We start from the raw sequence: 113383 nt of genomic DNA, 5'->3' as shown, positions 1-113383 counted from the left end.
CAGGCTGCGACAGGTGGCAGGCGGCAGCGGCCCGGGTAAAGCTGCTCAGCTCCGCCAGCGCCAGAAAAGCCCGCAGCTGGCGCGTCGACAGGTTGGGGCTGCGTGGAGGCAGGCGGGCCGCATTTTTCGGGGTGGTGGTGGGTGCGGCCATTAATCTGATTTTCAAGTCAATCGATAGGAATTTTGCATTTTACAAATAAAAGGTGGGGGCTTAAATTCATGGCATCCACCGCTTGGCCATGATGACCTCTACCACCGCTGCTGCAGCCGCCCGTACCGCCACGCCGCCCGCCAACCTGCTGATCGGTTGCGCGGCCGGCTTTTCGGGTGACCGTGTGGACGCGGCCGGTCCGGTGGTGGACACCCTGATCGCGCGGGGCGGGCCGGCTTTTTTGATTTTCGAGACGCTGGCCGAACGCACGCTGGCGCTGGCGCAATTGCGCCGCCGCGCCGACCCCGGCGCCGGCTTTGAGCCGCTGCTGGACGACATGCTGCGTCCCGTGCTGGCGCGCTGCCTGCAGCACAACATCCGCATCGTCAGCAACTTCGGCGCGGCCAACCCGATGGGCGCGGCGCGGCATATTCAGGCCATGGCCCGGGAGCTGGGTTTGCCTGCGCCGCGTATTGCGGTGGTCGAAGGTGATGACCTCTCGGAAGAGCGGCATCGCGAGCTGCTGCGCACCCAGCTGGGCAGCGCACTGGACGGTATCCGCATGGTCAGCGCCAATGCCTACATTGGCGCTGAAGCGATTGCCGCTGCGCTGGACGCCGGCGCGCAAATCGTGGTGGCTGGCCGCGTGGCCGATCCGTCACTGGCCGTCGGGCCTGCCATGTCGCACTTTGGCTGGCATGCCGACGACTGGGACCGGCTGGCACGCGCCACCATGGCCGGCCATCTGCTGGAGTGCGGGGCGCAGGTTTGCGGCGGCTATTTCGCAGACCCCGGCTACAAGGACGTTCCCGATTTGCACGCCGTCGGCTATCCGATTGCCGAAATCAGCGCCGACGGCAACTGCATCATCGGCAAGGCCGCCAACACCGGCGGGCTGGTGAACCTTGCCAGCGTCAAGGAGCAGTTGTTGTATGAAGTGCATGACCCGGCCGCCTACCTCACGCCCGACGTGGTGGCGGACATCACCACGGCGCAGATTGAACAAGCCGGCCCCAACCGCGTGGCGCTGAGCGGTGTGCGCGGCCATGCCCGGCCTCCCAGCCTCAAGGTCAACCTCTGCCATGAGGGCGGCTGGCTGGCCGAAGGTGAAATCTCTTACGCCGGCCCGCGCGCCGAGGCCCGCGCCCGTCTGGCCGCCGATGTGCTGCGCCAGCGCCTGCCGGCCCTGGCATTGCGGGTAGACCTGGTCGGCGCGCTCAGCGTCATGGGCGACGACGCCGGCGGCCTGCTGGCCGCAACGCCGCCCGGCGACGCGCGCGATGTACGCTTGCGCGTGGCCGCCACACACACTGACCGCCTTGAGGCCGAGCGGCTGACGCGGGAAGTCACAGCCCTGTATTGCTGCGGCCCGGCTGGCGGCGGCGGCGTGCGCACGGCCTTGACGCCAAGGCTCAACACGCTGCCCTGCCTGGTGCCCCGCGAAGCCGTGAAGGTGTCGTTCAGGATGCTCGATACCGCAGCGCTGGCTACCGCAGGGGAGGCCGCATGAGCCAGGCCATGATCACGGTCCCGCTGTACCGCGCCGCGCACGGGCGAACCGGCGACAAGGGCAACCGTTCCAACATCAGCGTGATTGCCTGGCACGCTGAGCTTTATCCCGTTCTTTTGCAGCAGCTGAGCGAAGCCGCCGTGGCGCGCCACTTTGCCCACCGCAAGCCCAGCCGTGTGCAGCGGTTTGAGCTGCCTTTGCTGGGTGCCCTGAACTTTGTGCTCGACGACGTGCTCGACGGCGGCGTGAATGACGCGCTCAACCTCGACACGCACGGCAAGTCGCTTTCATTCTGGCTGCTGGATTTACCCATCGAGGTTCCTGCGGCGCTGGCGGGCCTGCTGGCCGGAGGAGACCACGCTTTTTAACGGAACCGATTCACCAGGACACCAAGACGAGATCAACAACGTCAGATAGCCCCATCACAACATCAGGAGACAACGTGAAAACCGCCACTCAAAAATCCATCCACAGCCGCATCCGCCCCGCCATGCTCGGCATCGCCGCGCTATGGGCCATCGCGCCTCTCGCCGTGCCCATGGCGGCACAGGCGCAGGGCTTTCCTGAAAAGCCGATCACCTTTGTTGTGCCGTTTGCGGCCGGCAGCGCGACCGACCAGCTGGCGCGCGCCATCGGCCAGGCCGTGACCAATGACAGCAAAGTCAGCGTGGTGGTGGACAACAAGCCCGGCGCCAACAGCTTCATCGGCGCCCAGGCAGCTGCCAAGGCGAAGCCCGACGGCTACACCGTGTTCATCACCACCAATACCACGCAGTCCGCCAACGAGCACCTGTTCAAGAAACTGCCTTACGACCCGGTAAAGGACTTCGCACCGCTGACCGCGCTAGGCCGCGGCGGCCAGATCATGGTGGTCAACCCGGCACTGCCGGTCAACAGCGTGGCGGAGTTCATTGCGCTGGCCAAATCGAAACCCGGCAAGCTGTCTTTCGGCAGCGGCAGCTCGTCCAGCCGCGTGGCGGGTGAGCAGTTCAAGCAGATGACGGGCACCTACATCCTGAACATTCCGTACAAGAGCAACCCGCCCGCGGTGACGGACCTGCTGGGCGGCCAGATCGACATGATGATCACCGACATGGCGACCGGCCTGCCGCAGGTCAAGGGCGGCAAGCTCAAGGCGCTGGGTGTTTCCACCCGCCAGCGCTCGCCGCTGGCGCCCGAGGTGCCGACCATCGCCGAAGCTGGCGTCAAGGGGTATGAAATGACCTACTGGTTTGCTGCCTATGCGCCGGCCGGCACGCCCGCCGATGTGGTGGCCAAGCTCAGCGACATGCTGGTGAAGGCGGCCCGCAGCCCTTCGGCCGCGCCGTTTTACCAGTCCAGCGGCACCGAAATCTTCACCAGCAACCCGGAAGAGCTGCGCAAGTTTCAGGCGGCAGAAACGCTGAAATGGGGAAAGATCATCAAGGCCGCGGGAATCGAGCCTGAATAAGGGCTTGGGGCTGGATTTGAGCTAAATGGGTCTCCAGCCCTTTGTGAACGGGCGCGAGCAGCTATCAAATTAGTAGCTAATCAGGCTGGCCGGGCAGGCGGCGGGCGAGGCCAGGCCGATCATGTGACGAATGAAGCTGCGATGGTGGTGGATCTTCTGGCGTCATCCAGTGAATTTAAACAACGTTTAATTTTTAGAACAAGCGTTAATTTTCACCGGAAATCGCACCCTGGATAGACGGCTTTCACGCCTATATTCTGGCGATGCAAACCCGAATAGATCGCCAGCAGGTCCAAAACGATTTACGCCGAACCCTGATGCTGGACGCCGCCCGATCCGTCTTCGAACGCCTGGGCATTGACGGCGCCAGCATCCGCGAGATCGCCAAGGAGGCGGGCTACACCGCCGGGGCCATCTATTCCTATTTTGAAAACAAGGAAGCCATTTACGGCGCCTTGCTGGCCGAGTGCCTGGAGCGCCTCCATGGCGTGGTGGCATCTGCGGGTGAGGCGCGGGGCGGTCCGGCTGAGGTGCTGGAAGCCAAGGCCAGCGCCTGGTTTGGTTTTTTTGCGGCCAACCCGCGCGATCTGGATCTGGGTTTTTACCTCATGCAGGGCATGCGCCTGCGCGGGCTGGGTACCGAGCTGAACCAGCGGCTCAATGACCGCCTTCATGACGCCTTGCGGCCCTGCGAAGCCGCCTTGCGGGCCATGGGTTTGAACGCCGAAGACGCATTGCGCGAAAATACGGCTTTGTTCGCGCATGGCATGGGCTTGCTGCTTCTCCAACATACCGGTCGCATCCGCATGTTCGGGCAGGACGCCACGCTGCTGTTCGACGCTTATGTGATCGGCCTGGTGGAGCGCCTGCAGCGCAGCCCGGCCTGATCTTCTTTCCAGAACGCCTCCAGAATTCCCCAGGACCCCCGATGCTGCTTGACGCCGACGATTCCCAACTTGTACTGGTCGACTACCAGACCCTTTTGATGCCCGCCATTTTTGAAGGCAACCTCGTCATGGCCAATGCCGTCAGGCTGGCCCGCATGGCCAAATTGCTGGATTTACCGGTGTGGGGTACGGAAGAAAACCCCGAAAGCCTGGGCGCCACCGTGCCCGAATTACAGGCCGCCATTGAAGCCGCCGGCGGCAAGACCATGGACAAGATGTTCTTCAGCGCCGTGGCCGACGGCCTGGGCGACCTGCTGCGCCCACCGGTGCGCAAGGCACCCACAGGTGGAAATGCCCGCAGCCTGCCCAAACACCTGCAAAAGCCGGCGCCCGAGCCGGAAGAGGGCAGAAGCACCATCGTCATCGCCGGCTGCGAAGCCCACGTCTGCCTGATGCAGACCGCGCTGGATTTGCTGGAGGAAGAGTTCGAGGTCTGGGTGGTCACCGACGCTTGCAGCTCACGCACCGAACGCAACCGCGATGCCGCCTTTGACCGCCTGGCCGGCAACGGCGCCGAACTGGTGACGACCGAGATGGTGGCGTTTGAGTGGCTGCGCACGGCGGAGCATGAGGTGTTCAGGGATGTGCTGGGGTTGGTTAAATAGAAGACGCAATAGAAGACGCTTGTGGCCGCAGCTTGCGGTCTCTCAAAACTAAAAAAATGGGAGGGGCATGTGAAGAAGCTTTATCTATTGGGCGCGGTTGCCCTATTCGCTGCCGCATGTCTTGGCGCTCCAGATGGCGCACGAGCGCATGAGAACGACAAGGTCGTCACCGTGCAGGGAAGTCCCACGGTCTACCTGGCACTGGCCGACGGACCAATCTATCCTTTCGTGAATCCGGAAACATTCCTCGGCTGCGGCTTCAAGTGGACCGATGTGGTGACGGTGCCACAGGAGTGGCTCGACTATGCGTTCAGGATCCGCATGTACCCCCTTTCGGATGTGCCGACCTGCGAGATGGTGCGCGGGCTGCGTCCCATACAGAAGGCGCCGGCCGATCGCGCGCCGGTAATGGTTGATGGCAGACCGGAGGTGTACTACGTGCTTCCGGACGGGACGAAGCACCTGATTGCCAACGCCGATGCTTTCCTCGGGTGTGGGTTCCTCTGGAGCGACGTGCAGAAGATATCGTCCAAGGAGTTGGAGGCGATGAATAACGGTATCGCGCTGCCGGACGCGACTGCGTGCCGAACGGCGCGTCGCTTGAGCTTCGCGGTAGCGACACGCGAAGGCGAAGGGGCTCCACAGGGTGTGGGAGAGTTGCTCGACAATATAGTCTCAATCCCTGGCCAGGAGGAGATTGTGTACTTCGTGACGGGCTGGGGTATCCGGTACAAGTTCTCGAATCCAGAGGCCTTTCTCGGCTGCGGTTTCCTGTCTGGCAACGTAAAGAAAGTCAGCCCGTTGCCGCTCTTCTATCTGGTCGCGGGCCCTTCACTCACCAGCGCCGCCGACTGCAAGCTGCTGCGAAACTGAGCCGATCCGAATCAAGTGAGAAAGATGGGAACCACCACCCATCAAATGAATTGCAAGCTGCATCCCGGATGATCATGATCTCTTTGTCAAAGCAGACCTGGCCGGTAGCTAGGCTTAACGATTCATTTATGCCGAAGTCGCTTCATGGTGCGCCTGCGTTCAGGCTTTAGACCTCCAATGAGAAATTACGTACTGCCGGTAGCCGCTCGGCTCCTGGCGTTTATCGTGCCGTTATTCCTTGTGTACCTGTATGCACGAAGTGCGTTCGAGTACGCGCGCACACAAGAACACCACGGAGATACTGGCCTGGGAATCGCCATTCTTCTGGGCTTCATGACCTTCGTGATGCTCGGCGCGTTCCTGATTGATCTCATCATCCAGATCCGAAAGAGACGGCCTTCCGCCTATTTGACGGACGGTTTAATCTTGCTGATGCTACTCATGCCGTTTGGCTGGTTTGCGTGCAATTGGTTCGGGCTTCATAACAGTCTTGCTTGCAGGATTCCCATGGTATTTTTCAGCCAGGTTCTAAGCTGGCTTTATCAGTGAGGCTTTTTGACCGCCTGGCTGGCGTTCGAATTTTGTCCAGTTGCAATCCATACCGGTACCCCATGAAATACCTGTTTCGCGTTTTCTGTATCTGCTTCCTTTTCCCTCTGTCGATGGCGCTGACAGCTTGTGTCACCGGCCCGGATGAAATTGTGCGGCCTGCCAGCCAGGCCGATTCGCCAAGGCTTGCGTATCCAGCACGTGCCAGGCGTCTTATGGAGGAGGGCGTTGTCAGGTTGCGAGTGGAAGTTTTGGCGAACGGCAACGCCGGCGAGGTGCGGCTCCGTCAGAGCTCGGGTTTTGCCATGCTGGATGCGGCCGCAATCGAAGGCGTGAAAAAGTTCAAGTTCAACCCTGCCAGAACAAAGTCGGGCCGTGCCGTGGACTCCTGGGTGGAACTTCCGATCAAGTACGCTCTTGAGTAGCTGGCCAAACTTAAAAGGAACCTCACTTGCCATGAACACCATTCTCGTTTCATTGTTCGAGTACAAGGCCTGGGCGAACACCGAGCTCCACGCTGTCCTCGAAAAGTTTGCTGCGCAGCAGCATCCCGGTGAGTTTCGCGCCATGCTTCACACGCTTGATCACGCCAACGTTGTGGACCGTATTTTTCAGGGCCATCTGACCGGCGCCGCCACGCAGCGCTTCAAGGCAACGCACTCTGAACCCACGCCGGGCTTGCCGGAGTTGCGGGAGATCGTGAGGTCCACAGACGACTGGTACCTGCAGTTCGTACGCGGCGTCAGCGCCGAGCGTTTGAAACATCGGGTGCATTTCACTTTCACTGATGGTGACAAAGGCGAGATGTCTTGTGAAGAGATGCTGCTCCACGTCATTACACACAGCGGCTATCACCGCGGGAGCATTGGTCAGATGCTTGAAGACTTGGGCACCGACTCTCCGCCAGACTCCCTGACAAAGTTTTTGCACAGGCATGAACCGGAGCGTCGACTCGAACCCAAGGGGTAACGAGGCGGGCGCACGGCAACGCATGCAGTGACTCCTAACCCCTCGTTCAACCCGCCTTCCGCATCGACCCGTTTTTATTTCACAGCTCATGGCAACTTTGGATACCGGCCCTTTTTTTCACGGCACCAAAGCCGAATTGCAGACAGGCGATCTGCTGACGCCAGGCTTTAAATCGAATTACGACGATAGCGTTGTGATGAACCACATCTATTTCACAGCCCTTCCCAAAGGCGCCGGGCTTGCCGCAGAAATAGCCAAGGGCAGCGGCAGGCCGCGGGTCTATATCGTTGAACCGACGGGGGAATATGAGAACGATCCCAACGTCACAGACAAGAAGTTTCCAGGCAACCCGACGCGGTCCTATCGAAGCAAGCTGCCTGTAAAAGTGATTGGCGAACTTGAAAGCTGGGAACTGTATGACTCGCAGTTCATTCAACAACTGAGAGACCGCATAGAGAATGGCATGGGCAAAATCATCAATTGATATAAATCTCCCTCTATGAAGCGAACATCCAATTGCGCCGATAGGGCGCCTAACCCCTCGCTCAAGCGCCGACCCGCTACGGCCGGCTTAGCTCAAGCGTTAACCTGCTGAAGTCATGCACACTGAAAAGCCGGAAATCCTTCCCGAGATACGCCTTTCTCGGTTCTCTGCGGTGGGGGACGGCATGCACGTCGAAGTTTCAGCACCGGTGGAGGCTGTTGACACCGCTGGTCCAATCCTGACTTTCCGGGAGGATGAGCGGTTGGGAAAGCAGGTGGTGCTGCACTTCCCTGATCGAGACATTGTGTTTCCACTCTCCGAGCTTCAGCGAGCCATCACCTATGCCGAAGCAGAGGTGCACAAAGAGTCGTTCTATGACTAGCGTTTTTTTGGACGCCTGCATAGCGTCCAGCGGCCTGGTAGTTTGGTTAACACGGATGCCCACGGGAACTCGCTCCCTGGGGTCGCACCTTTCCGCGGTCGTCAATTAGGCCTGTCCCTGGCGCCGTAGCAATCCGAGAGACGCAGGACTAACCCCATGACCAAGATGAAGAAACCTGAAGATGCGCCCGGTGCATTTCAAGACGCCTGGAATAGCCACGACATGACGGCTCTCGGTGAGCTATTCGATCAGGACGCAACGTTCGTGAATCGCTTCGGACACTATGTTCGGGGCGTTGAAGAGATCGTGGCACTGCACGTTCCCATTCACGAAACAATCTATCGCGACTCCACGCTGCAGAACGAGCTCATCGATGTCGCCCATATTGCAGACGGGGCGGCGGTCATCCATTTCTGGAGCCGCCTGGCTGCCGGCGCCGCCCACCCGGCCGGGCCCCACGTGGTGGATACGCTGATCCTCGCCGTGCTGACGAGACAGAACGATATCTGGCGCATTCGGGCACTAGAGAATGTGACCCTTGTGAATCCGCGGACCGGTGAGGCGATCTTGCGCGGCTAGCGCAGTCTTGAACTTACATGGCATCCTCTTTCAGTCGAACAACGTCAAGGCATCACAATGGATCGAGCTAACCCACGGCCGAAGGTTTCCCCCATGTCAAACGCCAAGCCTCGGATCATGCAGTCATCCAACGCCGTTCTGCTGTGTCCCTTCTGTCAAGGGCGGGTGCAGCGGGTGGAAGAAAACCCGCAGCGCGAGTTCAATGTAGGTGCCTTTCTTTTGGCAGATTTCCTCTTTTGGTCAACCTTTGGTGTTGCACTCGTTTTGGGCTTATGGAACTGGATTGCCGGCTTCGCCGTCCTGGTTTTGGTAGTTGTTCCTGGTTGGACGCGCTGGGATCGCAGGAGCAGTGCTTATCGCTGCGAAAGTTGCCAATCGGTTCTTTCATATGCCGAAATTTCCCATCCCCATGGATTCGATGCATAACATGTCGTGGTGGCTCTGGTTCACCGCGACCTGCTTGGCGGTTCTAAACTTTGGGGTCTGCGTTGCCGTTTCACGGAGCGGTAACTACACTCGAGCGCAGGTACTCCTTCAATCTGCGCTTGTATGGCTGGTGCCGGTTCTCGGAGCAATATTTGTCGCGCTTGTTCTTCATGCGGATGCAACGCCGCGCTCGAGGGCTGGGCCGTTCATCCCGCCCACTGATGACCCTGGCGGCGCCAGCGGGGACCTTGGTGGCGGTGGTGGCCATGCCCCATAAAATATCAATCGACGCGGACCCACAACAGCAGGGAGAGGCTGTGCCGCAAGTGTTGGTGGTCCGGTCATCTTTACTTTAGGCCTCCAATTCCATGGGAGCAATCTTTGCATTCAAATGTTCGTGCTGCGGTGAGCTGCATGAGGGCTCGCCGAGCTTCGCATTTCAGGCGCCAGATCCATACACCTGGCTAACAGAAGAGCAGAAGCAAAGCATCGGGCAGGTGTCCGACGACCTCTGCGTTATCCGTCATGCCGAAAGAACCGACTACTTTGTCAGAGCTGTTTTGGAAATTCCAATACACGGCGTTAGTGAGCCCTTTGTTTGGGGTGTGTGGGTTTCTGCAGGTCAACAGAGCTTTGAGCGCTATGTTCAAACCTTTGACACCCCAGTAGAAGGTGACGGCTTCTTTGGCTGGCTTTGCAACCAAATCGACCTGTATCCAACCGAGCAATCGAGGTCCGCAGATGTGTACATACAGCCTGGAGATCTTCGGCCCAAAGTTGTCTTGCATTCCGCAGCCAATGGGGCTGATCAACTGGCAGTTGACCAGCTTTCGGGCATTACAGTTGAACGAGCCCGGTACCTGGCTGAGAAGGCTATGCACCGATGAGAAAGCGGCCTGACTGGTCGTTCAACGTGGACGTCCCGCGCTTGGCGCGTGCCGCCCATTAACTTAGACGTTAAAGGACCACATGACACCACAGCAACTGATCGGCGTCGGAGTTCGTTTGTTCGCGGTGTGGCTCGTAATGAGCAGTATTGCTTACTTTGTTGCCATTCCGGGCCAGCTCTCGAACAGCCCGGGGCTCCCGGGTGGTGCCACCGCAGTTTCTTATGCAATCGCTGTGGCTTACCTGCTGGGCGCGCTCTTGCTTTGGTTCTTTCCGATGGTAGTCGCGCATCGCCTTGTGCCGAGGACGCATCACGACAACCGGTTGTCTTTCCAGGCGCAAGAGCTGGCCCGCGTCGGTTGCGGCCTCATGGGACTTTGGATTTTTGCTAAAACTCTCCCCACGCTGACCTGGTTCTTCTTTCGCGCCTTCCTGGTGGCCGGATCGACATCTTCCTTTTCGGCGCTGGATCCGCAAGCGAAGTTGGACATTGCCGTAGCTGCTTTCGAGCTTGCTTTCGCCGTGGTACTGATAGTGAAGGCTGGCACATTCGCCAGGATCGTCGTTCCCGAGCCTCCTTCGTTGCCACCTCGCAATGATCTTTAACAAGTCGATCGACGGCCGCTTAGCGTTACATTGATTGTCACTTCATCACTGCTCATTAGAAGTTAGCAACCAGGAATCCCGCATGCCGTTTCGAATCTTTTCTGCGCTCTTGTTATGCCTCACCCTTGTCGCGTGCGCAAACAAGCATTTAAAACCTGACGGCGTTTCCGCATCGAGTTTGACGTCGACCAATGGCATCCTGGTCGGCAGTTTTGCAAGGAGCCCGGATGGCCCGGTGTACTACAGTCAAACCTTCTACTTCAAAAGCGTGAAGACGGGTGAAGTCCACCAGATTAAGGCCCAGCCGAGGTTCAACCTCTACACCTGGAAAACTCCCGATGACTTCAGCACGGAAAGCAGTGAGGGTGCGGTTTTTGTATTCAGCCTTCCTGCGGGGCCATACACCTTTCACAACTTCCGGTTGTATCAAGCCAATGGAGCTTTCCAGCAAAACTGGTCGTCAAAGACGGATTACTCGATTCCCTTCGAAATCCAGCCAAATACGGTTAACTACGTCGGCGAGATCAAGCTGGACGCCTTGAAGGGGCGAAACTTTTTCGGAATGACAGTCCCGGCCGGAGGAGTCTGGCTTGTCTCCGATCAGTTTGACCGGGATATGGAGATTCTTAAAAGAACCCGTACTGATATTCCGGTTTCCAGTATGGTGTCCGTCATACCGACAAAGAAGGAGGTATTCACGCCCTTGGTAGTGCTACCAAGCGAGATGAATGAATATCTGAGCCCTACGAAAAAGTCACAGTAGTAGGACGCGCCATCATCGGCCCATGCCTGTCAGAGACAGCTTCCACCTCAACCTTGTAAATTCCATGCGTATTGAATACGAAAACAAGTTTTCTGACATTCTGCTTTTTAATGCAGTGCACCAGTTTCTCTCGCCCCCTCTTCAAGGGCTGTATCTCATTTTTTGCGCCTTCCTTTTCTGGAGTGAATCGTTGGTTAGCAGCGCCCTCCAGGCCGGTGTGATGGCCTTCTTCTGGTTCGTGGTCCTCTGGGTGCTCCAGTTCGTTTTCAACGCCATTTATCTGTTTTCCAGAAAAAATGGCAGTGTTTTGACGACGCACTTCGTTGAAATACAGAGCGATGCCTTGCTGGAAGAAACCAGGTTCAATAAATCCTTTTTCTATTGGCCCGGCATTGTCAAGGCAGTTTCCCGTCCTGGTTTTGTCGCTGTTTACGTCACACCGCACATGGCCCACGTTGTTCCCAATCGAGCCTTTGCTTCCAGGGAGCAGAGGGCTACTTTTCTGGCGCTGGTCCAGCAGAAAATCCGCGCTGCCGCCGCACAGGCTTAACTGTGGTCAGACTACGCCCATGGAACAACAGCGCGCCGGTATGATGACGATCCCATAATTGCCGGAAAACCGTATGGCCATCCTGCTGCTTCCCCTCGTCCTCTTCGCCCTCATCACCCTGATGCCCGTGAAGTGGGCTGCCGGGTTTGTCGATGCCGGCAACACCAGTTATGGCGCTGCTGCCATCGCGGCCATCACCGCGCCCGCCGTGAGCCTGGTGGTCTTCAAGCTGTCCGGCGGGTTCATGGGCTTCGTGTTTGCCTTTATGGCCGGGATCGCGGTGTACGCTGCGATTTTCCGCGTGCCGGGCCGGGCCCTCATCGGCTTCTCCATCATGGTCGTTGCCTTGCAGGCTGCCGTGCTGTTTGCCTTTGTCTCATTTGGATTCAAGACAGGGCAGGGGCTGGTTCTGACCCTCTGATGCGTCTGGCGCACGAATGGGTTCTTGTGGGCCTGATTTACGGGTACACAGATTGAGCCGAGGAGTCCTCATGCTGCACCACCTCGGCAGGCGAGGGGAGCTGATCAATTGTTTGTTCGCTATAAAAAGAATAGCTGCTTGGGCAGGCAGTTATTGGGCTGTCGGCCGATTTCATTCCTAAAAATCGCAAAAACAGCGATTCATCCTTCTCCGGGAGCCAAAAAAACGGGTCCGGGGGAGTCAGAATTTCCCAATTTAAAAGCAAAAATAGGCTCTAGCCCAATAAGATCATGCCGGTTGTGCTATCAAAATAGTAGCTAAATTCGACATTCCCAGCGTACCGTCAGCCTCCTGAAAGCCCATTATCCATAATTAAGAATTCAGTTTTTCTGATTTTCCCAGCGCTTCTGGCCGCTTGAGACAACAACCCATCTGGAGACAACGCCGTGTTCAAGTCCCTTCTGCTCACCAAGTCCGACGCCGGCTTTTCAGCGGCCATCACCGACGCCGACGAGGCCCAGCTTCCGGCGGGCGACGTGCTGGCGCAGGTCGAGTATTCGACCCTCAATTACAAGGACGGCCTGGCCATTACCAACAAGGGGCCGGTGGTGCGCAGCTGGCCCATGGTGGCGGGCATCGACGGTGCGGGCACCGTGCTCGAGTCCACCCACCCCGGCTGGAAGGCCGGTGACCGCTTTGTGCACAACGGCTGGGGCTTGGGTGAAACGCGCTGGGGCCTGATGGCCGAGCGGGCGCGCCTGCAGGGCGACTGGCTGGTGAAGTTGCCGGCAGCCTTCACCACCCGCCAGGCCATGGCGATTGGCACCGCGGGCTACACCGCCATGCTGAGCGTGCTGGCGCTGGAGCAGCACGGCGTGAAACCCGGCGACGGCGAGGTGCTGGTGACGGGCGCGACCGGTGGTGTGGGCAGCGTGGCTGTCGCGCTGTTGGCCAAGCTGGGCTACACCGTGGTGGCCGCCACCGGTAAGGCCAGCGAGGAAGCCTATTTGAAGCAGCTCGGCGCCAGCAGCGTGATCGACCGGGCCGAGCTGTCTGCCCCAGGCAAGCCGCTGCAAAAAGAACGCTGGGCGGGCGTGGTGGACGCCGTTGGCTCGCACACACTGGCCAATGCCTGCGCGCAGACGCGTTACGGCGGCGTGGTCACGGCCTGCGGGCTGGCGCAGGGCGCGGATTTCCCGGCGACGGTGATGCCGTTTATCCTGCGCAGCGTGACCCTGGTGGGCATCGACAGCGTGATGGCGCCCCTGGCCAAACGCCAGCAGGCCTGGGAACGGTTGGCAAAAGACCTGGACACTGCCAAGCTCGAGGCCATGGTGGAAGAGATTCCGATGGCGAAAGCCGCAGAAAAAGCGGCCGACTTGATGTCGGGCAAGGTGCGCGGCCGCATCGTTGTCAAAATCTGAGCATGGCCCAAAAAAGCAAAAACGGAGACGAGACATGACGAGCTACGCAGACTTCTACCGCCAGTCCATAGACCAGCCCGACGCCTTCTGGACCGAGCAGGCCCAACTGATCGACTGGCACAAGCCCTTCACCCGCGTCTGCAACGACGACAATCCGCCGTTTGCCCAGTGGTTTGAGGGCGGGCAAACCAACCTGTGCCACAACGCGGTAGACCGGCACCTGAAAGACCGGCCAGACCAGCCCGCGCTGATCTACGTCTCCAGCGAAACCGGCGTTGAAAGAACCTACACCTTCACCGAGCTGCACGCCGAAGTGCAGCGCATGGCCGCCAGCCTGCTGGCCATGGGCGTGGTCAAGGGCGACCGCGTGTTGATCTACATGCCCATGATTGCCGAGGCCGCCTTTGCCATGCTGGCCTGCGCGCGCATAGGCGCCATCCACTGCGTGGTGTTTGGTGGTTTTGCCAGCGGCTCGCTCGCCTCACGCATTGACGACGCCACGCCGCGCGTCATCATCAGCGCTGACGCCGGCTCGCGCGGCGGCAAGGTGGTGGCGTACAAGCCCTTGCTCGATGAAGCCATCCGCCTGTCGAAACACCAGCCTGAAGCCGTGCTGCTGGTTGACCGGGGCCTGGCGCCCATGCCCATGGTGGCCGGGCGCGATTTGCATTGGGAAAACCTGCGTGCCAAGTACATGCACGCGCTGGTGCACTGCGTGTGGCTGGACTCCGCCGCCATCAGCTACACCATCTACACCAGCGGAACCACCGGCAAGCCCAAGGGCGTGCAGCGCGACACCGGCGGCTATGCCGTGGCGCTGGCCGCCAGCATGAAGCACATCTTTGACGGCCGCGCCGGTGAAACCTACTTTTCGACCAGCGACATCGGCTGGGTCGTGGGCCACAGCTACATCGTCTACGGCCCGCTGATTGCAGGCATGGCCACCATCATGTATGAAGGCCTGCCCACGCAGGGCATGGACAAGCAGCCCAACGGCGCGATCTGGTGGAGCCTGGTTGAGAAGTACAAAGTGACCGGCATGTTCAGCGCACCTACCGCCGTGCGCGTACTTAAAAAGCAGGACCCGGCCCTGCTTAAAAAACACGACCTCTCCAGCCTGCGTGCGTTCTTCCTGGCGGGTGAGCCGCTTGATGAGCCGACAGCCCGCTGGATCAGCGAAGGCCTCAACGTGCCCATCATCGACAACTACTGGCAGACCGAATCCGGCTGGCCCATCATCACCATCGCCAACGGCGTTGAAAAGAAGGCCAGCAAGTTCGGCAGCCCCGGCGTGCCCATGTACGGCTACAAGGTCAAGATCCTGCACGAGTCCACCGGCGAAGAGTTGACCCAGCCGAATGAGAAGGGTGTGGTCGTCATCGAAGGCCCGACGCCGCCCGGTTTCATGCAAACCATCTGGAAGGATGACGCCCGCTTCGTCAACACCTACTGGAAGAGCGTGCCCGGAAAGATGGTGTATTCAACCTTCGACTGGGGCATACGCGACGAAGACGGCTACTACTTCATCCTGGGCCGCACCGATGACGTGATCAACGTGGCCGGCCACCGCCTGGGCACGCGCGAGATTGAGGAAAGCATTTCAGGCCACGCTGGCGTTGCGGAGGTGGCGGTGATCGGTGTGGCCGATCAGCTCAAGGGCCAGGTGGCGATGGCTTTTGCTGTGCCCAAAGATTCGAGTGTGCTGGCCGACAAGGCCGCGGCCATGAAGCTCGAAGGCGAAGTCATGAAACGCGTGGACGGTGATCTGGGTGCGGTGGCCCGCCCATCGCGCGTGCACTTTGTCTCAGCCTTGCCAAAAACCCGCAGCGGCAAGATGCTGCGCCGCGTGATTCAGGCGGTGTGCGAGGGCAGGGACCCGGGGGATTTGACGACGATGGATGACCCGGCGACGTTGCAGCAGATTCGGGATCGGGTTGCTGGGTAGGGTGCCCCCGCGCAGGACAGTGCGCCACAAAATCATCGGATACGCCCATGCAGGCGCTTCACAATTTCGTATCCCGCAGGCTGAATATCGCTTCGAAGTGAAGGTCTTTGCAGCGCCCGGCCAGTTGCGATAGCACAGCTTCGCCCAGAGCCGAGCGCGCCCTGGGATGCGTGATAAGTATGCGAATCCCCAGGTCAGTTCTTGCGTGAGGAAAAGCTTTGCTGAGCTTTGCGCCGTGCACCCATTCCGAATAGGCATTGAGTTTGCTGATGGCGCGTGGCTTGGTCAGGCCGTCTTCCAGTGGCCGGTCAATGACCAGAACCAGCGTAATGGCGCCTGATTTGTCATCTACCTGAATGCCGTCCAGCTGGCGTATGTCGTTGACTCCCAAGCCAGCCGCAGGCGCGAATTTTGCGCAAAGAAGCAGCAGGCTGATGAAAGAAATACGCCAAAACAGAGATCGCATAAGGGGTTGGTAATTCGCAGTTTTAACTTTGGCAGAGACGTGAAGGGCGTTGCTAGTCCGGTAAGGCAAGCGCCATGCCTTCCATCATGCCTTTCGCTTCTGGCTCCAGGGATTCTGTCCACACGCGATTCCCGTTGGTAGCGGTGGGGCGGTTAAGGGTCTCCTGAACAAGAGCGCCGAGCAAACCAAAAAACTGGCCAAAGTCTCCCGCCGGCCGTGAAAAAGTCGCGAGCAGATAGAAAAACCGCCGTTCGTCTGCCTGCACGCTGACCTCGGTAATGCGCTCCTGACCTGCGGGGGTGGCGGCTGTGAGCCGCCGGGCGCCGGGCGCGACGCCGATGGCTGTATAGCTATTCGGTGGCATGGTGGCTACTTTGACGCCATCCACCAGCACGGTCACTGTCTCCATATCTCCGGAAATTCTCACCAGATACAGCAGCGCTTGCCCCGGCATGGGGTCTTGCAACTGTATTTCTTTTGGCTGCGGTGTGGCCGTAGCTGCGGGGGGATTGGCCCAGGCGCAGACACTCGCAAGCAAAAGTATCCCTGACAGTGCACGTCGGATCATCTTGGCCTTCAAGTTCAGGTGAATCGAGCTGTAGCGGCTAGCGTAGCGTTGCTGATTCTAGAGGGTCGGGCGGACAAAAATGCCTCGGAGGGCTGAGTGTTGACGCTTGTGCCAGGATCTCGGCTTAAGGAAACTTTTCGACTCTTGTTTGATTTCAAGTTAATCCGCAGCCAACAATGGACGATCCGGCTGCGTTGCAGCAGATTCGGGATCGGGTGGCGGGGTAAAACTTAAAGGGATCGCACCTTTTTGCCGGTCACCGTGCTGAGGTTGGCCGCAGCGATGGCGGCATCTACCTGATCTCTGGTGTTTCCTATCATGACCGATGTGTGCGTATCGAGGTTCAGGCGTACCGTCCATGACTCTCGCCTGTTTCTGCTTTCCTCGATGTGCTTGATATCTATCGACTCAATGGCCTGTATGTGCGCCAGCAATCGGAAGCCAGACATCACTGTGCCATGGCTGTTGTTCACTACGATTTCACGGCGATTGCCTCTCAAAATGAGCTGAATCCGGCTTTGCTCAACGATCTCGATGGTGTTGGAAAAGCCGATCGCTCGGCCTGCTTCCAGCAGGAGGTCCTGGATGAAATCCCGAAGAAGGAAGAGTTTGTTACTCACTGAGTGGGTTGCCGCTGGAGATGGATGCTTCTGTCGCAGGCCTGCCAAACGGTGTACCGTTGAAGGTATAGGTGCAACACCGGCAAAGTGGAGCCATCCTTTCAGGCCCGAGATTGGGATTGACTACCACCAGAAGCCCTTGTTCGTTCACGTACAAGCCGCTGAAGTAGCTGGCTTCACCCACGCGAACAAGGTCCTTCTTCTCGTGTTCATGAAGGGCTACGAGCCAGAAAATCGGCTCGGGTTTGTCTAACCGGTTGACCGCTTCGCCATACACGGAGTTCCAGTCGGTACTGACTTTTGACAGAAGAAACATGAAAAGCGGTGTGTAGTCAAGGCCGCGTTGCCGCTTGCCATTCATGGAGGTGCGCGTCGCCTCAGATTGCACTTCTTTTTTGGTATTTCTCTTGTGGCGAAACTCACCCCCACCCCCCGAGTGACGCATGCCACGGGCCGTCCTGTTCTCTTTGCGAAATAACGGTTCTTTTTGCATTCTTTTGAAGTGGGTGTGAGGTCTGTTGCCGCAGATGGAAACGAAAGTGCGCGCATCGGAATCCGCCATTTTATGAGCCGCCCCCGGCAATGTCTCATCTTGAGAAAAAGTGTTGAGACTTTGTTTCAGCCAAGGGTTTCTACCCGGATACCCCTCAAGGCGCAGTCGTAGCATGAGTCCCGCAAGGCCTTCGGGTAGTAGCTGACTTTTGGGGGCCTGCCCGATCCTGTGATGACAGCGATTCAACAAAAGGGGACCCCACATGACAACAAAACTCAACGTGAACGGCAAGGCCGTTTCCGTCAATGCAGAACCCGACACACCCCTCTTGTGGGTGATACGCGATGAGCTGGGTATGACCGGCACCAAGTTTGGCTGCGGCGCTGCGCTATGCGGCGCATGCACCGTGCACCTCAACGGCAAGCCGGTGCGGTCGTGTCAGACACCGCTGTCTGCTGCCGCGGGCCAGAAGGTGGCCACGATTGAAAGCCTTTCCCGCAACAACACACACCCGCTGCAGGTGGCGTGGATCAAGCATGACGTGCCGCAGTGCGGCTACTGTCAGTCGGGCCAGCTGATGAGCGCAGCGGCCTTGCTCACGAGCAACAAGAACCCGAGCGACGCGGACATTGACGCGGCGATGAGCGGCAACATCTGCCGCTGCGGCACTTATCCGCGCATCAAGGCGGCGATCAAGGATGCTGCTTCCACCCTGCGTAAAGCCTGAGGAGAACGATCATGACTGCCAATACACTGGTCTCCCTCGATCGCCCTGATCGCCGTACCTTTCTCAAAGCCTCATCAGCCGTCACGGGCGGGTTGATGATGGGCGTCACGCTGGGCCTGCCGCTGGCAACCCAGGCGGCGGGCACGCTCTACACGCCCAATGCATGGGTGCACATTGCCGACGACAACACCATCACCTTGTTGTCGGCCCGCTCCGAGATGGGGCAGGGCGTGTACACCTCCATGCCCATGCTGATTGCTGAAGAACTCAATGTCGATTTGCGCAAGATCAAGGTCGCAATTGCGCCTCCGGGCAAGGTCTACACCAATGCGCTGCTGGGCGCGCAGATCACCGGCGGCTCGACTTCGGTGCGCGACGGCTGGGAGAAGCTGCGCATCGCCGGCGCGCAGGTGCGCACCATGCTGGTGTCGGCGGCAGCTGCCAAATGGAATGTCGATGCCTCGACGCTCAAGGCCGAGAACGGCATGGTGATTGGCCCCAATGGCAAGAAGGCGACTTATGGTTCGCTGGCCGAGGCGGCATCGAAGCTGCCGGTGCCGGAGAATGTGGCGCTGAAAGACCCGAAAGACTTCACCGTCATCGGCAAGCCCACCAAGCGGCTGGATACGCCGATGAAGGTCAACGGCACGGCCGAATTCGGCATCGACGTGAAGCTGCCCGGCATGGTCTACGCCAGCCTGCAGCAATGCCCGGTGATTGGCGGCAAGGTCACCAGCTTCGACGCCACCAAGGCCAAAGCCATGCCCGGTGTGATCGACGTGGTGCAGATTCCCGACGGCGTGGCCGTGGTAGCTGACAGCTACTGGCATGCTTACAAGGCGCGCCAGGCGCTCACGGTGCAATGGGATGAAGGCCCGGTCGCGGCTATCAGCAACGCGAGCATGCTGGACGGCATACGCAAGGCGGCGGACAGCGGCAAGGTGATCCCCATCATCGCGCCCAAGGGCGATGCCGCCGGCGCGATGAAGGGCGCGGCCAAGACGGTGAAGGCCGAGTACGTGTCGCCGCTGCTGGCGCATGCCACGCTGGAGCCGATGAACTTCACAGCGGATTACAAGAACGGCAAGATTCTGCTGATCGGCCCCACGCAGTTCCAGCAGGGCGCGGAGGGCAGTGTGGCCGCGGCGCTGGGCATCAAGCCTGAAGACATCACGCTGAAGACCACCTTTCTGGGCGGCGGCTTTGGCCGGCGGCTGGAGCTGGACTTCATCGTGCAGGCGGCGCAAATCTCCAAGGCCGTGGGCAAGCCCGTCAAGCTGCTGTGGAGCCGCGAGGACGACACCACGCACGACTTCTACCGGCCCATGGCGGTGAACCAGCTCTCGGCCGGGCTGGGGGCCGACGGAAAGCCCGTGGCGTTCAACTTCAAGGTGACCTCGCAGTCCATCACGCAGCGCGCCTTTGGCCTGCCCAAGGACACGCTGGACCCTTTCATGGCCGAAGCCGGCGTGGTGCCTTACGACATCCCGAACACGCAGTACGACCTGGTGATCCACGACAGCGGGCTGCGTGTGGGCTACTGGCGCTCGGTGAGCCATGCGCTCAATGCCTTTGCCAATGAAAGCTTTGTGGACGAAATGGCGCTGGCGGCGGGCAAGGACCCGTATGCCTACCGGATGTCTCTGCTGGAAAAGCAGCCGCGCTTTGCCAATGTGCTGAAGATGGCGGCCGACAAGTCTGGCTGGGGCACGCCGCCGCCGGCAGGGCGCAGCCGCGGCATCGCGCTGATGGAGGGTTACGACACCTACATGGCGCAGGTGGCCGAGGTGTCGGTGAAGGACAACCAGATCACGGTGCACAAGGTGACGGTGGTGGCCGACCTGGGCCGCATGGTCAACCCCGACACGGTGCAGGCACAGATCCAGTCGAGCATTGTGTTTGGCCTGTCAGCGGCGCTGAACAACCAGATCACGCTGGACAAGGGCCGGGTGCAGCAAACCAACTTTGGCGACTACCCGGTGCTGCGCATGCATGAATCGCCGGTGATGGACATCACCCTGGTGCCCAGCACCGAAAAGCCCGGCGGTATTGGCGAGCCGGCCACGGCGCTGGTGGCGCCTGCGGTGGCCAACGCGGTGTTTGCCGCCACCGGCAAGCGGGTGCGCACGCTGCCGCTGAATGACAACCTGGCGAAGGCTTGAAGCCGCAGGGCTTTGAGGCCGGGCCGAGGCAGGAATGATTGCGGGCTGCTAGCATTTGATGCATGGATAACATCGACCTCGAAGTTCTGAAGACCTCGTCGCAGTGGCTGGCTGCGGGCCTGCGCTGCGAGCTGGTGACTGTGCTCAAAACCTGGGGTTCCAGCCCGCGGCCTGAAGGCTCCATGCTGGCCATCTGTGAAGACGGCCGGGTCGTGGGTTCGGTGTCGGGCGGCTGCATTGAAGACGACATGATTGACAGGGCCCGCCGCGAGGGCCTGAGCCAGACGCAACCGGCCATCGTGACCTACGGCGTTTCAGCCGACGAGGCGCGCCGCTTTGGCCTGCCTTGCGGCGGCACCATTGAGCTGGCCATAGAACCTTTGTCAAAGGCCAGCCGCATTGACGAGCTGCTGCAGCGCCTGCAGGCTGGCGAGCTGGTGGCGCGCCGCCTTGATCTGCACGCGGGCGCCGTCACGCTCAGCACGGCCCAGCCCAGCCAGGGCATGCAGGTGTCTGAAGCCGCGCTGGTGACCTTGCACGGCCCGCGCTGGCGACTGCTGATCATTGGCGCCGGGCAACTCTCCCGCTTTGTGGCGCAGATCGCGCAGGGCATGGACTACGCCGTGACGGTGTGCGACCCACGCGAGGAATACCGTGACAGCTGGCAGGTAGAAGGCGTGGAGCTGGCCACCGGCATGCCCGACGACGTGGTGCAGGAAATGAAGCTGGACGCGCGCTGCGCGGTGATTGCGTTGACGCACGACCCCAAGCTGGACGACCTGGCGCTGATGGAGGCTTTGCGCTCTGAAGCGTTTTATGTGGGCGCCATCGGCTCGCGTCTGAACAACCAGCGCCGCCGCGAGCGGCTGGCTGAGCATTTCGACATGACACCTGAAGAGCTGAGCAAGTTGCATGGCCCGATTGGTATCTACATCGGCAGCAAGACGCCGCCCGAGATCGCGATTTCCATCCTGGCCGAACTCACGGCGGTGAAGAACGGCGTGGTGTCTGGCCAGGCGGCCAATGTCGCGGCCGCCAAGAGCCAGCTTGGTTTGCCGCCTACAGGTGAAGTCTGTGCCGTCACGCCGTGACTCTTGCACCGTGAGTTCGGCGCGTTAAAGCAGAATTTTCAGGCATTAAATCGGGCTCTAGCCCAATAAGGACGGGCGCAAGCAGCTATTTTATTGATAGCAGCGATCAAGCCTTGGCGGAGGAAGCAGGGTTCACATCGAAAGCTGCTGGCGGCAAACCAGTGTGTGAGCGCTCCACCATTTGGGTCCATGCCGCCTCCCGATCCCTTACGCGCGCAGTCATGTCGAACAAGGGTGCCGTTTGTCGTGCGGCATGCAGCTTGCCTTGAAGCTGCTGCAAGGCCTTGGGGTTACGGCCCAGGCGGACGGCCTCCGCAACATAAGCCTGCGGGCTTTCCAGAATGCATTCAGGCAGGCCGGCAGTGTGCAGAATGCTTGCGCCCATGCGTGCGGCCATGCTGCTGCCGGGGCAGGTGAGTGCGGGAACGCCCTGGCGCAGGGCTTCTTCCAGTCCGGGCGCGGCATTGAGGCGCAACGTGTCCAGGAAAAGGTCGGCACAGCCCAGGTGGGCGGGTATCTCGGGCCAGGCGGCAGGGGCTGAAAAGATCAGCCGCTGTGCGCCCACGCCCGCAGCCTGTGCTTCGCGCACGAGGTTGGCGGCGGCCCGGCTGCAAAAAGGCAGCCACAGCGCCGCGTCGGGCAGCGACCGCAGGATTTTCATCCAGCTGGCGAAGGTGGCTGCATCCAGCAGGGGCGGCAACAGGCATGAACACAGCACCAGGGCGTCCGCGGGCAACCCGGCTTTTTCGCGGGAAGGGGTTGTGGGCTCGGCATCCATGCCAAAGCTTCCCGGCCAGCAAGTCTGCGGAAGGCGGATGATGGGGCCGGCTTGGTCCTCCACCTGCGGATGGATGAAGTGGTCGGACACGGTGTAGTCCCATGCGCCGGGTACATGATGCCTGTAAAGGCCGGGCTCGCGCAGCTGCACGGGCGCGACGCGCATCAAGGCGATTTCCTGCCGCGTCCAGGCCGGGTTCAAGGCCTGTTCAATGTAAATATCAAGCCTGTCCAGCCGGATGCGCCCCACCGCTTCGAGGTCAGTCATGTGCCCCAGTTCATTCACACTGGCCGCATGGCGGCGCAAAACCTCCAGGTGCTCCGGCTGCGGACGTCCTGTGAAGGCGTAGACATGCATGGCAAAGCGGCTGCTGTCGTGCAGTGCGAGTTGCTGCTCGAGCGCCCGCATTTGCCGGGCGTCGGCCAGGCTTTGCACGGCGAGGCCGACGTGGATGCGGCTGTCGCTCTGCAGGCGGCGTGTGCGCGAATCGGGCTTGAACGGCGGGCAGGGTTTGAGCCGGCTTTTTACGGCATCCAGGGTTTGCCGGCACATCTGCTGCAGTGCGTCTTCATCCATGGCGAGTGCCAAACCGTGGAAAGGCGCGTCGCCCCAGTCGCGGGGCTTTTGGGCGGCAAGGGATTCGGCCAGGGCTTTCTGCAGGATATCCGCGAGGCCGTGGTGATGCCGCCAATCGCCGATGGCGATATTGCGGAAGGCTTGCCGGGTGTGGATTTGCAGCGCGTCGTCCGCCACGTGGTCGGCGGCCTTGCCCTGGATGGTGCCCTCCAGCGCGCCGCCTTCTGCCGTTTCCAGTTTCAGCAGGAACTCACCCAGCAGCTTGCGGGTGTTGCCATCGAGGTCTTTCAGGGCGGCGTCGGTCTTTTCAAGCTCACCGGTGAAAGCCAGGAGCGCGATGTGCCGAAGCTTCAGCTCGGCATGTTCAGGAAACTGCACCAGGGCAAGCCTGGTGGCTTCCACGGCCTCGGCGTAGCGCCGCGCGCCTGAGAGGTATTCTGCGAGGTTGGCGTGGTAAGGCGGGTGGCCGGGCTGAAGATCAAGGCACTTGCGGGCCAGGTGAATGGCCAGGTCCCACTGCGATGAGCCGGCCGCCAGGATGGCGACGTTGTTCAGGGAACGCAGGTGGTCGGGGTTGAGTTCCAGGGCCCGTGCATAGGCCGCCTGGGCCTTTTCAAGATCGCCGCAACCCTCTGCTGCTATTGCGAGGTTGGCGGCGCCGTCGGCGTCCTGCAGCAGCGAGGCCTCAACGCCCAGCAGCGTGCGGTAGGCCGCCTGCGGGCGATCCAGCACGCTGAGCAGGGTGGCGCAGGCGGATGCCGAATTGACATCCGTCGGCGAGAGGGCGTGCGCCTTTTCAAAAGCCGCAAGCGCCAGTTCGGGCAGGCCGGTGCTGTCCAGCTGGCTGCCTTGCGACATCCAGGCCTCGTGATCCGCCTCACCGATACCGGGGCGGGGGGTTTTATCCATCGCAACTGTGTCGCCGTCGTGCATGCAGGAATTATGTGGCACGGTGGGTTCGGGGATTCAGGCGGGCGCGGAGATAATCGCGGCTAATGACCCAAGGCCTGACTTCCACCGACCCCGGCGTCCTGCACCTGCTAGGCCGGTTCGGCGAGTTGTACACGGGCGCGGAGCGGGAGCTGCTGGACCTTTCGCGGCTTCTGGCCGGCAGGCGCCCGGTCAAGCTTTGGTCCGATGTGCCGGTGCATCGAGGGTACGCCGCGGAAGGCATTACCGCCGTGCAGCCATTTGCGCACCAGTTTCCCAGGGAGGGCACGCTGCTGATAGGCGGCGTGCACCTGCAACCGGGCGTCTGGCTGAAATACACGCGATTCCAGCGCATCGTGCTTCTGCACAACATTTCCCACCAGGGGCAGCTGTTTGCCATTGTCGAAGGCGTGCGGGAATACACCGGCCTTGACCCGGAAATCGTTTCTGTGTCCGACTGGTTGCGCCGCACCGCGGCATTGACCGCGCGGGTCATTCCCAGCCTGCTCGACCTCACGCCTTTTGCAGAGGTTGCTGTTGAACGCTTTGCCCGATGGCCGCATGGTGGAGCCCAACCGCGGCCTTTCACGGTCGGGCGTGCCAGCCGTGATCTGCTGGAAAAGCACAACCCGCAGGACCTTTCGCTTTACCGCATGCTGGCCAGCCGCGGCATACGGGTCCGCATCATGGGAGGAACCTGCCTGGCACCGGGTCTGGCCGGAACCGAAGGTGTTGAATTGTTGCCTGCAGGGGCAGAGTCCGTGCCGGATTTTTACCGCTCGCTCGATGCGATGTTCTACCGCACCGGTAACTTTTTCGAGGCATACGGACGGGTGGTGCTGGAGGCCATGGGGGCCGGTTTGCCGGTAGTGGCCCACGTGAACGGTGGCTATGCCGAAGTCATCGAGCAGGGCGTCTCGGGGTTTTTGATCCGCTCGCAGGAGCAGGCTTTCGACGCCCTGATGTCGCTCAATGATTCGGTGGATTTAAGGCTTCAGCTGGGCATGGCAGCGCAAGAGCGGGCCAGCCAGATGCACGGCCCCGAGGCAACGGAGCGCGACCTGGCGTTCTATCTCAAGTGAACGGTGACCGGCCGCCCCCATCAGGGCGCGGCAAATGCTGCTGCGCCTGAATAGCGAATGTTTCCGTTGGTGCCGGTGTAAACCATGCCGGCACGGCTTGCATTCACCCCGGTGAAGAAACCGTCCACGGTGAAAACCGGTCCACCGTTGGAGTAGCTGAACTGCCCGCCTGCAACACTGATGTTGGATGCCGCAAAACCGCCAAGTGTCGTGACCACGCCCATGCTCAGCTTGGCCGTGCCGAAGTTGACGCTGAACGTTGCGGATGTCAGGGTTCCGGAGGCTACGGCCGCCTGTAGGGATGTGTCGTAGCCCGTGACTGGCGTCTGGCCGATCAGGTTGTAGCTGAGGGTGCCCGCTGTGGGCATGACGAGGGTAGGCTGGCCGACGATGTAGTGGAGATCGTTGATGTTCGTGGTGCTTGGGTTGCGTGTGCCCGTGGTCCACGAACCCCAACCGATAAAGTCGCCCGCGTCGGTAGAGCCCGCCGAGCCTGCAAAGGCGTTGATGGTGGGGGTGAAATCCTTGCCATTGGCGCTGAGCGCGGTCAGTTTGCCGGTGTCAATGGTTGCGGAAGTGCCCGTGGCAACAGGCGAAATGGTGGAAGGTCCGAAATTGCCCTGCGAGTGGTAGGTTGCGGTTGACTTGAAATTTGTGAACGTGCCTGTGTTGACTGGCTTGACATCGGTCACAACCGCTTTATTGATGAGGATGGGCTCTATTGGAGGTTCGGGTGTGGGTATGGGCGGGCGTACATTCGTTCGTTTCGGCGTGTCTGCGTTGTTGACCACCCGGACAGACTCACCTGCCGTCAGCCCGACACATCCCCCCGCATTGCAGACCTCAATCGCATCCAGCTCGGTTGTCACGCTCAGCGAGCCGTCCGGGTTGTACCCTGCATTAAAGCCAGAGCCGCGGATACCAATGGTGGCCGTCGTGGTGGTGACACGGTAGTTTTCACGGTTGCGTTTGCCGATCAATCCGGTGATGGCCCGCATGCTGCCGCGCAGCAGGTCTACCAGGAAGCGGTCTTCCTTCGGGTCGGCCTTGTCCACATAGTTGGCGACCTTGAACTCTGTTCCCGGCTGCAGCGAAACGACACCGCCATCGGAGAACTTCACCTGGGCGCGGCCATCGAGGCCGGTGATGATGGCCTGGCCACTTTCGATGTCCTTGCCTTTGACCAGCGCGTCGGTCTTGCCGTCCGTGCGCCGCAAACTGACTTCGCCGGTGGTGAACTGGGCCACGCCCGCGGAAGGCGCTGCCAGGGCCTGCAGTGGGTAAATGGCGGCCAGCGCAATAACCAGGGCGGTGTGTTGGAGCTTGATGTGCGGGGTCATGGTGGTTCTCCGAGTATTCAATTAATGCGGACTGGGCGGCGCGCGGCGTTAAAAGGGGTGGCCTTGGTCACTGGGGTGGTCTCAGGACCAGGGTGGTCTGCTGGAAAACGGCCGCACCGGAAACCTGGCCCGCGTTGGGGCCCGCGCCGGTAACCGACGAGGCGCTATAAACCAATGCGGCGCGGCTGGCCTCGTTGCCGGTGAAGAAGCCAGTGACATTCGCTCCTGAGGAGTTCGTGATCTTGGCGTTGTTGATGTCGATGCTGCTGCTGACGCCATAGTCATTTCCGCCAAAGCGCGTGGTGAGGTCCACACTGCCATAGCCTTGTCCGACGCCAAAATTGGCGACCAGCGAACCGCTGACAAGCTGACCCGCGCCCAGCAGGCTGGAGAACGCAGTGCCACCGGCGAACTGGTAAGTGCCCTGCATATTGTCGGCCGGCATCTGGGCCGTCGGCGTCGGCCGGCCCATTACAAAGTGAACGGATTCAATCGCGCTGGGCGAGCCCCCCACGAACTTTTGCCCCGTCACCCAGCTGCCCCAGCCGACGAAGTCGGGATCGGACGGCGCACCCAGCGCGCCTTTTTCCATCGTGGCGAGGCCGGGCGTGCTGCGGAACTGGGTCCGGACGTTGCGGCTGTCAACACTGTCGAAGTCGATGGGTTTGCCGCTGAGGAAGCTGGTCAGCACAGCGGTGCCGGCCTCGGGGTAGTAGCTTTCGACCACCGGGTTGGCCGCGCTGTCGGTGAACGCAATCGCGGCGGCCAGGTCGGTGAACACCTGTTTGACGGGTGTGGTGGGGACAATGGCGGGCTTGCCATCGGACGTGGTCTGGTTGCCCGCAACGACCACTTCCTGGACGGGCGGCGGTGTCGGCACGTTGGCCCGCGTATTGGTGCGAACTGGCGCCTCGGAGCTATTAATGACCCGCACCGACTCGCCGGCCGTCAGGCCGACGCAGCCACCGGCGTTGCAGACCTCGATGGCGTCCAGTTCCGTCGTGATGCCCAGTGATCCGTCCGGGTTGTAGCCCACGCTGAAGCCGGAACCGCGTATGCCTATGGTGGCCGTGGTGGTCGTGACTTTGTAGTTCTCGCGGTTGCGCTTGCCGATCAGGCCGGTGATGGCCCGCATGCTGCCGCGCAACAGGTCGACCAGGAAACGGTCCTGCTTGGGGTCAGCCTCGTTGACATAGTTGGCGATTTTGAACTCGGTATTGGGCTGCAGTGACACCAGGCCGCCATCCGAAAACCGGACCTGGGCGCGGCCCGCGGCACTCGTCAGTATGGATTCGCCGCTTTCAAGCGGTTTACCCTTGGCCAGTGCCTCGGTTTTGCCATTCGCGCGCAGCACGTTGACGTCGCCGGCGACGAACTGGGCCACGCCGGCCGAGTCGGCGGCGAACGATTGCACGGGGAAGGCCGCCGCAATCACGACCGACAGGGCGGCGTGTTTGAGAGAGCGTTCCCGGATGGTTTTCATGGGGTGTCTGGCGGGGCGTGTTCAGTCGGCACGGCAGGTTTAGAAGTCGCGGCGCACGGTCACGGAGAAAAGGCTGCGGTTGTAGTCGGAAATGGCAATGTTCGACTTGACGGAGGTCAGTGACAACTGTGGCGTCACGCGCCAGAGCTTGGCGGGCACCCAGTTGAGGCCAAGGTTCAGGTTGAGCTGCCTGTCGCTGCGGGTGACCAGGAACAGCGGATCGGTGCCGCCGTATTTGCGGTCTTCATAACTGATATTGCCAAAAAAGGCGAGGTCGTCCCTGATGGATTTCTGTGTACCCAACCGGATGCCGAACAGGTGGTGGCCCATGTGCGGAACGCCGCTGGCTTTTTCCTTCTCGGCACCCACATAAATGCCCCCGAAGACCAGCAAACCGTCGCGGAATGCATGGGCGTAGGACGTACCCAGCACGGTTCGGTCCGCATCACGAAGCGATTGACCCGGATAGCTCAACTCGCCCCATTGCAGGTAAGTGCTCCACTGGCGGAAGCCGTCGATGCGGTAGGTCCATTCGCCGACCAGGCCTTGCTGGTCGCGCGCGCGGGATCCGGCGACGGTATAGCTGCCGGCCTGCACGACACCGGTGAATTCGTGCTTTTCGTAGCGGTAGCTGGCACCGGCGTTGACATCAACCTGACCGGTGTTGAAGTCGTTGTACTTGGCATTGATGCGCGAATTCCCGCTGGCGTTCGCGATCAACGACCAGCGCGGGTCGACGACGTAACGGGCTGACAGCCCGCCGCCCAGGGTCATGAAGGCATCTTTGGTCTCAACACCCGAAGCATTGAGGGTGAAAATTGCGCCGCCAAAAAGCGGAACCGCGACATTGGGATTGCCGGGGCCGCTGTTGACGTTGGTGTCGTAGCCGACGCTGGCTTCCAGGTACGGTTTGACGGACGAGCGGGCGGCTTCTTCCGTGCGATCAATAGCTTGCAGGAATTGGTCGATGGTGGCGGCGGCCTCCGCCGGGATGTTGTCTTGTTTGGCTTCCAGTAACACCTTGCGCGAGCCGGCGTTGTCCCCGACGGCAAACAGTGCCCGTCCAAGCTCTGCACGCGCACGGGAGTTGGCCGGTTGCACCGCCAGCACGCGTTCGAGCGCAAATATGGCGCGGGTGAATTGCCCTGTGTCGTTGGCGGCGATACCCAGCACCGTGTCGAAGTCGGGGTCGCCTGCGCGTGCGGTTTCCTGGGGCTCAAGCAGGTCGAAGGCTTTTTGTGCCTGGCTCTGGTCGAGCAGCGTACGCGCCTGACTGACCAGTGCATCGACTTCCGCATGCGCCGCGGTGGCCATCATGACGGCGAGAAGGATGCCGGTACTTTTGAAGATGAAGGTTTTTTTTGAAGACATAAGTATTGGGTTTTACGTGTCACGGGTAACAACTCGTAAGTAACAAAAGTTTTATATCACGATGAGGGGTCTTTCAACGCTTTATTACACCTTTGCCGGACTGCTCAAGTGCATGGAGGCAACACCTTTTTAGCGTTTGGCGGGTTGGTTGGTGATATTTACCTGTTCGCCTTGCTGGCCTAGGGTATTTACGGGTTTTTTGGGACGGCTTCACGCTTAATATCATCAATCACTTATATTAAGCATAAATCGCTATGAACGAGATGATCCAGACCAGTGCGCAAGTCGAGAGGGGCCGTGTGTTTGAACTGGCGGCCGAGTTGTTCGCTGTGCTCGCGACGCCGATGCGCCTGCGCGTCTTGAGCGCCCTGTGCGAGCGTGAAAAGTCCGTGAACGAGTTGCTGGCGGAGATTGACACCACCCAGCCCAATCTTTCCCAACATCTGGCCGTGCTGTACCGCACCGGTGTGCTGGCCAAGCGCAAGGAAGGCACCCAGGTGATTTACCGCGTTCAGAGCGAAAAAGCCGTGGCGCTGTGCCGCAGTGTCTGCACCCAGATCGCCATTGAGCTGGATGAGCCGGGCGGATTGTCGGCGGCCGAAAGCCTGTCTCCGCGGTCCGCATCCCACGACGCCTGAACTGAAAGAACGCCTTTTATGCTGAGCCGTTTTCTACAGCGCGCGCCGGAGAATTTCCTCTCAGGGGCGCAAATAGCGGATGTGCGCGCCGGGCGCCGCGGTTTTCTGGCCGGCGCGTTTGCGGCTGCGTCAGCCGGCCTGGTGGCGGTGGGCCAGGCACGGGCAGCGACTCCGGAAGGCGATGCCAATATCCTGAACCTTCCCGCCCACAGCAAGGGCCTGGGCCAGCCCGTGGCGGCCCGTGGTTACGGACTGCCCAGCGAATGGGAAAAAAACCTGCAGCGCCGCGAGAGCCCGGGCCTCACGCGCATCGGCCAGGCCAGCGTGAGCTTTTGCCCCTTGCAGGGCCTCTTTGGCATCATCACCCCCAGCGGCCTGCACTTTGAGCGCCACCACCAGGGCTGGTGGGACATCGACCCTTCGAAACACCGGCTGATGGTCAATGGCTCCGATGACGCCATGCTCAAGCGCCCCATGGTTTTCAGCATGGATGAGCTGATGCGCCTGCCGAACGTCAGCCGCATGCACTTCATCGAATGCGGCGCCAACACCGGCATGGAGTGGGGCAACTCGGCGGTGCCAACAGTGCAGTACACCCACGGCATGCTGAGCTGCAGCGAATTCACCGGCGTGCCGCTGCGGACCCTGCTGGAGCTGTGCGGCGCCGACCTCAAGCGCGCGAAGTTCATCCTGGCCGAGGGGGCCGACGGCTCGGGCATGACCCGCACCATCCCCATGAGCCTGGTGATGAGCGGCGAAGTGCTGGTGGCCTATGGCCAGAATGGCGAAATGCTGCGCCCTGAAAACGGCTACCCGTTGCGGCTCATCGTGCCGGGCGTGCAGGGCGTGAGCTGGATCAAATACCTGCGGCGTATCGAGGTGGGCGACATGCCTTATGGCGCCAAGGATGAGACGATCCATTACGTCGACCTGCAGCCCAGCGGCCTGCACCGGCAATACACCAGCATCCAGGAAGTCAAAAGTGTGGTGACCTCGCCCAGCGGCGGGCAGGTGCTGCTGCAAAAGGGCTTTCACAACGTCACGGGCCTGGCCTGGAGCGGCCGGGGCAAGATCAAACGCGTGGATGTCTCCGTGGATGGTGGGCGCAACTGGGCGCCGGCGCGCCTGGAAGGGCCGGTGCTGGCCAAATGCCTGACGCGCTTTAATGCCGATTTCGTGTGGAACGGCAAACCAGCCATTTTCCAGAGCCGTGCCGTTGATGAAACCGGCCAGATCCAGCCGACGTACAACGAACTGCGCAAAGTGCGCGCGTCCCGCAGCATTTATCACAACAACGCCATCCAGTCGTGGTCGCTGGAAGAAAACGGCGAGGTGAAAAATGTTCAGATCTAGGGCTTTGTCCGTTTCTCATGGCGTCCGCGTTGCGATGGGCTCGCTGCTGCTGGCGGGTGTTACCCAATGGGCTGCGGCTGCTGACAAACCGGCGGCGCTCTCCGGCATCGGCCGCACGGCGACGCCGGCGGAGGTCAAGGCCTGGGACATCGATGTGCGGCCCGACTTCAAGGGCCTGCCCAAAGGGCAGGGCTCGGTGCGGCAGGGCGAGGTGATCTGGGAGGCGCAATGTGCGTCCTGCCACGGCAGTTTTGCCGAGTCATCCGAAGTGTTCACGCCGATTGCCGGCGGCGTCACGGCCGACGACATCAAGAATGGCCGAGTGGACGGCCTGATGCCTGGCTCCAATCAGCCGAACCGCACCACGCTGATGAAAGTCTCCACGCTATCGACGCTCTGGGACTACATCAACCGCGCCATGCCCTGGAACGCCCCGAAAACATTGACGGCTGACGAGGTTTACGCCGTCACAGCCTACATCCTGAACCTGGGCAATATCCTGCCCGACAACTTCACCTTGTCGGACGCGAACATCCGCGAGGTACAGGCCCGTCTGCCCAACCGCAACGGCATGACGACGTCGCACGCGATGTGGCCGGGCAAGGAGCTGGGCGGCACGGCGCGCCCCGATGTCCAGGGCTCGGCATGCATGAAAAATTGCGCTGGTGAAGTGGTGGTCAAAAGCTTTCTGCCAGACTACGCGCGCAACGCTCATGGCAACCTGGCCGAGCAGTCGCGGCTGGTGGGTGCCAGCCGGGGTGTGGACACCACCCGGCCGCCGATGGCCGGAATATTTGAATCAAATACGGCTCCAGACCAGGCAGGACGAGCGCAAGCAGCTCCTGAAAAGATAGCAAACTCCACGCCGGTTGTTGCCGTGCAGCAGCCAGCTGCCGGTAAAACCGCCGCGCCCGGCGTTGCGTCCGTCATGCCGCTGCTGCAAAAAAATACCTGCACCGCCTGCCATGGCATGGACAGCAAGCTGGTCGGGCCATCCTTCAAGGATATAGCCAACAAATATAAAGACCGCGCCGACGCGACGGTTTACCTCTCGGGCAAAATCAAGGCCGGAGGGCAGGGTGTCTGGGGCGCAATCCCCATGCCGCCGCAGGCGCTGAGTGCGGCGGAGTCGGCGCAGATTTCCCACTGGCTGGCTCAGGGCGCGTCAAAATGAGGCGCATGGAAATTGACGATGTCGAGACAGCCGGCCTTAACTTTTTCACAGCGTGGTCGGGATAAGTACCGTTCCACGGCTTGACGTTTTTGTGTCCAATAGTTGTTAGTTTTTCAGACATTCAAGTTATATAAAAAAGGAGTTCACCATGGAACGTCGTGATTTTCTGGCCAGCAGTTCTGGCGCCACTGCGCTGGTGCTGGTAGCGGCCACCGGGCTGAACCCGGCCCACGCGCAAAACGCGCCAGGCTGGAACAAGGCCGCTTTTGACAGCAAGTCCCTGGCTGATGCCGCCAAAGCCATGGGCGCGACCAGCGCTCCGGTTGAAAGCAAGGACCTGCTGCTGCAGGCGCCCGAAATTGCCGAGAACGGCAATGTGGTGCGTGTCGGCGCGCAAAGCAACATTGCCAACACCACGCAAATTGCGCTTGTTGTCGAAAAGAACCCCAGCGCGCTCGCCGCCATGTTCGAGATTCCCGCCGGCACCGATGCCAACGTCTCGACCAACATCAAGATGGGCCAGTCATCCAATGTTTACGCGCTGGCGAAGGCCGGTGACAAGTACTTTTATGCGGTCAAGGAAGTGAAGGTCACGCTCGGAGGCTGCGGCGGTTAAGCCGCTCGCACCCGATCACCACCTCAACCCTTGAAATCAGGAGAAAAAAATGTCAGAACCGATGCGAATCCGGGCACAGGCCCAAGGCGATAAAACCACCGTGCGCGTGCTGGTGAGTCACGAAATGGAAAGCGGTCAGCGCAAGGACGCGGCCGGCAAGACCGTCCCGGCCTGGTTTATCCAGAACATCAGCGCCACCTGGAACGGCAAGACCGTGATGAGCGCGCAGTGGGGCACGGCCGTGTCCAAGAACCCTTTTGTGCAGTTCAGCTTCAAGGGCGGCAAGGCCGGCGACAAGATCGCGGTCAGCTGGGTCGACAACCACGGCGACAAGCGCACCGACGAAGCCGTTGTTGCCTGAATCCCGGCCGTTTTCCCGATGCGGCACATTGGCTGCCCCACAACGATATTTGAGGAGTCCACGATGAAGTTGAGCCTGTTTGGGCTGGCGGCCCTGGCCGCCATGGCCACCTTGTCATTGCCTGCAGCGGCGCAGAAGAGCACTGCTGAAGGTATTGCCGAATACCGCGCCATGCTGGCTGACGGCAACCCGGCCGAGCTGTACGAAGCCCGTGGCGAGGCACTCTGGAAACAGGCGCGCGGCCCCAAAAATGCCTCGCTTGAAAAATGCGACCTGGGCAAGGGCCCGGGCGTGGTGAAGGGGGCGTTTGTCGAGCTGCCGCGCTTCTTTGCCGATACCCAGCGGGTGCAGGACATGGAGTCGCGCCTGCTGACCTGTATGGAGCAGCTGCAGGGTTTTAATGCTGCCGAGATCGCCAAAACTCCTTTCGGCGCGGGCGAGCAGAAGTCCATCGAGTCGTTGGTGGCCTATATCTCGGGTGAATCGCGCGATATGACCTTTAACGTGCCGCAGTCGCACGCCAAGGAAAAGCTGATGTACGAAGTCGGCAAGAAGGTGTTTTACCTGCGCGGCGGGCCTTACGACTTTTCCTGTGCATCGTGCCATGGTGAAGACAACAAACGTGTGCGGCTGCAGGATTTGCCCAACCTGACCAAACAGCCCGGCGCCGGCAACGGTTTTGGCGCCTGGCCGGCCTACCGCGTCTCCAGCGGCGACTTGTGGAGCATGCAGCGCCGCCTGAACGACTGCTATCGCCAGCAACGTTTCCCCTTCCCGGGTTACGCCTCCGACGCCACCATCGCCTTGGGCGTGTACATGGGCGTCAACAGCAAGGGCGGCGCCTCCATTGCGCCGGCCCTCAAACGCTAATCAGGCAGGAGAGAACTGATGAACACGATATACACCAAAGCCGCCCTGTCTTCCGCCTGCCTGGCATTGACGGCCTTTTTCCTGTCCAGTTGCGCCATTGCGCCCACGGCGCAGGAGGTAGACGAAGCCACCCAGCAGGTGCTGAAAAGCTCTTTCCGCGAGCAGGGCATCGCGAAGATGGACCGCCTGACGCTGGACGCATCCAACCAGGCTTGCTCGGAAGCAGCCGGCAAGCCGCTGGAGGAAAAAGCAGCCAAAGCCGTTGAAGAAGCCAACCTCAAAACCGTGAAACTGCCTTCCGATGGCAAGTACCTCGGCAGCTGGAGCGAAGGCGAAAAAATTGCGCAGAACGGCCGCGGCCTGACCTGGAGCGACAAGCCCGGCGAAGCCAATGGCGGCAGCTGCTACAACTGCCACCAGATCAGCAAGGCCGAGCTGTCTTTCGGCTCCATCGGCCCCAGTCTTTACAACTACGGCAAGCTGCGTGGCGTGAGCAACCCGGCTTCGCCCGAGAGCAAGCCCATCGTGGAGTACACCTGGGGCAAGCTGTGGAACGCCAAGGCTTACAACGCGTGCTCCGACATGCCGCGGTTTGGCCATGCCGCCATCCTGAACGAGCAGCAGATCCGCGACGTGATGGCGCTGCTGCTGGACCCGAACTCGCCCATCAACAAATAATTTGAGTATTTTCGGCCTCCAGGCCAATAACGACGGGCGCAAGCAGCTCCTGAATTAATAGCAACCTGAGAGAGTGCCTGGCACACCGGGCAGGATGACCAACGCCATGAACCTGTCCCGTCGAGAGTTTGCAAGTGTCATGGCCGCTGCGCTGGCTGCCGGTTTCCCTTTGCGCGAGGCCGGCGCCGCCCAGGCTGCAAGCCTGTACGAGCTGCCGCGCACCGGCAATGTGCATCTGCTGCACATGACCGATTGCCATGCCCAGCTGCTGCCGATCTATTTCCGCGAACCCTCCGTCAACCTGGGTGTGGGGGCGATGCGCGGGCAGGCGCCGCACCTGGTGGGCGAACATCTGCTCAAGGCCGCCAGCCTGAAGTCGGGTACGCCCGAGGCGCATGCGCTGACCTTCCTGAACTTTGAGCGGGCCGCGCGCCAGTATGGCAAGGTGGGCGGTTTCGCGCATCTGGCGACGCTGGTGAAGCAGCTGAAGGCCGGCCGCCCTGGCGCCTTGCTGCTGGATGGCGGCGACACCTGGCAGGGCAGCGCCACGGCGCTCTGGACGCAAGGCCAGGACATGGTGGATGCGGCCAAACTGCTGGGCGTGGATGTGATGACCGGCCACTGGGACTTCACCTATGGCGAAGAGCGCATCAAGAAGATCGTCGAGCAGGACTTTGCCGGCAAGGTTGACTTTATTGCGCAAAACGTCAAAACCAGCGACTTTGGCGACCCGGTGTTCAAGCCCTACGTCATCAAGGAAATGAATGGCGTGCCTGTTGCCATCGTCGGCCAGGCTTTTCCCTACACACCGATTGCCAATCCTGGCTGGCTCACACCGAACTGGACTTTCGGCATCCGCGAAAGCGAAATGCAGGAAACGGTGAATGAGGCGCGTGCCAAAGGAGCGCAAGCCGTGGTGCTGCTCAGCCACAACGGCATGGATGTGGACCTGAAGATGGCCTCGCGCGTCACGGGAATCGACGCCATTCTGGGCGGCCACACCCACGACGGCGTGCCGGTGCCTGTTATCGTCAAAAACCCCGGCGGCCAGACCATCGTGACCAACGCGGGCAGCAACGGCAAGTTTTTGGGCGTGCTGGACCTCGACGTCAAGGACGGCAAGGTGGCCGGTTTCAACTACCGGCTGCTGCCGGTGTTTGCCAATCTGTTGCCGGCCGATGCGGCCATGAATGCGCTGATCGACAAGGTGAGGGCGCCTTACACCGCCAAATTGGGTGAAAAACTGGCGGTGACGGAAGGCACGCTGTACCGCCGCGGCAACTTCAACGGCAGCTTTGACCAGCTGATCCTGGACGCGCTGATGAATGTGCGCGGCGCCGAGATCGCGTTTTCACCCGGATTCCGCTGGGGAACCTCTCTGCTGCCCGGCCAGGCCATCACGCGCGAGCACGTGATGGACCAGACTGCGATCACGTATCCCTGGACCACGCTGACGGACATGCGCGGCGACATGATCAAGACCATCCTGGAGGACGTGGGCGACAACCTGTTCAACCCCGATCCGTATTACCAGCAGGGCGGCGACATGGTGCGTGTGGGCGGTTTGACCTACACCTGCGAGCCCGGCGTCAAAATGGGTGAACGCATCCAGGACATGCGTCTGGGCGGCAAGCCCATCGAAGCCGGCAAGACTTACAAGGTGGCCGGCTGGGCACCGGTGGCCGAGGCCAGCAAAAATGCCGGCCCCCCGGTCTGGGAGGTGGTGGAAAGCTATCTGAAGGCCAAAAAGGTCATTCAACCTGTCAAACCCAACACCCCGCGGCTTGTGGGCGTGGCCGGCAACCCGGGTCTTGCCGCCTGACTTTCCGCCCCCAAATGCAGCAGTAGCTTCGAAGCATGTGAGAGCATGTAAGAGGTATGTGGGAGCGTTGGGCGTGCGTAGAAGCGATGGCCTTTTCGGGTATGGTCATGAGCACCGTCTTTCCGCTGTCACAGTTCGGTGGCACAATCTGGGTTGTTTCTGAAGGCCCTTCCTGCCACAGTCGCATCCGCTAATCGGTCCAGCCGTGTTGCGGAAGGTTAATTAACAAGCTTTAACCAGCTAATGTTTCCCAAAGGGAAACGGAGGTCAGCGGATATGAGTTCCAACCCGGCAGCATCGTCTGTCTATTCTGCCTATCAAGGCAACACCTATCTCTTCGGCGGCAACGCGCCCTATGTCGAAGAGATGTACGAAAACTACCTTGCCAACCCTGGCAGCGTGCCCGACAACTGGCGCGAGTATTTCGACGCACTCCAGCACGTTCCCGCCGTCGACGGCAGCAATGCCAAAGACGTTCCGCATCTGCCGGTCGTCAACGCCTTTGCCGAGCGCGCCAAGCAGGGCCAGACCAAAGTTGTGGTCGCCAGCGGCGCCGACTCCGAAATGGGCCGCAAGCGCACGGCCGTCCAGCAACTGATCGCCGCCTACCGCAACGTCGGCGCACGCTGGGCCGACCTGGACCCGCTCAAGCGTGCCGAACGCGACAAAATTCCCGAACTGGAGCCGTCTTTCTACGGTTTCAGCGACGCCGACCAGGAAACCGTGTTCAACACCAGCAACACGTTCTTCGGCAAAGACACCATGAGCCTGCGCGAGCTCATGAACGCGCTGCGCGAAACCTACTGCGGCACGATTGGCGCCGAGTACATGTACGCGACCGACCAGAACCACAAGCGCTGGTGGCAGCAAAAGCTCGAATCGATTCGCAGCAAACCCAATTTCACCAAGGAAAAGAAGCTCCACATCCTGGACCGGCTGACTGCAGCCGAAGGCCTGGAGCGTTTCCTGCACACCAAGTACGTCGGCCAGAAGCGCTTCTCGCTCGAAGGCGGCGAGAGCTTCATCGCCTGCATGGACGAGCTGATCCAGCAGGGCGGTATCAAGGGCGTGCAGGAAATAGTGATCGGCATGGCCCACCGCGGCCGCCTGAATGTGCTGGTCAATTCCCTGGGCAAAGTCCCCGCCGACCTGTTCGCCGAATTCGACCACACCGCACCTGAAGACCTGCCCAGCGGCGACGTCAAGTACCACCAGGGCTTCAGCTCCGACGTGACCACCCCTGGCGGCCCGGTCCACCTGACTTTGGCTTTCAATCCCTCTCACCTGGAAATCGTCAACCCCGTGGTTGAAGGCTCGGTGCGCGCCCGCATGGATCGCCGTGCCGACCCCAAAGGCCTGCAGGTGCTGCCGGTGCTGGTGCACGGTGATGCCGCTTTTGCAGGGCAGGGCGTTGTGATGGAAACGCTGGCGCTGGCCGAAACCCGCGGTTATTTCACCGGCGGCACGGTGCACATCGTGATCAACAACCAGATCGGTTTCACCACCAGCGACCCGCGCGACAGCCGCTCGACGCTGTACTGCTCCGACGTCGTCAAGATGATTGAAGCGCCGGTGCTGCACGTCAATGGCGATGACCCGGAAGCCGTGGTGCTGGCTACCCAGCTGGCCCTCGAGTTCCGCATGGAGTTCCAGAAGGATGTCGTGGTCGACATCATCTGCTTCCGCAAGCTGGGCCACAACGAGCAGGACACGCCTGCGCTGACCCAGCCGCTGATGTACAAGAAAATTGCACAGCACCCCGGCACCCGCCGCCTGTACGCCGACAAACTGACGGCGCAGGGCATGGGCGACACCCTGGGCGACGACATGGTCAAGGCCACGCGCGCCGCGCTGGATGCCGGCAAGAGCACGTTTGATCCGGTTCTCACCAACTTCAAGAGCAAGTATGCGGTTGACTGGGTGCCTTACCTGGGCAAGAAGTGGACCGATGCCGGTGACACCGCGATCCCGATGGCCGAGTGGAAGCGCCTTGCCGACAAGATCACGGCCATCCCCGCGACCGTGACGCCGCATCAGCTGGTCAAGAAGGTGTATGACGACCGCGCAGCCATGGGCCGCGGCGACGTCCCTGTGGACTGGGGCATGGGCGAGCACATGGCGTTTGCCTCACTGGTGGCAAGTGGCTACCCGGTGCGCCTGTCGGGCGAGGATTGCGGACGCGGCACGTTCACGCACCGCCATGCCGTCATTCACGACCAGAATCGCGAAAAGTTCGACACCGGTACCTATGTGCCGCTGCAGAACGTGGCCGACAACCAGGCTCCGTTCGTTGTCATCGACTCCATCCTGTCGGAAGAGGCCGTGCTGGCGTTTGAATACGGCTATGCCTCGAATGATCCGAACACGCTGGTGATCTGGGAAGCCCAGTTCGGCGACTTCGCCAACGGCGCGCAGGTCGTGATCGACCAGTTCATCGCCTCGGGCGAAGTCAAGTGGGGCCGCGTCAATGGCATCACCCTGATGCTGCCGCACGGTTATGAAGGCCAGGGCCCGGAGCATAGCTCGGCACGCCTGGAGCGTTTCATGCAGCTGTCGGCGGACACCAACATGCAGGTGGTGCAACCGACGACCGCCAGCCAGATCTTCCACGTGCTGCGCCGCCAGATGGTGCGCAACCTGCGCAAGCCGCTGGTCATCATGACGCCCAAGTCGCTGCTGCGTAACAAGGACGCCACCTCGCCGCTGTCCGAATTCACCAAGGGTGGGTTCCAGACCATCATCCCCGAGACCAAGGATGACATCAACAAGAAGGCAGACAAGGTCAAGCGCATCATCGCGTGCTCGGGCAAGGTGTATTACGACCTGGCCAAGAAGCGTGAAGAAAAGGGCATTGACGATACGGCCATTATTCGTGTTGAGCAGCTTTATCCGTTCCCGCACAAGGCTTTTGCGGCCGAGCTGAAAAAGTACCCGAACGCCACCGACATCGTGTGGTGCCAGGACGAGCCACAAAATCAGGGTGCCTGGTTCTTTGTGCAGCACTACATCCACGAGAACATGTTCGAAGGTCAAAAACTGGGCTATTCCGGCCGTGCTGCTTCGGCATCACCGGCTGTGGGCTATTCGCACCTGCACCAGGAGCAGCAAAAGGCGCTGGTGGACGGCGCGTTTGCCAAGCTCAAGGGCTTTGTGCTGACCAAGTAAGGTCGCCCCTTCCCGAACCAAGAACACGAATACAAGAACGAACCCGAAAGAATCAACATGGCTATCGTAGAAGTCAAAGTCCCCCAGTTGTCCGAGTCCGTGGCCGAGGCCACCATGCTGCAGTGGAAGAAAAAAGTCGGTGATGCAATCGCCGTGGATGAAATCCTGATTGAGATCGAAACCGACAAGGTGGTGCTGGAAGTGCCGGCGCCTTCCGCCGGCGTGCTGACCGAGCTGGTCGTCGCGGACGGCGGCACGGTGGTGTCAGATCAGGTGATTGCCCGGATCGACACCGAAGGCAAAGCGGGTGCCGCTGCTCCTGCAGCGGCCGCTGCAGCACCTGCCGCTGCTGTTGTCTCCGCGCCTGCACCCGCAGCCGGTGGCTCCATGGCTGGCGTTCCCATGCCGGCTGCAGCCAAGCTGATGGCCGACAACAACCTTGCCGCTGGTTCGGTGCCTGGAACCGGCAAGGATGGCCGCGTTACCAAGGGCGACGTCCTCGGTGCGGCTGCTGGCGGTGCCAAGCCGGCCGCTGCTGTTGCCATTCCCACAGGCGTGCCTACTGCGGCCTTGCCGCAGGTTGCTGCTTCCGCCAAACCTTCCGATCTTGGTGACCGCCCTGAGCAGCGCGTGCCCATGAGCCGCCTGCGCGCGCGTATCGCCGAGCGCCTGCTGCAATCGCAGGCCACCAACGCCATCCTGACCACGTTCAATGAAGTGAACATGGCGCCGGTGATGGAAATGCGCAAGCGCTTCCAGGAGAAGTTTGAAAAAGAACACGGTGTGAAGATCGGCTTCATGAGCTTCTTCGTCAAGGCCGCTGTGCATGCGTTGAAGAAGTACCCCGTGCTCAACGCATCGGTTGACGGCAATGACATCGTTTACCACGGCTACTTCGACATCGGCATCGCCGTCGGTTCCCCGCGCGGCCTGGTGGTGCCCATTCTGCGCAATGCAGACCAGATGAGCTTTGCCGACATCGAGAAGAAGATTGCCGAATACGGTGCCAAGGCACGCGACGGCAAGCTGGGCATTGAAGAAATGTCCGGCGGTACTTTCTCGATCTCCAATGGCGGTGTTTTCGGCTCCATGTTGTCCACGCCTATCATCAACCCGCCGCAGTCGGCGATCCTGGGCGTGCATGCGACCAAGGACCGCGCCGTGGTCGAAAACGGCCAGATCGTGGTGCGCCCGATGAACTACCTGGCCATGAGCTATGACCACCGCATCGTCGACGGTCGTGAAGCCGTGCTGGGCCTGGTGGCGATGAAAGAAGCGCTGGAAGATCCTGCACGTCTGCTGTTCGACATCTAAGGCTGTCGATGCGCCGCCTCGTCGCCTGCCTGGCCTGCACGTTGAGCGTGGGCCTTGCCGTGGCTGCGGCGCCGGTTGGCGACAACTGGAGCGGCCACTACGGGTTGCAGTGGGTCAGTGTTTCGCAGGCGGGGTCCCGGCTGGTACTGGCGAAGGTGCCGGATGCTGACCCGGGGAAGCTGGTTGAAAAATACCAGTCGGACCTGGTCCGCTGGACCATTGCCGATGTGCGGACCCCTGCGGAGACCGTATTCCTGCGCCGCTTTCTCGCGGAGGAGTATGAGGGCTTCGGCTGGGCCGCGCTGCATGCCGCCGGCGGAATTGAATGCCTCGATGCCAGGCATCTGTTTGTCTGCAAGACCACGCCCGGAACGACCGTGAAAATTGGCCGCGATGGTCCCCAGCAGGAAAGCCTGCTGGCGCGCACCGGTGTATTTGGAATCGTCCTCCACGCGGGGGCGTTTGAACTCAAGAAGGAATAAAGAAACATGTCTAAACAATTCGACGTCATCGTCATCGGTGGCGGCCCCGGCGGTTACATTGCCGCGATTCGCGCCGCCCAACTGGGTTTCAACGTTGCCTGTATCGACGAATGGAAGAACGCCAAAGGCGGCCCGGCCCTGGGTGGCACCTGCACCAACGTCGGCTGCATTCCATCCAAGGCGTTGCTGCAATCGTCCGAACATTTCGACCATGCCAGCCACCACTTTGCCGATCATGGCATTGAGGTCAAGGGCCTGGGCCTGGATGTCACGAAGATGCTTGCCCGCAAGGACACTGTCGTCAAGCAGAACAACGACGGCATCGTCTACCTGTTCAAGAAGAACAAGGTCACCTTTTTTCACGGCCGTGGCTCCTTTGTCGCCGCCAAAGAGGGTCTCTATGACGTCAAGGTCGCTGGTGCCGCTGAGGAAACCATCTCCGGCAAGCACATCATCGTGGCCACGGGTTCCAACGCCCGCGCGCTCCCGGGCGCGCCATTTGACGAGGAAAACATCCTGTCGAATGACGGAGCACTGCGCATCGGCGCCGTTCCCAAGAAGCTGGGCCTGATCGGCTCCGGGGTGATCGGCCTGGAAATGGGCTCGGTCTGGCGCCGCCTGGGTGCAGACGTGACGGTACTGGAAGGCCTGCCGACGTTCCTGGGCGCGGTTGATCAGCAGATCGCCAAGGAAGCCAAGAAGGCATTCGACAAGCAGGGCCTGAAAATCGCGCTCGGCGTGAAGGTCGGCGAGATCAAGAGCGGCAAGAAAGGTGTGAGTGTTGCCTACACCGATGCCAAGGGCGAAGCCCAGACCCTGGAAGTGGACAAGCTCATCATCTCCATTGGCCGGGTAGCCAACACCCAGGGCCTGAACCCTGAAGCCGTTGGCCTGAAGCTCGACGAGCGCGGCGCCGTGGTGGTGGATGACGAATGCAAGACCAGCCTGCCCAATGTCTGGGCTATCGGTGACGTGGTACGCGGGCCCATGCTGGCGCACAAGGCCGAGGAAGAGGGCGTTGCGGTTGCCGAGCGCATTGCCGGGCAGCATGGGCATGTCAACTTCAATACGATCCCCTGGGTGATCTACACCAATCCTGAAATCGCCTGGGTGGGGCAGACCGAAGAGCAACTCAAAGCTGCCGGTCGGGCGTACAAGGCAGGGACTTTCCCGTTCATGGCCAATGGCCGCGCACGCGCGCTGGGTGACACGACTGGCATGGTGAAGATGCTGGCCGATGCCGCGACGGATGAAATTCTCGGCGTGCACATCGTCGGCCCGATGGCCAGCGAACTGATCGCCGAATGCGTGGTGGCCATGGAATTCCGCGCCAGCAGCGAAGACATTGCGCGTATTTGCCATGCCCATCCGTCATTGAGCGAGGCGACCAAGGAAGCTGCGCTGGCGGTCGACAAGCGCACCTTGAATTTCTGAGCACGCAGGCAAGAAGTCGGTGAATCAACCGGTGCGCTCGGCGTATGACGCCGAACTTGCGGCGCGGGGCTATCAAAGCGATCCTGCCCAGTTGCGGGCAGTCGAAGCGCTTGAGCGTTGTGCCTCTGAGTGGGCGGCGTTCAAGGAGCAGCGCTCCAATGCCATCAAGAAGCTGATAAACCGGCCTGATGTCCCTCGTGGCGTGTACATGTACGGAGGCGTCGGCAGGGGGAAAAGCTTCTTGATGGACTGCTTTTTCGGGGCTGTCCCACTCAGGCGCAAGGTACGGCTGCACTTTCACGAGTTCATGCGCGAGGTGCACCGGGAGTTGCAGGACCTTCAGGGTACGGCAAATCCGCTGGACGAACTCGGTCGGCGCATTGCGAAGCGATACCGGCTCATCTGCTTTGACGAGTTTCATGTGGCGGACATCACCGACGCGATGATTCTTCACCGTCTGTTGTCGGCGCTGTTTGACAATGGGGTTGGCTTTGTCACAACTTCCAACTTTCAGCCGGACGAGCTGTATCCGAATGGCATGCATCGCGACCGTGTTCTGCCTGCCATTGAATTGCTGAAGGCGAGGCTGGAGGTCATCAGTGTTGACAATGGGACGGACTACCGCGGGCGCACGTTAGCCCAGGCGAAGCTCTATCACACCCCGCTAGGCCTTCAGGCCGATGCTGAAATGACTGAAACTTTTAATGCGCTGGCAGAGTCTCAGGATGAGAACCCGGTATTGCAGATTGAGTCCAGGCAAATCCAGGCCAGGCGCAAGGCGGGGGGAGTCGTCTGGTTTGACTTCAAGACGCTGTGCGGTGGTCCGCGTTCGCAAAACGATTACCTGGAAATAGCCACGCAGTTTCATACCGTGCTGCTAAGCGATGTACCGCATATGCCGGTGCGTATGGCGTCGGAGGCACGGCGGTTTACCTGGCTGGTGGATGTGCTGTATGACCGCCGGGTCAAGTTGATCATGTCGGCAGAAGTCGCTCCTGAGGCGTTGTACACCGAGGGGCCGCTGGTACACGAATTCCCCCGTACGGTTTCCCGGCTCAACGAAATGCAGTCAAAGGAATTCCTGGCGCTTGAACGCAGAAACGTGGATACAACACTCACATGAAGCATCTGGTTACCGCCTGTTTTCTCATCGCTTTAAGCGTGCTCGCGAATGCGCAGTCCACGGTCGAGACGGCTGCACCCGCTGACCAGATGCGAAGCATTGATGCCGAGCGGACGAGAATCAGCGCCGAACGCAACAGGCTGGAAGCAGGATTTTTGGCTGAGGATGCAGCCTGCTACGACCGGTTTGCCGTCAACAGCTGCCTGGGAAAAGTCAATGACCGGCGGCGCGAAGCCATGGCAGACCTTCGCCGGCAGGAGTTGTCGCTCAATGACGAGGAGCGCCGCATCAAAGGGGCAGAGCAGATCCGCAAAACGGAAGAGAAATCGTCAGCTGAAAAGCAGCAGGAGGCCGCAGACCGCCGGGCGAAGGCCCTAGCAGACTCCCAATCCCGTCTTGAACGGGAGAAAAAGAAAGCCGAGGACCGTGGCGCAGCCAAGGCCGCAGAGCAAGGCAGCAGCGACGCCAACGCTGCCAAGATAAAGGGTAGCCAGGAACGGGTCCAGGACCGGCTCGACAAGCAGGCCACGGCTGCGGAAGAAGCCAAAAAATTCAGTGACCGTCAGAAGGAGGCTCAGGAGCGCAAGGCGCAGCATGAGCGTGACCGCCTGAAACAAACCAAACCCCCGGCGAAGCCGCTGCCTTTGCCGGAGTAAGCCTGGTTTTGAACTACCGTGCGGAACTCAACCCAGAGGTTCGAGTTTGACGATTACCAGCGAGAGGTTGTCACCGCCGCCTCTTGCGCGGGATCTTGCTTTCTGGATCAGGAACTCAGTTGCCTCGCGAGGTGACAGCATTGACAGGGCCGAGCCCATTTCACTGGTGCTGAAATAGTGCCAAACTCCGTCACTGCAAGCCAGCAGGACGTCTTCAGGCCGGAGTTGCGGGATGAAATGGTGGGTAATAGGTGGCGCATCTTCAGTGCCCAGGCAGCCCATCAGGATGTTCGACTGCGGATGGACATTGGCTTCTTCCTCGGTAATCTCGCCTTTGTCCACCAGGGTCTGCACATACGAATGGTCAACCGTCCTGTGCACAAGCTTGCTGCCCTGGTAATGGTAAATCCTTGAGTCGCCGGTATGTACCCAGTGACAGTCCCCGCCCGGGTTGATCAGAAATGCTGCCAGCGTGCTGTGCGGTTCCTGCTCGGCCGAGATCGCAGTCAGTTTGATGACGATATGGGCTTCTTCAATGACCTGCTTGAGCATCGCAGGCGCATCATCCGTTTCCGGGGCATAGCGCTCAAAAAGCTGCTTGGCCGTCAACATGACCTGATCGGAGGCCTTGCGCCCTCCGCTACGGCCTCCCATACCGTCAGCCACGATACCCAGCATGCAGCCGGGAATGCGTGAGTGACTGAACAGATTGACCTGATCCTGCTGGTAGTCCCGATCGCCTTTATGGATACCGGTGGACGCTGTGATTCGATAACCTTTGGACATTGTGTGGTCGTTCAAGCGCGAGGCTCGATTTATGGTCGCAATCGACGTATTATCAAGCGAAGCAGCGTGTACGGACAAAAAACCTTGGACTTAAATTTACATTCTCCGGAACGCCAGCTGATCGAACTCAAAATGGAGCACGCCGATCTCAATGCGCTGGTGGACCTGACCGCGCACGCCTTTCCCATTGATGAGTTGTTGCTCAGGCGCCTCAAAAAGCGGCGCCTGCAGCTTCGTGACCAGATTGCACAGCTTGAGCTGTCGCTGGATCCCCCAGAGCCTGCTTGATGACCCTTGCGATAGAAGTAGAAGAGGCCTTTGCGCCGGGCGGTGTCCTGTCGCGCGCCGCGGAGCATTTCGTGCCCCGCAGCGGCCAGACTGAAATGGCTCTGGCCGTGGCGCGTGCAATCGAGGGAGCATACCCCTTGGTGGTCGAGGCCAGTACCGGCGTAGGTAAAACTTTTTCATACCTGGTCCCCGCTTTGCTAAGCGGCGAGCGCGTGTTGTTGTCGACAGCGACCAAGGCCTTGCAGGACCAGCTTTTCGGTCGTGATTTGCCGCGACTGGTGGAGACGCTGGGTCTTCCCGTCAGTATGGCGCTTCTCAAGGGCCGGGGCAGCTACCTGTGCCTGCACCGCATGGAAATGGCGCGCCAGGAGGCTTATTTGCCCGACGGCGTTTCCGTGCGCGCCCTGGCCAAAATTGAGGAATGGTCCAAGATTACGCGCACCGGCGACCTGGCCGAACTCCCTGGCCTGGACGAACGTTCGCCGATGATTCCGCTGGTGACCTCCACCCGTGAGAACTGCCTGGGCGCCACCTGTCCGCGTTTTCGGGCCTGTCATGTGAATCTGGCCCGCAGGGAAGCCATGGCCGCCGACGTGGTGGTGATCAACCATCACCTGTTCTTTGCCGACTTGGCGGTGCGCGAATCCGGCGTCGCTGAATTGCTGCCTTCCGTGCGCATTGCCATCTTCGATGAAGCGCATCAGCTCAACGAGACCGGCGTGCAATTTCTGGGAACAAACCTCACCACGGGCCAGCTTCTTGATTTTGCACGGGACATGCTGGCAACCGGCCTGCAGCTGGCCCGCGGGCTGGTGGACTGGCAGGAGGTGGTGTCGGCCGTCGAGCACGCTGCGCGGGAGTTGCGTCTATGTGCCGGGAAACAGTACCCAGGAACCAAACTGCGATGGGTGGGTGAGTCTCCGGAGGGGTTGAATGCGGCTGAGTGGAACAGTGCGTTGCAAGTCATTCACACGTCTTGCGAGCGGGCTTGTGCCGCCCTGGATACGGTCAGTGAAATCGCGCCTGATTTCGTTCGCCTCCATGAGCGTGCCGAGGAGCTGGCGGAACGCGCCCAGCGCTTCGTTCACACATGCGAGGCGGGCTGCGTGCGCTGGGCTGACGTGGGAACCCAGCTCCGGCTGGTCGAGTCGCCGCTGGATATTTCGAAGGCGGTGAAAAGCAAAGTGCTGGGTGCGTCCGCCGGTTCCGCAAAGTCATGGATATTCACTTCTGCCACACTGGGAGATGACGACAAGCTCAGCTGGTTTACCAAGCCTTGCGGGCTGGAAGATGCCGAGGTCTTGCGGGTAGGAAGTCCTTTTGATTACGAGAGGCAGGCGGCGTTATATGTGCCTGAGGTGTTCCCCAAACCGGGAGATCCTGCTCACACCATGAAAGTCGCCGAAGCTGCCGCCAGATGGTCGAGGCATCTCGGGGGGCGCACCATGGTTTTGACGACCACGCTGCGGGCTTTGCGCACCATTGGTGATGCACTCAGAGACGTTTTTCTGGATTCGCCGGACATGGAGGTGCTGGTTCAGGGTGCCATGCCCAAGCGTGTGCTGATTGAACGTTTCCGTGAAGGCAATGCCAATGGCGGCAAAGGCTGCGTGCTGGTGGCTTCGGCGTCATTTTGGGAGGGCATTGACGTGCCAGGCGACGCGCTGCAATTGGTTGTCATTGACAAGCTGCCTTTTCCGCCTCCGAACGACCCGCTGGCAGAGGCGCGCTCAAAGCTTCTCGAATCACAAGGACGCAGTGCTTTTAACGACTATTTTCTGCCTGAGGCGGCGGTAGCCCTCAAGCAGGGTGCCGGGCGCCTGATACGCCGAGAAAGTGACCATGGGGTGTTGGTGGTCTGCGACAGCCGCCTGGCAACCATGGGTTATGGGCGGCGTTTGCTGAGAGCTCTTCCGCCGATGCGGCGGTTGGCATCCGAGGAGGAGCTGTTCGACCGGCTGGAAGCTCTTACCAAAACTTGTACCAAGGATTGTCTCCCGACTTGAATCCCTTGCTCAAGTATTCGCTCTGCGGGTAGCTCTTTTCGAGGATACGGCGGGTATCGTCACGCAATTCGACCATACCCAGCGCTTCGTAGGACTTATAGAGAATGAAGATAGCCTCTTCCAATGCGGGTACATCGCGGTAGTCGGCGATTGCACTCTGCGCACGGTTGATTGCCGCCACGTAGGCACCCCTTGAGTAATAGTACCGCGCGACATGCACTTCGGATTGGGCCAGCGAGTTCACGATATAGCTCATCCGCAGGCGGGCATCCGGCGAGTATTTTGACTCTGGGAAGCGGGTCACAAGGTCCCTGAATGACTCAAAGGATTCCTTGGCTGCTTTTTGGTCCCTTTCGGACAAATCCTGACGGGAAATAAACCCGAAAATACCGAGATTGTCATTGAAGTTCACCAGGCCTTTGAGATACAACGCATAGTCCAGGGCCGGACTGGCCGGGTGCAGTCTCATAAACCGGTCCAATGTCGCGATAGCCTGAGCTTGTTCTCCTCCCTTATATTGGGCATAGGCTTTCTCAAGCTGCGCTTGCTGGGCGAGGGGGGTACCTGCAGCACGGCCTTCCAGTTTTTCGTACAGCGGGATTGCCTTGTCATAGGCCCCGCCGCTGGCTTCATCTTTTGCTTCGGCGTAAATCTTGTTCGGGCTCCATGTAGCAGTCTTGTCGGGCGCAGGGGTGCTCGAGCATCCGGCAATCACAAAAGACAAAGCGCAAACGGCTGCAAAAAGCGGCATTGCATTGGGAACAACCGATAATTTGGTGGAAAACATTGCAATCGACCTTCTTGATGACTGATTCAGAACAAAGCAAATTGATTATATCGGGCGCTATTGCGCCTGAGGAGGTGCCGGATGAGGCTCTGGAGGAGGGCGATACGGCTGTCGAGGTGGAGTTGCGGCAGGTAGCTGTCCCGGTCGAAAGCCATGGCAGCCGTCTCGACCGCGCTTTGGCCGCCATTGTGCCCGAGTTCTCACGCACATATCTTCAACAGTTGATCGACTCCGGCATGGTGAGACTCGGCGGCTCTATAGTCACCAAAACATCCACGAAGGTCCGAGCTGGTGATGAACTCGCCATTGAGTTGCGTCCAACGCCGCAAAGCCAGGCATTCAGGCCTGAAGCGATGGAACTGGACATCGTGTTCGAGGACGCTTGCCTGATGGTGATCAACAAACCTGCGGGGCTGGTTGTGCATCCGGCGCCCGGCAACTGGAGCGGGACCTTGTTGAACGGCTTGCTGGCGCATGATCCGCAGGCCGTCTTCCTGCCACGCGCCGGCATTGTTCACCGCCTTGACAAGGACACCAGCGGTTTGATGGTGGTCGCCCGGCAGCGGACGGTGATGGACCAGTTGGTCGGCCTGATCGCCGCCCGCGACGTGAGCCGGGAATATGTCGCACTGGCCCATGGTGCCTGGCTGGGCGGGAAAACCCGGCAGGTAGAAGCTGCCATTGGGCGGGATCCACGCAACCGTTTGCGAATGGCCGTGGTGAACCTGGAAAAGAACGCCGGGAAGCCGGCATCCACTATGGTGTCGCTGCTTCAAAGTGCCGGTAAGCACTGCCTGGTCAAATGCAAGCTGCACACCGGTCGCACGCACCAAATCCGGGTCCATATGGCCTTCATTGGCCATCCCCTGGTATCCGACGAGTTGTACGGGGGAGCTCCTGCTGCTGGGCTTGGCCGTCAAGCGCTGCATGCGTGTCGACTGGCATTCGAGCATCCGGTGACTGGCAAAGTGATGGAGTTCCGGTCAGACCCTCCAGCCGACCTTCAGGCTGCCATCGCCGGTTTGGGCCTGATATACAATCAAATCCAGTAGTTTTCAGCTACCTGCACCATGGCATCCTGATCAGGAGATTGCGTATTGGGTGCCCTGCGCGCCAAGCGCCGAACCCACGTTTTCCCGGCCCTTTTTTCCGCTTTTTTTCGGAACGACCACAATCATGAATACGACGGATGCAAAACGCGTCCTCGAAACAGCACTTATTTGCGCGCAGCAACCATTGCCCCTGCGCGAAATGGGGGTTCTGTTTAACGGGGTATTGACTGCGGACAGCCTCAAGCTGGTGCTTGAGGAGTTGCAAAGCGATTGGTCTGGTCGTGGCGTGGAACTTGTTCACGTGGCGACGGGATGGCGTTTTCAAAGCAGGCCGCAGATGCGTGAATATCTGGACCGGCTGCACCCCGAAAAGCCCCCGCGCTATAGCCGTGCCACACTGGAAACCTTGGCCATCATTGCTTATCGTCAGCCGGTGACGCGCGGTGACATGGAGGACATCCGGGGGGTCACGATCAACAGCATGATCCTCAAGCAGCTCGAAGATCGCGGGTGGGTGGAAGTGATCGGCCATCGGGAAACTGTCGGCCGCCCGGCACTTTATGCCACCACCCGGCAGTTTCTTGACGACCTTGGGGTCGAGTCGCTGGACCAGCTTCCCGTGATGGACAGCAGCCCGAATCAGCTTCCGATGCTCGAGCAGATAGAGTTTGGCATCTCTGAACTTGCGGGCAAGCCGGAGGTGGGTATGGATGGTATAGCTGTTGAGCGGCTGGAACCTGCTGTGCCGGAGCCCGTGTCAGGCACGGCTGAAGAGCCTGAGATTGGTGAGATCGCCGAAGCGCCAACTTTGTACACGCAACCACAGGTCGCTGACGACAGTGATACCGGGCCTCTTGAGAACAATGAGACCGGTGGCGATGAGCCCACCCGAATGTAAATCATGACCCAACAAGACCCTCCTGCTTCCGAATCTGCGGACACACCTCGTGAGCCGCAGGAAAAGGTGCTCATAGAGGAGCAAGCCGTGCAAGATTTGCCGGAAGCAATCGCACCCCCCGAGTCCGGCCCCGCGCAAGCCATCCGTACTCCAGCGCCGCGGCCTCTCGCCGGCCGCAATGTCCCAGCCCCTGGCGCCATCCGGTTTGAGGATGTCGTGACTGGGCAATTCGATGCTGATGAGGAAGACGTTGCGTTGGCGCTGCCCAAGCGAGTGCTGGCGCCCCAGCCCGAGACCCCCAAGCTGCACAAAGTGCTTGCCCAGGCGGGACTGGGTTCCCGGTTGGAGATGGAGCAACTGATTCTGGAGGGGCGAATCTCGGTCAATGCTGAGCCTGCCCATATAGGGCAACGCATCCAGTTTGGCGATACGGTCAAAGTCAATGGCAAGCCAATCCGGGTGCGTATCGACCCGCCGCCGCCAAGGGTGATCGCCTATCACAAGCCCACCGGAGAGGTCGTCACACATGATGATCCGCAAAACCGTCCAACCGTCTTTCGCCGCTTACCCAAGCTGTTCCAGGGCAAATGGCAATCGGTCGGTCGCCTTGACTTGAACACGGAGGGCCTTCTGCTACTCACCAGTTCGGGTGAATTGGCCAACAAGTTGATGCATCCGCGTTTCGGCCTGGAGCGTGAGTACGCTGTTCGTGTGCTCGGTGCGCTAAATAACGAAGAGAAAAAACGCTTGCTCGAAGGTGTGAACCTGGATGACGGCATGGCCCAGTTCAGCTCCATTGAAGCCGGAGGGGGGGAAGGCGCCAACTGCTGGTACAAGGTCACCATCTCCGAAGGGCGTAACCGTGAGGTCAGACGGATGTTTGAGGCAGTGGGGCACGCTGTCAGCCGCCTTATTCGCATCCGCTATGGGGCCATGGTTCTCCCGCGCGGCCTCAAGCGCGGCGCGTTTGTCGAACTCGATGAGCGCGATATCTGGGCCCTGACAAGCGCTTTGACGCGTTCCGAATCCCGCGCAGTGCCGGGCGGGCCGCAGGCATCCGGCGCTCATGGAGAGGGGGTTGAGCCACCGAGGCGAGGACCGCGCAGAAACGAACGCCAGCGCGGCGACCGCGGGCGGTCGTCATCGCCAAACAGCGAACTATCTCAAGCGCCGGTACAAGGCGGATCGGGGGACGATCAGGAGACTCATGATCCACATGAGTTGCAACCGCCGCTGAATCTCAACGATTCTGCACCCCGTGGAAACCGACGTCGCGGCGGCAAGGGGCGTAACCAGGGTGGCAATCCTGGTGGTGGTTTCCGGACCGGCCAGCCGCAAGGCAACGGCAATGGAGTGCCGGGACAAAAAAGGCGGGATGACCGGGGTGACAAAACTGCCGGCGGAGCGCAGCCCGATCCGATGAAAACCTCATTTGGGTATATCGGTGCGGACACTTTTACCCGGCAGCGACAGGGGCAAGGCCAGGGTCAGCAGCGTCGCGGGGGCGGTGGTACGGGCGGAAACGGTACCGGTGGACCGCGCCGCGGCGGTGCGGGTGGTGGAAACCGGGGAGGCGGTAATCGCGGTGGTGGGAGCCGCGGCGGAAATCGATGACCCCGCAGAGGCACCTCAAACCGCAAGGTTGATTTGTGCCAATATGCCTACAGGTTAAAATCATGGGCTTTATTCAAATTTTTGAATAATTTACGACTCCAAAAAATTTAAGTTAAGGAAATCTCATGGCAATCGAGCGCACTCTCTCCATCATCAAACCCGACGCCGTGGCAAAAAACGTCATTGGGCAAATCTATGCGCGTTTTGAAGCTGCTGGCTTGAAGATTGTGGCAGCCAGGATGGCTCACTTGTCACAAGGCGAGGCTGAGGCTTTTTATGCGGTGCACAAAGAGCGCCCGTTCTTCAAAGACCTGGTTTCCTTCATGATTTCCGGTCCCGTCATGATCCAGGCGCTGGAAGGCGAGGGTGCCATTCTGAAAAACCGTGATTTGATGGGGGCTACCGATCCGAAGAAGGCTGCCGCCGGCACCATTCGTGCTGATTTCGCCGACAGCATTGATGCCAATGCCGTCCATGGTTCGGATGCCGCTGAAACGGCCAAGGCGGAAATTGCTTTCTTCTTTCCCGGCATGAGCGTTTACTCGCGTTAACCATGTCTCGCCCCATGCTTTGCTACACCCAGCCAGGGCCGTCGCTTGCTTGGGGCAGCTCAGTCGGTTCTCTACTGCGATGACTGCCAACCTTCTTGACTACGATCTGGATGGTTTGGCAGCCTTTTGTGGGCAGCTTGGTGAAAAGCGCTTTCGGGCCACGCAGCTTTTCCGCTGGATTCACCAAAAAGGGGTTGCAGATTTCGGGCAAATGACGGATTTGGCAAAATCCCTGCGCGATAAGCTGACAGGATCAGCCCAGGTTGTGAGCCCCACAGTGGTTTCCCGCCACGATTCCGCCGATGGGACCATCAAATGGTTATTTGATGTCGGTGCAGGCGATATCATTGAAACTGTTTTTATTCCGGAAACCGATCGAGGAACATTGTGCATTTCCTCGCAGGCCGGCTGTGCTGTTGGTTGCCGGTTCTGCTCTACGGGTCACCAGGGTTTCAGCCGTAACCTGACCACGGGAGAGATCGTTTCCCAGCTATGGTTTGCCGAGCATTTCCTGCGGCAGCATCTAGGTCGGGATGAACGGGTGATTTCCAACGTCGTCATGATGGGCATGGGCGAGCCCCTGCAGAACTACTCGCAGCTCCTGCCAGCCCTGAAGGTCATGCTTGACGACCATGGTTATGGCCTATCACGCCGACGGGTGACGGTATCGACATCGGGCGTTGTGCCCATGATTGACCGGTTGGCCGGGGACTGCCCGGTAGCCTTGGCTGTATCGCTGCATGCGCCGGAAGATGGGCTGCGCGACAACCTTGTGCCCTTGAATAAAAAATACCCCATATCCGAACTGCTTGCGGCCTGCACCCGCTATCAATCATCGGCGCCCCGGGACTTCATCACGTTTGAGTATTGCATGCTCGATGGTGTGAACGACCAGCCAGAGCATGCGCGTCAGCTCGTATCGCTGGTTCGAACCCAGGCAGAGAAGGGGCTCTCCTGCAAATTCAACCTGATTCCCTTTAATCCATTTCCGGCTTCGGGTTTGAAGCGTTCTGACATGCCGCAGGTGATGGCATTTGCGAAAATCCTGATGGATGCGGGTATTGTGACAACCGTCAGGAAAACCCGGGGGGACGATATTGATGCGGCTTGCGGGCAACTGGCTGGCGATGTGCAGGACCGCACAGGTGTAGATCAGCGCATGGCGGCGCAGCGGCAAGGTATGCTCGGGGGAATCAAGGTCGTAGTGGCCAAAGGGATGGGTACATGAGATTTCGCGCCAATATGATCTGGGTGCCGGCCTGCTGGCTGGTAGTGTTGCTCACAGGGTGTGCCAATCAGGCCGGAACTCCGGGGACCTCGGGTAACCGGACTGACATTGTCACGGAATCAGACGAGCCTGATCAGCGGCGGCGAGCGAGATTGCGGCTTGAACTGGCTACCGGATATTTCGAGCAGGGGCAGATTACCGTAGCGTTGGATGAAATCAAGCAATCGCTGGTAATCGATCCTACATTTGCAGATGCGTACAACTTGCGCGGCCTTGCTTATATGAGGCTTAACGATATTCCATTGGCTGAGGACAGTTTTCGTCGTGCGCTTGCGCTGAACCCTCGCGACGCTGGTGTGGCTCATAACTACGGCTGGCTTTTGTGCCAGCAGGGTCGCTATACCGATTCACTTCGGTGGTTTACCCAGGCGATCGCCAATCCAACTTATGCCGGCAGGGCAAAAACCCTGATGACTCAGGGAATTTGCCAGCTTCGCGGGGGGCAGCGAGTGGAAGCCGAGCAAAGCTTGATGCAAGCCTATGAGCTGGATGCGGGTAATCCCATTATTGGTTATAACCTTGCGAACCTACTGTATGAGCGCGGCGATGTGACGCGCGCCCAGTTTTACATTCGCCGCTTGAACAACAGCGATCTGGCCAACGCAGAGACACTTTGGCTTGGCATCAAGGTTGAGCGAAAATTAAACAATCGAGACTCGGTACGGCAGCTCGGTGATCAGCTTAAAAAGCGTTTTGCGCAGTCCCGGGAGGCTGCTGCTTATGACAAAGGGGCGTTCAATGAGTGACGCTGACGTTGTTGCGCCGGCTGGGGAGGCCATATCTGGAATGGCTGCGTCTGGCGTTGACCGGGGTACTGACTTCGAGCCCACGGCAGGCACACTGCTTCGTGAGGCAAGAGAGGCTGCAGGCATACATATCGCGGCCCTCGCAGTATCCTTGAAGGTTCCGGTAAAAAAACTCGAGGCGCTGGAGCTGGATCGCTTTGACTTGCTGCCGGATGCTGTTTTTGTTCGGGCCCTGGCTTCCAGTGTGTGCCGTAGCCTGAAACTGGATGCGGCCCCTGTGCTGGAACGCTTGCCTCAAACCAGCGCCCCCAAGCTGATATACCAAGGTGCTGGCATCAATGCACCGTTTCGCTCGCCAGGGGAAGGTCCCCGGCCCGCTGTGTGGACCCAGGTTTCGAAGCCTGCAGTGCTGGCCGGCCTGGCGTTGTTGCTTGGTGCTCTGGTATTGATTTTCCTGCCAGTCATCAAGCCGGATGCCACGAAGGGTCAGAGTGATAGCGAGATGCAAGCTGGCGGCGCCGAGGCCGCCAAACCGCTGCCCGCAGCTGTGGCGATGACGGGCGGAGGATTGGTAAACGACGCCAAGCCTGTTTTTCCCACAGAGCAGAGTCATGATACTTTTTCAGGCGCCGGGGCTGCCACGGTTGCCGGCTCTCCCGCCGGCCCTGCTGTGACGACAACTACCTCTCTACCTGGTCCGGCCGTTCAGCCTGCTCCGGTGCCAGTGCCAAGTGGTGTTGCCGCACCTGTATCGCCAGCGGCACCGGCGGGTATCGTGACTTTTCGCGCCAGGGGCGAATCCTGGGTGGAGGTGACGGATGCCAAGGGAACGGTTGTGCTGCGCCGTACCCTGACCGCCGGAGAGGTCGCTGGTGCGTCCGGGGCGTTGCCACTGGCCGCCGTGGTGGGTAAGGCAGATGTGACGCAAGTGCAGGTGCGCGGCCAGGCTTTTGATCTGAGCAGCGTGGCCAGGGACAATGTTGCCCGATTTGAGGTGAAATAATGTCGAAGGGTTGCCTTCCGATCGAGTCCGCTTTTCCCAAAGCGCGGCGCTCCCTCCAGTCACAGGTGTCATGGGGTGCCCGTGTTTTGACTGTCGGCGGCGATGCGCCGGTGCGCGTCCAGTCCATGACCAATACCGACACGGTGGATGCCATTGGCACCGCGATTCAAGTCAAGGAACTGGCGTTGGCGGGTTCCGAGATGGTTCGCATCACCGTCAACACGCCGGAAGCGGCGCAGGCTGTTCCGCATGTGCGTGAGCAACTCGACCGGATGGGGATCGACGTTCCACTGATAGGGGACTTTCATTACAACGGCCATCGGTTGTTGACGGATTACCCCGCTTGCGCGGAGGCGTTGTCCAAATACCGCATCAATCCCGGAAATGTTGGCAAGGGCGACAAACGTGACCGGCAGTTTGGCCAGATGATAGAGGTGGCCATGCACTGGAAAAAACCAGTGCGTATCGGCGTGAACTGGGGCAGCCTTGATCAGGAGCTGCTGGCAAGCCTGATGGATGAAAACAGTGCGCGTGCAGTCCCCTGGGATGCCAGGCAGGTCATGTATGAAGCATTGATTACGTCCGCGATCGACTCCGCCCGGCGCGCTGAAGAAATGGGAATGCCTCGTCACCAGATCATCCTTTCCTGCAAGGTAAGCGGTGTTCAGGACCTGATTTCGGTCTATCGAGAATTGGCCCGGCGCACAGATCACGTGCTTCACCTGGGGCTGACGGAGGCTGGTATGGCCACCAAGGGCACAGTGGCTTCTGCCACGGCGTTATCGATCCTGCTGCAAGAAGGCATTGGCGATACCATTCGCGTCTCCTTAACGCCCCAACCGGGTGAGGCCCGCACCCAGGAAGTGGTTATTGCGTCGGAGATTCTCCAGGCGCTCGGTTTGCGGACCTTTGTGCCCAGTGTGACGGCATGCCCAGGTTGCGGACGTACCACCAGTACGACCTTCCAGGAGCTGGCCAAGCAAATTGACGACTTTCTGCGTGCTCAGATGCCTGTCTGGCGCAAACAATATCCCGGCGTCGAAGGGCTCAAGGTCGCGGTCATGGGCTGTATCGTCAATGGACCGGGTGAAAGCAAACATGCCGATATCGGCATCAGCCTGCCCGGCTCCGGCGAGGCGCCTGCCGCGCCGGTGTTTATTGATGGTGAAAAAAGACTGACCCTGCGTGGCGACAACATTGCGCAGGAGTTCCAGGTCATTGTTGAAAATTACATTGAAAAACGCTTTGGCACGCACACCGTCGCTGAAGCTGCGTAACACCCATGGTTGAAAAAGCAGCTGCCGGCCTGGTAGAAAAATCCGCCGTGGCCAAAATGGAAAAACTGACGGGCGTCAAGGGGATGAACGACATCCTGCCGCCGGAGTCGGCTCGTTGGGAGTGGTTCGAAGCCAAGGTGCGCGCGTTGATGGCCCGCTATGCCTACGCCAATGTACGCACGCCGATCGTCGAGCCGACCGCGCTGTTTGTGCGTGGTCTTGGCGAGGTGACCGACATCGTCGAAAAGGAGATGTATTCTTTTGTCGACTCGATGAACGGCGACCGGCTCACATTGCGCCCTGAGGCCACCGCCGGTATTGTGCGCGCGATGATCGAGCACAACGCGCTGTACAACGGCCCAATACGGGTCTGGTCGGCAGTGCCGCTGTTTCGCCATGAGCGACCACAGAAGGGGCGCTATCGCCAGTTCCATCAAATCGATGTCGAAGCCTTGGGTTTTTCCGGACCCGACGTGGACGCGGAGCAAATTTTGATGTGCCGTGCGTTGCTGCACGACCTGGGTATCCCGATGGAGCATGTGCGGCTTGAGCTGAACAGCCTCGGTCAGCCCGGCGAGCGGATGGCACACCGTGCCGCACTGATCTCGTACTTTGAGGCGCATGCCGGCATGCTGGACGAAGATGCAAAGCGCCGGCTGCACACTAACCCATTGCGCATTCTCGATACCAAAAATCCTGCCATGCAGGCCGTCGTGGAAGCCGCGCCGCAGCTCATGGACTTCCTTGGCGATGCCTCGCTAGCGCACCTGAATGCGGTGCGCCGGATACTCGATGCAGTGGGGCTGGCCTATCGCATCAATCCGCGCCTGGTGCGTGGCATGGATTACTACAACCTCACGGTGTTCGAATGGGTCACCGACAAGCTTGGCTCGCAGGGTACGGTTTGCGGTGGCGGCCGTTACGACGGCCTGTTCGAGCAGCTTGGCGGCAAGCCAACGCCTGCGGTAGGCTGGGGCATGGGTGTGGAACGAATGCTGCTTCTGCTTGAGGCGGTGGGCGTGTTGCCGCCAGTGAGTGGTCCCGACGTCTACGTGATCGTTCCGTCTGCCGAGATGATGCCAACCGTGATGGCAACCTGCGAAGCCTTGCGTGCTGCTGGCATCAACGTGCAGATGCACGCCGGTGCAGGCGATGGCATGGCCAGCATGAAGTCCCAGTTCAAGAAAGCTGATGGCAGTGGTGCGCGCTACGCTTTGATTTTTGGCGAGACCGAACTTGCCCAGGGCTGTGTTGCCGTCAAACACCTGCGGGGCGAAAAAGACCAGGCCCTGCAGGCCCAGGCACTCCAGCCCTTGAGGGATGTCACCGCCTGGGCCCACACCTTGCGCGGCTGAGCCGCCAAGACCGGCCATTTGGAGCGCCGGCTGGCGCCTCTACAATCACCCCAACTCAATCCGCACCATTTCCGGGGCAGAACAAAGACTTTTATGGCAAAACATCTCGATTTGGAAGAACAGGAACAGCTTGACGAGCTCAAGCACTTCTGGAAGCAGTACGGTGACATGATCACCTGGGCCCTGATTGTGGTGCTCGGGGCCCTTGCCGCGTGGAATGGATACCAGTACTGGCAGCGTAACCAGGCAGCCCAGGCTTCGGTCATGTATGACGAAGTCGAGCGCGCTGTGCAGTCCGGTGACATGGCAAAAATCGACCGCTCATTAGCCGACATGAAAGATCGTTTTGGCCGGACAACCTATGCCCAGCAGGCGGGACTGCTGGCCGCAAAGGCTTATTACGACAAGGGCAATGTTGACGCATCGCGCGCGGCCCTGAATTGGGTCGCTGAAAAAGCCTCTGATGAGGGCTATCAGGCCATTGCCCGGTTGCGCCTGGCGGGGCTGCTGATTGAGAAGAAGTCTTATGACGAGGCCCTGCAGCAGGTTTCAGGTCCTTTTCCGAAGGACTTCACGGCATTGGTCGCCGACCGGCGTGGCGATATTCTGGCAGCGCAGGGTAAGAAACCAGAAGCGAAAAGTGAATACGAAAAGGCTTACAAGGGGCTTGACGAGCGCTCCGAGTATCGGCGTCTGGTTGAGGTCAAGCTCAACGCGCTGGGGGTTGATCCCAACGCAGGGACAACCAAGGCCGATGCGCCATTGAATACAGAGGTGAAGAAATGATTTATCAATCTTTTAGGCCTCTGGCCCAAGCGGTGCGTGCGCCGGCAGCTATTGTTTTGATAGCGATCCTGAGTGGCTGTTCCTTTTTCGGTGGCGGTCCTGCAAAACCGCAGCCCGCAGAACTTCAGCCGGTGACAGGTCTGGTGTCTGCGCGCCAGATCTGGACCACCCGCGTGGGGCAGGTGAATTTCCCTCTTGAGATGGGGGTTTCGGGTAATACCGTGGCGGTGGCCAGCGGCGACGGCACCGTGGCTTTGCTGGACGCCCAAACAGGCCGCGATTTCTGGCGATTGGCGCTGAATACACCCTTGGCTGCCGGTGCTGGAAACGACGGCAAGGTCGTTGCAGTGGTAACCAAGGCCAATGAAGTCATCGCGTTGCAGGATGGCAAGGAACTCTGGCGCCAAAAGCTGGGCGCCCAGGCATTTTCCGCTCCCTTCGTGGCTGGCTTGAGGGTATTTGTTCTGGCCGCAGACCGTTCGGTCACGGCCTTTGACGGGCTGACGGGTCGCAAGCTTTGGGCGCAGCAGCGGCCCAATGAGCCCCTGGTGCTTCGTCAGTCCGGCGTCATGCTGGCGGTGGGCGATACGTTGGTCGTAGGTTTGGCCGGCCGTCTCGTGGGCCTCAACCCGTCTAACGGCAGCGTCCGTTGGGAGGCACCGATTGCCACGCCTCGCGGTATCAATGACGTGGAACGGCTCGTCGACCTGGTGGGACGCGTCAGCCGGCAGGGCGATATCGTTTGCACGCGGGCGTTCCAGGCAAGCGTTGGATGCGTCAATGCTGTGCGCGGCAACCTGCTGTGGGCCAAGCCGGCCAATGGTGTACAGGGCATTGATGGAGACGATCGCCTGCTGTTCGGCACGGAAGCTGATGGCACTGTGAACGCCTGGCGCCGCACCGATGGTGAGCGTGCGTGGTCCACCGACCGCCTGCGCTACCGTAGCCTCACGGCGCCGGTGGTCGTCGGGCGCTCTATCGCCGTGGGCGATTTTTCCGGCTACGTCCACCTGCTTTCCCGCGAAGACGGCTCATTGCTCAATCGCCTGCCTACCGATGGTTCAGCCATTGCGGCAACGCCCGTGCTTGCTGGCAATACGCTGATCGCCGTGACGCAAAACGGTGGTATTTACGGCTTCCAGCCTCAATAAGGGCCTACGGTCCTGCCAGAAACTGATTGATGAAACCTGTCATAGCGCTAGTCGGCCGTCCGAATGTGGGCAAGTCGACGCTTTTCAACCGGCTGACCAAGACGCGGGATGCGATCGTGGCCGACTTTGCCGGCCTGACGCGGGATCGTCATTACGGTAACGGGAAGCTTGGACCCCACGAATACATCGTGATCGACACCGGCGGATTTGAACCCGATGCGGCGTCCGGTATTTACAAGGAAATGGCCAAGCAGACCCGGCAGGCGGTCGCGGAAGCCGATGTGGTCGTCTTTGTGGTCGACGCCCGCGCCGGCATCAGTGCGCAGGACCACGATATTGCCAAATACCTTCGAAAGCTGGGCAAACCCACCATCCTGACCGCCAACAAAGCCGAGGGCATGACTGAAGGCGTGCAGCTGTCCGAGTTCTTTGAATTGGGCCTGGGCGAGATGCTGGCGGTTTCCGCCTCACACGGCCAAGGCATGCGCACGCTGGTTGACATGGCCTTGGCGCCGCTCAATTTGCCGGATCCGGACGAAGAGGCCGAGCCTCAAGATCCTTCTGTGATTCGTCTGGCCGTGGCAGGACGCCCCAACGTGGGGAAGTCCACGTTGATCAACACCTGGCTGGGCGAAGAACGCCTGGTGGCCTTTGATTTGCCCGGGACAACCCGCGACGCCATTTCTGTGCCTTTTGAACGTGCCGGGCAGAAGTTTGAGCTGATCGACACGGCAGGACTGCGCCGCAAAGGCAAGGTTTTTGAGGCCATCGAGAAGTTTTCCGTGGTCAAGACCCTGCAGGCCATCGAAAACGCCAACGTAGTGCTGCTACTGCTCGACGCCACCCAAGGTGTGACCGATCAGGATGCCCACATTGCCGGCTATATCCTCGAAAGCGGGCGTTCGGTAGTGCTGGCCATCAACAAGTCGGACGCTGTGGACTCCTACCAGCGTGAGCTGCTCGAGCGCTCCATCGAGACCCGGTTGGGTTTCCTCAAATTTGCCGCCATCCATCCAATCTCTGCCATCAAACGGCAGGGCCTGGGCCCGGTCTGGAAGTCGATTGTTCAGGCCCATGCATCGGCCAACCGCAAGATGTCCACACCGGTGCTCACCCGGCTGCTGCTGGAAGCCGTGCAGTTCCAGCAACCCCAGCGATCGGGTGTTTTCCGCCCCAAGTTGCGCTATGCCCACCAGGGCGGCATGAACCCACCCATCATCATCATCCACGGCAATTCGCTCGAGCATGTCACCGAGTCGTACAAACGCTATCTGGAAGGGCGTTTCCGCAAGGAATTTGACCTGGTCGGCACGCCGCTGCGCATCCAGATGAAGAGCTCCCACAACCCCTTTAAAGACAAGGAATCGGCCTAGGACTACATGACCCGGGCCACGCCCTGTGGTAAGGTCAAGTTCTATTAACTTTTGAACACGGAAAATATCGTGAGCAATAACAAAGGTCAGCTCTTGCAGGACCCATTTCTCAACACCTTGCGTCGCGAGCATGTTCCTGTTTCCATTTATCTCGTCAACGGGATCAAATTGCAGGGCCAGATCGAATCCTTCGATCAATATGTGGTTCTGCTTCGCAACACTGTGACCCAAATGGTCTACAAACATGCGATTTCCACCATCGTTCCAGGTCGCGCCGTAAATTTCGCGACCAACGAGTCTGAAGAAAGCCCCGCCAGCTGAGTTCGTACGATGCTCCGGTGAGCCCGAAACCCCTGGTCCTCCTTGTAGGGGTCGATCTGGGGTTGCCAAACTTTGATGCCGATCTGCAGGAACTGGGTTTGCTCGCGCAAACAGCAGGCCTGCAGCCGGTGGCGCGCGTCACTTGCAGGCGCAAGGCGCCCGACGCCGCGCTCTTCATCGGCAGCGGAAAAGCCGACGAAATCAAGCTGATGGCGCTGGACACCGGCGCCACGGAAATTCTGTTCGACCAGTCTCTCAGCCCGGCGCAGCAGCGCAACCTGGAGAGGCACCTGGACATGCCGGTCAACGACCGGACCCTGCTGATTCTTGAAATCTTTGCCCAGCGGGCGCGTAGCCACGAAGGCAAGCTGCAGGTTGAGCTGGCCCGGCTGCAATACATGTCTACACGCCTGGTGCGGCGCTGGTCCCACCTGGAGCGGCAAACCGGCGGCGCCGGTGTACGCGGCGGCCCGGGTGAGAAGCAGATCGAGCTCGACAAACGCATGATCGGTGACGCGATCAAGCGCACCAAGGAACGCTTGCTCAAGGTCAAGAAGCAGCGGCAAACGCAGCGAAAGCAGCGCGAGCGCCGCAATTCCTTCACGATTTCCCTGGTGGGTTACACCAACGCGGGAAAATCCACGCTCTTCAATGCGCTGGTCAAAGCGCGTGCCTATGCGGCCGATCAGCTGTTCGCCACGCTCGACACCACCACGAGGCAGCTTTATTTGGGTGACGCCGCGCGTTCTGTGTCGTTGTCGGACACCGTGGGTTTCATCCGTGACCTGCCGCACGGCTTGATTGATGCCTTTGCCGCAACCCTGCAGGAAGCGGCGGATGCCGACTTGCTGCTGCACGTGGTGGACGGCGCCAATCCCGACTACCTCGAGCAGATCGAGCAGGTCCAGCGCGTGCTTTCGGAGATTGGCGCGGCCGATGTGCCGCAAATATTGGTGTTCAACAAGCTGGACGCTATTGAAAAGGACAGCTTGCCCCTGCACCTGCAAGACATGTTCGAACTCAGGGACGCGTTTGAGGGCTCAAGCCGCAGCGTTGAACGGGTGTTCGTGAGTGCGCAGACAGGTGAAGGCCTGCCGCTTTTGCGGGCGCTGCTGGCTGGCTATGCGGTCAACCCGCCAGCCGACGAAATCCCCCAAACTGCCGAAGACCTTGCCTGATATGGCGGTTTCATTAGGCACAATGTCGGTGTAATGAAAAAAAGTGAGTTTGATCCCATGAATCTGAACCCCGTGCTGCAGACCTTGACGAGCTTGCCAGGCCGGCTCAAGCAACGCGCCCAAGGCATGTTCAACCTCAATGATCCGCGCTGGGGCCGGGATGACGACAAACCGTCTTCTGACGATGCCAAGCCCGAAGCTCCGCGGGAGGACAAGCAACCGACCCGGCCCGCCAACCGTCCGCAGGGGCAGGGGCCCAACCAGGGCCCACCCGACCTGGATGAACTCTGGCGCGACTTCAACCGCAAGCTTGGCGGCCTTTTTGGCGGTGGCAAGAACAACCCCAACCGTGGTGGATTTGGCCGCGGCAATGGCGGTGGAAACAACGGCGGCAGCGGCGGCGGCTTTCAGCCCGACATGAAAAGTGCCGGCATTGGTGTCGGACTGATTGCCAGCGTCGCGGTGCTGATCTGGCTTGGCACCGGGTTTTTCATCGTCCAGGAAGGCCAGCAGGCCGTCATCACCCAGTTCGGAAAATACCACTCCACCGTGGGCGCGGGCTTCAACTGGCGGCTTCCGTATCCTGTGCAGCGCCACGAAATCGTTGTGGTCACGCAGATCCGTTCAGTGGATGTCGGCCGTGACGTCATCATCAAGGCGACAGGCCTGCGCGACTCGGCCATGCTGACTGAAGACGAAAACATCGTTGAAATCAAGTTTGCCGTGCAGTACCGCCTGAACGATGCGCGCGCCTATCTGTTTGAAAGCAAGGACCCTGCAGCGGCGGTGGTTCAAGCTGCCGAAACAGCCGTCCGTGAAGTGGTCGGGAAAATGAAGATGGACCTGGCCCTGGCGGAAGAGCGTGACCAGATCGGGCCACGCGTGCGCGCCCTGATGCAGACCATCCTCGATCGTTACAAGGTCGGCGTTGAAGTTGTCGGCATCAACCTTCAGCAGAGCGGTGTGCGCCCCCCCGAGCAGGTGCAGGCAGCGTTTGACGATGTGCTCAAGGCCGGCCAGGAGCGCGAACGCGCCAAGAACGAAGCCCAGGCATACGCCAACAATGTGATCCCGCGTGCCGTGGGTTCCGCGTCCCGCCTCAAGGAAGAGTCTGAAGCCTACAAAGCCAAAATCGTGGCCCAGGCACAGGGTGATGCCCAGCGCTTTCGTTCGGTGCTGACCGAATACCAGAAGGCGCCCCAGGTGACCCGTGACCGTATGTACACCGACGCCATGCAGCAGGTTTATTCCAGTGTGACCAAGGTGATGGTCGAGTCCCGTCAGGGCTCCAACCTGCTGTACCTGCCGCTGGACAAAATCATGCAGATGACGGCGCAGGGTGATGCTGGCAGTACCGCAGAGCCCGCGCTGGTTCCCGGCGCAGCGTCTTCGCCAACGGTGCCTGCCGCGCCGGTTTCCAGCTTGCCCCTCGATGCCCGCTCCCGCGATGCTTCCCGCACGCGCGATCGTGAAACACGCTAAGGAAGACGATCGTGAATAGAGTTGGATTTATCATTTCTTCGTTGCTGGTGATCCTGGCATTGCTCAGCTCCACGCTTTTTGTGGTGGACCAGCGGCAGTTCGGCGTGGTTTATGCGTTGGGGCAGATCAAGGATGTGGTCACTGAGCCGGGCCTGCATTTCAAGATGCCGCCGCCGTTCCAGAACGTCTCCTACATCGACAAGCGCCTGCTGGTGCTCGACAGCGTCGACGCTGAGCCTATGCTGACGGCAGAAAAGCAGCGTGTCGTGATCGACTGGTACGTGCGCTGGCGCATCATCCAGCCCACCGACTACATCCGCAACGTCGGCCTGGACGAAAAAACCGGCGCCAACCAGCTCAACCGCGTGGTGCGCAATGCCTTCCAGGAAGAGATCAACAAACGCACCGTCAAGGACCTGCTTTCGCTCAAGCGCGAAGCCCTGATGGCCGACGTCAAGCGCGAAGTGCTTCAAGCCGTGCAGGGTGCGCAGCCCTGGGGCGTTGACGTGGTCGACGTGCGTATCACGCGCGTGGACTATGTGGAAGCCATCACCGATTCCGTCTACAAGCGCATGGTTGCGGAGCGCCAACGTGTGGCCAATGAACTGCGTTCTACCGGTTTGGCAGAAGGCGAAAAAATCCGCGCCGACGCCGACCGCCAGCGAGAAGTCACCATCGCCAACGCCTACCGCGATGCGCAAAAGGTCAAAGGCGAGGGCGATGCCGAAGCCGCTCGCACCTACGCAGAATCGTTCGGCCGCGACCCGCAGTTCGCTCAGTTCTACCGCAGCCTCGATGCCTACAAAGCCAGCTTCAACAAGAAGAGCGACGTGATGGTTCTGGACCCTTCATCCGACTTTTTCAAGGCGATGCGCGGCCCAGGCTCCGGCAACGCCGCACCCGCCAAAAAATAAGCCGGCGTGGACGGCAACACCTTCTGGATGGCGCTGGCCCTGATGCTGGTCATCGAGGGCCTGTTGCCTTTCATCTCTCCCGGCGGCTGGCGCCGCATGTTCGAGCAGATTCTCACTCTGGGCAACGGTCAGATCCGCTTCTTCGGCTTGTGCAGCATTGCGGCGGGCCTGATCCTGCTGGCTGTGCTGGCCTGATTTCGCCTCCCTCGGCAAGCCGGCCACTGGCAGGTATTTCCGCCAGAGTGCGTCATTGGGTCCTCAGTGGGCCGAAAACCCGCTTCAAGCCCGGTAAAATGCTGTTTTTAACAGCCCACGAAAATCACAATGCCCGCCTGGTCGTCATCATGGCAATTGCCCGATCAAATTGCCGATGTCCTGCCCTCCGAGGCGCGCCACATCGAAGAGCTGCGCCGTCTGTTCCTCGACACCGCCCGCAGCTATGGCTATGAACTTGTCATGCCGCCGCTGCTCGAGCACCTCGAGTCGCTCCTGACCGGTACCGGCGAGGCCCTAGATCTGCAGACTTTCAAGCTGGTGGACCAACTCTCCGGCCGCACCTTGGGCCTGCGTGCCGACACCACGCCCCAGGTAGCCCGCATTGATGCGCATTTGCTCAACCGCAGCGGTGTTGCCCGCTTGTGCTATTGCGGCCCGGTGCTGCACACCCGTGCCGACCGCCCTCATGCCACCCGTGAACCGCTGCAGTTTGGCGCCGAAATCTATGGCCATGCCGGACTGGAAGCAGACCTGGAAGCCCAGCAGCTGGCGCTGGAAGGCCTCAAGGCGGCCGGTGTCACTGAACTGAGCGTGGACATGGCGGACGTCCGCATCGTCAACAGCCTGCTGGCTGGCGCCAGCGTCAACGGCAAAACACTGGCGCTCATCCATGCCGCGCTGGCGGCCAAGGACGCGAGCGAACTCGGCAGCCTGATCGCCAGCCTCAAGGACGGCATTTCGGCTGTGGCGCGAGACGGTCTCAAGGCGTTGCTGCAGCTTTATGGTGACGAGAAAGTGCTGGCCGAAGCGGAAAAAATCCTGCCGCCCTCAACAGGCCTTAAGGCGGCGCTGCAAAACCTGAAATGGCTGGCCGCACACACCAGGGGTGAAAAAGGCGATGTCAAGGTCAGTTTTGACCTGGCCGACCTGCGCGGCTACGCCTATTACAGCGGCACCCGCTTTGCCATTTACGGCCAGGGCGCCGAACTGGTGCGCGGCGGCCGCTATGACGAAGTCGGTGCCGTGTTCGGCCGCAACCGGCCTGCAGCAGGCTTCAGCCTTGACCTCAAAGAGCTGGTCAGTGTGCTGCCACCCCGGGCCCTCAAGGCCGCCATCCGTGCGCCATGGGGGGAAGATACCGGCTTGCGTGCCGCCATCGCCCGCCTGCGTGSGGGCGGCGAAACCGTGGCCTGCGTGCTGCCCGGCCACGAACATGAAGTCAATGAGTTTGATTGCGACCGCGAACTGGCAAACGCTGCCGGTCAATGGGTGGTCCAGCCCCTTAAAAAAGCCGCTTGAGGGCCTGCGCCCGGCTTTATCCCGAAACCTTAACGAGAATTGAAGATGACAAACAAACAAACCGCAGCCGCGGGCCGTAATGTCGTGGTCGTGGGCACCCAGTGGGGCGACGAAGGCAAGGGCAAGCTGGTCGACTGGCTGACCGAGATGTCGCAAGGCGTGGTGCGCTTTCAGGGCGGCCACAATGCCGGCCACACGCTGGTCATCAATGGCGTGAAAACGGCGCTGCACCTGATTCCCAGCGGCATCATGCGCCCCGGCGTGAAGTGCTATATCGGCAACGGCGTGGTGCTGTCGGCCGCCAAATTGTTCGAAGAAATTGAGGGGCTGGAAAAAGCCGGCGTTGAGGTGCGTTCGCGCCTGCGCGTCAGCGAAGCCTGCCCGTTGATCCTGCCTTTTCACGTCGCGCTGGATGTCGCGCGCGAGGCTTACCGCGAGAAGGGCGGCACGACCAAGATCGGCACCACCGGCCGCGGCATCGGCCCCGCGTATGAAGACAAAATTGCCCGCCGCGCGCTGCGCGTGCAGGATCTCAAGTACCCCGACCGTTTTGCCGCCAAGCTGCGTGAACTGCTGGACCTGCACAATTTCGTGCTGACCGGCTACCTGCATGCGCCGGCAGTCGACTTTGACACCGTCTACGCCGAAGCCATGCGCCACGCCGAGTTGCTCAAGCCCATGATGGCCGACGTTTCGCGCGAACTCAACGATGCCAACGAGGCCGGTGCCAACCTGCTGTTTGAAGGCGCGCAAGGCACCTTGCTCGACGTCGATCACGGCACCTATCCCTATGTCACTTCCAGCAACTGTGTGGCCGGCAATGCCGCCGCGGGCGCGGGCGTGGGCCCGGGCATGCTGCATTACATCCTCGGTATCACCAAGGCTTACTGCACCCGCGTGGGCGGCGGGCCTTTTCCGACCGAACTCGACTGGGAAAAGCCCGGCACGGTGGGCTACCACCTCAGTACCGTGGGCGCCGAAAAAGGCGTGACCACGGGGCGCAGCCGCCGCTGCGGCTGGTTTGACGCCGCGCTGCTCAAGCGTTCGGCCCAGGTCAACGGCCTCTCGGGTCTGTGTATCACCAAACTCGACGTGCTCGACGGTATCGATGAGCTCAAGCTGTGCACCGGCTACGAGCTTGACGGCCACATCACCGACATCCTGCCGATGGGTGCTGAAGAGATCGAGCGCTGCAAACCCATTTACGAGACCTTGCCGGGCTGGAGCCAGAGCACCGTGGGCGTCACGCAATACGACAAGCTGCCGGCTGCCGCGCAGAAATACCTGCACCGCATCGAGGAAGTGACTGGCGTGCCGATCCACATGATTTCGACCAGCCCGGACCGTGACCACACTATCCTGTTGCGCAATCCGTACGCCGCCTAGCCATAAAACTTCAGCAAAAAATGCACCCAGTCCAATAGGGACGGGCGCAAGCAGCTATCAAATCAGGAGCATTTCATGTTGACAGAAGACGGCAAGCATCTCTATGTGAGCTATGACGAGTACCACAACCTGATTGAAAAACTGGCCATCAAGATCCATCAGTCCGGCTGGCAATTTGACACCATCCTGTGCCTGGCCCGCGGCGGCATGCGTCCCGGCGACATTCTTTCGCGCATTTTCGACAAGCCGCTGGCCATCATGTCTACCAGCTCCTACCGCGCCGACGCCGGCATGACGCAGGGCAACCTCGACATTGCCCGCTTCATCACCACGCCCAAGGGCGAGATCGCCGGCAAGGTGCTGCTGGTCGACGACCTAGCCGATTCCGGCCACACGCTCAACGCGGTGATCCACCAGCTCAAGAACAACTACAAACCGATCACAGAACTCCGCAGCGCCGTGATCTGGACCAAGGGCGTCTCGACCTTCCAGCCTGATTATTCGGTCGAACTGCTGCCCACCAATCCGTGGATCCACCAGCCGTTTGAAGGATACGACTCTCTTTCCCCTGCCCAGTTGATGGCCAAATGGAAAATTTGAGCCGACAAATGCTCGGGGCCGGTGCACGATAACCGCCTCAATGCCGCTGATGCTGAAGTCCCGCCTAGGCTATGCTGCGTTGTTCGTAGCGGTTGCGGGCACCCTGTTGCTGGCATTGGCAAATCGAGAGAAACCCCTTCAGAAAAATTCACTTCCCGAATCTGCCTCGGTGCAACTGCGATGGAGCCACGCGGGCAGTTCGTCGTGGAAAGAGATTCGCTATGAAACGAACAGGACATTTACATCGTCTGATGGGCGAGCCGTGGATTCCAGGGTCGAGTCCCGCTTGGAGAACCTGGGCAATGGACTTGTTCGCAGATCTGACAACTGGTATCCCAAGCTTGCTGGTAACGCGCTTGTCTTTGAAGAGCGCTATCTCATGTATGCAAATCTCTTCGGGCTTACTGCCCGATACAGGGAGCCCGCACCGGTTTTTCACGCCATTTTTGAAAATACCGGCTGGTTGGAAAACAGGCTTGTCGAGCTCGAATTCCATCCCCCCGACTTGAATACCTTTCATTCGCAGTGGCTGCTCCAGGCCAGGTTTACGCAGCTCCAGGATCGTTTTCCCACAACCATGGACGGCAAGACAACCGAACGGTTTACAAAGGACATCCGGTGTGTGCCAGTTTTGCCTGATGCTCGCGCAAGCGGCAAGCGGACTACCGTGTCTTGCCAGATAAAGAGCCAGGATGGCACAACGCGAAATTCCATCTACGCCTTCATGCATGAAGTCGGAATTTTTATTTTGAGCGAGTACCAGCAAGTCAAAGACGGTGAATCTGAGTCGGTTCGCAGCGTTATACGCAAAGTCCGGGTTGATGGCGTCGAACTGCAGCTCTAAATGGCGCTCAAGGTGGTTCAATTAACCGTTCGGAGCTGAAATGCGCGGCAAGTTGCTACCATTTCCAGATGACTGATAAATCCACCACCCTGATCCACCACCCCTACAAGCCACCTGCCGGGTTCGACGCCATCCCGCCCGGGGTCTACAAAGCCTCTACCATTGCATTCCCGACCGTCGCCGCGCTGCGCACCCGCGACTGGAAGCACAAGACCGGCTACACCTACGGCCTGCACGGAACCCCCACCACCTTCACGCTGGAAGAGCGCATCGCCACCCTGGAAGGAGGCGAGTACTGCACCCTGGTGCCCAGCGGCCTGGCGGCAGTGGTGCTGGTGGGCATGGCGCTGCTCAAGGCCGGCGACGAGCTGCTGATTCCCGACAACGCCTACGGGCCCAACAAGAGCTTCGCGCAGGGCGAACTGGCCGCCTGGGGCATCACCCACCGCTTCTACGACGCGATGAACCCCGCAGACCTCGCCGCCAAGCTGGGCCCCAAAACCCGGCTGGTATGGATCGAAGCGCCGGGCTCCATCACGCTGGAGTTTCCCGACATGCCGGCGCTGGTCGCCGCGGTCAAGGCGCACCAGAATGCGCATCCCGCCGGCATCGTGACCGCACTCGACAACACCTGGGGCGCCGGCCTGGCTTTCAATGCGTTTGACCTGGGGCTCGATATTTCGGTCCAGGCCCTGACCAAATACCCCAGCGGTGGTGCCGATGTACTGATGGGCTCCGTCGTCACGCGTGACGAGGCGCTGCACCACCTGGTCCATTTTTGCCACATGCGCGTGGGTTATGGCGTGGGCGGCAACGATGCCGAACTGGTGCTGCGCGGCCTGAACAGCATGGCCCTGCGTTATGCCGCCCAGGATGCCGCGACGCGGGAGCTGGCCGGCTGGCTGCAAACCCGGCCGCAAATCGCGGCCATGCTTCACCCGGCCTTGCCCGGCTCGCCTGGCCATGAAACCTGGAAACGCGACAGCACGGGCGCTGCCTGCCTGATGAGTGCCGTCTTCAAGCCGGAGTTCACGCAGGACCGGGTGGACCGCTTTTGTGACAGCCTCAAGCTCTTCAAACTGGGCTACAGCTGGGCAGGCCCCATGAGCCTGTGCGCACCGTACGACATACCGGCCCTTCGCACCACGCCATGGCCGTACAAGGGGGGGCTGGTGCGCTTTTCGGTGGGCCTGGAGGCCGTAGCGGACCTGCAGGCGGACATTGCCCAGGCGCTGGAAAAAGCCTGACCAAAGGCTTGGCATACCGTGACGGCAATGCAGTACAGTAAGGGTTACCTATTCACGAAAGCACGCAGTGGCAACTCCCAATTACTCTTACGAAAAGCGCCAGAAAGAGCTTGCGAAAAAACGCAAAAAAGAAGAAAAGCTCAAGCGCAAGGCAGAGGGCAAGCCGGACGATGCCGCTGACGACGGGACCGATGCGCCCGATGTCGACGGTGAGGCGCCCGGTGGCCTTCCACCTGTAGACTCGGCCCCCTGAGCCTCCCCGATTCTTGATGAAAAAAGGCTGCAGCCCTTGATGGACAAGCGCAAGAAGCTATTGATTTGATAGCAACAAAACGCAAAAAAGCCAAAAAAACGGCAGGCAATCAAAAACCCGGCAACACCTGTGAAGGTCAGCCGGGTTTGTCGTTTCAGGGGGCGGAATTTTCAGCCTGTAGGGCTTGCGCCAGCGCGGTCATGGCTGCGGTGCTGTGATCCTGCGGCGAAAGCACACGGGCCGTGGCATGCCCGGAAAAATTGCGCTGCATCGACTGCAGGTAACCCGGGTCGTAGTGTTGGACCAGCAGCTCACGCACCACAGAAGCCACGTCGCCGCTGCGGGCGCGCGCCTGCCAGTCCTGCACCGTGGCCTTGCCGCGTGCTTCCGTCAGCGCACCCAGGCGTTCGCAGAAGAACGCGATGTCCTTTACAAAAAAGTCATAGTCTTCCAGCAGCAGCAATACGCGTTCATCCTCCGGCAGGTCCAGCTGCAGGCAAGGGCTGGCCCGCATGGCGGTGATCAGGCCTTCCGGCACGGCCACATTGCCGACTTTTTTACTTTCACTTTCAATGTAGACCGGCTGGGCTGGGTCAAAGCGTTTCAGCGTGGCCCAGATGCTGCTGTCAAACGCCTTCTGGCTGGGCTGCTGCACGCCGGGAATGGCGCCCAGCACCGAGCTGCGGTGGTTGGCCAGCGCTTCCAGGTCCAGCACCTGCGCGCCTTCGGCCGCCAGGGCCTGCAGCAGCCGGGTCTTGCCTGAACCCGTGGGGCCGCACACCACCCGGTAGCGAAAGCGGCCGGCCAGCTGCGGCAAATCCGCCACCAGCGCGGCGCGAAATGCCTTGTAACCGCCGTCTACCAGCGTCACCTTGAAGCCGATCTGGTCCAGCACCAGCGCCAGCGAGCCGCTGCGCTTGCCGCCGCGCCAGCAGTACAGCAGCGGTTGCCATTCGCGGGGTTTGTCCAGCACATCACGCTGGATGTGTTCAGCGATGTTTTTGGCCACCAGCGCCGCGCCCAGTTTTTTGGCTTCGAACTGGCTGATCTGCTTGTATTTGGTGCCGACGATCTTGCGTTCCTCGTCGCGCAGGCTGGGCCAGTTCACCGCGCCCGGGAGGTGGTCTTCGGCGTATTCGCCTTCGCTGCGGGCGTCAATCACCCCGGAATAACGCCCGAGCGTTTGGAGCGCCTCTTCGGCAGAAATGCGGTCCAGGCTCACTTGACCAGTTTCTTCAGTTCGGGCCACACATTGGCAAGCATCTTCGCCTGCGACTGCTCGTTCGGGTGGATCCGGTCAGCCTGGAAGTTGGCCACCGGGTCGGCCGCGTCGGCAATGCCCTTGAGAAAGAAGGGCACCAGGGCCACTTTTTCCGCCTTGGCGATCTTGCCGAACAGCCCCGAAAACGTGGCCGCGTAGGCGCTGCCATAGTTGGGCGGTACCTGCATGCCCACCAGCAGCACGCGTGCCCCCGCTTTTTTGGAGGCCTGGGTCATCAGGATGAGATTCTTTTCGGTCATGTCCAGCGGCAACCCCCGCAGGGCATCGTTGCCGCCCAGCTCAATCACCACCACGGCGGGTTTGTGCTGTGCCAGCAGCGCCGGCAGGCGTGAACTGCCGCCCGAAGTGGTGTCACCGCTGATACTGGCGTTGACGACTTTGGCAGTCTTCTTTTCGCCGGCAAGCTGTTTTTCCAGCAGCGGCACCCAGCCCGTTCCGCGTTTCAGGCCATATTCGGCGCTGAGTGAGTCACCGACCACCAGAATGGTTTCCCCTTTGGGCACCGGCGTTTGCGCCATTGCCGCCGGGGCACCGCCACCCACCACGGCGGCCACAAGCAGCGCCCCGAAAGGTTTTAGCAAACGCTTTGCCGCCGCAAGGGCAAGCTTGGTAAAGTCTGAATTCATATTTCCTGACAAGGCCGACATGTTTGAACCCGTGGTGAGTGGCGTGAATGATGGTTCCAGGGCTGCGGCTTCCGCTGTGCCCGCACCGTCCCCGACCTCTTCAATTATTTCCGTTGAGCATGTTTTCAAGTCGGTCACCGACTCCACCGGCACATTGGCCATTTTGCGCGATATTGACTTCGCCCTGGCCCCCAGGGAAACCGCCGCCATTGTCGGTGCATCGGGTTCCGGCAAAAGCACCTTGCTGTCCATCATCGCAGGGCTGGACACGCCCACGCAGGGCACGGTCAGGCTGGCGGGGCAGGACATCTTTGCAATCAGCGAAGACGACCGGGCCGCCCTGCGTGCGCAAAAGGTCGGGTTTGTCTTCCAGAGCTTTCAGCTCATGGGCAATTTGACGGCGCTTGAGAACGTCATGCTGCCGCTGGAGCTGTCGGGCGCCAAAAACGCACGCTCGCTGGCCACCGACATGCTCAAGCGTGTCGGTCTGGGGGAGCGGCTGGGCCACTACCCGAAAGTGTTGTCGGGCGGCGAACAGCAGCGTGTGGCGCTGGCCCGTGCCTTTGTGGTGCAGCCGGCGGTGCTGCTGGCCGATGAGCCTACGGGCAGCCTGGACTTTGCCACCGGCGAGACGGTGATGTCGTTGATGTTTGAACTCAACCGCGAACTCGGCACGACCCTGGTACTGGTGACGCATGACCAGGCCATCGCGTCGCGCTGCGAGCGGCGCATCACCATTGATGCGGGACGCGTCAGCCCGGTGTGATTTTGAAAAGATCCTGGGCCAAAACCTTAAGGGGAAATGGCCTGAAGGCCTTTGTCATCGGGCGCAAGCAGCTATCAAAAGCATAGCGTATTGCGGGGCGTAAAAGCTGCCCTCAGCGCCCGCCGTGCATTTTCTGCGCGATGGCCAGAAATTTCGCGCGATCATCAGGCCGGTCAATCTGCTGCGCCAAAGCGTGGATCAGTGCCAGAAAGGTAAGCTGCCGGGCTGCTTCCTTGCGCACCAGGGTTTTGGCGAGCGGGCCGATATGCTGGCTGAGCGCGCGTTCCAGCTGCGCCTGCAGCTCCGCATTGAAATTCTGCACATTGATGGACGTGGAAGATGCCGAGGTCGTTCCGGATGTCGTTGCCGATGTGGACAGGGGCCGGCTCATGTCGGAGCGCAAGGGGCGGGAAAACGTCGAGGAAATGGGTCGGCTATAGCTGCTGCTGCCGCCGGTAGAGCGCGATGGGCCACTGGCGCCATGCAGCCCCGAATTCACCGTCGCGCTGGCGTGGCGCGGCTTCAGGAAGGCTTCGCGGGCCGTCGCATCGGGAATGGAAATGGCCAGCAGGTCGCGCAGCCCCTGGGCGCTGACCGTGCGCGGGATGGCTTTCTTGACCAGCACCTTGGCCAGCGGCCCGATGGCCTTGGCCAGCTCGTTTTCAATTTCCAGCGCGATTTCCGGGGTGAGCGACGCCAGCGCAGCAAAAGAGGCGGTGTGTTCGAACTCCATGTTGCGGGACATCGGCGCGGCCGGTGCGGCGTTCGGGTCCAGCACCGCGTAGATCTCGTGCGAGCGCAGATGCTTGTCCATGTGCGGGCCGAGGTAGTCGAAGAGGCTGGCGGCGCTGTCGGTGATGCGTGAAATCACGTCGTAATAGGCACGCGAGACCACGATCTGGTTGGGCCTGGAGAAGTCCATGATGCGTTGGGCTACATTGATGCCGTCGCCCACCACATTGACGCGGTTGTTGATGTCAAACACCATGCGGATCGGCCCCAGGTGCAGGCCCACCCTCAGGGACAGCTTGCGGCCGTATTTTTGCACCAGCAGGTCGCGCAGCAGCAGGGCCGACTGCAGGGCCTCTTCGGGGTCGCCCAGAAAGCAGATCGCCGCGCCGTCGCCGGTGTCGATCATGATGCGTGACGACTCCTTCACGCCGCCGATGGCCTTGGTGATGAGTTCGTTGAACAGGGTCTTCAGTGCCACCTGTTGGTCGACCGAATAGGTGGAGTAGGACACCAGGTCCAGGAACATGATCGTGCCCAGTACGTTCTTGCGCAGGTTTTCGGCACTGTTGAGCGGAATGGACTGGGAATTGGCCGCGTAGGCGAGCACGGCGCTTTCGGACAGCAGCTTGCTTGTCTTTGTGGTTGACGTATCGGTCTGCGGCGCTACCGTCGCTGCCGGGGCAATGGCGGCTGTGTTGGACGACGGGTTGGCGGCGCGGATGGTCTGCGTCTTGAGAAAGTCCGAGCTGATCAGGGCCTGGCGCAGGGCTCCGACGTCCTGCGGGCGCTGTGTTTCGTTGGGCATCATGGCCCAGTCGATGGCGCGCAGCAGGGGCGCACCGAAGACCACCGCGCTGGCCGTGTCGGCCGCCTTGGGCATGGTGTCCTCGCGCACCCGCGAGGCCGACTCCATGGGCTTGTGGCCCGTCGTCATCCAGTACATCACCGCACCCAGCGAATAGACGTCCGTCCAAGGCCCCTGGTGGCCCTTGCTGTGGTACTGCTCAAACGGTGCGAAGCCCGGGCTCACGATGTTGGTCATGTCGTGGTTGCCGGTCACGCGCCGGGCGGCACCGAAGTCGAGCAGCACCGGCGTGCCGTCGGCGCGGATGTAGATGTTGTCCGGCTTGATGTCGCGGTGCAGGAAATTCACCTTGTGCACCGCTTCCAGCCCGTCCATCAACGGGTAGATGATCTTCAGCAGGCCCTGCTGGTCCAGCGCCGGCTGCCTGGCCAGCCAGCGCTTGAGCGGGTCGCCGGACTCGTACTCCATGACGATGTAGGCGGTCCCGTTTTGCTTGAAGTAACGCAGCACCCGCACGATGTTTGGGTGGCGAAAGGACGCCAGCGCCCGCGCTTCGTCGAGGAAACGCTCCAACCCCCAATTGAACTGGCCGTTGTTCGCGCTTGAGCGCACGTGCACTGACAGGTCTTCCGAACGCACGGCCAGGTCGCCGGGAAAGTACTCCTTGATGGCTACCGGCAGCTGCAGGTTGATGTCCTGCGCCAGATAGGTGATGCCGAAGCCGCCGCCGCCCAGCATCTTGTCGATGCGATATTCAAAAACGGTTTGCCCCGGCAGAAGCGCAGCCGCGTCCTTGCCTTCGCCGCCTGTGGGACGCGCGGGCAGGGCTTGCGTTGTTTCTTCCGGTTCTTCCATTCGTGGGATCGATTCGTGGGGGCTGAGGGTGCCTGTGAATTATTGAGCCCGGCCGGACATCAGGCGCCGTGGTCGATCATCTGCATGGCTTTTTCGAGGCTGCGCCGCATGCGGTTGAACGCGCCGCCGAGCACGGACACTTCGTCTTTTCCGCCGTCAGCGAATTCTGGTACATCAAAGTCACCGGTGCTCACCTTGTCGGCGGCCTGGGACATGCGGCGGATAGGCCGCACGATGAGCCAGCTCAGCATCAGGTTAAGTACGACAAAAACCACGGCGAAGACAGTTGCCAGCGAGGCCATGAAGGTCTTGAAGGTGCGGTCTGCGTTGCGGATGGGAATGTCCATGGGAACGGTGACAACCTGCGCGCCGATGATTTCGTTGTGTTTCCAGCCGAAGCCGTTGGCCTCGCCGTAGATCTTGATCATGCTGGCGGGCGCATTGGCCGGCACGCTGTGGCACTGCAGGCACGCCGCGTTGGTGATCTGAATGGGCTTGGCTATATAAAGCAGGCGGCCGGTGGCGGCGGCACGCTCGGAAATCAGTTCTTTCGATTCGGCGTTCTGGCGGAATTGCTGGACGATGTCCGCTTCCCAGTCGGTGGCGCGGTCGCGCGGGTTGGTCGGGTTCAGCGTGGCTTCCTTGTAGCCGTAGTCACGGTACTTTTTCTGGATGTGGCCCAGCGTTTCGGTGGCGGCGTAGGCCGGAACGGTCTGGGGCAGGAACACTTCCTCGAGTTGTTTATCCAGGTGCGGCTTGATCTGCTCGACGGTGTAGGCCCGCACGGAAAGCGCGGTGTCCATCATGAGGCGGGCGTTGCGCAGCACCTCTTCGCGCGCATTGTCCTGCAGCAGCTGGCGCGAGATGTAGCCGGCCGCAGCAAAGCCGGCCAAAAAAACCACGACCAGCACCAAATTGAATTTCAGTCTCAAGCCCATAGCGCCTCCAGGTGCCCTGCAGCCAGCAGAGCGGGATTATTCAGCAGGTTCAACAAATTGTTACTATTTTAGTCCTGCCCGGGGGCCATTGTGCCCCGCTCGTCGCACCCGATACACCGGTAGTAATGCCAATTACGGCCAACAGTGATAATCGCTGCCATGTCTTCTTCTCCCAAAGTGCTTTTTGGCTTCCATGCCGTCGGCGTTCGTATCAAAACAGCGCCCCAATCCGTCCTGGAAGTGTTTTTCGATGTGTCCCGCCGCGATGCGCGCATGCGCCAGTTCACGGACCGGGCCCGGGAGGCGGGTGTGCGGCTGATCGAATCCGACGGTTTGCGCCTGGCAAAGATGTGCGGCAGCCACGGCCACCAGGGCGTTGTGGCCCGGGTCGATGCACTGGCGCAGGTCAAATCGCTCGACGAATTGCTGGAGCAGCTCGAAGAAGCCGGTGTGGCCCAGCCGTTGCTGCTGGTGCTCGACGGCGTGACCGACCCGCACAACCTCGGCGCCTGCCTGCGTGTGGCTGACGGCGCCGGCGCCCATGCGGTGATCGCGCCCAAGGACCACGCGGCCGGTATCAATGCGACCGTCGCAAAGGTCGCCAGTGGCGCCGCCGAAACCATGCCTTACTTCATGGTGACCAACCTGGCCCGCACCCTCGGCGAGCTCAAGGAACGCAATATCTGGTGCATAGGCACCAGTGACGATGCCGAAAAAACGATTTACGACGTCGACCTGAAAGGCCCCGTGGCGCTGGTGCTTGGCGCTGAAGGTGAGGGCATGCGCCAGCTCACGCGCAAGACCTGCGATGAGCTGGTCAGCATCCCGATGCATGGCGCGGTGGAAAGCCTGAATGTGTCCGTAGCCAGCGGTGTGTGCCTGTACGAAGCCCTGCGCCAGCGCAGGGCATGACGACGCCGCAGCACTTCGACCTGGTCGTCATAGGCGCCAGTTTTGCCGGGCTGGCCTGCGCGCGCGCCGCGGCCAGGGCGGGCCTGCAGGTCGCCATTGTCGAAAAGAAGACTTCTTCCGGCGACAAGCTGCACACCACCGGCATCATCGTGAAAGATGCCATAGACACCATCCCGTGGTTGCAGCAAGTGCCCGCGGCGATGGTGCGGCAGGTGGACGGCGTGAGGCTTTATTCGCCCAACCTTCGCCACGTCGATCTGCACGCGCCCGGGTATTATTTCTGGGCAACCGATACGCCGGCCCTGCTGGACTGGATGTGTGCGTCCGTCGTGGCGGATGGTGTCACCTTGCTGGCCGGCACGCTGTTCGAGCAGGCTGCGCGAGACAGCGGCGGCTGGGCCGTGTCGGTCAAGTCGGTTGCATCGCAGGAGCCGATGGTGCTGCAGGCTCGCTACCTGGTCGGCGCCGACGGCCCCCATTCGCGTGTGGCCAAGGCTTTGGGCCTCTCGCTCAATACCCAGTTTCTCTTCGGTATCGAGCATGAATACGGCCAGGCCCGGCTGGATGCCAACCTGCTGCACTGCTTCATAGACCGCCAGCTCGCGCCCGGCTACATCGGCTGGGCCGTTGCGGGCGTCGGTATTCACCAGATTGGTCTGGCCAGGCGGATGTCGGCCTCAGGCGCATCCGTGCCCGCCAAACAGGCGTGGATGGCGGCTTTCATGTCAAAGATTGCGCCCCATGTGGATGTCGGCAACGCAAGTCCGCTGGCGACGCGCGCCGGCATGATTCCCTGCGGCGGGGTGCTGAAGCGGGTGTCCGACGCACGCGTCATGCTGGTTGGTGATGCCGCCGGCATGGTGTCGCCCGTGACGGCTGGTGGCATTCACACGGCCCTGGAGCATGGCGATGCGGTGGGCAGCGCGGTAGCCGCCTTTTTGCAAGGTGGTTCGGCCGATGGCGGCGACCCGGCTGATCCAGCGCAAGGGCTGGTGCGGCACTACCCGAAGTTCCGCGCCAAGCGCACGCTGCGCTGGCTGTTTGACCGCTTTCAGGCAGACTGGATCTTCAATATGGCCCTGGACACCGAACCCATGCGGCAGGCTGCGCGCATGGTGTACTTTCACCGGCGCGGCAAACCTGAGTAGCCGCCCCGAAACGGGCTGCTAGACCAGCCCGTACCAGCCCAGCAATGCGCCGGCGCCCAGCAGCCACAGCAGATGGATTTTGCTGCGCCAGACAATCACGGCTGTGGTGGCCGCCAGCAGCCACACCGGCCAGTCTTTCAGCGAACTGCCGTTGGCGGTGGCCAATATCCAGCTTGTCGCGATCAGCAAGGCCACCACGATGGGCCCCATGCCCTGCTTGAAGGCCCGCACCGCGCGCAGTTCGCGGTTGCGGTGCCCCCACTGCGCGGCCAGGTAGGTGAGGGTGGTGCTGGGAATCAGGATGCCCAGCATCGCCAGGAAAACGCCCAGCAGCCCGGTCAGCATGCCGCCCGCGTTCAGCCCCACATTCCACCCCAGCAAGGCGATGAACAGCACATTCGGCCCGGGGGCTGATTGCGCAATGGCAATGGACGCGTTGAACTGCGCGTCGGTCAGCCAGTGCTGCTTGTCGACCAGGAAACGGTGCATGTCGGGCGCGGTGGTGATGGCCCCGCCTATCGACAGCAGCGACAGCGAGAGGTAATGCAGGAAGAGGTCAAACCATTCCCGAGCGCCGAAGACGAGGTGCAGCGATTCGGTCATGGTGCCAGCCTGCGGTAAGCGAGCAGGCAGGCCACGCCGCCCAGCCCCAGCAGCACGTAGGCCAGCGGAAAGCGCAGCAGGGCGATGGCCACAAAACAGGCCACACCGAACGCGGCGCATAGCTGCAGGCCCAGCACGTTTTTCTTGAGCGCGCCGAACAGCTTCAGGCCGGTCGCGCCGATCAGCCCTGCTGCCACGGCGCCCATGCCGCGCAGCGCGCCAGCCACGCCGGGATGCCCGGCAAACTGGGCATAGACCACCGCCAGCAGCAGCACCAGCACCAGCGGCACGGTCAGCATGCCGGCCAGCGCTGCCAGGGCGCCCTTGAGGCCGAAGTAGCGGCCACCTATCATCAGTGAGATGTTGACTACATTGGGCCCGGGCATGATTTGCGCGACGGCCCAGTCTTCAATGAATTCTTCGCGCGTCATCCAGCGCTTTTTTTCGACCAGCTCGCGTTGCACGACAGCCAGTACACCGCCAAAGCCCTGAAGCGCCAGCAAGGTGAATGAGATGAAAAGATCGGAGAGAGATTGGGGTTTCGGGCGGTCTTCGGCGGGAGGGGTGCTCATGCACCAATTATCGCCGCTTCATCGATGCACCACAGCCTGCGCACAGGAGACCAAGGGCCGCCGTTTGCTATTAATAAGATAGCTGCTTGCGCTCGTTGGATATGGGCTGGAGGCAAAAATGGCGTAAATTTTTGAGGCAGCGCCCGACATGCCCTGCATGGCGGCTACAGTCGCAGTTCCCAAGTTTCGCCCACCAGGTTTTCTTTCCCAAAGCCATGGTAGGGCTCGCTCCTGGTCAGCTTGAAACCACGCCTGGCGTAAATGGCGCGCGCTGCGTCCAGGCAGCTGTTGGTCCAGAGCACCATTTTTTTGTAGCCCTTGCTGCGCGCAAATGTGATGCACTCGTCGGCCAGGCGCCCGCCCAGGCCCAGTCCGCGCGCCTGCGGCGTGAGGATCAACATGCGCAGCTGGGCCACGGCGGCTGATTTACGCGCCACAAACACCGCGCCCGCCCGCTCACCGTCGACTTCGGCTATCCAGCACTTCTCCCACTCCGGCTGGTGGTTCTTGAGGTACTTGCCGGCAATATCGGCCACCAAGGCCTCGAATTCGCTGTTCCAGCCGTATTCACGCGCATAAATTTCACCGTGTTGCTGCACCACCCAGCCGATGTCGCCCGGCCCGGGGTCGCGCAACAACACTGTACGTGTCGCGGCAGGCGCAGTGCCGTTGGCCAGCAGCCGTTGCATGGTGGTCATGGCCGTCACCACCTTTTGCTGGTGGTCCGGCGCCAGCGCGGCCAGCAGGGCGGCGGCTTCGTCGCGGGAGCGCTGCTGCAGCGGCGCAAATGCAGCGTGGCCGGCCTCGGTCAGCTTCAGCAGGCTTTGCCGCGCGTCCGCTGGCGAAGGCACGCGCGCCAGCCAGCCCTGGCTTTCGAAGCGGCGCAGGATGCGGCTCAGGTAACCCGCGTCCAGCGCCAAGTCGCGCCCCAGCTCCGTGGCCGTAGGCTGGTCGCGATGGGCCAGTTCATACAACACCCGCACCTCCGTCAGCGAAAACTCGCTGTCCAGATAAGGGTCCAGCACGCCGATGCGCTGGGTGTAGAAGCGGTTAAAGCTTCGCACGGCCTTGACGTGGGCTGTAGAAGCGGAGGGCGCTCCAGTCTGGGGCTGGGCAGGCGTGCTTGAGGCGGTGGTATTGATTGACGAGGCCATGGCTGATATCGTCAATCAATTAGTTGACAAAGTCAAGCATATGGAATTTGCCCGGTCTCAACCGGCCTCAGATCACCCGGCGCGGCGCCGCTGTGGCCGCATCGCCGCTGTTGGGCGCGCCGGTCGGCTCAATCAGCAGCAGGTGCGCCTCTTGCGGTGCCCGCGGACGATGACGCACCCCGCGAGGCACCACGTACAGCTGGCCGGGCTTGAGCGTAACGGTGGGCTGGCCGTCGATGTCGATGTGCAGCTCGCCCTTGAGCACCAGGAAGAGATCGTCGCTCTCCGGGTGCGAATGCCAGCTGAACTCTCCCTGGACCTTGACGACCATCACGTCGTGCCCGTTGAATTCGCTCACGGTGCGCGGTTGCCAGTGGCCTTCAAAGGTCGCGAGCTTGCTCTGCAGGTCTACGGCTTCTTTCATGTGAACTCCTCTTTCATAGCGGTTGAATGCGGTTGAAGGGGAGTCTCCTTGTCCAGGGCTACCGCGTCTTGTACGATTGTTTCCTTTACGATTGTTTCATGCACGACGCCCAGGCCCCCACGCCCAAAGACTGGGCCCGCTTTCGTCCCGGCGCACTGGCCGGCGTGACTCAGATGAACGCCCACTTCACTGAGCACACCTTCGAGCGCCACAGCCACGAAACCTATTCCATAGGGGTCACCGCCTCCGGTGTGCAGACCTTCCACTGCGGCGGCACGCTGCACGCCAGCCTGCGCGGCGATGTGATTCTTTTTAATCCCGACGAACCGCACGACGGCCAGCGCGGCACGCAGGAAGGCTTTGGCTACAGCATGCTGTATGTGTCGCCGCAAGTGGTGAACGAATGCCGCGACAAGGAAGCCGGCCTCGAGATGGCGGCCTACTTCCGTCAACCTGTGGTGCGCGACGCCGCCATGGGCCGCGCGCTGGCGCGTGCCATAGGCGCGGGCGGACAGGCGCAAGAGTCGCTGCGTGCCGAAGAGCTCACGCGCAATGTGCTGGTTCGCTTGCTGCAGCGCTACGGAGAGCGGCGCTCAGGCGATGAAGTGAGGCCTGCCGGTGTTGCGCGCATGGCCCGCATTCGCGACTACCTGCGCAGCCACTTCGACCAGGACGTCACCGTCGATGCCCTCGCAGGCGAGGCCGGCTTGTCGCGTGTTCACCTGACCCGCGCCTTCGCCCGGCAGTTTGGCGTACCACCGCATATCTACCTCAACGCCGTTCGCATCGAACGCGCCCAGTCAGCCATGCTGGCCGGGCAGGGCCTGGCCGAGGTGGCCGCCGCCTGCGGTTTTGCCGACCAGAGCCATTTCAGCCGGCGCTTCAAGGGGAGTGTGGGTTTGTCGCCGGGGGCGTGGCTGCGGCAGATGAAGCCTTCCGCGGCCACAATCGGGTGAATCTATTGCAGGTCGGCAAATAAGGATTCCCCGCGGTCAAGCGGGTCCACAACCACGTTATAGATCTCGTTGATGCGCCAGATCGGGGTTTCATAGGCGGCCTGGCCCTGTACCTTCACCAGAAATGCGCTTTTCCTTTCGTGAGCGGCAAGGGTCAGCTCACAGGAGAAGTCGATTTGCCCTGTGTCCGTCGAAATGGCGCTCACGAGTTCATGCGCGGCAAGCGAGAGGCGCTCGGTGCTTTCGTGAGGCAAGAGCTGATCAACCTCATAGGTCCGCAGCACGATCGCAGTGATGCGATCGATGAGGTCGTCAACTACCGAGTTCGGATTTGTGACCATCTGTGGGTGCATTTTGTGGATTCTCCTGCATCTCCCAAAGAACTAAAAAGCTATATCTATATTGCAGATTGTCATGAGCGGCATGTTGAATCGTGGAAGCCGTGAATAGGCAACAGGATTGGCTATTTGCCCGCACCAGCCTATTTTTGAAGAATACAGCTCGCAAGTTGCACGCATAGAATCGCCAGCAAGCATGGGCGCGTCTTGTTTGCTTCAAGGTCGGCCCCCCGAGAGCACGGAACGGCCGTCACCATGTTGAGTCATCAATCATTCCAGAGGATCCCTTGAAAAAAGTATTGCTACTTCTCGCCATTGCTCTTCTTTCAGCTTGCGCGACTACATCTTTTCGCTCGAACGCGCCTGAATTCGCGGGAGAGAATCGTGTAAGTTCGGTTTACGTCTACTCATTTCTTGACTTGCGTGAAGGAGCTCTGGGAAGGAAATTCCTGGCAGAAGTAAAGCGTCAGCTAAATGATTCATTGAGCAAGGAAAATATCTCGTCCAAGCAACTTTGGTTTAACGATTCCCCATTTGCCACCCAGTTCTCCCTGGAAGAAACAGGCCCAAACCCTTCCAACACCAGTACACGTGTTCCAGTTGAAGAGGTAATCAAGGCCACACAGGACGAAGAAAGACTTTTTGGCGCTTCGCATCGTTTGATTGTGTTTCCTGCCTCGGTCATGCAATCTAATACCGGAGCAAGTTTTAGTATCCGATGGTCTTTAGTCGATCTAAAGACCAATCAAACTGTCTGGGCCACTACTTCAGTGAGCAACCACGCGAAATGGTTTCTTGGTGATGAGAACCCGGAAGCACGAGCTACCACTTTTGTTGAAGAGTTGATGAGCGAGCTTAGAAAATCAAAAGCTATCCGTGAGCGCAGGGCCTGATTGTTCGGTCAAGCATGGTTCCCGACAGCAGGAAGTCATTTTCGCGATACCACCCGATACCACCCTAGACCGACATCCCACCAGAAACCTCAATCACTGCCCCATTGATATAACTCGCCTCATCGCTCGCGAGGAAGGCATAGACATTGGCAATCTCCTCGGGCCGTCCGAGGCGCCTGAGCGGCACATGGGCCTCCATCTCCTTCAGTACCTTGTCGGGGATAGTGCTGAGGATGGGCGTTGAAATAAAACCGGGGGCCACGGCATTCACGCGCACGCCCTTGGGGCCCAGCTCGCGGCTCCAGGTTTTGGTGAAGCCGATCACGCCGAACTTGCTGGCGGCGTAATTCGTCTGGCCGAAGTTGCCGTAAATGCCGACGACTGAACTGGCATTCAGTATCACGCCGCTGCCTTGCGTTGTCATGGTGTCGGCCACGGCTTGCGCGCAGTGGAAGACGCCGCGCAGGTTCACGTCGATCACCTTGTCGAACTGTTCGAGCGTCATTTTCTGCAGGCGTGCGTCCTGGGTGATGCCGGCGTTGTTGACCAGCACGTCGACGCGGCCGAACTGGTCTTTGACCTTGCCGACCACCGCATCCACCATGGCGCGCTGGGTCACGTCCATCACATAACTGACGGCCTGCGCGCCCAGGGCCTGGCACTGCTTGACGGCATCATCCACCCCGGCTTGTTTCACGTCGCAGACGATGACGGTGGCGCCTTCCTGGGCAAACTTGAGTGCGGTGGCCAGACCAATGCCCTGGGCTGCGCCGGTGATGATGCTGATCTTGTTTTGGAGTCTTGGCATGAAGTGGATATTTGGATATGGATCGATGAGATGAATGGGAGGATGGGGGAGTTAAACGAAGCAGCTCAGTAAACCGGCTGATGCTGGCGGATCGCATCTTTGACCGCACCCGTGAGCGTAAAGCCGGGCCCGAATTTTTTGGCCAGTTCGCCGCAGCGCGAGACAAAGGCGTCAATCCCCATGCCGTAGATAAACTGCATCGCGCCGCCGGTCCAGGCCGGAAAGCCTATGCCGAAGATGGAGCCGATGTTGGCGTCGTGCACGGTGGTCAGCACGCCTTCGCTGAGGCAGCGGGCGGTTTCCACCGCCTGGCGGTAGAGCAGCCGGTCTTTGAGTTCGTGGATGTCCCAGGCGGCGCCGGGTTTTTCAAACAGGGGCTTGAGTTCGGGCCACAGGTGCTTCTTCGCTCCGGGCCCGGTGGGGTAGTCGTAAAAGCCGCCACCGGCCGCGCGGCCGGGGCGCTTCAACTCTTTCACCATGCGTTCGACCAGCAGCTCGCCGGGCGTGGCGGTGTAGGGCTTGCCTTCTGCGGTGAAGTCGGTACGTGTCTGGTCCAGCACGTGCACGCTCAATGACAACGCGGTTTCGTCCAGCACGGCCAGCGGGCCGACGGGCATGCCGGCCTGGATGCCGGCATTTTCAATCGCGGCGGCGGGAATGCCTTCGCCCAGCATGGCCGCGCCTTCCATCACAAAGGTGCCGAAGGTGCGGCTGGTGTAAAAACCGCGCGCATCGTTCACCACGATGGGGACCTTGCCCAGGGCCTGTACATAGTCGAAGGCGCTGGCCACGGTTTCGTCGTCGGTCTGCTTGCCGCGAATGATCTCGACCAGCTTCATCTTGTCGACAGGGCTGAAGAAATGGATGCCGATAAATTTTTCGGGCCTGTCGCTTGCCGTGGCCAGGCTGCTGATGGGCAGGGTGGAGGTGTTGGATGCGAAGAAACCGCCGGGCGCCAGCAAAGGCTCGGCCTCCTGCGTCACTTTGGCCTTGAGGTCGCGCCGCTCGAAGACGGCCTCGATGATGAGGTCGCAGCCGGCCAGTTCCGCAACCTGGTCGGTCGCGGTGATGCGAGAGAGCAGGGCGCTTTGCTCGGCGGCCGTCATGCGGCCCTTCTCCACACGCGGCGCGGTGATCTTGCTGCTGTAAGCCTTGCCGGCTTCGGCCTTGTCCTGGCTCACGTCCTTGAGCACGGTGGCAATGCCTTTGCTGGCTTGTGCGTAAGCGATGCCCGCACCCATCATGCCGGCGCCCAGCAGGCCGACCTTGGCAGGCCTGAAACGCCCTACGCCTTTGGGCCGCGACTGCCCGCTCTTGATGGCGTTCATGTCGAAGAAAAAGGTGTTGATCATGGCCTTGGCATTGGTGCCTGTCATGAGTTTGGCGAGGTAGCGGCTTTCGATGCGAAAGGCGGTCTCCAGGTCCACCTGTGTGCCTTCCACCATGCAGGCCAGGATGGCTTCAGGCGCGGGGTAGAGGCCGCGTGTCTGCTTTTTGAGCATGGCAGGCGCGACGCTGAGCGCCGCGGAGATCTTGGGATTGGCTGGTGTGCCGCCCGGGATTTTGTAGTCCTTTGCTTCCCAAGGATGCTGGGCGGCAGGGTTGGTGGCGATCCATGCTAGTGCCTTGCCGCGCAACCCGGCTGCATCAGCCACCAGCTCGTGCACCAGGCCCAGCTCAAGTGCCTCGCGCGGGTTAAAGGTTTTACCCTCGACCAGATAGGGTTGCGCGCCCATCAAGCCAAGATGGCGCGTCATCTTGGTCACGCCACTGGCACCGGGCAGCAGGCCCAGCGTGACCTCGGGCAGGCCAAACTGTGTTTTGCGGTCGTCCACCGCCACGCGGTAATGGCCGACCAATGCGACTTCCCAGCCGCCGCCCAGCGCGGTGCCGTTAAGGCAGCTGGCGACGGGTATGCCCAGCGTTTCGAGGGTGCGGAAGTTTTTCTTGACGCGCTCGATCTCTGCATAGGCCTTGGGCGCGTCGGCCGATGTGAGTCGCATCACGGCCTTCAAATCAGCGCCAGCAAAAAAAGTGCTTTTGGCGGAGGCGAGGATGATGCCTTTGATGGCGTCTTTGTCGTTCACCACCTGCGCGGTGACTTCACTGAGGTCGTCTTGCCACTGCAGACACATGGTGTTGACGGGGGAGTCTGGTTCGTCAAACGTGATGATGGCAATGCCGCCCTCAATTTGGTACTGGATGGTCTTCATGGAATTCAGACCCTTTCAACAATCGTCGCGATGCCCATGCCACCGCCCACGCACAGCGTGGCCAGGCCGTAGCGCAGCTTGCGCCTGTGCAGCTCGTCGACCAATGTGCCGAGGATCATCGCGCCGGTGGCGCCCAGCGGGTGGCCCATGGCAATGGCGCCGCCGTTCACATTGACCTTTTCGTGCGGTACCTTCATTTCTTTCATGAAGCGCATCACCACGGCGGCAAAGGCCTCGTTGACTTCGAACAGGTCGATCTGCTCCACCGTCATGCCAGCCTTGGCCAGCGCCTTGCGCGTGGCGGGCATGGGGCCGGTCAGCATGATGGTGGGGTCGGCGCCGCTCAGGGCGGCGGCCACGATGCGGGCACGCGGCTTGAGGCCGTGGGTTTTGCCGGCGGCTTCCGAGCCCACCAGCACAGCGGCCGCACCGTCCACAATGCCCGACGAATTGCCGGCATGGTGCACGTGGTGGATGCGCTCGACCTGGGGATAACGCTGCAGCGCCACGGCATCAAAGCCCATGCCGCCCAGCTGCTCGAAGGCCGGTTTGAGTGAAGCCAGGCCTTCCAGCGTGGTGTGGGGTTTGATGAATTCGTCTTCGGCCAGAATCGTCTGGCCCAGAAAATCCCTGACTGGTACGACGGAGCCGGCGAAGTGGCCAGCGGCGCGGGCTTGGGCAGCGCGCTGCTGGCTTTCGAGCGCAAAGGCGTCCACGTCGGCGCGGCTGAAACCCTCCATCGTGGCGATCAGGTCGGCGCCTATACCTTGCGGCACAAACAGGGTGGCGCTGTTGGTCTCCGGGTCTTGCGCCCAGGCGCCGCCGTCGGCGCCAATCGGCACGCGGCTCATGCTCTCGACGCCGCCGGCCACCACCAGGTCTTCCCAGCCCGAGCGAACTTTCTGCGCGGCCATGTTCACAGCCTCCAGGCCCGAGGCGCAAAAGCGGTTGACCTGTACGCCCGAGGCGCGGAAATCCCAGCCTGCCTTGAGCGCGGCCACCTTGGCAATCACCGCACCCTGTTCACCCACCGGTGAAACCACGCCCATCACTACGTCGTCGATGGCCGCAGTGTCGAAGCCGCTGCGCCGTTGCAGGTCGGTCAGCACGCCGGCCAGCAGGTTGACGGGCTTGACCTCATGCAGGCTGCCGTCTTTTTTGCCTTTGCCGCGCGGCGTGCGGATGGCGTCGTAGATAAAGGCTTCGATGCTCATGATGGCTTTCCTCGGGAAGGCGGGAACGCGGGAACGCAGGGCTGGCGGGGAGGGGCCGTTGAAGTATATGCATTTCGCCAAGCAGTCGCTTTGCATAAATAGACGAACGGAAAGCCGCGTTGCGTTGTAGTGGGCTGAGGCCGGACCTGACCTTCCTCAATTCCTGACCGACATCGTTCAGGGGAGGTGGATGCCCGCGATGAATCAGAGGTGCCGTGTCTCGGCAGGGGTGTTCCACCAGGCGTTGTTGCGCCCGTCCGCGTAGTTGACCGGCGCGCTGATAAGTTCAGCCGGTTCGGCGTTGTCCAGCGCGGCGATGTTGATGGATACATAGTCGCCGCCTATCTGCTCCACGTAACCCCGACCGAAAGGCCGCACGCCGCAGTGCCTGCAAAACAAGTGGTGGCCGCTTTTGGTGCCGAACTGGTAGTCGCTCAGTTCGTTCTCGCCGGCCAGCAGCCGAAATGCGTCGGGTTTGATGATGGCGCCCCAGTTGCGGGTTTTGGTGCAGATGGAGCAATTGCAGCGGCCCGTGCCTTTGCTGAGGTCGATGTCGGCTTCAAAGCGGACGGCGCCGCAGTGGCAGCTTCCGGTATAGGTCTTTTGCATGGGGGCGAACTCCTTGATGGTTGCAGGTTGTTGGGAATATCCGAATATGACAGAATGTTGTCATGTCTGAAAGTATAGTTAAACGACAGCATGCTGTCAAATTGGGGATCGCCAACGAGGAGGTCGAGCGCACGCCGGCCGCCAATTCCCTGAGTTGGCTGGTGGTGCAGGTGATGCAACTCAACGGCTTGTTGACGGCGGCCGGCGATGCGCTGGCGGCGCCGGCCGGGCAGACTTCGGCGCGCTGGCAGGTGCTGGCCACGGTGGAGGATGCGCCGCTGTCGGTGGCACAGATCGCACGCGCCATGAACCTGACGCGGCAAAGCGTGCAGCGGGTGGCGGATTTACTGGTGGAAGAGGGGCTCAGCGTCTATGAAAGCAATCCGGCTCATGCACGCGCCAAGCTGGTACGGCTCACTGCCAAAGGTCGCAAGGCCTTGCAAACCATACAGGCAGAGCAAAAAGTATGGGCCAATGCGTTGGCTGATGGGATGAATGAGGCCCAGCTACGCGCCGCGAGCACCGTGCTGGCGCAGTTGCAGCAGGCTTTGATGGCGCAGGAAGCGCCGCGGGAATAGTTGGAGATTGGTGTGAGATTGCCGGCGCGTGCCGCTTAAGACGGGTCTTTGCTGCGCGTGCGGCTCACGGCGCTGAAGATTCCTATCCCCAGGAAGATCAGCGCACCTATGCCGATGTACAGATGCGGCACACCGGCTACCACGGCGCCCCAGATGACACCGGCCAGGAAAATCACGAAACCGATCATGTAAAGCGCAAAAGACATTTTCTTCTCCACGAAATGTTGTGGCTCCACTATGCGTGCCGTGGTGCCGGCGCTTTATCGGGTAGATGCGCTGATGGGTGTCAGCGAGGGCCTACGAATGGTTTCAGGAGGCTGCGGCCAATTCCGTCACTCGGGGCTTGAAGCCCTCCGGGAGGCCATTGCTCACGAGGCGGCCGCGCGGATGCATGGGACGCAGATATTGGTGAAGCACCAGGGCGGCAGCACCTACCGCCGAAGCCAGCAGACCGTAACGCGCCACGCGCACCATGGGAGCCGTTACGCCGGCATGGGTGGCGTAGTTTTGCAGCGTCTGCCTGGCAACCTCCACCAATTCCGGAAAATGCTGACAGGATGCGCCGCCCACCACCAGCACGCTGGGATCGAAGGTGGTCCACAGGTTCTGCAGCAGCACACCCAGGTAGTGTCCTGACCGGCGAGTGTCCGCCAGCTGGCCCAGAGCACCCGAACCGATGAAGGCCTCCGCGCACCCGCGCCGTCCGCAGGAGCACGCGGGTCCGTCGAGCTCCAGAATGCTGTGGCCGATCTCGCCGGCCATGCCCCGCATGCCGGTGAACAGCCGGTCGTTGAGCACGATGCCCGCGCCCACGCCGACATCGCAGGTCACAAAAATCAGCGAGTCCTTGCCGTCGTTCTCCGAGAATTCGTATTCGCTCAGCGCGGCCGTGTCGGCTTCGTTTTGCACGTGCACCGGTACCGGGGGCAGGCCTGCATGAATCAGTGCCTGGGTGATCTGCGGCAAGAAGTCCACGTTGCGCCAGCCAAGGTTGGGGGCAAAGCGGACCACACCGGTGGTTTCGTCAAACGCGCCGGGCAGGCCGATGCCCACACCTGAAAGTTGCGCGCCGCGCAATACCAGCTGCGCCTGGGCCAGCACTGTCAGGTCGGCGATCTGGCTGCAGACGTCTTGCGGCCGGGTGCCGCGCAAAGGTTCTTGCGTTGACCACAGCACTTGCCCCAACAGGGACACGCTCACCACGCGCAAGGTGTCGACTGCCACTTCCACACCAATCAGGCCGCGCGACCGGCAGTCGATTTGCAGGGGCGTGGAGGGCCGCCCCACACCGTTGGCGGCGGCCATGCTGATTTCACTGAGCCAGCCTTCATCAATGAGTTCTCGCACCAGCAGGCTGACTGTCGACTTGGTCAACCCGCTATGGTTGGCCAGCTGCGCGCGCGAGCGCCCAGGCTGGTTGCGCAGCAAGCGCATCAGCACACTGCGGTTGATGCGTTTGACGAGTTGCTGGTCACCTGTGGTTTTCATGGCCGATGGCATGGTTCAGGCAATGCGGTGCGGCGCCTGTGTTTTCCCTTCCGGCTGCTTGCCGGCGATGATCATGCCGAGAATCTGGTCTTCGTTCAGGTCGGCCGTGCGGTAAGTGCCGATCAGGCGGCCGTTTTTCATCACCGACAGGCGGTCGCTGAGCGAAAAAACATCCTGCATGTCATGCGTGATCAGGAAAATACCCACGCCTTCGGCCTTGAGCTGGAGCACCAGGTTGGCCACCATGGCGGACTCCTCCGGCCCCAAGGCGGCGCAGGGTTCGTCCATGATCAGGATGCGGGCATTGAAGTAAATGGCGCGCGAAATGGCCACCACCTGGCGCTGACCGCCCGACAGGCGCCGCACCGGCGTGTGGATGTTGGTAAAGTTTTTATTCAGGCGGCCAAACACCTTGCGCGCCTGCGCCTCCATGAAGTAGTCGTCCAGCGTATTCCAGGCCGTCATTTTTTCACGGCCCAGAAAAAGGTTGGCCACGGCGTCCAGGTTGTCGGCGAGCGCCAGTGTCTGGTAAATGGTCTCGATGCCCTGGTGCTGTGCATCGGCCGGGGTCCGGAGGTTCGCTTTCTGCCCCATCACATGGATCTCGCCCGAATCGATCGGGAAAGCGCCGGCCAGCATTTTCATGAGCGTTGATTTGCCCGCGCCGTTGTGGCCCAGCACGGCGACAACTTCGCCGGGGTACAGATTCAGGTTCACGCCGTCCACGGCATGAACGCCGCCAAAGGCCTTGCGGATGTCCTTGAATTCGACCAGGGGTTCGGTAGTGATTTGCATTTCAGTGATCCATTGCGCGTCCAGACCGACGCAGGTCGGTCTGGAGCCGCGGGTCTCGCCCCCCTTGAGGGGCTGAGAGCCGCGGCTCCAAGCCTGCCTGCGCAGGCTTGGACGGCTTCGAAGGGCCTCCGCCTCTGGCGGAGGTGCCGGGCGCCGAAGGCGCTTCGGGGGTGTTTCATCCTAGCTTTCCTGCGCCCACTTGCGGTAGAGCACGTCAAATACCACCGCCACAATCAGCACCTGCCCGATGATGATCATGCGTTTTCCGATGGAGACATCCAGCAACAGCATGCCGCTGTCCAGCGACTGCATGATGAGTGCACCCAGCACCGAGCCGATGATGGTGCCGCTGCCTCCAGCCAGTGCGGTGCCGCCAATCACGGCGGCGGCAATCACGAAGAGCTCCATCCCGGTGCCCAGCGAGTTGGTGCCTGCGTTCAGGCGGGCCACCGACACGATGGCCGCAATGGTGATAAGCACGGCGAGCAGGGCAAACAGCATGAGCGTTACCCGCTTGACCGGTATGCCGACCAGTACCGCGGCGTCGGGGTTGCCGCCCATGGCGTAAACATAGCGGCCAAAACGGGTGCGCTGGGAGATGAATGACATCACCACCGCCACGGCCGCCCAGATCAGCACCGGAATCGGGATGCCCTGGGGGGCGTCCTTGTTGGTGACCAGGTAGCTGTTCATGGTCGCGGCGAACGCGGCCAGCAGAACCACCGGTGCCGCCACCAGCAGTACATCCACCCACACGGGCTGGTTGGGCATCTCATGGCGCGTGGAGGCACGGCGGCGCAACAGCATGCGAACCACCAGCACCACACTCACGCAGGCGGTCAGGACCCAGGTGGCGGTCACCCCGATACCGCCGTCATAGCCGCCGCCGAGCTGCAGAAAAGTCTCGTCGCTGACGGGCTGGGTCTTGCCGTCGGCCACCAGAAAAGCCGCGCCGCGTAAGGACATCAGCCCTCCCAGCGTGACCACAAAAGACGGGACGCCGAGCATGGCGGTCAGCCATCCCTGGTACACCGACACCACCAGCGCCGCGGCCAGCCCGGCGAGTGACGCCGCCGGCCAGGACCATCCCAGGGTGTATTGGAGGTAGGCGATGAGCACGCCGACAAAACCGATCACCGAGCCGACCGACAGGTCAATGTGCCGGGCCACAATGATCAGCACCATGACAGTGGACACGATGCCCACCACCGCGGTTTGCTGGGCAATGTTGTAGAGATTCTCAGGCGACAGGAAAATGCCGCCCGACAGGATCTGGAATACGCCCGCCATGACGGCGAGCACGCCCCCCATGAACACCAGCCGCCAGTCGACAGCAGCGTTGCGCAGGAATCGAACGGGAAATTGCATGGTTTTGAGGATGCAGTACTCCCCAAGGCAACCTACAGGCCGGTTGCCTTGCCTGCTTGCGCAGAACGGGGAGCAGGTGGTTGAACGCCTGTATTAAGCCTGTATTACTTGCAGGCCGCGACGTTGCCCGTGACACCCTTGCAGAGTTCGTCTTTCTTGATCCAGCCGGCTTTCACCACCACGTCGAGGTTGTCGCGGGTAATGGGCACGGGCTTGAGGAACTGGGCCTGCAGGGCGACCTTCTTCTCGCCACCGTTCCAGGAAGTCGCGCCGTCGACTTTTTTGCCGGCACCCAGATTGACAGCTGCGCTGGCAGCCTGTTTACCGAGGTCGCGCGCATCTTTCCAGACCGACACGGTCTGGGTGCCCATGGCTACGCGGTTCAGGGCGGCAAAGTCACCGTCCTGGCCGGACACCGGCACGCCCTTGAGACCCTTGGAACTCAGCGCCGCCACGACACCGCCGGCGGTGCCGTCATTGGAGGCCACCACGGCATCGACTTTGCCGCCGTTCTTGGTCAGGATCTGTTCCATGTTTTTCTGTGCGACTTCAGGCTTCCAGCCTTCGGTGTATTCCTCACCCACGATCTTGATGTCGCCTTTCTTGACGGCGGCGTCAATGATTTCCTGCTGGCCTTCGCGCAGGAAATTGGCATTCGGGTCGGTGGGGGAGCCCTTGATCATCACATAGTTGCCCTTGGGCTTGGCCTGGAACACGGCACGGGCCTGCATGCGGCCAACTTCCTTGTTGTCGAAGGTGATGTAGAACACGCCGGGTGCCTCGATCAGGCGGTCGTAGGCAATAACCGGCACTTTTTGTTTGGTGGCCTTGTTCACGGCGGGCAGGATGGCGTCCTTGTCCATGGCCAGCACGATCAGGACCTTGGCGCCCTTGGCCATCAGGCCGTCAATGTCCGCCAGTTGTTTTTCGGGGGAGCCCGCGGCGTCTGCGCTGATGTACTTGGCGCCCAGCTTTTCAAGCTGCGTCTTGATGGCGGCTTCGTCGGTTTTCCAGCGTTCTTCCTGGAAGTTGGACCAGCTGACGCCGACAGTGACCTGCGCAAATGCGCCGGCAGCAGCGAGGCTGAGTGCCATTGCGGTGAGGGAATTTTTTAGTTTCATGAATGTCTCCGATAGTTCTGCCCAGTCGGGCGTGTAGTTTTGAAAACTCAGCTGAATCCCGGTAATCGTTCCGCTGCAAATGCAGCACTTCAGAATTAGTTTGAACGACGCACTAATTATGTGGACCTGAAAAATTCCCCGCCTAGGGACAAACCCCGGGTATGCGGGGGGCACTTTAAATTTTTGATGGTTTCTGTAATACCAAAGGCTGATCAGCAGGCGCAGCAAGCAGAAAATCCGTCAGCGGCACCGGCTGGCCGGACCGGTTTTCCCTGGAAGGCCTGCGCTTCGCTTCAGTGGGCGGCAGACGGCTCTGTCACCCCAAGCTTGATCGCCCAGCTTGACAGTGCGGGCAGGATGGAGGGATACAGCTCCAGGCCCGATTCCATTTGCCTGGCTGCCAGCGCAATGCCTTTTTCGCCGGGCGTGCGCACGGCAGACCCTGCTTGCGCGGGTCGTGATGCGCGGCAGGCATCGGCGACATGGCCAGTCTGGCGTGTGAATGCATCCAGGCCCGCAAAAGCGCGCGGGTCAATCACCTGCAGGAAAACCGTGGCGCCCCAGCCTTCTTTTGCGTCGGCGCGGCCGTGGCCTGCGAGGCCGCCGGTCAGCGCCTCCACCAGCAAGGTGAGGCCATAGCCCTTGTGGCCCGAGTCCATGCCACCCAGCGGCAGGATGGTGCCCTTGGGTTCATCGAACAGTACCGAAGGGTTGTCACTGGCCACGCCGTGGCCGTCCATCACCCAGGCAGCAGGCAGACGCTTGCCTTCCTTGTGCAGCCGGTTGGTCATGCCGTTGGTCGTGGCCGAGGTGGACACATCCATCAGCACCGGAACACCGTTGGTGGGAATGCCGGCCGAAACCGGGTTGGGTGTGAACACCGGGTCCAGCCCGCCAAAGGGGGCAACGCTGGCCGTGTTCGGATCCGAGCAGGTCAGCAGCATCATCAGGCCCTGATCGGTGGCGCGCTTGAGATAGGCGGCCAGGCAGGCGATGTGGTGGCTGCGGCGAATCACAACAGTGCAGGTGCCCTGGGTGGCGGCACGCTCAGTGGCCAATGCCATCGCTTGCAGAACCAGCCAGGGGCCGGGCAGGCGGCGGCCGTCCCATGTCACGGCGGCCGGATGGTCGGCCAGCACGGCTGGGGTGCCGAGTTTTTCCATCGCGCCAGACTCCAGCTCCGTCAGGTAGCCCGGCAGCAGGGCGAGCCCGTGGGTGTTATGGCCCATCAGGTCGCCCTGGACCAGGATGTCGGCCACGGCGGCGGCCTTGTCGTGCTCCAGCCCGGCAGTGGTCAGCAGGGTTCGGGCGTAGTTGATCAGATCGGTCTGGGCGTATCGCATGGATTTTTCTCGGGGTTGTCTCAATGTTGTCGCTGCAGATGCTCTGTTTTTGATAGCTGCTCGCGCTCGTCCTGTAAGGGTTAGATGGACTTTTAATACACATAACCCAACGCGTCAGGCCACATCAGGCCGGCGTTGCTGTCCTGAACATTCTAGGGACGAACACGTAAGGTCGCACATCGCACAACCCGTGCGCGGCGTTTGATGTGGGGCAAAAAGCGGAAAGCGGGCTCATGGCCCGCTTTCCGCCTGAGGCACCGAAGCCGGTGCCTGTAGCCATGTTTATGGCTATGCCGTCAATCAGCCCAGCTTGATGCTGCTGGGGTCCGCGGTGAGGTAGCCGACAGCCGCGCCGAAGCGGTCCTTGTAGTTCGCGCGCACCAGCGGGTCCAGCGTGGCCTGCACCTTGCCATGCAGCGCCGGAATCCAGTCGCCGGCGTGCTGGAAGTTGCTCATGATGTAGGTCCAGCCGTTGAGGTCGTCCACCACATGCAGGCCGGTGGCTTCGGCACCCGAAGGCATGGACATCAGGCGCGACAGCTGCTGGGTGTCGACGTTGTAGGCCCAGATGAAGTTGTTGACGTGGGTGCTGCTGTCTTCGCCGATGAAGAGTGTGCGCATTTTTTCCGAGAACTTCAGGTTGTCGGGGTTGGACACCTTGTTGGGGTTGGCCTTGTTGCCCAGTGCATCGCCGGCGATGTCTTCGCCGACCAGCAGGGCCTTGGTGTGCACCGGCATCCATTCGCTGTTGATGGCGGTGCCGGCCAGGTCTTTCTGGCCGCCGTCCAGCTTGTGCACCATCACGCCGCCGGCCACCAGGGGCTTGTCCAGGGCGATGCCGCTGGCCGCGTTCCAGCCCTTGCCGGTCTTGACCATGGAGTCCTGCATGTTCTGCAGCGCCGAGTAGGCGACCTTGTCCTTGATGTTGACGGTGGTGCCTTCCATTTTGGAGAAGCCCATGCTGCCGCCCATGAGGTAGGCGTAGCGGTGGGTTTCCAGGAAGGCGGCGGCTTTTTCCATGCCGGGCTTCACCTTGATCCAGTTCGGGTTGCCGTTGTAGAACACCTTGGTGAAGCTGGCGTCGGACGGGTCGGCCTTGAGCACCGTCATGATGTCGGCGGGCTTGAGGGTGTCGGCCATCTTTTCGATCTCGGCGCTGGTGGCGTGACCCAGCTTGATCCAGGAAATCTTCGCGCCCTGGTCGGCAGGGTCGACCGAGAAGCCGGTGCCCAGCTTGCCCACATACAGCGTGCCGGAGGAGAGGTCTTTCTCACGGTCGGCCACAAAGACAAAGAGGCCGCTGTTGGTGGCGTCGTCGCCCATCAGCACGGTGCGGTTGTCAGGCATGACCTGCACGAGTTCGTGCGAGATGCGGCCCATGTTGTAGTGCTTTTTGACCGTGCCGGTGCCGTCGGGGTGCACGGTGACTTCAGGCAGGTGGCCGTAGTGGTAGGGGTTCGCTTTGGTTTCGTCGCCGTAGACGTTCTTGCTGAACTTCCTGAACTGCGCGCTTTCGGCGGCAAAAGGTGCATCGGGTTCGTACTCTTCGCTCGAGAGGTGGGTGTTCCAGGGCGACAGGCTGGCGCCACAGGTGATCCACAGGCCATGCGCTTTGGACATGTCGACGTTGTGGTACTTCACCAGGCTGAGCTTGCCGGTGGCCTGGTCCTGGTCCAGCGTCAGCACGGCGATGGGTGAGGGCAGGTTGCCGTAAGCGTCGGCGCCGGCCTGATCGCGTGTGGTGTATTCAAACTGCACCACGGCGAACACCGCCTTGCCCTTGATGCCGGGAACGTTGGCATTCGGCAGGCCGAGCAGCGACGTGCCGTCGGGCGAGTCGGAGAAGATCTGGCGTTCCTTGCCCGGCACCGAGCGGTCGATGATGGGCTGGTTGTTGATGTCGACATAGCCGCCGGCAAGGATGGTGCCGCCCTTGCCATCCGGCACCATGTCGCCGGTCACGAAGAAGGGCTGGTAGGCGAGCTTGTAGCTCTGCGTGCTGTTGTCTTTGAGGCGGACCTGCAGGCTGGAGCCCACGGTGGTGGTGGCCATGGCGGCCGCATCAGCAAGCGTTGGGGCGGCCATGGACGTGAAGCTGGAAGCCATGTAATTGCCCGCTGCGGCGGGGCCGCTGCCGGTAGCGCAGCCCGACAGCAGGGTACTGGAGGCCAGGGCCCCCAGCGGCAGCATGGGCGCGGTCGCCAGGAACTTCAGGGCCGTGCGGCGGGAGGTAAGGGAAGGGGTGGCCAGGTCGGACATTGTTATGGTTTCCAGTGTTTCAGGTGGAGTGGTCGTGAAGCCGCAGCCCTGGCCGCGCACTCCGGCGGGGCAAGTCGGGCTGCGCTGCGGGAATCTTAGGAAGCTTGTGTGACAGTTTCTTGAAAGGGCTGCCACAGACGGCCCCAGGCAGGGGCGGCTCCTGCTGATTAACCTCGCGCCGGGTACTTGAATATCCCCGGGCGAACCGCAAGCTGGTTTGCTGCGGGCCAAAATCGGTCTGCCAGAACAGCAACCCTCAAGGCCTCCATGACCACTCAACTCAAAATCGATTTCGTGTCCGACGTCTCCTGCCCCTGGTGCGTGATCGGCCTCAAGTCCTTGGACCAGGCGCTGGAGCGCGTGCGCGGCGACATCCAGGCCGAGCTGCACTTTCAGCCCTTTGAACTCAACCCGAAGATGGCGCCCGAAGGCCAGGAAATCACCGAACACATCACCGAGAAATACGGCATCACGCCCGCGCAGGCCCAGGCCAACCGCGAGAACATCCGCGCGCGCGGCGCGCAGGTGGGTTTCAAGTTCAGCATGGCCGACGAGCCCGGCGGCGGGCGCAGCCGCATCTACAACACCTTTGACGCGCACCGCCTGCTGCACTGGGCCGAGCTGGAAGGGGTGGGCAAGCAGAAGGCGCTGAAGGAACTGCTCTTCAAGCGCTACTTCACCGACGGCCAGAGCCCGGCTTCACACGAGGTGCTGGCGAAAGCGGCTGCCGAAGCGGGGCTGGATGAAGCCCGGGCGCGCGAAGTGCTGGCCTCAGGTGAATATGCCGGCGAGGTGCGCGAGCGCGAGCAGTTCTACCTGACCCAGGGAATTCACTCGGTGCCTGCCGTCATCATCAACGACCGCCACCTGATTTCCGGCGGGCAACCCGCGGAAGTGTTTGAACAGGCCCTGCGGCAGATCGCCGCGGCGGGCTGAGCGCGGTTTCTGCGTTTCCAGCGGCCCGCCCCCAGCGCTTTCACGCAAGAGGACGAAACGTCAAGCACAGGAGTTTGTCATTCATGCCTTACGAACTTCACTACTGGCCCACCATCCAGGGGCGCGGCGAATTTGTCCGGCTGGCACTGGAGGCCGCAGGCGCCGACTACCTGGACGTGGCGCGTGGCTGTGAGGGCGACGGCCAGGGCATTCCCGCCATGATGCACTTCATGGAGAGCGCGGACGTGCCGCACCCGCCCTTCGCGCCGCCGTTTTTGGGGGACGGAAAAACCATCGTCGGGCAGTCGGCAGCCATCCTGCTTTACCTGGGTCCGCGCCTGGGCCTGGTGGGCAAGAGCGAGGCTCAACGCCTGTGGACGCACCAGCTGCAGCTCACGATTGCCGACGTCGTGGCCGAGGCGCACGACACCCATCATCCGGTGGGAACCGGCCTGTATTACGAAGACCAGAAGAAGGAAGCGCTGCGCCGCGCAAAAGAATTCAGGACGGCTCGCGTGAAGAAATTTCTGGGCTGGTTTGAAACCGTGCTTGAGCGCAACCCGCGCGGCAGCGCGTATCTGTATCTGGTGGGTGGCCGGCTGAGCTATGCCGACCTTTCACTGTTCCAGCTGGTGGAAGGGCTGCTGTATGCGTTTCCCAAGGCGGCCCGCCGCGCACTGAAAACCATGCCGCGCGTTGTGGCCTTGCACGACAGCGTGGCCCAGCACCGGCGCGTGGCAGCCTATCTCGCGAGCGAGCGGCGCATTGCCTTCAACGAAGACGGCATCTTTCGCCGTTACCCGGAGCTCGATGCCTGAGTGGCCGGGTCTTCAGTTGCAGCGCTGTTGCCATCGCCTGCGTACGCCAAAGTCCAGATCTTCCACTTTGTTGTTGCTCCTGTTTTGATAGCTGCCTGCGCTGTTCCTGAAAGGCCTGTAGGCCGAAATTCCGCAAATTTCTGACGCGACAACCTGGCCGGGGCGTGCGCGGCGTTCTCCTACAACGGAGGCTGTGCTTGCCTGACCGCGCAGTGCATCCCTGGGTTGCACCATCAATCTACCTGCCTGGCAATCATCATCACATCACGATGGTGCGAGCAACGTCCGGGCAGTTTTTTTACAACGCTGCAAGAGACAAAGGAGTACACCATGGCAAAGGAACAGCACGATCAGAATCTTGATCCCATCAGCAAGGAACCGGGCGCCCATCCGGTTGGAACCGGTATCGGCGCAGCGGCGGGTGGTGTTGCCGCCGGCGCGGCTGCTGGAACGGTGGCCGGACCGGTGGGTGCGGTGGTGGGCGGCATTGCAGGCGCCGTGGCTGGTGGCCTGGGCGGCAAGGAAGCTGCCGAAGCGCTGGACCCGACCGCAGAGGAAGCCTACTGGCGCGGCAACTACAACCGTGAAAGCTATTACGAAGACGGGCGGCCCTTTGACGACTATGCGCCGGCCTACCGTCTGGGGCTCTATGGCCGGCAGGAGTATGCGGGTTCATTTGACGAAACCGAAAGCCGCTTGCGGACCCACTGGGATACGAAAAGAGAGCGTTCCACATTGACCTGGCCACAGGCCAGGGAGGCGAGCCGCGCGGCATGGAGCAGGGTTGAGAGCCTGTACCCGGGTGCTTTTGAAAATGCCGCTGCAACGGGCGATGCAACAGTGGACGACGATGAAGACGTCATCGAAAACCTGAATGACCTGCTCGAGTCCTGCCGTGACGGCGAGTATGGTTTCCGCGAATGCGCCGAGCACACCAAGGCGCAGGACGTCAATACACTGCTGCTTCGCCATGCCGATGAATGCCGGGCTGCGGGCCTGGAGCTGCAAACCCTGATTCGCCAGCTCGGCGGGAAGCCCGACGAAGGCGGCTCGGTCAGCGGTGCATTGCATCGCGGATGGGTTTCCGTGCGGGCCACGCTGAGCGCGTTGAGCGACCAGGCGATGCTCAACGAGTGCGAGCGCGGCGAAGACGCTGCAGTGGCACGCTACCGCAAAGCCCTGAAGCGTAATTTCCCCGCCGGTATCAGAGCCGTGGTGGAACGCCAGGCCCAGGGCGCACAGCGCAACCATGACCAGGTGAAAGCCCTGCGCGACGCGCTGAAGACTGCTTCATAACTGACAAGGACTGGCGCTCACACAGGAATCAATTGTTTTTTGTCGGCACTCGAGGCTCGGCAAACCAAGGGGCGGCATCTGTCGCCCCTTTTTTTATTCCTCCATGTCGGGAGTGGCCTCGTTAGTTCTTCAAGCTGCTCGCGCAATCCACCTGGGCGTCGAGCTGTACGCCGTTGCGTGAATAGTCAGCATCGGTGACCTTGCAGCCGGAGCGCAGTTCAATCGCCTGCAGCAACACTGCGCGGCCCGCAGGGGTCGATATGACGCTGCCGCCTTTTGACCCTGGAGCAATGGCTGTCCAGGTGCCGGCTGTCAGCTGGCTGATGAGATAGGTCTGCCCGTCCACGCTGACGGGGTGCGGGGGCGGCTCTGCTGTTGTGCCGGCACATCCGGCCAGGCAGATGGCCGCAAACATGCCGGATGGCCATCCACGGTTTTTCATGAAAGGGGGCCGGACAGGCTGCTTTTGATTGCAACCATGGAAGGTATCGGCGTGGCGACAGTTTCGGCTTTGGGCTCGGGCGCCTTGGGTGGCGCTTTGGGAACCTTGTTGTCGGGGCAGCCGGACAGGAAAAACAAGGTCGCCAGTACAAAGGGCAGGTAGGGTTTCATGGGTGTCTCCAGGTGCGTTCTATGGCGCTGTCTGAATAATAGGACGCAGCCGGCAACAGGGCCAGCCCTTGGGCCGCAAGTCGCGGCGAATGCCTACACCCGGCGCGAAGGTGAGCCCGTCACACCCATGCGCTGCAAGGCCTCGCTAAGGCTGCGTGCCGGCTTTTGGCTGGCGGCCGGGGTCGCGCATTGCTGTTGAGCGGGCCCGTGGGCACTGGGGTGCCGAGCCGCGGGCGGACAGGAGTCAGGCGGTGCGGGCGACCGGTTTTCTGCGTCCGGCAGTGTCTTGCCTCGGAGCTCCGCGGCCATTCGCCGACCTTCAGTCTGCAGGTAAAGCGTCAAATCCATTTCATCGAGCTGCTTCATGGTGAGCATTTCTGGTTCATTCCTTGAATAAGGCCGGGCAAACAGAACTCTTTATCCAAGCGAATCTAGGCTCAAGCCCTTCACCAGCGTGTCAGGCCATCGGCCTTCGGTCTGTAGGAGTGCAACGACAACCCAGGCAGGGCCGCCGTGAGGGCTATTTCGCGGCCGGTGGCGCCTTGAAGCCCACTTGTTTCATGGCGGCGGTGAGCCCGTTGCGTGATGCCTCGTAAGTCTCCCAGGGCTGGTTGCCGATGGCCAGGCGCCCGCCCAGGGTTTGCGCCGTCCAGTGTGCGCCGCCGGTCAGTGAGGCCAGTTCATCCCAATCGACAGGGACGGACACGCCGAGGCCCGGCCGGGCACGCATGGACCACGCCGCGACGGTGGTGGCGCCAAATCCATTGCGCAGGTAATCCGGAAAAATCTTGCCGATGCGGTTTTTAGGGCCGCTCTTCGCGGCAAAGCGCTGGGGGATCACGGCGGCCAGGTGCATCACGATGGCATGCGAAAAATCCTTCACGGTGTCGAAATCGTATTGCCGCTTGAGCGGCACCACCACGTGCAGGCCTTTGCCGCCGCTGGTTTTCAGGAAATTCGCGAGCTTCAGTTCGTCAAGGAAAGCGCGCACCAGCTGCGCGGCCTCCTGAACCTGCGGCCAGGCAACGCCTTCACCCGGATCCAGGTCGAACGTCATGCGGTCGGGCTTGTGGATGGCGCGCGTGGTGGCGTTCCAGGTATGGAACTCGATCACGTTGATCTGCGCGGCCGCCAGCAGAGCGGCGGCGGAGGGAACTTCCAGCAGCGGACCATGGCCGGGGTCCAGCGCGGGGTCCAGCAATTTGATGCCGGGAATTGACGTAGCTTCGGCATGCTTCTGGAAGAACAGCTCACCACCTATGCCCGAAGGCGCGCGCACCAGCGCGGTAGGCCGGGCTTTGAGGTGCGGCAGCATCAGCGCCGAGACCTGCGCGTAGTGCTCGACCACGTTTTGCTTGGTGAAGCCGGTGCTGCTGTCGATCACCCGGTCAGCGTGCGTGACACGCAGGGACTTCAGCGCTGCTGGGGCGGACTTCGCGGTCTTTTTTTCAGGGACGTTCAGGCTACCCTTCGCGCCGGGTTTTTCGGTGGAGGTTTTTTGGGCGGGGTTCACGGTAGTGCCTTTCTTGCCGCGCTCCAGGACGGCGGGTTTTTCACGGAGGATGTTTGTTGCGGGTTTGTCGGTGCGCAGGCCCTGGAATACGGAGTGGCGGATATGGCCGCCATGGGTCCATTCACCAAAGGCCACTTCGGCCAGCAAACGCGGCTTGACCCATTGGCCTTTGACGCCGGCGGGCAGCTTTGCGAACGGGCTGCGATCGGTGTGAAGTTTTTCCAGCCGGGCTTTCAGTGTGTCCAGCATCTCGTCGTTGAAGCCGGTGCCGACATTGCCGGCGTATTGAAGCGCACCTTCTTCATCGTGGACGCCCAGCATCAATGCGCCCAATCCGATGCGCGAGCCTTTGGGTGCGGTGTAACCCCCAATCACGAACTCCTGGCGCAACTGGGTTTTGAGCTTGATCCAGTCCCGCGAGCGGCGTGACACGTAAGCCGAGTCCACGCGTTTGCCGATCACGCCCTCCAGCCCGACCCGGCGGGCCGAGGCCAGCAGGTCCTGTGGCGTTTCTTCAAATGTGTCGCTGAAGCGGATGCTGTCCTGGGGGTGGCGGGTGACGAGCGTGCACAGGGCTTCGCGGCGCTGGGCCAGCGGCAGCTGGCGCAGGTCCAGCCCGTCAAAAAATGGGAGATCGAACACGTAGTAAAGAATGTCCGCCGTACTCGCATGGTCGAAAGCGTTTTGCAGCGCGCCGAAATCGGGGACGCCGCGTTCGTTCATCACCACGATCTCGCCATCGATCCAGCCTGAAGGCAGTTCCAGCGCAGCCACAGCCTTGGCAAGCCTGGAAAGCTTGTCGGTCCAGTCGTTGCCCTTGCGTGTGAAAAGGCGAACTGATGAGCCGTCGATACGCGCCAGCAACCGGTAACCGTCGTATTTGATTTCATAAACCCAGCCTTCGGGGCTGGCGGGCGGGCGCGTGACCAGCGTGGCCAGTTGCGGCGCGAGCGTTTCGGGCAGCTTCGCCTTGATGGCGCCTTCGGGAATGCTTGCATCAGCTTGTTTTGGGCGTGCCTTGGCCCGGGTTTTTTTGACAGGCGCCGTCAGCGCTTTCTTTACGGCGGTGCTGGCTGTGGCATCGCGCGGCAGAGGCTTGCCCGAGAGCACGCTGTTGGGCAGCGCCTTGAGTACGTCAAACTCTTTTTCGGCGCGGGCATGCTCGTCGTGCTCTTTGATCAGCAGCCAGGGTTCATGGGATTCGTCGCCTCGCCCGTGCATGCGCACCAAGGTCCAGCCGCCCTTGAGCTTTTCGCCATGCAGTTCAAACTTGAGCTTGCCGCTTTTGAACCCCTTCACCGGGTCGCCGATCGGCGTCCACAAGCCGCGGTCCCACACGATCACGTCGCCCGCTCCGTATTGTCTGGCCGGGATGCTGCCCTCAAAACCAGCGTAGGAAAGCGGGTGGTCTTCTACATGCACGCCCATGCGCTTGACGGCGGGGTCCAGGCTGGGGCCCTTGGGGACGGCCCAGCTTTTGAGGGTGCCTTGCAACTCCAGACGGAAGTCGTAGTGCAGCCGGCTCGCGTCGTGCTTCTGGATGACGAAGCTGAGGGCTTTATCCGAGCGGGCGCCGCCGTGAGCGGGCTCCGGCGTACGCGCGAAGTCACGCTTGGCGCGGTAGTTTTTCAGCAGGTCGCGGGCGCCCATGTCGTCGGCTCATGCGGCCGGAACTCAGGCGGCGCGCCGTCTTGCGGGCGCATGCGAGGGCGATTTGGCTGCGGTTTTCTTGCGCGCCGGGGTTTTGGTGGACGCCTTGGTCGTGGCTGCCGCCTTGGCTTTGGGTCCGTCGCCGCCGCCTTTACGCAGGCTGCGCTGCAGCAATTCCGTCAGATCGATGATCTTGGCGCTGGAGCGGCCTTCGGTCTCTTCTTCCTCCGGCTGCACCACATTCTCCAACTTGCCTGCTTTGGCCTTGCGCTTGACCAGCGCCATGATGTCGTCCTTGAAGGAGTCGGTGAACTGATCGGGCTTCCACTTGCCGGTCATGTCGTCCACCAGCTGTTTGGCCATGGCGAGTTCCTTGTCGGTCAGGCCGGCGGCCTTGGCGCCTATGGGCGGCAGATTGAGCTCTTCCAGCGACCGTATGTCTGCACCCCAGCGCAACAGGTTCAATATCAAGGCAGGCCCCGAGGGCACCAGCACGGCCAGGTGCTGCTTGGTCTGGATGATTACGCGGGCGATGCCCACGCGCTGGGTTTTCAGCAGGGTGTCGCGCAGCAATGCATAGACTTTCTGGCCTTTGTTGATAGGGGCGACGTAGTAGGGGCGCTCGAGGTATACAAAGGGTATGTCGGTGTTGGGCACAAAGCTTTCGATCTCGATGGTCTGCGTGGTCTTGGGGTAGGCGGACTTGATCTCTTCTTCAGACAGCACCACGTACTGGCCGTCTTCGTACTCGACGCCTTTGACGATGTTTTCCTTGGTGATCTCTTTGCCGGTGCGCTTGTTGACGCGCTTGTAACCCACGGGGTCCATGCTGCGCTTGTCCAGCCAGTCGAAATCAATGCCGCTTTCCGAGGTGGCCGAATGCAGCGCTACGGGGATGTGAACCAGGCCGAAACTGATGGCCCCTTTCCATAAAACGCGCGATGCCATGGTGTGAGTCTTTCTGCTGATGATTGCGGGCTGGCCTGAGGGAGTGCAGGCCACAACGATCAGGCCAGTCTCCGGCCCACATGCATGCAGGTGTGTCGGTGTGCGATGGGGTACGGGCGTCGTCCGGAACCGACTGTTCGCATGGGGTTTGTCCTACGGGTTGGGCCTGCGTGCAGCACGCACAATCGGCAGCAACTTTTCAAGGAGCCGACCCATGCTTTCACGCCGCACCGTCACCCGAGTTTCCCTTGCCGCGATGGCCGTAGCCGCCGCCGCCATCACGGGCTGCGGCGTGATGAACAAGCAATCCAGCCTGGTCGCATTCACCACGCAGCTTCGCGGCGCCAATGAGGTGCCCGCCAATGCCAGCATCGGTAGCGGCTCGGTCGATGCCGTTTTCGATACCAGCACCAACCTGCTGCGCTGGAAAGTCAATTACACCCGTCTGACCGGTCCGGCGACTGCGGGACACTTCCATGGCCCGGCCGCCATCGGCGCGAACGCCGGTGTTGCTTTGGGGTGGGCCAGCCCCATCCGCAGCCCCATGGACGGCAGCGCCACGCTGACAGCCGCCCAGGCCGCCGACCTGATGGCGGGCCGCTGGTATGCCAACATCCACACAGCCGCCTATCCCGCAGGGGAAGTACGCGGCCAGATGACGATGGTGCGTAACTAGGGCCTCCCGAAGAGGCCCCTCGGGCCTGCCTTGATAAATGGTTGCGGGCGCAACCGGATCGGTTTATAGTTGCGGACGCAACCATAAACTTGCTCGGCCGCTACATGATCAAGCTCGACAGAACCCTGACCTACCGCCTGCACCTTCTGCACAAACTGACGGACATTGAAAGCCAGCGTGCTTATGTGGCGGACGCGCGCCTGTCGATGAGTGATGCCCGTTGCCTCACGGCCGTGGGCACCTTCGCGCCGCTGTCGGTGAACGACCTCGCGCAAAAAGCCAACCTCAATAAAGGCCAGGCCAGCCGCGCGGCCCAGTCGCTGGTCGCTCAGGGCCTGGTCGTCAAGGCCGCAAGTCCGACGGACGGACGTGGCGTGGTGCTGACACTGACCCCCAAAGGCAAGAAAGCATGGCAGCGCACCATGGAAGTGGTGGGCCAGCGCAACCATGATATTTTTGGCGTGCTGAGCGCGGCCGAGCGCATGCAACTCAGTGATTTTTTCGACAGGCTGATCGAGAAGGCGAAGGCCGGCGGTGGTGAGCCCGGCGATGCCGAAGAATGATGGCGTCGATTCGTTGAACTGAACATTGCTGAACATTGCTGAACATTGCAGATTCCCGGGAGAAACATCCATGAGCACCAACACCTTGCATTACCAGTCCGGCTTCGGCAATGAATTTGCCAGTGAGGCAATTGCCGGCGCGCTGCCGCAAGGGCGTAACAGCCCGCAACGCGCGCCGCACGATCTGTATACCGAGCTGATTTCCGGCACCGCTTTCACCGCGCCGCGCGCCGAGAACCGCCGCACCTGGATGTACCGCCGCCAGCCTTCTGTGATGGCAGGTGGCTACAAGCCGTATGAACAGCCGCAGTGGACGACCGGCGCGGCGGGTGGCTGTGCCGTGCCGCCCAATCCCTTGCGCTGGAATCCATTCGCCATTCCCCCCGAGCCGCTGGATTTTGTGGACGGCATTCGCACTGTGGCCGCCAACGGCGACGCCGAAGCGCAGACGGGCATGGCCGCGCAGGTGTATGTCGCCAATCGTTCCATGTCGCAACGCGCGCTGGTCAATGCCGACGGCGAGATGCTGCTGGTGCCGCAGCAGGGCCGGCTGGTGGTCACGACCGAGCTGGGCGTCCTGGATGTCAAGCCCGGTGAAATCGTGGTGGTGCCGCGCGGCATGGCCTTCAGCGTGACCTTGCTTGACGGCGCATCGCGCGGCTACGTCTGTGAAAACTACGGCGCCCACTTTCGCCTGCCGGAGCTCGGCCCGATCGGCTCCAATGGCCTGGCCAACGCGCGTGACTTTCTGGCGCCCACGGCGGCGTTCGACAGCGCGCCTGCGCCTGATGGCGGCTTTGAAATCGTCAAGAAATTCGGCGGCCGCCTTTGGTCTGCCAGGCAGCCGGCAAGCCCTTTCAACGTGGTCGCGTGGCACGGCAACCTGGTGCCTTACAAGTACGACACAGCGAATTTCATGACTATCGGCTCCATCAGTTATGACCATCCGGATCCGTCCATCTTCACCGTGCTGACCTCGCCCTCGGACACAGTGGGCACGGCCAACTGCGACTTCGTGATCTTTCCGCCACGCTGGCTGGTGGCCGAGAACACCTTCCGCCCGCCCTGGTACCACCGCAACCTCATGAGCGAATTCATGGGCCTGGTCTATGGCCAGTACGACGCCAAGCCCGAAGGCTTCAAGCCCGGCGGCGCGTCGCTGCACAACTGCATGGTGCCGCACGGCCCGGACACCGAAGCCTTCGAGAAAGCCAGCACGGCCGCACTGGCGCCGCACAAGCTGGACAACACGCTGGCTTTCATGTTTGAAAGCCGCTACCGCTTCATTCCCACGGCCTATGCGCTGGAGGGTGGGGCGCTGGATGCCGGCTACAGCAGTTGCTGGGCCGGGCTCAAAGACCAGTTCAAGGGCTGACGCGCATGAACCAGTCACTCAACGCCACCCACGACCTTGGGCTGCGCAGCTGGGTCGCATCTGCGAATGACGCGGGAACAGACTTTCCCATCCAGAATCTGCCGTTTGGCACCTACAGCCAGGGGCCGCAGGGCGCGCGCAAGATCGGCGTGGCTATTGGCGACCAGGTGCTGGATGTTCGGGCGGCCGGGCTGCTCGATACCGGTGATATGAACGGGTTGATGGCACAAAGCCTGGCGACAACGAGCGCGCTGAGAGCGGCGATCTCGCGAGGCCTCGCAGAGGGCAGCTCAAAGCAGGCTGAGTGGAAGAACTTTTTGTCCCCCCAGGATTCGGTGACCCTGCACCTGCCTTGCCGCATCGGCGACTACACCGACTTTTACACCGGCATCCACCACGCCACCACCGTCGGCAAGCTGTTTCGGCCCGATGCGCCGCTGCTGCCCAATTACAAGTGGGTTCCCATCGGCTACCACGGCCGCGCGTCGTCCATCGGCGTGAGCGGCCAGGCCTTTCCCCGCCCGCTGGGCCAGACCAAAGGCCCGGACGACGCGGCGCCCGCGTTGCGGCCCACCCAGCGACTCGACTACGAACTGGAACTCGGCGTGCTGGTGGGGCAGGGGAACGCGCTGGGCGAGCCCATCGCCATGGCTCAGGCTGAAGCACATGCCTTTGGCATGGTGCTGCTGAACGACTGGTCGGCGCGTGACGTGCAGGCCTGGGAATACCAGCCGCTCGGCCCGTTCCTGTCCAAAAACTTCGCCAGCACCCTCTCGCCGTGGGTCGTCACGATGGAGGCACTGGCGCCGTTTCGCGCACCGTTCGTACGGCCCGAAGGCGACCCGCAGCCCTTGCCGTACCTGGACTCGGAAGGCAACCGCCGCCTGGGCGGTATGGATGTGGCGCTGGAAGTGTGGATAGAGACGCAGGCCATGCGGGAAGCCGGCCGGGGCCCCGAGCGCCTGTCGCAGTCGAACTTTCGTGACGCCTACTGGACGGTGGCGCAGCTGCTCACGCACCACACCGTCAACGGCTGCAACCTGCAGCCCGGCGATTTGCTGGGCTCGGGCACGCTGTCAGGCCCGGCGCCGGAACAGGCCGGCTCGTTGCTGGAGCTGAGCTCGGGCGGCAAGAATGCGTTGACCTTAACCAATGGCGAAAGGCGCACCTTCCTGCAGGACGGGGACGCCGTCATCCTGCGTGCAAGCTGCGCGCGTGAAGGCTTTCGGCGCATTGGTTTTGGCGAATGCCGGGGGCAGGTGCTGCCGGCCAGGCGGCCGTAGTGAAGCCTGGAGGAGAGTGTTTTGCTATTAATTTAATAGCATCTTGCGCCCGATGTATAAGGGCTACAGGCTCTTTTCATAGGTAAAAACACGGTTTTTGGCCCGTGAGGCGGGTTTCAATGCACAAAGGCGGCCTTGAATCACTTTTAGCTCCCGTTTCAGCCCGGCTTCTGCCTCGCCCCTTGGCAAGACTTTCCAATGGGCTGCTGCTGATACTTCGACCGGCAACGAAGCATCACGCCAGCCATCTGGGCAAAAATGACGCCCATGCATCCCGAACACGTCCTTGCGGCGCCCAGCCACCCTAACCCCTATCCTTATTACGCCGCGCTGGTGGCCGGCCCACCGCTGGTGTTTGACGCACCACGCAAGCTCTGGGTCGCGACCAGTGCGGCAGCGGTCAATGCCGTGCTGGGCAACCCGGCATGCCGTGTGAGGCCGGCGGCTGAGCCCGTGCCGCAGGCCATCGTCGGGTCGGCGGCGGGTGAGGTGTTCGGCCACCTGGTTCGCATGAACGACGGCCTCCGGCACGACGCACCCAAACTGGCCTTGCAGCGTTTCCTGGCCGCGCTGGATCTGGACCGTGTTGGCGAGCACACCGGGTTGATTGCGGCGAAGGCCATGGGTGGCGAACCCCTGCGCGGAGCGGCGTTGTCGCAGTGGGCTTTTGATGTGCCGGTGATGGCAGTCGCTGACGCCCTGGGTTTTGCGCAGGCCGAACTGCCGCGCGTTGCGGGCTGGACGCGCGACTTTGTGGCGTGCCTTTCGCCGCTCAGCACGCCGGAGCAACTGGCTGCGGCGGGTGATGCTGCAGCGGCCTTGCTGGCAAGGTTCTCGGCACTGATGCAGGCGGACGCAAGCCCGGGCAGCGCCGTCGCCCGTGTCCGGCTGGAAGCGCAGAAGACGGGCTGGCATGACGCCGCAGCGTTGCTCGCCAACCTGGTCGGCCTGCTGTCGCAGACCTGCGAGGCGACCGCCGGCCTTGTCGGGAACAGCCTGGTGGCCCTGGCCACGCAACCGGGCCTGGCCGAAACAGTGGGTCAGGACAGGAGCAAGCTGCTTCAGATGGTGAACGAGGTCAGCCGCCACGACCCGTCTGTCCACAACACGCGCCGCTTTGTGGCGGAGGCAACAGAGGTGGCGGGGGTCTCCCTGAAGGCGGGCGATGCCATCCTGGTGGTTCTGGCGGCCGCCGGCCGTGACGCCTTGTGCAACCCGGAGCCCGACCGGTTTTTGCTGGACCGCGCGAGCCGTGAGGTGCCCGGCTTTGGCCGGGGAGCGCACAAGTGCCCCGGGCAGTCGCTGGCCTGCACCGTCGCCGCCGCGGCCGTCCAGGCCTTGCTGGATTCAGGCAAGCTGCAGTTGCCGAAACCGGGAGGCTGGCACTACCGGCCTTCCATGAACGCCCGCATCCCGGTTTTTTCTGATGGATACCACGACTGAAAGCCCCACATGATCGCCATCATTTTTGAAGTGCAGCCCGCCGAGGGCAGCATGCAGACCTATCTTGATATTGCTGCTGCGCTCAAGCCGCAGCTCGAGCAAATTGACGGCTTTATTTCCATTGAGCGGTTTCAAAGCCTGAGCAACCCGGGCAAGCTGCTATCGCTTTCATTCTTCAGGGACGAAGCCGCGGTGCTGGAATGGCGCCGTCTCGAGTCCCACCGCAAGGCGCAAAGCCGCGGGCGCGGCGGCGTGTTTGCGGATTACCGCCTGCGCGTGGCCCACGTGCTGCGTGACTACGGGCTGAATGAGCGCGACGAGGCGCCGGCGGACAGCCGCGAGCAGCACGGCTAGGCGCTGCGGGGCCTGGCGCGCTTCCAGCGGGGCGGCCACCACCACCAGCTCAGCAACACCAGCAGGCCGAATCCGGTATAGGCCACCATGAACACCCACGCCGGCGCGTTGAAGAAGATCAGCCGCGACAGCCAGTGCTCGATGAAGGAGCCGCCATAACTGGCTTGCCCGGCCTGCAACCTCAGGGCCTGCTCCCAAATGGTGAGCGGGCAAATTTCGCCCAGCCAGCTTTGCGCCACCACAAAGCCGATCAGCGCCAGATGCGTGAGCCTGACCCACGGCGCGCGAACCCAGGCCCAGCCGCGCCAGCCGCCTGCCATGAACAGCAGCTGGCCGAGCACGGCAAAGGCGACGATAGCGACGTGCAACACAAGGATCGAATCTGCTAGCAGGGCAGCGGTGAAAGGGCTCATGGGTGTGTGAGGAGTCAGTAAAGCGTGTTTATTCGCGGCTGTTCGTGGCCACGCGGCCACTTTAAACGCGCCAATCGTGCATTGAGAGGTGTTTGTAGGGCTTAAATGCCGAATAAAGAGGCAAAACTCAGGGTAAACCTTACAATGGAGGGTTACCCCAAAAGCCCATGAACGCCCCTGTCGACGTCTCCTTTTTTACGCGCGCCGCCAAGCCGCTCACCAGTTACCGCAAGTACTGGGCGGCCCGCTTTGGCACGGCCAAATTTCTGCCCACCACGCGGGCCGAAATGGACGCGCTCGGCTGGGACAGCTGCGACATCATCATCGTCACGGGCGACGCCTATGTAGACCACCCGAGCTTCGGTATGGCCGTCATTGGCCGCATGCTGGAGGCGCAAGGCTTTCGCGTCGGCATCATCGCCCAGCCCGACTGGCAAAGCGCCGAACCCTTCCGCGTGCTGGGCAAGCCCAACCTGTTCTTCGGCGTCACCGCCGGCAACATGGACTCGATGATCAACCGCTACACGGCTGACCACAAGATCCGCAGCGACGACGCCTACACGCCCGGCGATGTGGGCGGCAAGCGCCCCGACCGCGCGGCGCTGGTGTATTCGCAGCGCTGCCGCGAAGCCTACAAAGACGTGCCCATCATCCTGGGCGGCATTGAAGGGTCTCTCCGCCGCATCGCGCATTACGACTACTGGTCTGACAAAGTACGCCGCAGCGTGGTGGTCGATGCGAAGTGCGACCTGCTGCTCTACGGCAATGCCGAACGCGCGATTGTCGAAATCGCCCACCGCCTGGCGGCCAAGGAGCCGGTGGCCAACATTACTGACGTGCGCGGCACGGCCTTCATCCGCCGCAGCGGCGACGAAACCGCCAATGGCTGGTTCGAGATTGACTCCACCAGCGTGGATGCGCCAGGCCGGGTCGAGGCGCACGTCAACCCATATTTGATGATCTCCGACCAGGCGCGAGAGCAGGGTGCCACCTGTGCGCGGGAAGACGAAGCCGCTGAAGTGGCGGTTGAGGCTGAAGCAAAGGGCTCGCCGGTGCTCGCCAAGGTCGTCAAGCCCGCCGCCGCAGCCAACCCGGCCATCAAGCCGC

115 protein-coding genes (2 of these 115 cut by a window edge) are annotated in these 113383 nt (G+C 61.2%); 79 read left to right on the top strand and 36 right to left on the bottom strand.

The window, feature by feature from the left end; translation table 11 throughout:
- Positions 1–112, bottom strand: the start of a protein-coding gene (locus tag AC1D1J_RS03015) for a LysR family transcriptional regulator (protein ID WP_477694462.1). Its footprint begins 836 nt before the window's first position; 112 of the gene's 948 nt are visible here — the first part of the coding sequence; its start codon is at positions 110–112; its stop codon lies off the left edge, out of view.
- Positions 113–242: 130 nt separating this feature from the next.
- On the opposite strand from AC1D1J_RS03015, the gene AC1D1J_RS03010 reads away from it, so the two are divergent.
- The 20 genes from AC1D1J_RS03010 to AC1D1J_RS02915 all read left to right on the top strand — a co-directional run bounded on the left by AC1D1J_RS03010 (position 243) and on the right by AC1D1J_RS02915 (position 15522).
- Positions 243–1661: an acyclic terpene utilization AtuA family protein gene (locus AC1D1J_RS03010; RefSeq protein ID WP_477693850.1), complete on the top strand. Its 1419-nt coding sequence runs from the start codon at positions 243–245 to the stop codon at positions 1659–1661.
- Positions 1658–2029 carry an AtuA-related protein gene (locus AC1D1J_RS03005; RefSeq protein WP_477685654.1) on the top strand — a complete coding sequence of 124 codons (372 nt, stop codon included), beginning with the start codon at positions 1658–1660 and terminating at the stop codon, positions 2027–2029. Before AC1D1J_RS03010 ends, AC1D1J_RS03005 begins: the two co-directional genes overlap by 4 nt.
- Before the next feature lie 122 nt (positions 2030–2151).
- Entirely contained in the window at positions 2152–3111 is a 960-nt protein-coding gene (locus AC1D1J_RS03000) for a Bug family tripartite tricarboxylate transporter substrate binding protein (protein WP_477694461.1), read from the top strand.
- A 263-nt stretch (positions 3112–3374) separates the two neighbouring features.
- Positions 3375–3998: a TetR/AcrR family transcriptional regulator gene (locus AC1D1J_RS02995; protein ID WP_477693849.1), complete on the top strand. Its 624-nt coding sequence runs from the start codon at positions 3375–3377 to the stop codon at positions 3996–3998.
- Between the two features lie 41 nt (positions 3999–4039).
- The gene (locus AC1D1J_RS02990) at positions 4040–4663 is read left to right on the top strand and encodes an isochorismatase family protein (protein WP_477693848.1); all 624 of its coding nucleotides are present in this window, start codon (positions 4040–4042) and stop codon (positions 4661–4663) included.
- Between the two features lie 69 nt (positions 4664–4732).
- Positions 4733–5536, top strand: coding sequence for a hypothetical protein (locus tag AC1D1J_RS02985; protein ID WP_477685658.1), 804 nt, complete (start codon positions 4733–4735; stop codon positions 5534–5536).
- A gap of 177 nt (positions 5537–5713) precedes the next feature.
- Positions 5714–6085: a hypothetical protein gene (locus AC1D1J_RS02980; protein WP_477685659.1), complete on the top strand. Its 372-nt coding sequence runs from the start codon at positions 5714–5716 to the stop codon at positions 6083–6085.
- A gap of 62 nt (positions 6086–6147) precedes the next feature.
- Positions 6148–6510, top strand: a complete 363-nt coding sequence (locus tag AC1D1J_RS02975; RefSeq protein WP_477685660.1) for an energy transducer TonB — start codon at positions 6148–6150, stop codon at positions 6508–6510.
- A gap of 31 nt (positions 6511–6541) precedes the next feature.
- Positions 6542–7054, top strand: coding sequence for a DinB family protein (locus tag AC1D1J_RS02970; RefSeq protein ID WP_477693847.1), 513 nt, complete (start codon positions 6542–6544; stop codon positions 7052–7054).
- A gap of 88 nt (positions 7055–7142) precedes the next feature.
- Positions 7143–7538, top strand: coding sequence for an NAD(+)--rifampin ADP-ribosyltransferase (gene arr, locus AC1D1J_RS02965; protein WP_477685662.1), 396 nt, complete (start codon positions 7143–7145; stop codon positions 7536–7538).
- Between the two features lie 115 nt (positions 7539–7653).
- Positions 7654–7920 carry a hypothetical protein gene (locus AC1D1J_RS02960; RefSeq protein ID WP_477685663.1) on the top strand — a complete coding sequence of 89 codons (267 nt, stop codon included), beginning with the start codon at positions 7654–7656 and terminating at the stop codon, positions 7918–7920.
- A 156-nt stretch (positions 7921–8076) separates the two neighbouring features.
- The gene (locus AC1D1J_RS02955) at positions 8077–8499 is read left to right on the top strand and encodes an SgcJ/EcaC family oxidoreductase (protein WP_477693846.1); all 423 of its coding nucleotides are present in this window, start codon (positions 8077–8079) and stop codon (positions 8497–8499) included.
- 93 nt (positions 8500–8592) lie between these two features.
- Positions 8593–8925, top strand: coding sequence for a hypothetical protein (locus AC1D1J_RS02950; protein WP_477693845.1), 333 nt, complete (start codon positions 8593–8595; stop codon positions 8923–8925).
- Between the two features lie 368 nt (positions 8926–9293).
- Complete coding sequence (locus AC1D1J_RS02945) at positions 9294–9812, top strand: DUF2199 domain-containing protein (protein ID WP_477693844.1); 519 nt, start codon at positions 9294–9296, stop codon at positions 9810–9812.
- Positions 9813–9894: 82 nt separating this feature from the next.
- Complete coding sequence (locus tag AC1D1J_RS02940; RefSeq protein ID WP_477693843.1) at positions 9895–10419, top strand: hypothetical protein; 525 nt, start codon at positions 9895–9897, stop codon at positions 10417–10419.
- Between the two features lie 82 nt (positions 10420–10501).
- Entirely contained in the window at positions 10502–11182 is a 681-nt protein-coding gene (locus AC1D1J_RS02935; protein ID WP_477693842.1) for a hypothetical protein, read from the top strand.
- 64 nt (positions 11183–11246) lie between these two features.
- Positions 11247–11732, top strand: a complete 486-nt coding sequence (locus tag AC1D1J_RS02930; RefSeq protein ID WP_477693841.1) for a YcxB family protein — start codon at positions 11247–11249, stop codon at positions 11730–11732.
- A 73-nt stretch (positions 11733–11805) separates the two neighbouring features.
- Entirely contained in the window at positions 11806–12153 is a 348-nt protein-coding gene (locus AC1D1J_RS02925; protein ID WP_477693840.1) for a hypothetical protein, read from the top strand.
- Between the two features lie 446 nt (positions 12154–12599).
- Positions 12600–13577 carry an acrylyl-CoA reductase (NADPH) gene (gene acuI / locus AC1D1J_RS02920; protein WP_477693839.1) on the top strand — a complete coding sequence of 326 codons (978 nt, stop codon included), beginning with the start codon at positions 12600–12602 and terminating at the stop codon, positions 13575–13577.
- On the top strand, positions 13564–15522 hold the full coding sequence (locus AC1D1J_RS02915) for a propionate--CoA ligase (RefSeq protein ID WP_477693838.1): 1959 nt from the start codon (positions 13564–13566) through the stop codon (positions 15520–15522). Before acuI ends, AC1D1J_RS02915 begins: the two co-directional genes overlap by 14 nt.
- A 58-nt stretch (positions 15523–15580) precedes the next feature.
- On the opposite strand, the gene AC1D1J_RS02910 is transcribed toward AC1D1J_RS02915, so the two are convergent.
- From AC1D1J_RS02910 to AC1D1J_RS02895, 4 genes are all read right to left on the bottom strand, one after another.
- A complete protein-coding gene (locus AC1D1J_RS02910; RefSeq protein ID WP_477693837.1) occupies positions 15581–15988 on the bottom strand; it encodes a hypothetical protein in 408 nt (135 codons plus the stop codon).
- A gap of 52 nt (positions 15989–16040) precedes the next feature.
- Positions 16041–16454 (bottom strand): hypothetical protein, encoded by a 414-nt coding sequence (locus AC1D1J_RS02905; protein WP_477693836.1) that lies wholly within the window; start codon positions 16452–16454, stop codon positions 16041–16043.
- A 332-nt stretch (positions 16455–16786) separates the two neighbouring features.
- Positions 16787–17176 (bottom strand): hypothetical protein, encoded by a 390-nt coding sequence (locus AC1D1J_RS02900; RefSeq protein WP_477693835.1) that lies wholly within the window; start codon positions 17174–17176, stop codon positions 16787–16789.
- Positions 17169–17843 (bottom strand): hypothetical protein, encoded by a 675-nt coding sequence (locus AC1D1J_RS02895; protein ID WP_477685669.1) that lies wholly within the window; start codon positions 17841–17843, stop codon positions 17169–17171. The genes AC1D1J_RS02900 and AC1D1J_RS02895 overlap by 8 nt, the downstream gene beginning before the upstream one ends.
- An 88-nt stretch (positions 17844–17931) precedes the next feature.
- Here AC1D1J_RS02895 and AC1D1J_RS02890 point away from each other — a divergent pair, with 88 nt between their 5' ends.
- The 3 genes from AC1D1J_RS02890 to AC1D1J_RS02880 all read left to right on the top strand — a co-directional run bounded on the left by AC1D1J_RS02890 (position 17932) and on the right by AC1D1J_RS02880 (position 21649).
- Positions 17932–18396, top strand: a complete 465-nt coding sequence (locus AC1D1J_RS02890; RefSeq protein ID WP_457280640.1) for a (2Fe-2S)-binding protein — start codon at positions 17932–17934, stop codon at positions 18394–18396.
- Between the two features lie 11 nt (positions 18397–18407).
- Entirely contained in the window at positions 18408–20558 is a 2151-nt protein-coding gene (locus AC1D1J_RS02885; RefSeq protein ID WP_477693834.1) for a xanthine dehydrogenase family protein molybdopterin-binding subunit, read from the top strand.
- A 62-nt stretch (positions 20559–20620) separates the two neighbouring features.
- Complete coding sequence (locus AC1D1J_RS02880; protein WP_477693833.1) at positions 20621–21649, top strand: XdhC family protein; 1029 nt, start codon at positions 20621–20623, stop codon at positions 21647–21649.
- A gap of 106 nt (positions 21650–21755) precedes the next feature.
- Here the strand turns inward: AC1D1J_RS02880 and AC1D1J_RS02875 are convergent, their stop codons facing one another.
- A complete protein-coding gene (locus AC1D1J_RS02875; protein ID WP_477693832.1) occupies positions 21756–23912 on the bottom strand; it encodes an O-linked N-acetylglucosamine transferase family protein in 2157 nt (718 codons plus the stop codon).
- 86 nt (positions 23913–23998) lie between these two features.
- Here AC1D1J_RS02875 and AC1D1J_RS02870 point away from each other — a divergent pair, with 86 nt between their 5' ends.
- Complete coding sequence (locus AC1D1J_RS02870) at positions 23999–25015, top strand: glycosyltransferase (protein ID WP_477693831.1); 1017 nt, start codon at positions 23999–24001, stop codon at positions 25013–25015.
- Between the two features lie 20 nt (positions 25016–25035).
- Here AC1D1J_RS02870 and AC1D1J_RS02865 read toward each other — a convergent pair whose 3' ends face one another.
- The 3 genes from AC1D1J_RS02865 to AC1D1J_RS02855 all read right to left on the bottom strand — a co-directional run bounded on the left by AC1D1J_RS02865 (position 25036) and on the right by AC1D1J_RS02855 (position 29209).
- The gene (locus AC1D1J_RS02865; RefSeq protein ID WP_477685674.1) at positions 25036–26355 is read right to left on the bottom strand and encodes a FecR family protein; all 1320 of its coding nucleotides are present in this window, start codon (positions 26353–26355) and stop codon (positions 25036–25038) included.
- Between the two features lie 67 nt (positions 26356–26422).
- Positions 26423–27838, bottom strand: coding sequence for a FecR family protein (locus AC1D1J_RS02860; RefSeq protein ID WP_477693830.1), 1416 nt, complete (start codon positions 27836–27838; stop codon positions 26423–26425).
- A 39-nt stretch (positions 27839–27877) separates the two neighbouring features.
- Complete coding sequence (locus tag AC1D1J_RS02855; protein ID WP_477685676.1) at positions 27878–29209, bottom strand: surface lipoprotein assembly modifier; 1332 nt, start codon at positions 29207–29209, stop codon at positions 27878–27880.
- 254 nt (positions 29210–29463) lie between these two features.
- Here AC1D1J_RS02855 and AC1D1J_RS02850 point away from each other — a divergent pair, with 254 nt between their 5' ends.
- The 14 genes from AC1D1J_RS02850 to AC1D1J_RS02785 all read left to right on the top strand — a co-directional run bounded on the left by AC1D1J_RS02850 (position 29464) and on the right by AC1D1J_RS02785 (position 44895).
- A complete protein-coding gene (locus tag AC1D1J_RS02850) occupies positions 29464–29847 on the top strand; it encodes an ArsR/SmtB family transcription factor (RefSeq protein ID WP_477685677.1) in 384 nt (127 codons plus the stop codon).
- Positions 29848–29865: 18 nt separating this feature from the next.
- Positions 29866–31200: a sulfite dehydrogenase gene (soxC, locus tag AC1D1J_RS02845; protein ID WP_477685678.1), complete on the top strand. Its 1335-nt coding sequence runs from the start codon at positions 29866–29868 to the stop codon at positions 31198–31200.
- A gap of 34 nt (positions 31201–31234) precedes the next feature.
- Complete coding sequence (locus tag AC1D1J_RS02840) at positions 31235–32374, top strand: c-type cytochrome (RefSeq protein WP_477694460.1); 1140 nt, start codon at positions 31235–31237, stop codon at positions 32372–32374.
- Positions 32375–32522: 148 nt separating this feature from the next.
- Entirely contained in the window at positions 32523–32990 is a 468-nt protein-coding gene (gene soxY, locus AC1D1J_RS02835) for a thiosulfate oxidation carrier protein SoxY (RefSeq protein ID WP_457280651.1), read from the top strand.
- Positions 32991–33039: 49 nt separating this feature from the next.
- Complete coding sequence (soxZ, locus tag AC1D1J_RS02830) at positions 33040–33351, top strand: thiosulfate oxidation carrier complex protein SoxZ (RefSeq protein ID WP_477685679.1); 312 nt, start codon at positions 33040–33042, stop codon at positions 33349–33351.
- Between the two features lie 63 nt (positions 33352–33414).
- Positions 33415–34221, top strand: a complete 807-nt coding sequence (gene soxA / locus AC1D1J_RS02825) for a sulfur oxidation c-type cytochrome SoxA (RefSeq protein WP_477685680.1) — start codon at positions 33415–33417, stop codon at positions 34219–34221.
- A gap of 18 nt (positions 34222–34239) precedes the next feature.
- Positions 34240–34899, top strand: a complete 660-nt coding sequence (gene soxX, locus AC1D1J_RS02820; RefSeq protein WP_477693829.1) for a sulfur oxidation c-type cytochrome SoxX — start codon at positions 34240–34242, stop codon at positions 34897–34899.
- A gap of 106 nt (positions 34900–35005) precedes the next feature.
- The gene (soxB, locus tag AC1D1J_RS02815) at positions 35006–36721 is read left to right on the top strand and encodes a thiosulfohydrolase SoxB (RefSeq protein WP_477693828.1); all 1716 of its coding nucleotides are present in this window, start codon (positions 35006–35008) and stop codon (positions 36719–36721) included.
- A 276-nt stretch (positions 36722–36997) separates the two neighbouring features.
- The gene (locus tag AC1D1J_RS02810; protein ID WP_457280656.1) at positions 36998–39886 is read left to right on the top strand and encodes a 2-oxoglutarate dehydrogenase E1 component; all 2889 of its coding nucleotides are present in this window, start codon (positions 36998–37000) and stop codon (positions 39884–39886) included.
- 57 nt (positions 39887–39943) lie between these two features.
- Positions 39944–41200 (top strand): 2-oxoglutarate dehydrogenase complex dihydrolipoyllysine-residue succinyltransferase, encoded by a 1257-nt coding sequence (gene odhB, locus AC1D1J_RS02805; RefSeq protein ID WP_477665905.1) that lies wholly within the window; start codon positions 39944–39946, stop codon positions 41198–41200.
- Between the two features lie 8 nt (positions 41201–41208).
- The gene (locus AC1D1J_RS02800) at positions 41209–41682 is read left to right on the top strand and encodes a hypothetical protein (protein WP_477693827.1); all 474 of its coding nucleotides are present in this window, start codon (positions 41209–41211) and stop codon (positions 41680–41682) included.
- A 6-nt stretch (positions 41683–41688) separates the two neighbouring features.
- Positions 41689–43116: a dihydrolipoyl dehydrogenase gene (lpdA, locus tag AC1D1J_RS02795; protein ID WP_477685684.1), complete on the top strand. Its 1428-nt coding sequence runs from the start codon at positions 41689–41691 to the stop codon at positions 43114–43116.
- 19 nt (positions 43117–43135) lie between these two features.
- Positions 43136–44239, top strand: coding sequence for a cell division protein ZapE (gene zapE, locus AC1D1J_RS02790; RefSeq protein ID WP_477685685.1), 1104 nt, complete (start codon positions 43136–43138; stop codon positions 44237–44239).
- Positions 44236–44895, top strand: a complete 660-nt coding sequence (locus AC1D1J_RS02785) for a hypothetical protein (RefSeq protein ID WP_477685686.1) — start codon at positions 44236–44238, stop codon at positions 44893–44895. The genes zapE and AC1D1J_RS02785 overlap by 4 nt, the downstream gene beginning before the upstream one ends.
- Before the next feature lie 27 nt (positions 44896–44922).
- Here the strand turns inward: AC1D1J_RS02785 and AC1D1J_RS02780 are convergent, their stop codons facing one another.
- Positions 44923–45681, bottom strand: coding sequence for a PP2C family protein-serine/threonine phosphatase (locus tag AC1D1J_RS02780; RefSeq protein ID WP_477649471.1), 759 nt, complete (start codon positions 45679–45681; stop codon positions 44923–44925).
- Positions 45682–45765: 84 nt separating this feature from the next.
- Between AC1D1J_RS02780 and AC1D1J_RS02775 the strand changes: the two genes are divergently transcribed.
- The gene (locus AC1D1J_RS02775) at positions 45766–45969 is read left to right on the top strand and encodes a DUF465 domain-containing protein (protein WP_457280662.1); all 204 of its coding nucleotides are present in this window, start codon (positions 45766–45768) and stop codon (positions 45967–45969) included.
- Complete coding sequence (locus AC1D1J_RS02770) at positions 45969–47975, top strand: ATP-dependent DNA helicase (RefSeq protein ID WP_477693826.1); 2007 nt, start codon at positions 45969–45971, stop codon at positions 47973–47975. Before AC1D1J_RS02775 ends, AC1D1J_RS02770 begins: the two co-directional genes overlap by 1 nt.
- Here the strand turns inward: AC1D1J_RS02770 and AC1D1J_RS02765 are convergent.
- Positions 47938–48762: an outer membrane protein assembly factor BamD gene (locus AC1D1J_RS02765; protein WP_477685688.1), complete on the bottom strand. Its 825-nt coding sequence runs from the start codon at positions 48760–48762 to the stop codon at positions 47938–47940. The genes AC1D1J_RS02770 and AC1D1J_RS02765 overlap by 38 nt on opposite strands.
- Positions 48763–48779: 17 nt before the next feature.
- On the opposite strand from AC1D1J_RS02765, the gene AC1D1J_RS02760 reads away from it, so the two are divergent.
- From AC1D1J_RS02760 to AC1D1J_RS02650, 23 genes are all read left to right on the top strand, one after another.
- A complete protein-coding gene (locus AC1D1J_RS02760; protein WP_477685689.1) occupies positions 48780–49814 on the top strand; it encodes an RluA family pseudouridine synthase in 1035 nt (344 codons plus the stop codon).
- Positions 49815–49938: 124 nt separating this feature from the next.
- On the top strand, positions 49939–50712 hold the full coding sequence (gene scpB, locus AC1D1J_RS02755; protein ID WP_477685690.1) for an SMC-Scp complex subunit ScpB: 774 nt from the start codon (positions 49939–49941) through the stop codon (positions 50710–50712).
- Positions 50713–50715: 3 nt separating this feature from the next.
- Entirely contained in the window at positions 50716–52326 is a 1611-nt protein-coding gene (locus AC1D1J_RS02750; protein ID WP_477685691.1) for a pseudouridine synthase, read from the top strand.
- Positions 52327–52451: 125 nt separating this feature from the next.
- Entirely contained in the window at positions 52452–52877 is a 426-nt protein-coding gene (gene ndk, locus AC1D1J_RS02745) for a nucleoside-diphosphate kinase (RefSeq protein ID WP_477685692.1), read from the top strand.
- A gap of 79 nt (positions 52878–52956) precedes the next feature.
- Complete coding sequence (gene rlmN / locus AC1D1J_RS02740) at positions 52957–54105, top strand: dual-specificity RNA methyltransferase RlmN (RefSeq protein ID WP_477693825.1); 1149 nt, start codon at positions 52957–52959, stop codon at positions 54103–54105.
- Positions 54102–54911 (top strand): type IV pilus biogenesis/stability protein PilW, encoded by an 810-nt coding sequence (pilW, locus tag AC1D1J_RS02735; protein WP_477685694.1) that lies wholly within the window; start codon positions 54102–54104, stop codon positions 54909–54911. The genes rlmN and pilW overlap by 4 nt, the downstream gene beginning before the upstream one ends.
- 151 nt (positions 54912–55062) lie before the next feature.
- Positions 55063–55914 carry a RodZ domain-containing protein gene (locus tag AC1D1J_RS02730; RefSeq protein ID WP_477693824.1) on the top strand — a complete coding sequence of 284 codons (852 nt, stop codon included), beginning with the start codon at positions 55063–55065 and terminating at the stop codon, positions 55912–55914.
- A complete protein-coding gene (ispG, locus tag AC1D1J_RS02725) occupies positions 55914–57191 on the top strand; it encodes a flavodoxin-dependent (E)-4-hydroxy-3-methylbut-2-enyl-diphosphate synthase (RefSeq protein ID WP_477685696.1) in 1278 nt (425 codons plus the stop codon). The genes AC1D1J_RS02730 and ispG overlap by 1 nt, the downstream gene beginning before the upstream one ends.
- 5 nt (positions 57192–57196) lie before the next feature.
- A complete protein-coding gene (hisS, locus tag AC1D1J_RS02720) occupies positions 57197–58546 on the top strand; it encodes a histidine--tRNA ligase (RefSeq protein WP_477685697.1) in 1350 nt (449 codons plus the stop codon).
- Positions 58547–58639: 93 nt separating this feature from the next.
- On the top strand, positions 58640–59332 hold the full coding sequence (locus AC1D1J_RS02715; RefSeq protein WP_477685698.1) for a YfgM family protein: 693 nt from the start codon (positions 58640–58642) through the stop codon (positions 59330–59332).
- Positions 59329–60483, top strand: coding sequence for an outer membrane protein assembly factor BamB (gene bamB, locus AC1D1J_RS02710; protein WP_477685699.1), 1155 nt, complete (start codon positions 59329–59331; stop codon positions 60481–60483). Before AC1D1J_RS02715 ends, bamB begins: the two co-directional genes overlap by 4 nt.
- A 29-nt stretch (positions 60484–60512) precedes the next feature.
- The gene (gene der, locus AC1D1J_RS02705) at positions 60513–61856 is read left to right on the top strand and encodes a ribosome biogenesis GTPase Der (protein WP_477685700.1); all 1344 of its coding nucleotides are present in this window, start codon (positions 60513–60515) and stop codon (positions 61854–61856) included.
- A gap of 51 nt (positions 61857–61907) precedes the next feature.
- Positions 61908–62177: an RNA chaperone Hfq gene (gene hfq, locus AC1D1J_RS02700; protein ID WP_411883131.1), complete on the top strand. Its 270-nt coding sequence runs from the start codon at positions 61908–61910 to the stop codon at positions 62175–62177.
- A gap of 17 nt (positions 62178–62194) precedes the next feature.
- Positions 62195–63355: a GTPase HflX gene (hflX, locus tag AC1D1J_RS02695; protein WP_457306705.1), complete on the top strand. Its 1161-nt coding sequence runs from the start codon at positions 62195–62197 to the stop codon at positions 63353–63355.
- A gap of 57 nt (positions 63356–63412) precedes the next feature.
- Positions 63413–64837, top strand: a complete 1425-nt coding sequence (hflK, locus tag AC1D1J_RS02690; protein ID WP_477693823.1) for an FtsH protease activity modulator HflK — start codon at positions 63413–63415, stop codon at positions 64835–64837.
- Positions 64838–64848: 11 nt separating this feature from the next.
- Positions 64849–65751 carry a protease modulator HflC gene (gene hflC, locus AC1D1J_RS02685; protein WP_457280677.1) on the top strand — a complete coding sequence of 301 codons (903 nt, stop codon included), beginning with the start codon at positions 64849–64851 and terminating at the stop codon, positions 65749–65751.
- 6 nt (positions 65752–65757) lie between these two features.
- Complete coding sequence (locus AC1D1J_RS02680) at positions 65758–65946, top strand: DUF2065 domain-containing protein (RefSeq protein ID WP_457280678.1); 189 nt, start codon at positions 65758–65760, stop codon at positions 65944–65946.
- A 129-nt stretch (positions 65947–66075) separates the two neighbouring features.
- A complete protein-coding gene (locus AC1D1J_RS02675; RefSeq protein ID WP_477693822.1) occupies positions 66076–67266 on the top strand; it encodes an ATP phosphoribosyltransferase regulatory subunit in 1191 nt (396 codons plus the stop codon).
- Between the two features lie 45 nt (positions 67267–67311).
- Complete coding sequence (locus AC1D1J_RS02670) at positions 67312–68652, top strand: adenylosuccinate synthase (protein WP_457280680.1); 1341 nt, start codon at positions 67312–67314, stop codon at positions 68650–68652.
- 75 nt (positions 68653–68727) lie between these two features.
- Positions 68728–69252 carry a phosphoribosyltransferase gene (locus tag AC1D1J_RS02665; RefSeq protein WP_411877599.1) on the top strand — a complete coding sequence of 175 codons (525 nt, stop codon included), beginning with the start codon at positions 68728–68730 and terminating at the stop codon, positions 69250–69252.
- Positions 69253–69292: 40 nt separating this feature from the next.
- The gene (locus tag AC1D1J_RS02660) at positions 69293–70096 is read left to right on the top strand and encodes a hypothetical protein (RefSeq protein WP_477693821.1); all 804 of its coding nucleotides are present in this window, start codon (positions 69293–69295) and stop codon (positions 70094–70096) included.
- 68 nt (positions 70097–70164) lie between these two features.
- Positions 70165–71343: a PLP-dependent transferase gene (locus tag AC1D1J_RS02655; protein ID WP_477693820.1), complete on the top strand. Its 1179-nt coding sequence runs from the start codon at positions 70165–70167 to the stop codon at positions 71341–71343.
- A 67-nt stretch (positions 71344–71410) separates the two neighbouring features.
- Positions 71411–71596 carry a hypothetical protein gene (locus tag AC1D1J_RS02650; RefSeq protein WP_477693819.1) on the top strand — a complete coding sequence of 62 codons (186 nt, stop codon included), beginning with the start codon at positions 71411–71413 and terminating at the stop codon, positions 71594–71596.
- 154 nt (positions 71597–71750) lie between these two features.
- Here AC1D1J_RS02650 and mnmH read toward each other — a convergent pair whose 3' ends face one another.
- Together mnmH and AC1D1J_RS02640 are read right to left on the bottom strand one after the other, a co-directional pair.
- Positions 71751–72818, bottom strand: a complete 1068-nt coding sequence (gene mnmH, locus AC1D1J_RS02645; RefSeq protein WP_477685706.1) for a tRNA 2-selenouridine(34) synthase MnmH — start codon at positions 72816–72818, stop codon at positions 71751–71753.
- On the bottom strand, positions 72815–73396 hold the full coding sequence (locus AC1D1J_RS02640; protein ID WP_477685864.1) for an arylesterase: 582 nt from the start codon (positions 73394–73396) through the stop codon (positions 72815–72817). The genes mnmH and AC1D1J_RS02640 overlap by 4 nt, the downstream gene beginning before the upstream one ends.
- 127 nt (positions 73397–73523) lie before the next feature.
- Between AC1D1J_RS02640 and AC1D1J_RS02635 the strand changes: the two genes are divergently transcribed.
- A complete protein-coding gene (locus AC1D1J_RS02635; RefSeq protein WP_477685707.1) occupies positions 73524–74270 on the top strand; it encodes an ABC transporter ATP-binding protein in 747 nt (248 codons plus the stop codon).
- Between the two features lie 112 nt (positions 74271–74382).
- Here the strand turns inward: AC1D1J_RS02635 and AC1D1J_RS02630 are convergent, their stop codons facing one another.
- Positions 74383–76662 (bottom strand): protein kinase domain-containing protein, encoded by a 2280-nt coding sequence (locus AC1D1J_RS02630; protein ID WP_477693818.1) that lies wholly within the window; start codon positions 76660–76662, stop codon positions 74383–74385.
- 59 nt (positions 76663–76721) lie between these two features.
- Positions 76722–77600: a c-type heme family protein gene (locus AC1D1J_RS02625; protein ID WP_477685709.1), complete on the bottom strand. Its 879-nt coding sequence runs from the start codon at positions 77598–77600 to the stop codon at positions 76722–76724.
- A 159-nt stretch (positions 77601–77759) separates the two neighbouring features.
- Between AC1D1J_RS02625 and rlmB the strand changes: the two genes are divergently transcribed.
- On the top strand, positions 77760–78512 hold the full coding sequence (gene rlmB, locus AC1D1J_RS02620) for a 23S rRNA (guanosine(2251)-2'-O)-methyltransferase RlmB (protein ID WP_477649216.1): 753 nt from the start codon (positions 77760–77762) through the stop codon (positions 78510–78512).
- On the top strand, positions 78509–79660 hold the full coding sequence (locus AC1D1J_RS02615; RefSeq protein ID WP_477693817.1) for an NAD(P)/FAD-dependent oxidoreductase: 1152 nt from the start codon (positions 78509–78511) through the stop codon (positions 79658–79660). Before rlmB ends, AC1D1J_RS02615 begins: the two co-directional genes overlap by 4 nt.
- A gap of 18 nt (positions 79661–79678) precedes the next feature.
- Here the strand turns inward: AC1D1J_RS02615 and AC1D1J_RS02610 are convergent, their stop codons facing one another.
- From AC1D1J_RS02610 to AC1D1J_RS02595, 4 genes are all read right to left on the bottom strand, one after another.
- Positions 79679–80263: a chromate transporter gene (locus AC1D1J_RS02610; protein ID WP_477649214.1), complete on the bottom strand. Its 585-nt coding sequence runs from the start codon at positions 80261–80263 to the stop codon at positions 79679–79681.
- Complete coding sequence (locus tag AC1D1J_RS02605; RefSeq protein ID WP_477685711.1) at positions 80260–80835, bottom strand: chromate transporter; 576 nt, start codon at positions 80833–80835, stop codon at positions 80260–80262. The genes AC1D1J_RS02610 and AC1D1J_RS02605 overlap by 4 nt, the downstream gene beginning before the upstream one ends.
- A 164-nt stretch (positions 80836–80999) precedes the next feature.
- A complete protein-coding gene (locus AC1D1J_RS02600; RefSeq protein WP_477693816.1) occupies positions 81000–81989 on the bottom strand; it encodes a bifunctional helix-turn-helix transcriptional regulator/GNAT family N-acetyltransferase in 990 nt (329 codons plus the stop codon).
- Positions 81990–82056: 67 nt separating this feature from the next.
- Positions 82057–82413 carry a cupin domain-containing protein gene (locus tag AC1D1J_RS02595; protein ID WP_477693815.1) on the bottom strand — a complete coding sequence of 119 codons (357 nt, stop codon included), beginning with the start codon at positions 82411–82413 and terminating at the stop codon, positions 82057–82059.
- 98 nt (positions 82414–82511) lie between these two features.
- Between AC1D1J_RS02595 and AC1D1J_RS02590 the strand changes: the two genes are divergently transcribed.
- Complete coding sequence (locus AC1D1J_RS02590) at positions 82512–83369, top strand: AraC family transcriptional regulator (protein ID WP_477693814.1); 858 nt, start codon at positions 82512–82514, stop codon at positions 83367–83369.
- A 2-nt stretch (positions 83370–83371) separates the two neighbouring features.
- Here the strand turns inward: AC1D1J_RS02590 and AC1D1J_RS02585 are convergent, their stop codons facing one another.
- Positions 83372–83722, bottom strand: coding sequence for a hypothetical protein (locus AC1D1J_RS02585; RefSeq protein WP_477693813.1), 351 nt, complete (start codon positions 83720–83722; stop codon positions 83372–83374).
- A gap of 272 nt (positions 83723–83994) precedes the next feature.
- Here AC1D1J_RS02585 and AC1D1J_RS02580 point away from each other — a divergent pair, with 272 nt between their 5' ends.
- Complete coding sequence (locus AC1D1J_RS02580; RefSeq protein ID WP_477693812.1) at positions 83995–84600, top strand: hypothetical protein; 606 nt, start codon at positions 83995–83997, stop codon at positions 84598–84600.
- 64 nt (positions 84601–84664) lie between these two features.
- Here the strand turns inward: AC1D1J_RS02580 and fabG are convergent, their stop codons facing one another.
- The 4 genes from fabG to AC1D1J_RS02560 all read right to left on the bottom strand — a co-directional run bounded on the left by fabG (position 84665) and on the right by AC1D1J_RS02560 (position 89444).
- The gene (gene fabG / locus AC1D1J_RS02575) at positions 84665–85408 is read right to left on the bottom strand and encodes a 3-oxoacyl-ACP reductase FabG (RefSeq protein WP_477693811.1); all 744 of its coding nucleotides are present in this window, start codon (positions 85406–85408) and stop codon (positions 84665–84667) included.
- 65 nt (positions 85409–85473) lie between these two features.
- Positions 85474–87621: a 3-hydroxyacyl-CoA dehydrogenase NAD-binding domain-containing protein gene (locus AC1D1J_RS02570; protein ID WP_477693810.1), complete on the bottom strand. Its 2148-nt coding sequence runs from the start codon at positions 87619–87621 to the stop codon at positions 85474–85476.
- 5 nt (positions 87622–87626) lie between these two features.
- Complete coding sequence (locus AC1D1J_RS02565) at positions 87627–88835, bottom strand: acetyl-CoA C-acetyltransferase (protein WP_477693809.1); 1209 nt, start codon at positions 88833–88835, stop codon at positions 87627–87629.
- A gap of 204 nt (positions 88836–89039) precedes the next feature.
- Positions 89040–89444 carry a GFA family protein gene (locus AC1D1J_RS02560; protein ID WP_477685719.1) on the bottom strand — a complete coding sequence of 135 codons (405 nt, stop codon included), beginning with the start codon at positions 89442–89444 and terminating at the stop codon, positions 89040–89042.
- A 62-nt stretch (positions 89445–89506) separates the two neighbouring features.
- On the opposite strand from AC1D1J_RS02560, the gene AC1D1J_RS02555 reads away from it, so the two are divergent.
- The gene (locus AC1D1J_RS02555) at positions 89507–90022 is read left to right on the top strand and encodes a MarR family winged helix-turn-helix transcriptional regulator (protein ID WP_477693808.1); all 516 of its coding nucleotides are present in this window, start codon (positions 89507–89509) and stop codon (positions 90020–90022) included.
- A 35-nt stretch (positions 90023–90057) separates the two neighbouring features.
- Here AC1D1J_RS02555 and AC1D1J_RS02550 read toward each other — a convergent pair whose 3' ends face one another.
- From AC1D1J_RS02550 to AC1D1J_RS02520, 7 genes are all read right to left on the bottom strand, one after another.
- Positions 90058–90228: a hypothetical protein gene (locus AC1D1J_RS02550; RefSeq protein WP_457280702.1), complete on the bottom strand. Its 171-nt coding sequence runs from the start codon at positions 90226–90228 to the stop codon at positions 90058–90060.
- A gap of 103 nt (positions 90229–90331) precedes the next feature.
- Positions 90332–91510, bottom strand: a complete 1179-nt coding sequence (locus AC1D1J_RS02545; protein WP_477685721.1) for an ROK family protein — start codon at positions 91508–91510, stop codon at positions 90332–90334.
- Positions 91511–91525: 15 nt separating this feature from the next.
- A complete protein-coding gene (locus AC1D1J_RS02540) occupies positions 91526–92305 on the bottom strand; it encodes an ATP-binding cassette domain-containing protein (RefSeq protein ID WP_477685722.1) in 780 nt (259 codons plus the stop codon).
- A gap of 180 nt (positions 92306–92485) precedes the next feature.
- Positions 92486–93616: a sugar ABC transporter permease gene (locus AC1D1J_RS02535; protein ID WP_477685865.1), complete on the bottom strand. Its 1131-nt coding sequence runs from the start codon at positions 93614–93616 to the stop codon at positions 92486–92488.
- A gap of 161 nt (positions 93617–93777) precedes the next feature.
- Positions 93778–94794, bottom strand: a complete 1017-nt coding sequence (gene xylF, locus AC1D1J_RS02530; RefSeq protein WP_477685723.1) for a D-xylose ABC transporter substrate-binding protein — start codon at positions 94792–94794, stop codon at positions 93778–93780.
- Between the two features lie 293 nt (positions 94795–95087).
- Positions 95088–96137 carry an Ldh family oxidoreductase gene (locus AC1D1J_RS02525; protein WP_477693807.1) on the bottom strand — a complete coding sequence of 350 codons (1050 nt, stop codon included), beginning with the start codon at positions 96135–96137 and terminating at the stop codon, positions 95088–95090.
- A gap of 300 nt (positions 96138–96437) precedes the next feature.
- Positions 96438–98396 (bottom strand): PhoX family protein, encoded by a 1959-nt coding sequence (locus AC1D1J_RS02520; protein WP_477693806.1) that lies wholly within the window; start codon positions 98394–98396, stop codon positions 96438–96440.
- Positions 98397–98663: 267 nt separating this feature from the next.
- Here AC1D1J_RS02520 and AC1D1J_RS02515 point away from each other — a divergent pair, with 267 nt between their 5' ends.
- The 3 genes from AC1D1J_RS02515 to AC1D1J_RS02505 all read left to right on the top strand — a co-directional run bounded on the left by AC1D1J_RS02515 (position 98664) and on the right by AC1D1J_RS02505 (position 101446).
- Positions 98664–99332, top strand: a complete 669-nt coding sequence (locus AC1D1J_RS02515; protein WP_477693805.1) for a DsbA family oxidoreductase — start codon at positions 98664–98666, stop codon at positions 99330–99332.
- Positions 99333–99415: 83 nt separating this feature from the next.
- Positions 99416–100150, top strand: a complete 735-nt coding sequence (locus AC1D1J_RS02510; RefSeq protein WP_477693804.1) for a glutathione S-transferase — start codon at positions 99416–99418, stop codon at positions 100148–100150.
- Positions 100151–100480: 330 nt separating this feature from the next.
- Positions 100481–101446, top strand: coding sequence for a ferritin-like domain-containing protein (locus tag AC1D1J_RS02505; RefSeq protein ID WP_477693803.1), 966 nt, complete (start codon positions 100481–100483; stop codon positions 101444–101446).
- A 121-nt stretch (positions 101447–101567) separates the two neighbouring features.
- On the opposite strand, the gene AC1D1J_RS02500 is transcribed toward AC1D1J_RS02505, so the two are convergent.
- The 4 genes from AC1D1J_RS02500 to ku form a co-directional block, all read right to left on the bottom strand.
- A complete protein-coding gene (locus AC1D1J_RS02500; RefSeq protein WP_477685729.1) occupies positions 101568–101888 on the bottom strand; it encodes a hypothetical protein in 321 nt (106 codons plus the stop codon).
- Positions 101885–102058: a hypothetical protein gene (locus AC1D1J_RS02495; protein WP_477665924.1), complete on the bottom strand. Its 174-nt coding sequence runs from the start codon at positions 102056–102058 to the stop codon at positions 101885–101887. Before AC1D1J_RS02495 ends, AC1D1J_RS02500 begins: the two co-directional genes overlap by 4 nt.
- Positions 102059–102578: 520 nt before the next feature.
- A complete protein-coding gene (ligD, locus tag AC1D1J_RS02490) occupies positions 102579–105221 on the bottom strand; it encodes a DNA ligase D (RefSeq protein WP_477693802.1) in 2643 nt (880 codons plus the stop codon).
- Positions 105222–105245: 24 nt separating this feature from the next.
- Positions 105246–106169 carry a non-homologous end joining protein Ku gene (ku, locus tag AC1D1J_RS02485; RefSeq protein ID WP_457280715.1) on the bottom strand — a complete coding sequence of 308 codons (924 nt, stop codon included), beginning with the start codon at positions 106167–106169 and terminating at the stop codon, positions 105246–105248.
- Between the two features lie 214 nt (positions 106170–106383).
- Between ku and AC1D1J_RS02480 the strand changes: the two genes are divergently transcribed.
- The 6 genes from AC1D1J_RS02480 to AC1D1J_RS02455 all read left to right on the top strand — a co-directional run bounded on the left by AC1D1J_RS02480 (position 106384) and on the right by AC1D1J_RS02455 (position 111863).
- A complete protein-coding gene (locus AC1D1J_RS02480; protein ID WP_477693801.1) occupies positions 106384–106845 on the top strand; it encodes a CHRD domain-containing protein in 462 nt (153 codons plus the stop codon).
- Positions 106846–106949: 104 nt separating this feature from the next.
- Positions 106950–107408, top strand: coding sequence for a MarR family winged helix-turn-helix transcriptional regulator (locus AC1D1J_RS02475; RefSeq protein ID WP_477693800.1), 459 nt, complete (start codon positions 106950–106952; stop codon positions 107406–107408).
- A gap of 70 nt (positions 107409–107478) precedes the next feature.
- Entirely contained in the window at positions 107479–108783 is a 1305-nt protein-coding gene (hmgA, locus tag AC1D1J_RS02470) for a homogentisate 1,2-dioxygenase (RefSeq protein ID WP_477693799.1), read from the top strand.
- 5 nt (positions 108784–108788) lie between these two features.
- Positions 108789–110066 (top strand): fumarylacetoacetase, encoded by a 1278-nt coding sequence (gene fahA, locus AC1D1J_RS02465; RefSeq protein ID WP_477693798.1) that lies wholly within the window; start codon positions 108789–108791, stop codon positions 110064–110066.
- A 267-nt stretch (positions 110067–110333) separates the two neighbouring features.
- Entirely contained in the window at positions 110334–111509 is a 1176-nt protein-coding gene (locus AC1D1J_RS02460) for a cytochrome P450 (RefSeq protein ID WP_477693797.1), read from the top strand.
- Between the two features lie 9 nt (positions 111510–111518).
- Complete coding sequence (locus tag AC1D1J_RS02455) at positions 111519–111863, top strand: antibiotic biosynthesis monooxygenase family protein (RefSeq protein ID WP_477693796.1); 345 nt, start codon at positions 111519–111521, stop codon at positions 111861–111863.
- Here AC1D1J_RS02455 and AC1D1J_RS02450 read toward each other — a convergent pair.
- Entirely contained in the window at positions 111860–112276 is a 417-nt protein-coding gene (locus tag AC1D1J_RS02450; RefSeq protein ID WP_477693795.1) for a DUF2784 domain-containing protein, read from the bottom strand. The two genes, AC1D1J_RS02455 and AC1D1J_RS02450, sit on opposite strands and share 4 nt — an antisense overlap.
- Positions 112277–112443: 167 nt before the next feature.
- On the opposite strand from AC1D1J_RS02450, the gene AC1D1J_RS02445 reads away from it, so the two are divergent.
- Positions 112444–113383 carry the beginning of a YgiQ family radical SAM protein gene (locus AC1D1J_RS02445; protein WP_477693794.1) on the top strand. It continues 1460 nt past the right edge of the window, so the window shows 940 of its 2400 coding nt (coding positions 1–940); it begins with the start codon at positions 112444–112446; its stop codon lies off the right edge, out of view.

Source organism: Polaromonas sp. P1_F8, assembly GCF_056405635.1.
Note: the sequence above shows the minus strand (reverse complement) of the source record. Positions and strands in the feature narration are given on the sequence as shown.

Coding starts and splice junctions, on each gene's coding strand:
- AC1D1J_RS03010 (WP_477693850.1), top strand. CDS start 243: ATGACCTCTACCACCGCTGCTGCAGCCGCCCGTACCGCCACGCCGCCC.
- AC1D1J_RS03005 (WP_477685654.1), top strand. CDS start 1,658: ATGAGCCAGGCCATGATCACGGTCCCGCTGTACCGCGCCGCGCACGGG.
- AC1D1J_RS03000 (WP_477694461.1), top strand. CDS start 2,152: ATGCTCGGCATCGCCGCGCTATGGGCCATCGCGCCTCTCGCCGTGCCC.
- AC1D1J_RS02995 (WP_477693849.1), top strand. CDS start 3,375: ATGCAAACCCGAATAGATCGCCAGCAGGTCCAAAACGATTTACGCCGA.
- AC1D1J_RS02990 (WP_477693848.1), top strand. CDS start 4,040: ATGCTGCTTGACGCCGACGATTCCCAACTTGTACTGGTCGACTACCAG.
- AC1D1J_RS02980 (WP_477685659.1), top strand. CDS start 5,714: ATGAGAAATTACGTACTGCCGGTAGCCGCTCGGCTCCTGGCGTTTATC.
- AC1D1J_RS02975 (WP_477685660.1), top strand. CDS start 6,148: ATGAAATACCTGTTTCGCGTTTTCTGTATCTGCTTCCTTTTCCCTCTG.
- AC1D1J_RS02970 (WP_477693847.1), top strand. CDS start 6,542: ATGAACACCATTCTCGTTTCATTGTTCGAGTACAAGGCCTGGGCGAAC.
- arr (WP_477685662.1), top strand. CDS start 7,143: ATGGCAACTTTGGATACCGGCCCTTTTTTTCACGGCACCAAAGCCGAA.
- AC1D1J_RS02960 (WP_477685663.1), top strand. CDS start 7,654: ATGCACACTGAAAAGCCGGAAATCCTTCCCGAGATACGCCTTTCTCGG.
- AC1D1J_RS02955 (WP_477693846.1), top strand. CDS start 8,077: ATGACCAAGATGAAGAAACCTGAAGATGCGCCCGGTGCATTTCAAGAC.
- AC1D1J_RS02950 (WP_477693845.1), top strand. CDS start 8,593: ATGTCAAACGCCAAGCCTCGGATCATGCAGTCATCCAACGCCGTTCTG.
- AC1D1J_RS02945 (WP_477693844.1), top strand. CDS start 9,294: ATGGGAGCAATCTTTGCATTCAAATGTTCGTGCTGCGGTGAGCTGCAT.
- AC1D1J_RS02940 (WP_477693843.1), top strand. CDS start 9,895: ATGACACCACAGCAACTGATCGGCGTCGGAGTTCGTTTGTTCGCGGTG.
- AC1D1J_RS02935 (WP_477693842.1), top strand. CDS start 10,502: ATGCCGTTTCGAATCTTTTCTGCGCTCTTGTTATGCCTCACCCTTGTC.
- AC1D1J_RS02930 (WP_477693841.1), top strand. CDS start 11,247: ATGCGTATTGAATACGAAAACAAGTTTTCTGACATTCTGCTTTTTAAT.
- AC1D1J_RS02925 (WP_477693840.1), top strand. CDS start 11,806: ATGGCCATCCTGCTGCTTCCCCTCGTCCTCTTCGCCCTCATCACCCTG.
- AC1D1J_RS02910 (WP_477693837.1), bottom strand. CDS start 15,988: ATGCGATCTCTGTTTTGGCGTATTTCTTTCATCAGCCTGCTGCTTCTT.
- AC1D1J_RS02895 (WP_477685669.1), bottom strand. CDS start 17,843: ATGCTACGACTGCGCCTTGAGGGGTATCCGGGTAGAAACCCTTGGCTG.
- AC1D1J_RS02890 (WP_457280640.1), top strand. CDS start 17,932: ATGACAACAAAACTCAACGTGAACGGCAAGGCCGTTTCCGTCAATGCA.
- AC1D1J_RS02885 (WP_477693834.1), top strand. CDS start 18,408: ATGACTGCCAATACACTGGTCTCCCTCGATCGCCCTGATCGCCGTACC.
- AC1D1J_RS02880 (WP_477693833.1), top strand. CDS start 20,621: ATGGATAACATCGACCTCGAAGTTCTGAAGACCTCGTCGCAGTGGCTG.
- AC1D1J_RS02875 (WP_477693832.1), bottom strand. CDS start 23,912: ATGGATAAAACCCCCCGCCCCGGTATCGGTGAGGCGGATCACGAGGCC.
- AC1D1J_RS02870 (WP_477693831.1), top strand. CDS start 23,999: ATGACCCAAGGCCTGACTTCCACCGACCCCGGCGTCCTGCACCTGCTA.
- AC1D1J_RS02865 (WP_477685674.1), bottom strand. CDS start 26,355: ATGACCCCGCACATCAAGCTCCAACACACCGCCCTGGTTATTGCGCTG.
- AC1D1J_RS02860 (WP_477693830.1), bottom strand. CDS start 27,838: ATGAAAACCATCCGGGAACGCTCTCTCAAACACGCCGCCCTGTCGGTC.
- AC1D1J_RS02855 (WP_477685676.1), bottom strand. CDS start 29,209: ATGTCTTCAAAAAAAACCTTCATCTTCAAAAGTACCGGCATCCTTCTC.
- AC1D1J_RS02850 (WP_477685677.1), top strand. CDS start 29,464: ATGAACGAGATGATCCAGACCAGTGCGCAAGTCGAGAGGGGCCGTGTG.
- soxC (WP_477685678.1), top strand. CDS start 29,866: ATGCTGAGCCGTTTTCTACAGCGCGCGCCGGAGAATTTCCTCTCAGGG.
- AC1D1J_RS02840 (WP_477694460.1), top strand. CDS start 31,235: ATGGGCTCGCTGCTGCTGGCGGGTGTTACCCAATGGGCTGCGGCTGCT.
- soxY (WP_457280651.1), top strand. CDS start 32,523: ATGGAACGTCGTGATTTTCTGGCCAGCAGTTCTGGCGCCACTGCGCTG.
- soxZ (WP_477685679.1), top strand. CDS start 33,040: ATGTCAGAACCGATGCGAATCCGGGCACAGGCCCAAGGCGATAAAACC.
- soxA (WP_477685680.1), top strand. CDS start 33,415: ATGAAGTTGAGCCTGTTTGGGCTGGCGGCCCTGGCCGCCATGGCCACC.
- soxX (WP_477693829.1), top strand. CDS start 34,240: ATGAACACGATATACACCAAAGCCGCCCTGTCTTCCGCCTGCCTGGCA.
- soxB (WP_477693828.1), top strand. CDS start 35,006: ATGAACCTGTCCCGTCGAGAGTTTGCAAGTGTCATGGCCGCTGCGCTG.
- AC1D1J_RS02810 (WP_457280656.1), top strand. CDS start 36,998: ATGAGTTCCAACCCGGCAGCATCGTCTGTCTATTCTGCCTATCAAGGC.
- odhB (WP_477665905.1), top strand. CDS start 39,944: ATGGCTATCGTAGAAGTCAAAGTCCCCCAGTTGTCCGAGTCCGTGGCC.
- AC1D1J_RS02800 (WP_477693827.1), top strand. CDS start 41,209: ATGCGCCGCCTCGTCGCCTGCCTGGCCTGCACGTTGAGCGTGGGCCTT.
- lpdA (WP_477685684.1), top strand. CDS start 41,689: ATGTCTAAACAATTCGACGTCATCGTCATCGGTGGCGGCCCCGGCGGT.
- AC1D1J_RS02785 (WP_477685686.1), top strand. CDS start 44,236: ATGAAGCATCTGGTTACCGCCTGTTTTCTCATCGCTTTAAGCGTGCTC.
- AC1D1J_RS02780 (WP_477649471.1), bottom strand. CDS start 45,681: ATGTCCAAAGGTTATCGAATCACAGCGTCCACCGGTATCCATAAAGGC.
- AC1D1J_RS02770 (WP_477693826.1), top strand. CDS start 45,969: ATGACCCTTGCGATAGAAGTAGAAGAGGCCTTTGCGCCGGGCGGTGTC.
- AC1D1J_RS02765 (WP_477685688.1), bottom strand. CDS start 48,762: ATGTTTTCCACCAAATTATCGGTTGTTCCCAATGCAATGCCGCTTTTT.
- AC1D1J_RS02760 (WP_477685689.1), top strand. CDS start 48,780: ATGACTGATTCAGAACAAAGCAAATTGATTATATCGGGCGCTATTGCG.
- scpB (WP_477685690.1), top strand. CDS start 49,939: ATGAATACGACGGATGCAAAACGCGTCCTCGAAACAGCACTTATTTGC.
- AC1D1J_RS02750 (WP_477685691.1), top strand. CDS start 50,716: ATGACCCAACAAGACCCTCCTGCTTCCGAATCTGCGGACACACCTCGT.
- ndk (WP_477685692.1), top strand. CDS start 52,452: ATGGCAATCGAGCGCACTCTCTCCATCATCAAACCCGACGCCGTGGCA.
- rlmN (WP_477693825.1), top strand. CDS start 52,957: ATGACTGCCAACCTTCTTGACTACGATCTGGATGGTTTGGCAGCCTTT.
- pilW (WP_477685694.1), top strand. CDS start 54,102: ATGAGATTTCGCGCCAATATGATCTGGGTGCCGGCCTGCTGGCTGGTA.
- ispG (WP_477685696.1), top strand. CDS start 55,914: ATGTCGAAGGGTTGCCTTCCGATCGAGTCCGCTTTTCCCAAAGCGCGG.
- hisS (WP_477685697.1), top strand. CDS start 57,197: ATGGTTGAAAAAGCAGCTGCCGGCCTGGTAGAAAAATCCGCCGTGGCC.
- AC1D1J_RS02715 (WP_477685698.1), top strand. CDS start 58,640: ATGGCAAAACATCTCGATTTGGAAGAACAGGAACAGCTTGACGAGCTC.
- bamB (WP_477685699.1), top strand. CDS start 59,329: ATGATTTATCAATCTTTTAGGCCTCTGGCCCAAGCGGTGCGTGCGCCG.
- der (WP_477685700.1), top strand. CDS start 60,513: ATGAAACCTGTCATAGCGCTAGTCGGCCGTCCGAATGTGGGCAAGTCG.
- hflK (WP_477693823.1), top strand. CDS start 63,413: ATGAATCTGAACCCCGTGCTGCAGACCTTGACGAGCTTGCCAGGCCGG.
- AC1D1J_RS02670 (WP_457280680.1), top strand. CDS start 67,312: ATGACAAACAAACAAACCGCAGCCGCGGGCCGTAATGTCGTGGTCGTG.
- AC1D1J_RS02665 (WP_411877599.1), top strand. CDS start 68,728: ATGTTGACAGAAGACGGCAAGCATCTCTATGTGAGCTATGACGAGTAC.
- AC1D1J_RS02660 (WP_477693821.1), top strand. CDS start 69,293: ATGCCGCTGATGCTGAAGTCCCGCCTAGGCTATGCTGCGTTGTTCGTA.
- AC1D1J_RS02655 (WP_477693820.1), top strand. CDS start 70,165: ATGACTGATAAATCCACCACCCTGATCCACCACCCCTACAAGCCACCT.
- AC1D1J_RS02640 (WP_477685864.1), bottom strand. CDS start 73,396: ATGGCGCAAACGCCGGTGCCCAAAGGGGAAACCATTCTGGTGGTCGGT.
- AC1D1J_RS02635 (WP_477685707.1), top strand. CDS start 73,524: ATGTTTGAACCCGTGGTGAGTGGCGTGAATGATGGTTCCAGGGCTGCG.
- AC1D1J_RS02630 (WP_477693818.1), bottom strand. CDS start 76,662: ATGGAAGAACCGGAAGAAACAACGCAAGCCCTGCCCGCGCGTCCCACA.
- AC1D1J_RS02625 (WP_477685709.1), bottom strand. CDS start 77,600: ATGGGCTTGAGACTGAAATTCAATTTGGTGCTGGTCGTGGTTTTTTTG.
- rlmB (WP_477649216.1), top strand. CDS start 77,760: ATGTCTTCTTCTCCCAAAGTGCTTTTTGGCTTCCATGCCGTCGGCGTT.
- AC1D1J_RS02615 (WP_477693817.1), top strand. CDS start 78,509: ATGACGACGCCGCAGCACTTCGACCTGGTCGTCATAGGCGCCAGTTTT.
- AC1D1J_RS02610 (WP_477649214.1), bottom strand. CDS start 80,263: ATGACCGAATCGCTGCACCTCGTCTTCGGCGCTCGGGAATGGTTTGAC.
- AC1D1J_RS02605 (WP_477685711.1), bottom strand. CDS start 80,835: ATGAGCACCCCTCCCGCCGAAGACCGCCCGAAACCCCAATCTCTCTCC.
- AC1D1J_RS02600 (WP_477693816.1), bottom strand. CDS start 81,989: ATGGCCTCGTCAATCAATACCACCGCCTCAAGCACGCCTGCCCAGCCC.
- AC1D1J_RS02595 (WP_477693815.1), bottom strand. CDS start 82,413: ATGAAAGAAGCCGTAGACCTGCAGAGCAAGCTCGCGACCTTTGAAGGC.
- AC1D1J_RS02590 (WP_477693814.1), top strand. CDS start 82,512: ATGCACGACGCCCAGGCCCCCACGCCCAAAGACTGGGCCCGCTTTCGT.
- AC1D1J_RS02585 (WP_477693813.1), bottom strand. CDS start 83,722: ATGCACCCACAGATGGTCACAAATCCGAACTCGGTAGTTGACGACCTC.
- fabG (WP_477693811.1), bottom strand. CDS start 85,408: ATGCCAAGACTCCAAAACAAGATCAGCATCATCACCGGCGCAGCCCAG.
- AC1D1J_RS02570 (WP_477693810.1), bottom strand. CDS start 87,621: ATGAAGACCATCCAGTACCAAATTGAGGGCGGCATTGCCATCATCACG.
- AC1D1J_RS02565 (WP_477693809.1), bottom strand. CDS start 88,835: ATGAGCATCGAAGCCTTTATCTACGACGCCATCCGCACGCCGCGCGGC.
- AC1D1J_RS02560 (WP_477685719.1), bottom strand. CDS start 89,444: ATGCAAAAGACCTATACCGGAAGCTGCCACTGCGGCGCCGTCCGCTTT.
- AC1D1J_RS02555 (WP_477693808.1), top strand. CDS start 89,507: ATGTCTGAAAGTATAGTTAAACGACAGCATGCTGTCAAATTGGGGATC.
- AC1D1J_RS02550 (WP_457280702.1), bottom strand. CDS start 90,228: ATGTCTTTTGCGCTTTACATGATCGGTTTCGTGATTTTCCTGGCCGGT.
- AC1D1J_RS02545 (WP_477685721.1), bottom strand. CDS start 91,510: ATGAAAACCACAGGTGACCAGCAACTCGTCAAACGCATCAACCGCAGT.
- AC1D1J_RS02540 (WP_477685722.1), bottom strand. CDS start 92,305: ATGCAAATCACTACCGAACCCCTGGTCGAATTCAAGGACATCCGCAAG.
- AC1D1J_RS02535 (WP_477685865.1), bottom strand. CDS start 93,616: ATGGGGGGCGTGCTCGCCGTCATGGCGGGCGTATTCCAGATCCTGTCG.
- xylF (WP_477685723.1), bottom strand. CDS start 94,794: ATGAAACTAAAAAATTCCCTCACCGCAATGGCACTCAGCCTCGCTGCT.
- AC1D1J_RS02525 (WP_477693807.1), bottom strand. CDS start 96,137: ATGCGATACGCCCAGACCGATCTGATCAACTACGCCCGAACCCTGCTG.
- AC1D1J_RS02520 (WP_477693806.1), bottom strand. CDS start 98,396: ATGTCCGACCTGGCCACCCCTTCCCTTACCTCCCGCCGCACGGCCCTG.
- AC1D1J_RS02515 (WP_477693805.1), top strand. CDS start 98,664: ATGACCACTCAACTCAAAATCGATTTCGTGTCCGACGTCTCCTGCCCC.
- AC1D1J_RS02510 (WP_477693804.1), top strand. CDS start 99,416: ATGCCTTACGAACTTCACTACTGGCCCACCATCCAGGGGCGCGGCGAA.
- AC1D1J_RS02505 (WP_477693803.1), top strand. CDS start 100,481: ATGGCAAAGGAACAGCACGATCAGAATCTTGATCCCATCAGCAAGGAA.
- AC1D1J_RS02500 (WP_477685729.1), bottom strand. CDS start 101,888: ATGAAAAACCGTGGATGGCCATCCGGCATGTTTGCGGCCATCTGCCTG.
- AC1D1J_RS02495 (WP_477665924.1), bottom strand. CDS start 102,058: ATGAAACCCTACCTGCCCTTTGTACTGGCGACCTTGTTTTTCCTGTCC.
- ligD (WP_477693802.1), bottom strand. CDS start 105,221: ATGGGCGCCCGCGACCTGCTGAAAAACTACCGCGCCAAGCGTGACTTC.
- ku (WP_457280715.1), bottom strand. CDS start 106,169: ATGGCATCGCGCGTTTTATGGAAAGGGGCCATCAGTTTCGGCCTGGTT.
- AC1D1J_RS02480 (WP_477693801.1), top strand. CDS start 106,384: ATGCTTTCACGCCGCACCGTCACCCGAGTTTCCCTTGCCGCGATGGCC.
- AC1D1J_RS02475 (WP_477693800.1), top strand. CDS start 106,950: ATGATCAAGCTCGACAGAACCCTGACCTACCGCCTGCACCTTCTGCAC.
- hmgA (WP_477693799.1), top strand. CDS start 107,479: ATGAGCACCAACACCTTGCATTACCAGTCCGGCTTCGGCAATGAATTT.
- fahA (WP_477693798.1), top strand. CDS start 108,789: ATGAACCAGTCACTCAACGCCACCCACGACCTTGGGCTGCGCAGCTGG.
- AC1D1J_RS02460 (WP_477693797.1), top strand. CDS start 110,334: ATGCATCCCGAACACGTCCTTGCGGCGCCCAGCCACCCTAACCCCTAT.
- AC1D1J_RS02455 (WP_477693796.1), top strand. CDS start 111,519: ATGATCGCCATCATTTTTGAAGTGCAGCCCGCCGAGGGCAGCATGCAG.
- AC1D1J_RS02450 (WP_477693795.1), bottom strand. CDS start 112,276: ATGAGCCCTTTCACCGCTGCCCTGCTAGCAGATTCGATCCTTGTGTTG.